This is a genomic window from Sphingomonas sp. NIBR02145, from assembly GCF_027359115.1.
Taxonomy (GTDB): Bacteria; Pseudomonadota; Alphaproteobacteria; order Sphingomonadales; family Sphingomonadaceae; genus Sphingomonas; species Sphingomonas kyeonggiensis_A.
This window is the reverse complement of sequence record NZ_CP114791.1, coordinates 3,166,075-3,279,295: the sequence shown is the minus strand read 5'-3', so window position 1 is coordinate 3,279,295 and position 113,221 is coordinate 3,166,075. Positions and strand designations below refer to the sequence as shown.

Sequence of the window (113,221 nt, the reverse complement as noted above, 5' to 3'; positions counted from 1 at the left end):
CTTACGGGGAGGGCGTGCGGGCGAGCTGGGCCGCAGCCGAAGGACTGGAGCGCAATCCCGGTGCCCGCGAGGCCCCGGTGATCGTCTCGGCGCGCTACTGGTACAACCCTGAACTCAAGAGCAAATTCTTCCTCGTTCCCGGTTCGATCGCCAATGTCATGACCATGGTCGGCACGCTGCTGACCGCGCTGGTGGTCGCCCGTGAATGGGAGCGTGGGACGATGGAAGCTATGATGGCCACGCCGATCTCGATGGCCGAGTTCATCGCCTCCAAGGTCATCCCCTATTTCTTCCTGGCGCAGGCCTCGATGACGCTTTGCGCGGTGATCGGGGTTTGGGTGTTCGGGGTGCCGTTCCGCGGCTCGATCTTCGCGCTCTATGCCATTTCCTCGGCGTTCCTGATGCCTGCGCTGGGCCTCGGCCTGTTCATCTCGGCGGCGACCAAGAACCAGTTCGTCGCCAGCCAGGTGGCGCTGCTCTCGGCCTTCCTCCCCACCTTCCTGCTCTCGGGCTTCATCTTCGAGATCGGCTCGATGCCCTGGCCGATCCAGGCGCTGACCTATATCGTCCCCGCGCGCTACCTGATCCCCAGCCTCGAGACGGTGTTCCTCGCCGGCGACCAATGGGGGCTGCTGCTGCCCAATATCGGCATCATGCTGTTGTTCGGCATGGTGTTTTTCACGCTCTCCTTCCGCGTCACCCGCCGGAGCCTCGACTGATGCGGCGGCTCCTTGAAGGCGCCGGCTTGCGCCGGTTGGTCGCCATGATGGTCAAGGAGATGTGGGCGGTGCTGCGCGATCCGCAGTCGCGGCTGGTGCTGTTCGTGCCACCGTTGATGCAGCTGTTCATCTTCACCTATGCGACCACGCTCGACGTCAAGAATGTCGATATCGGCATCCTCGATCGCAGCTCGGGCGCGCATTCGGTCGAACTGGTCCAGCGCATCGCCGGCAGCCCGAACTTCCGCCATATCAGGCGCTTGGCGACCCCCGCCGAGCTCAAATCGGCGATCGACAACCAGAAGGTGATCGCCGCCCTGGTGATCGACGAGGATTTCGACCGGCAGCTCGCCCGCGGCCGGAGCGCCACCATCGGCCTGGTGCTCGACGGCCGCCGCTCCAACGCTGCCCAGATCGTCACCGGCTATATCACCAATATCGCCGGCACCCTGGGTGCCGAGCTCGCCCCGCCCCAGCTGCGCGGGGCAGCGGGCGGCAGCGTGGTGACCAACTGGTACAACCCCGCGCTCGACTATATCTGGTTCACCTTGCCCTCGCTGGTCGCGATCATCACCTCGGTGGCGGGGCTTGCCGTCACTTCGCAATCGGTTGCGCGCGAGCGGGAACTGGGCACGTTCGACCAGCTGATGGTCTCGCCGCTGCGCGTCCATGAGATCCTGATCGGCAAGATGGTACCGCCCTTCATCATCGGCATGATCAACGGCAGCGTCTATCTGGTGGTGGCGCCCCTGGTCTTTGGCGTGCCCTTCACCGGATCGCTGCTGCTCTTCTTCCTGTCGCTCGGCATGTACCTGCTCGCGCTGATCGGGCTGGGCATGCTGATCTCCGCAGCCTCGCAGACCCAGCAACAGGCGTTCCTCGGCGTGTTCCTCGTCACCACGCCGCTGATCCTGCTTTCCGGCTATGCCAGCCCGATCGACAACATGCCGGACTGGCTGCAGACGATCACCTATCTCGATCCCGCCCGCTATTTCCTTACCATCGTCCAGGGGCTGTTCCTCAAGGCGATGCCGGCGGCGGCGGTGTTCCACCAGCTCTGGCCGCTGGCGCTGATCGCCTGCGTGACGCTTTCCGCCTCGGCCTGGCTCTTCCGTGCGCGCATGGAGTAACAAGATGACCCGTTCGCTCCCGCTGTTCCTGCTGCCGATGCTGCTGGCTTCCGCCTGCACGGTCGGCCCGGACTATCATGCGCCCGAGACAAAGGCCGCGCCCGACTGGCTTGAGGCAGGCGCGCCCGGCCAGGTCGATCTGCAATGGTGGGACCGGTTCGGCGATCCCCAACTCTCGGCGCTGGTCCGGCGCGCAGTGACCTCCAGCCCCGACCTCCGGGAAGCCCAGGCCCGGCTGGCCGAGGCCCGCGCCAATCGCGAGGCGATCGCCGGCGGCCGCCTGCCCAGCGTCACTGCCAAGGGCTCGGCGACCGAGAATGTGCTGAGCAACAATGGCCAGCTGCCGATCGGCAACATCCCGTTCCCCGGCTTCTCGCGCGATTTCCCGCTCTACGACCTCGGCTTCGATGCGAGCTGGGAAGTCGATCTCTGGGGCCGCCGCACCCGCCAGATGCAAGGCGCAACCGCGCGCGAGGAAAGCGCCGAATATGCCCGGCGCGATGTGATGCTCACGCTGATCGCCGAAGTCGTCCGCGGTTATATGGACCTGCGCGCTGCCCAAGCCGATGGCGCTACTGCCGAGGCGCAGGCCTCCTCGGATGCCGAGCTTGCGCGTCTCACAAAGCTCCGCTTCGACCATGGCGAAGCCTCGCGGCTCGAGCTCGACCGTGCCGACAGCGCCGCCAGGGCGAGTGCGGCAGCCGTGCCCAACGCCCGCGCCCAGGCCAGCGCCGCCGCCTATCGCATCGCCACTCTGGTCGGCGTGCCGCCCGAGCAGCTGGTGCCGGAATTGCAAATGGCGGGTCCGTTGCCGGCCAGCCCCGACGCGATCCTGATCGGCCTGCGCTCCGAGTTGCTCGAGCGGCGCCCCGATGTCCGCCGCGCCGAACGCGAGCTTGCGGCGGCGACCGCCGATATCGGTGTCGCCACCGCTGATCTCTTCCCGCGCTTCAGCCTGCTCGGCAGCATCGGCCAGCAGGCGCGCAAGCCCGGCGATCTCGTCTCGGGCGATTCCTTCCGGCTCCAGATCGGGCCGAGCTTCTCCTGGCCGATCTTCCAGGGCGGCACGATCCGCGCCCAGATCCGCGCCGCCGATGCCCGCGCGGATGCCGCTGCGGCGCGTTACGAAAAGGCCGTGGTCGGCGCGCTCTCGGACAGCGAGGCGGCGATCAACCGCTTCCTCAACGCCCGCGCCGCCGCGGAGGACGCCGCGGTGTCGTTGGAACGCGAGCAGAGTGCGTTCTCGCTTGCCCAGAAACGCGCGGATCGCGGCGAGGACGATCGGCTGACGCTCGAACGTGCCCGGCAGTCGCTGCTCGCCGCCACCCGCCGCGACCAGCAGGCCCGCGCCGCCAAGGCGCAGGCGGCGACCGCGCTCTACAAGGCGCTCGGCGGCGGCTGGAGCTGAGCGCGCCCGGAAAGCTAGCAATGTAGGATTTCGCCTGCTCCAGCTGGCGGTTGCAGGCCGGCTTCCTTCCCTTCGCAGATCGCGTTTGCCCGGCGCAGCAGCGCAAGATCGGTCGGGCAGATCTAGACGGCCGGCACGCGAATTTCGAAACACGTCCCGGTTTCCGCCGTTCCCAGCGCGATCGTGCCGCCATGCGAGGCGAGCAGCGAGCGCGCGATCGGCAGGCCCAGGCCGGTACCCCCGGCGGCGCGGCGGCTGGTGAAGAAGGGCTCGAAGATGCGCGCGCGATCGGCCTCGGGAATGCCGGGGCCGTCATCGGCGATGGTCAGCAGGATCTCGCCATCCGCCTGCATCGCCGCCATCCGAACCCGAGTTGCGCCGGCCTGGCGGCTGTTCTCGACCAGACTCTCGACGATCGCCTCCAGCATGGTGCTGGGCAGCGCGGCGCGGGGCAGGGCCTCGGGCAGGTCGAGCGTGATCGCCAGTCCGCGATCCGTCCAGGCATCGGCGATCCGGCGCAGCGGCAGGGCGACATCGGTGGCGGCGTCCGCATCGGCCTCGGCCATGTCCGCCCGCGCCAGTTCCAGCAAGCGAGTGACCAGCTGGGCCAGGCGATCCGCATCGGCGCCGGCATTGGCGAGGAAGCGGCGGCGGTCCGCCTCGTCCATGTCGGCATGATGGTCTTCGAGGATCTCGATCGCGCCGCGAATGCCGGCGAGCGGAGTCTTGAACTCGTGGCTCACCGCATGGGCGAAGTCGCGCAGATAGCGCGAACGCCGGTCGATGGCGTCCGCCATCGTCGCGAAATCGCTGTAGAGCGCCTGGATCTCGATCGCGGCGGTACGCGGCGCCTCGGGCACGGTGCCGCCGCCGCGCGCCACGTCGCGGGTCGCCTGGCTCAATATCTCGATCGGCCGCGCGATGCCGCGCGAGAGCAGGCCGCTCAATACCACCAGGGTCGCGAAGATCGCGCCGATGCCGAACAGGATCTTGCCGCGATCCTCGTAAAGGCCCCGGAACAGCGCGCGTGGTGAGCGGGAGAGCAGCAATACCGCGACCATCTTGCCGTTCACCAGCACCGGCCGGGCATGGTGGATGCGCAGGCCCGAGGCGCGGCTCAGCCATTCAAAGGCATATTCGGGACGATAGTCGCCGCGCCGGCGCAGCATCGTTTGGGGGTGGCCGGCACGCGCCGAGGCCAGCTCGGGTAGGCCGGCCAGGCTCTTGCCCGCATCCTTGCCGATCAGGATGCGGCCATCGGGGGCGAGCAGCAGGATCGAGGCGAGCGTGCCGTCCGCCGTCGTCTCTACCAGCGGTGCGAGCCGGGCGGCGGCGGCGAGCGCATCGGGGTTGGCGCTGCCGGGCACGGCCACCGGTTCGGGACGCTCGGGGCCAGGGGCGTTGCCCAGGTCGATGGTCGAGAGCGGCCCGCCCGCCATCCCGCGCGAGGCGCGCGGCGGCTCGCGGATCAGCTCGGGGCCGCTCGATCCCGGCCATTCGGCGCTGGCAACTGCCGCCAGGGCCGTCCCTTGCGCGATCAGCTCCGCCTCGGTCTGGCGGACCAGCGTGTTCTCGTAGACGCGCAGGAACAGCGCGCCGACGCCGGGCAGCGCCGCCACGAACACGAAGGTGACGAGCAGGATCGTCCGCAGCCGCAGCCGCGGCCAGAAGCGCCGGATCGGCGCCTTGATCGCTTCGGTCAGCCTTCCGAACATGCGCCGATGCGATAGCCGATGCCGGGGCGCGTCTCGATCAGGTCCTGCGCGCCCGCCTGGGCGAACTTGGCGCGCATGTTGCGGATATGGCTGTCGATCGTACGGTCGGTCAGCGCGAAGCCGGGGCCGCGCAGCCGGTCGATCAGCGCGTCGCGGCTGAACACCTTGGAGGGCATGCCCGCCAAGGTGCGGAGAATGCCGAACTCGGTGACGGTAAGCGGCACCGGCGCGCCTGCCCAGCGCGCTTCCCAGCTCTCGGTATCGAGGGCCAGCCTGCCATGACGGATCGGCGGGGCGGCGCGATCGACATCGGGCGCGTGGGCGGCGGTGCGACGGAGCACCGCCATCACCCGGGCAACCACTTCGCGAGGGGAGAAGGGCTTGGTGACATAATCGTCCGCGCCCAGCTCGATGCCGATGATCCGGTCGATCTCGTCGTCGCGCGAGGAGAGGAACAGGATCGGCAGCCCGCCCTCGGCGCGCAGGCGGCGGCAGACCTCCAGCCCATCCATGCGCGGCATGTTGATGTCGAGCACGATCAGATCGGGCGCCTGGGTCTCGGCGATCTTCAGCGCCTCCTCGCCATCGGCTGCCTCGAGCGTCTCGAGCCCGGCCTTGGCGAGGGCGAAGACGAGCAGCTGGCGGATATGGGGATCGTCATCGGCGACAAGGATGGTGCGGGGCATTGGGCATTGGATCATCGCGACGCTGCTCCGGTCAATGGCGGAGTGGCATTGGCCGTGGCGTTGGCGACGGCTGCCTCGGTGGCCCGGGCTGCGGCTTCGGCTGCGTTGGCGGCGGTTGCCGGGGCTGGTTCGGGGGCGCTCGGCGGGGCGGGCAGCTGGATCGAGCCGTCGCAGTCGCGGAAAGCACCGGGCGGCAGGGCTGCGGGCTTGGGCGGGTTGGCGCCGAGCATCTGGCGGGCAGTGGCCAGCCGCTGGGCACCGCGCCAAGTCCAGCTGCGCCAGTCGGCCTGGGCGTCGGCGAGCATCCGGAATTGAAGGTCGCGGACGAAGCGCACCCGGTCGCGGAAGCCGGGCTGGAGCGGGCGGCGCTCGAGCTCGACCAGCGACACCAGCGACGAGGAACCGCTGCGCGACAGGTAGCAGAGGTCCAGTTCCACCCCGCGTCCGCCGACTTCGCGGGCATGGCGGACATTCCAGGCGGCGGCACTGGCGTCGAGATCGACGATGCTGGCTGCCGTCAGAACCAGCGCGGCCATCAGCGCATTGGCGTTGAGCAGCCAGGCGGCGCTCTTGCCGGCAAGCAGCCGCCAGCAGATCAATGCCAGCCCGATCGCCACCAGGCCCATCCACGCCAGCGCGGCGATGCGGAAGGCGGTGAGCGAATAGGCATCGACATAGTCGAGGGTGCGCAGGATCGACGAGGCGACCAGCAACAGGTTCTGCGCCACCCACAGCACCACCAGCCGGCGGATGGCGGGGTTGGCGGCGCTCGCCGAGCCGGGCCGCAGCGCGATCAGTACGAACAGCCCGGCGAGCAGGGCCGTGGCGATCAGCGGATAGGCGCCGCGATGGGCATAGTCGGCCAGCGTCATACCCTTGGGCAGCGCCGCGCCGCTCCATAGAAAGGCAAGGTCGAGCCCGTTCTGGACCGCGAACACCAGGTTGAAGAGCATCAGCGACAGGAGCAGCGACGCGACAGGGAGGCTCGGTAGCGGCATTCCGGTGCGCGGCAGCAATGTGGTGACACGCGTCGCCCAGCGCGACGGGCGCAGGCTCGGCCAGACCACCACCACGGTCATGCCCCAGAAGACCACTTCGCCGAACCAGGGCAGGCGGACCTGGCCCAGCGTCTCGGCGATGATCGGGTTGGCGCTGGCGAACAAGGCGACGAACAGGCCGGTCATCGCCAGCGGTAGGACGAGCAACGTCAGCAGGTTCGACGGAGTGCGCCCGCCGCGCTGCGGGCGCCGGCGCGAGAGGCGGGCCAGGTCGAGCAACGGGGTAAGCGGGCCGCTCAATCCATGCGCGAGCAGGCGCAGGCCCCAGCGTCCGGCATCGTCGAACCGCCCGATTCGCGGCATCAGCGCGGCGATCGACAGCGCGCTCCAGAACAATGCCCAGCCGAGCGGCCACGGATCATAGGCCAGCACCAGCGCGAAGCCGGCCGCGATTGCCAGGGCGATCAGGCTCGCGGGGCGGCGCAGCGCCGGGCGGACGGCGAGCAGCAGGCCGATCCAGCCGAGCGCCAGCCCGCCGAACCAGGATCCCATCTCGCCGTTCAGCAGCAGCTGGTCGGCGGCGACGATCAGCAGGATCGCGGCGGGGATCTTGAGCAGGAAAAGGTAACGATGCGCCATGCGGGTCTCCCAGGTTCGGGGGTGCTGATCGCGCATCGCCGTCCAGCCCGGATGCCGAAGCCGGTGGAGAGGCTGTGCAGATAGTGTGCAGGGCGATAGAGGCGCCCGACCATGACTCAGCTTCCCGCCCTTGGCTTCGATTTCGGCACCACCAATTCCGTCGCGGCGCTCGCTGTCGATGGCCGCTCCGAGCTGGTCCAGCTTGCCGGGCCGGAGCGTGCCGATCCGGTGTTCCGATCGGCCCTGTGCTTCTGGCAGGACGAGGATGTGCGCGGCGGGCTGGCGGTGGCTGCCGGCCCTTGGGCGATCGCCGAATATCTCGAGTTCCCGGAGGGCAGCCGCTTCCTCCAGTCGTTCAAGTCGGTCGCGGCGAGCGCGAGTTTCGAGCATGCGATCGTCTTCGAAAAGCGCCTGCGCTTCGAGGAGCTGGGCCGCACCTTTCTCGGGCTGATGGCGGCACGGGCGGGCGGCGCGCTGGACGGTGGCGCACGCCGCGTCGTGGTCGGCCGGCCGGTCGAATATGCCGGCAGCCGGCCCGACGACGCGCTGGCCCGCCAGCGCTATGACATGATGTTCGCCGGCTTCGGGGCCGAGATCCATTATGTCTATGAGCCGCTGGGCGCCGCGTTCAGCTATGCCTCGCGGATCGAGGAGCCGGCGACGGTGCTGGTCGCCGATTTCGGCGGCGGCACCAGCGATTTCTCGGTGGTGCGGATCGAGGCGCCGGGCGCGGCGCTGCGCTGTGTGCCGCTGGCCCATGCCGGTGTCGGCATCGCCGGCGACCGGTTCGACCAGCGCATCGTCGAGCATCTCGTGCTGCCGCTGCTTGGCAAAGGCGGCAGCTATCGCTCGTTCGACAAGATCCTCGACATCCCCGGCGGCTGGTTCACCGACTTTTCCGACTGGTCGCGCCTCGCGCTGATGCGCAACCGCAAGACGCTGGCCGAGCTGGAAAAGCTCAAGCGCGCCGCGCTCGATCCCGAGGCGATCGGGCGGATGATCGCGGTGATCGAAGGCGAGCTCGGCTATCAGCTCTACCACGCGATCGGCGGGCTCAAGCGGGCGCTCTCCTCGGACGAGGCGGCGCACTTCCATTTCGAGGGCGGTGAGCTGGCGATCGAGGCCGATGTGACCCGCGCCGAGTTCGAGGACTGGATCGCGCCCGATATCGCCCGGATCGAAGCGGCGGTGGACCGCGCGCTGACCATGGCCGGCACCGAGCCCCAGGCGATCGACCGGGTGTTCCTGACCGGCGGCACCTCGCTGACCCCGCGTGTCCGCCGGCTGTTCGCCGAGCGCTTCGGCACCGAGAAGCTGGCGACGGGCGGCGAGCTCACCTCGATCGCGCATGGCCTGGCGCTGATCGGGCAGGAGCCGGACATCGCCGCCTGGACGGCGTGATCCAACATCCCGGGCGACGGCGACTCGCCAAAGTACACGAAGTACAGGCCAGGAGCGGGTTTTCCGGCCCGCAATTTTGACCTTGTCTACGGGAACGCGCCGCATCCCGCACGATCGTTGCGCGCGGCGGATCCTATCTTTCCCGCAGCTCCAAGGAGCGGCTGACCCCGGGTCGGCCGCGCAAGCCGAGCAGGCGAAATCCTACATTGCAAGGCTCGCCCACCCCCGAATCTTCGCTTTCAATCTTTCCAAGCTCTTGCTTGTATGCTTTAGCGCTAATTCTGCTTTGGGAATCCAGGGCGGCGACAAGCAGAATGGAGAGGGCGCGCGTGGTCACGGGATCGATTTCGGAAGAAGCAGGCGCAAAATCGGGCTGGATGCCGGCCAAGGGCGCCAGCGCGCAGGAAATCGATGCACTGGTGACGCGGGTGCTCGCCGAGCTGACCCTCGACGAGAAGGTCACGATGATGTCCGGCAAGGGCTTCTTCGATGCGCTCGCCGAGGACGATCGGATCTGGGGCGCGCGGCCCTATCGCGCCGGCGGCGGCGCCGAGCGGCTGGGCATCCCGCCGCTGATGTTCACCGATGGTCCGCGCGGCGTCACCCGGGTCGGCTCGACCTGCTTTCCCTGCACCATGGCGCGCGGCGCCACCTTCGATGCGGCGCTCGAACGGCGCGTCGGCGAAGTGATGGGTGTTGAAGCGCGCGCGCAGGATTGCAGCTTCTCGGGCGCGGTCTGCATCAACCTGCTGCGCCACCCCGCCTGGGGCCGCGCGCAGGAGACCTATGGCGAGGATCCCTGGCATCTCGGCGTGATGGGCGCTGCGATGGGCACCGGCATCCAGGCGCATAACGTGATCGCCACGGTGAAGCATTTCGCGCTGAACTCCATGGAAAACGCACGCTTCAAGGTGAACGTGACCGCCGACGAGCGCGCGATGCACGAAGTCTATCTGCCGCACTTCAGGCATTGCCTCGACGCCGGCGTGGCGACGGTGATGACCGCATACAACAAGGTGAATGGCGAGTTCTGCGGCCAGAGCCGCGCGCTGCTGACCGATGTGCTGCGCGGCGAATGGGGCTTTGAAGGGTTCGTCCATTCGGACTGGGTGCGCGGCGTCCACAAGGTGTACGGCGCCGCCGCCGGGCTCGACGTGGAGAATCCCGAGCCGCTGGTGTTCGGCGAGAAGCTGGTCGCCGCGGTCGAGGCCGGGACGATCGAGCCCGAGGTGATCGACCAGGCATGCCGCCGCATCCTCACCACCCAGTTCCGCTTCGCCGCGCAGGAAGACCCGCTGGAGGATTACTCGAAGGACCTGATCGCGCAGGACAGCCACCGCGCACTGGCCCGCGAAGTGGCCGAGAAATGCGCGGTGCTGCTCGAGAATGACGGGACCCTGCCGCTCGATCGCGCCAAGGTGCGCAAGCTCGCGGTGCTGGGTAGCCTCGCCGATATGGAGAATACCGGCGACAACGGATCGAGCCGGGTGCGCACGCCCTATGTTGTCACCCCGCTCCAGGGCCTGCGGGCGCTGCTCGGCGAGGATGCGGTGGCCTATGCCAGCGGCGAGGACCTGGGTGCCGCGACGCAGCTGGCGCGCGAGGCCGATGCGGTGGTGGTCGTCGCCGGCTTCACCGCCAAGGAAGAGGGCGAATATATCATCGGCGACATCGCGCTGGGCGCCGATGGCAAGCCGGGTCGGCCGAGCATCTCCAAGGAGCCGATCGGCGGCGACCGGCTGTCGCTGGGCCTGCCTGAGGCGCAGGTCGAACTGATCCGCGCGGCGGCGGCGAGCGGCAAGCCGGTGGTGATCGTGCTGGTCGTGGGTTCGGCCGTGCTGGTCGAGGAATGGCGCGATGATGCCAGCGCGATCCTGATGAGCTTCTATGCCGGCATGGAAGGCGGCCACGCGCTGGCCAGCCTGTTGTTCGGCGAGGTCAGCCCCTCGGGCAAGCTGCCCTTCACCGTGGCGCGCGATGCGGGGGACTATCCGTTCTTCGATCGCGATGCCGATGCGATCGAGTATGATCGCTGGCATGGCTATACCAAGCTCGACCGCGACCAGGTGACGCCGCGCTACGCCTTCGGCCACGGCCTGTCCTATGCCCGCTTCGCCTATCGCGGGCTGACGGCGCGGGTGGTGGACGGCGCGATCGAAGTGTCGGTGGCGGTGCGCAATGACGGCGACGTGGCCGCGGAGGAAGTCGTGCAATGCTATGTCGGCGCGCCTGGCGTCGAGGCCGAGCAGCCGGTCAAGCTGCTGCGCGCGTTCGACCGTGTCGCGCTGGCGCCCGGCGAGACCGGGATCGTGCAGCTGTTCGTGAGCCTCGACAGCCTGTGCTGGCGCGATCCGGCGACGCGTGGCTGGCGGCTCGAGGCCGGTGCGTATCGTGTGCTGGTCGGCGGCGCCTCCGACCAGCTGATCGAGACCCGCGTTACGCTCTGATCTCGGCCAGCCAGCGATCGACGATGCGGGCAGTGGCGATGCTGTCCGCCGCGTCGAGGCCGGGCCGGGCGAATTCGGTGGCGCCCGAGCGGATCGCGCGGTTCGCGGCTTCGAACTGGAAGCTGTAGAGATGGCGCGGCTCGTCGACCGCGATCGCCTCGCGGCTCCCGTCCGGGCGGATCAGCCGCATCGTGTTGGTCCCGCCGGTCTTGCCGCCGGCGAACCAGAACTGGTCGACTTCGAGCCGGCCGGTGGTGCCCATCACGTGCAGCACATTCTCCTGGCGCACGCTGACCGAGCAGGAGAGATCGGCCATGATCCCGCCGGGGAAGCGAAGCAGCGCCGAGGTCCATTCATCGACGCCGCTCGGCCCGATATGGCCGACGGCCCTGATCGTGTCGGGCATCGGGATGGCGCCGCCGCTGCGGGCACCGGCGATCAGCCCGGCCATCGAGACCGGATAGCCCGCGAGATCGAGGATCGCGCCGCCGCCAAGCTCGGGCTTGAACAGCCGGTGGCCGGCCCGCGCCTCCTCAGGCACCGCGAAGCCGAAGCTCGACCGGATCATCCGGACCGCGCCGATCGCGTCGGCGCGGATCAGCTCGGCGATGCGGCTGGCGAGCGGGTGGAAGCGGTACATGAAGGCTTCGCCGAGGAAGGTGCCGGCGGTGCGGGCGGCGATGAACATCGCTTCGGTCTCGGCGGCGCAGACGCCCATCGGCTTCTCGCACAGCACATGCTTGCCAGCCTGCGCGGCGGCGATCGCCCAGTGCGCGTGATGGCTGTGCGGGGTGGCGATATAGATCGCGTCGATCCCGGGATCGGCGATCAGCGCCTCATAGCCGGTGACGACGCGGATGCCGGGGAAATGCACGGCCAGCTCGGGTCGGCCGGGATTGCGGGTGCCGAGCGCGGCGATCGTGCCGGTCGTCGAGCCGGTGGCACCAGCGCGGAAGTCGCGGGCGATATTGCCGGGGCCGAGAATGCCCCAGCGCACGGGTGCGGCGCTCATGCCTGGCTCCCCTGGTGCGCCTTCAATGCGGCGAGCGCCTCGACGGCGTAGCGATGATCCTCCTCCTGGGCGAGGCCGCTGATCGCGACCGCGCCGATCACCCCGGTGCCGGCGATCCGGATCGGCACCGCGCCCCCGGCGGCGACATGGGTGCCAAGGTTCAGGCCGAAGCGATCGAATGCGCCGGGCGGGGCGGCATCGAATTTGAGGCGCATCGCATAGCTGGAGCGCTCGAAGCGCATGACCAGCGCGATCTTGCGATCGATCCAGCCGAGATTGTCCGCGGTGGCGCCGGGCAGCAGCGCACTGAACAGCCGCGTGCCGGCGCGGCGGATCTCGATCGCGATCGGGGCACCGGCCGCCGCCCCGCGCTTGCGCAGATGGCAGCCGAGCCACCAGGCATCGTCGGCATCGAAGCGCTGCAGCTGGAGCGCTTGCTCCTCGCGGTCGATTGCTTCCAGGTCCATTGCCCGCTCTCCGATTGTGGTCTAATTTAGCGCTAAATCTTATAGGTTCGGATCAATGTCAAATAGCGCAGAGGCTTGCCCATGACGACGGTTTCCAAGGCGCCCCCGGGGGCCAATCCCGCGCATGGGCCGTTCCGCCCGCTGCTGCCGGGGCAGGTCTCGCAGGTGCGCATGATAAGCCGGGACGGCAGCGAGGACCGGCTGGTGCTCGAGGCCGAGCGGCTGCTCGAGGCGCCGAACTGGACGCCGGACGGGGGCGCGCTGATCGTCAATGGCGGGGGGCATCTGTTCCGGCTGCCGCTGGAAGGCGCGCCGGTGCTGGAGCCGATCACGATTGACGGGATCGACGATGCCAACAATGACCATCTGCTCTCGCCCGACGGCCGGACGCTCTACATCACGGCGGCGCGCAAGGTGCACGCGGTGCCGGTCACCGGGGGCACGCCGCGCCAGGTGAGCCCGGAGGACGGCCTCGCCTATTATCTCCACGGCATCTCGCCCGACGGCAGCGAACTCGCCTGCGCGACGATCCGGCCCGGCGCGCCGCTGCACTGGGGCATCGCGATCGTGCCCGAAGAGGGCGGCCCGGCGCGGCAATTGCTCGAAGGGCCGGCGCCGGTCGATGGGCCCGAATGGTCGCCCGATGGCGCGTGGATCTGGTTCAATGGCGAGCTGGAAGCCAGCGTGCCCGGCGATGCCAGCCTGTTCCGGATGCGGCCGGACGGCAGCGGGATCGAGCGGCGGAGCGAAGGCAACCGGGTCGACTGGTTCCCGCATCCCGATCCCGCCGGCGAGACGATCGCCTATATCAGCTTCCCCGAGAGGACGGAGGGGCATCCGCCCAATTTGCCGGTCGAGCTGCGGACGATGCCGGCCGCGGGCGGTGCGGTGCGGACGATTGCCAGCTTCTTCGGCGGGCAGGGCTCGATCAACGTCAACAGCTGGTCGCCGGATGGGGAATGGCTGGCCTATGTGGCGTATCCGGTGGGGTAGGGGGGGCGGGCAGGCAGGCCGGCTCCTGATTTCCCCTCCCTGCAAGGGAGGGGCAGGGGGTGGGTTGCGAGCGCAGCGAGCTCGGCGACCGGCAGGTGGAGAAGAAAAGGCCGGGCATCGAGCCCGACCTTTTCTAACCCACCCCTAACCCCTCCCTTGCAGGGAGGGGAACAGGTTTCGCTTACGCAACCCCGGCCGTATCCAGCAGCCCGAGCAGGCGGATCGCCGTTTCGAGCTGCCCGCCATCCCCGGCGCCTTCGGTGAGCCGCACATGCAGTGCCCGCCACGAGGCGCGCAGGCCGCCTTCGTAGCGCGGCAGCGCGGTGCGGGTGCCGGCGGCGTCGAACAGGCGGACTTCGGCCGGGGTGGAGACGGCGATATCGTTGATGACGATCTCGCGGCGCAGGGTGCGCGAGACGGTCTCCAGCGCATAGCGGGTGCGGAAACTGCGCCGGGCGCTGACCCGGGTGCCGTTCCAGCTATCGGCGCTGTCGATCACCAGCGCGATCTCGTTCGGCGTGATTGCGAGCAGGCGCAGGCCATCGGCATGGCAGCCGAGCGTGTCGAGCAGCATCAACAGCTCGAACAAGGCGGCGCGAAGCGGGTCGACAGTTTCGGCGGCGGCATCGACGATCAGCGGTATGTCGTCCGCTTGCGCGCGGATGCTGTCGAGCGCGGCTTCGGGCAGCGCGGCGGCGGCGGCGAGCGCCAGGCCGATCGGGCGGCCGGTGGCGGCCAGGCTGCGCAGCGCTTGTGCCGAGGCGAGGCCGGGCGCGACGATCATCACCGCGCCGTTGCCGGCATCGGGCAGCGCGTCGCCGCGGACAGTGTGGACGTCCGCGCCCGCCGCATCGATCACGAAGCGATTGGGCAGGGTGGCGAGCACGGCCTGCTGGTCGGCCGGGGTCACATGGAGCTGCTTCACGACACGATCTCCATCACTTCGGCAGCGGCATCGGCAAGGTCGAGCGCGAAGGCAAGATCCTCGACCGCGACGTCGAACGGGGTGTCGAGCGGCACGCCGCGCGTCACGACGTCATGCAGGTGGCGCCACTGCGCGGCATAGCCGTTGTCCGCATGGCTGAACCCGTAGCTGCCGCGGGCATCGCTGAGCGTCGCGCGGCCCGAGCCGGCGGAGATGTAGGAGGGGCCGAAATCGACATGGAGCCGGCGCTCGGCGTTCGATGCCTCGAAGCTCCAGGAGGGCGGCCATTGGCCGGGCATCACCGCGAGCAGTTCTGCGATCTGGTCGCCGTTCCGCATCAGCACCGAATAACCGAAGGGCGGGTGGCGCCGCGCTTCGACCACTTCGCCGAGCTCGGGATAGAGCCGGCGGATCAGCGGGACGTGATGGATGGCGAGGCCGAGGATGGTCTGGCGCAGGCGCTCGCGCTGGAACTCGGGCGGCTGCTCGGCGGGTGGTGCCGGCGGCGGTGGGGAGGGGAAGGCTTCCTCGGTCGCCGCGCTCACGAACTGGGCGTTGGGCGGCACGAAGATCGCCGAGCGGATACGGGTGGCGCGCTGGCCCTCGGCTTCCCAGGCGGCGAGCCCGGCGCGGAAGCCCGGATCATACCAGTGCATCGTGCCGACCAGCACGGTCATGCCGGTCTCGGCGACGACGCGGCCGACTTCTTCCGCCTGTTCGCGGCTGACCGCGAGCGGCTTCTCGACCAGCGCGGCGCGCTTGCCGGCGCGCGCGGCGGCGACGAGCTGCTCGGCATGGAAGGCATGCGGGCTGCAGATCGCGACCACGTCGATCGCCGGATCCTCGATCACCGACGCGGGATCGGTGACACCGATGGCGTCGCAGCGCGCCGCGACGATGTCCGCCACCTCTGCGTTGACGTCCATCACTTTGCCGACGCGCCACAGCTCGGGCATCCGGGCCAGCGTCGGCAAGTGGATCGACTGGGTGACGGGGCCGGCGCCGAGGAAGCCGATGGTCAGCGGCGCGCTCATGCGAGTGCCGTCCAGCCGGCGCGATCGGCACTGGCCCGCACCGCCGTCTCGACGAAGCGCATCGTGCGCACGCCGTCCTCGATGCCGGGCAGGACGGTGCCGATCAGCGCGGTGTCGCCGTCGATCGCCTTGGCGAAGTCGCGATACTGGACCGCGAAGCCGGCAAGGATCGAGCCGCCGAAGCCGGGCGGCAGCGGCTCGCGGACCAGCAGGCCGGGCGAGATCGGGCTGAGCAGCGACACCGCGCCATCGGCCGCGACGAAGCGCAGCGTCTCGGGCGCCTCGGCATGCCAGTGCAGCGCGCCCTTCTCGCCGAACACCTGCAGCGTGAAGCCGAGGCGCTCGCCGACCGCGACCTGCGACGAAGCCAGCACGCCCGAGGCGCCGCCGGCGAAACGCATCAGGATATTGGCGTCGTCATCGAGCGCGCGGCCGGGGACGTGCGTGCGGACATCGGCGACGATCTCGCTGACCGTGTCGCCGGTGACATATTCGGCAAGGTGGAAGGCATGGGTGCCGATGTCCGAGATGCAGCCGCCCACGCCCGAGCGCGACGGATCCATCCGCCAGGCGGCGCGGGGATTGCCGGCCTGCTCCAGCGCGTTCGCCAGCCAGCCCTGGTTGAAGGTGACGACCACCTTGCGCACCGCGCCGATCATGCCCGCGGCAATGCGGGCGCGGGCCTCGCGGATGATCGGGAAGCCCGAATAGGTGAAGGTGAGCGCGTAAAGGCTGGTGCCGGCGGCGAGCGCGTCGCGCAGCTGTTCGGCTTCGGCGAGCGTCGCGGTGGCGGGCTTGTCCGACATCACATGGAGCCCGGCCTCGATCGCGGCCAGCGCGGCAGGCAGGTGGAGATGGTTGGGGGTGGCGATCGCCAGCACCTGGATGCCGTCGGGGCGGGCAGCTTCCGCGGCGATCATCTCGGCGTGGCCGGCATAGCAGCGATCGGGCGCCACGCCGTAATTCGCTCCTGCTGCGCGCGCGCGCTCGGGGTCGCTGGAAAAGGCGCCGGCGACCAGTTCGAACCGCTCGCTCAGCTGCGCGCCCAGCTGATGCATCGGGCCGATGAAGGAGCCGATGCCGCCGCCCACCATGCCCAGCCTGATCTTCGCCATCACGCGACTCTCCCATCTATGTGTTCTGATTAAGTTTAGCGCTAAACTAGAATGGGAAACTTTGTCAACCGTGGCGGGGCTAGCTTGTTGTGATACAGAGGTCGGAAACAGGGTCGCGATGCCAACCGGGAATCAGGAACGGAGCAGGATGGCGCGGCGACGCGGCAGTACAGGCGTAACAATCCAGGCGGTGGCGGAGCGTGCCGGCACCTCGACGATGACGGTGTCGAATTTCCTCAACGGCACCGGCAAGATGGGCGAGGCGACGCGGGAGCGGGTGCGCGAGGCGGTCGACGCGCTCGGCTACAAGCCCAATGCGGCGGCGCGCGCGCTGGCGAGCTCGGGCGCCGCGCGGATCGGGCTGGTCTATGCCAATCCCCAGAATGCGTTCCTCAGCGCGATGCTTGTCGGCACCCTGCATGCGGCGGCGACGCGCGGAGCGCAGCTGATGGTCCAGCATGGCGGCAACGCCGCCGACTATGAGACGCTGGCCGAATCGCTGCGCGCGCTGGTGCGCAGCGGGGCCAACGCGCTGCTGCTGCCGCCGCCCTATTCGGAAGTCGTCGCCGGGCGGCCGATCCTGGCCGAGCTCGGCGTGCCGGTCGCGGTGGTGGCGGCCGGCCGGCCGATGCCGGGCATGGTCACCGTGCGGGTCGATGATCGCGCGGCGGCGCAGGTGATGACCAATCTGCTGATAGAGCAGGGGCATCGCCGGATCGGCTTTATCGGCGGCCCGGAGAGCCACGGCTCCACGGCGGGCCGGCGACAGGGCTATCGCGATGCGCTGCGCGCGCACGGGCTGGCCGAAGAGCCCGAGCTGATGGTCGATGGCGACTTCACCTTCGAATCGGCATTGGATGCCGGCGAGCAGCTGCTCGAGCTTCCCAACCCGCCGAGCGCGATCTTCGCGGCGAATGACGACATGGCCGCCGCGGTCATCTCGCTCGCGCACCGGCGTGGCCTGCGCATTCCCGAGAAGCTGGCCATTGCCGGGTTCGACGATACGCCGATCGCGGTGAAGTCCTGGCCGCCGCTGACCACGATCCGCCAGCCGATCGCCGAGATGGCCGAGCGGGCGACGCTGGCGCTGGTCACGCGACTCGCGGGCGGCGACTCGGCCGGGGACGACGATGTGCTGGTCGATTTCACGCTGGTCGAGCGGGGAACTACGGGCTTTCTTCCCGATCGCGAATAGGTCCAGGCTGCCGCGCCCGGAGCCGGGATGCGGCCAAAATGGCACAATCCGGACAGTGAATGCCCAATCCGCATTGGGCAATGCATTCCACCATTGACAATGGCGTTGGAAAGTTTCAGCACAGGCTAGATTTAGCGCTAAGGCAACTTGCCGAAGCGACTGAACGGGAGCTTGGTCGCACGGTCGCGTCGCTCCTTAGGAGAACAAGGCGAGCCGCATAGCGGTCGCTGCTGTGGGAGGAACTGATGAGCGTCTCTAACATGAAGCTTAAGTGCGGCATCAGCGCTACGGCCCTGGTCGCGGCGGCTATGCTGCTGCCGGGCACGGCGTTCGCGCAGGAAGCTGCCGCACCGGCCGAGGCCACGCAGGAAGCGCCCGCCGCCGACATCTCTTCGGAAGGCGAGATCATCGTCACCGCGAACAAGCGCAGCGAGCGCCTGGTCGAAGTGCCGGTCGCCGTCACCGCGGTCAGCGCCGATACGCTGTCGAGCGCGCAGATCAACGACACCGCCAGCCTCACCCGCGCGGTGCCGTCGCTCCAGTTCCAGCAGGGCAACAACCCCGGCAACAGCGGCTTCCGCATCCGCGGCGTCGGCACCCAGCTGTTCAGCCTCGGCGTTGAATCGGCCGTCGCGGTCGTGGTCGACGGCGTGGTCGCGCCGCGCCAGGCCCAGGGCTTCAGCGACCTGGCCGATCTCGAGCGCGTCGAAGTGCTGCGCGGCCCGCAGGGCACGCTGTTCGGCAAGAACGCGACCGCCGGCGTGATCAACATCATCACCGCACGCCCGTCCAAGACCTTTGGCGGCAATGTCGAGGCGACGATCGCCGAGCACAACGAGTATCGCGTGAAGGGGTCGATCAGCGGCCCGATCAGCGACACGCTGCGCGCCCGGGTGAGCGGCTTCTACAACCACATCGGCGGCTACATCTACAACGCCGCCCAGGACAAGATGGTCAACGGCAACGAAAGCTGGGGCGCGCGCGGCAAGCTCGAATGGGATGCCGCTTCGAACCTCACCTTCCTGCTGACCGGCGACTATCGCGAGAACAACGCCGATTGCTGCTCGCGCGTGCCCGTCTCGATCGTAACCCCGGCGATGAAGACGCTGCTCGGCTCCTCGGTGGTCGCTTCCCCCGAGAACCGCACCATCTCGAACGACGATCTGAGCTACTACCACACCAAGTCGTCGGTGGTGTCGCTGCAGGGCGACTGGGACCTCGGCGCGGCGACGCTGACCTCGATCACTGCCTGGCAATATTATCGCCAGAACGACCAGTTCGAGCCCGACCAGATCGCGTCGAACCCGGTGCGCTATGTCGGCGCCTTCCCCTATTCGCAGTGGAACAACAACTCCACGCACCTGGGCTACAACAATTATTCGCAGGAGCTGCGCCTCGGCTCGAACGGCAGCCGCGACTTCACCTATGTCGTCGGCGCCTTCTACAACCATCTCGATCTCGACCGCTCGCTTGCGCGCCGTCGCCTGCGCTGCGCCGCCGGCACGCTGGGCCAGCCCTGCACCCAGACCAGCGCCGACTCCTCGGGCTTCGAGGGCAATTTCAAGAGCGACAACTATGCGCTGTTCGGCCAGGTCGACTGGCGCGTGGCGGGCGGACTGCATGTGATCGCCGGCCTGCGCGGCCAGTATGAGAAGCAGACCGTCACCGGCCGCGTCTTCGGCCCGCTGGTCGCCGGCGACGCGCTGTTCCCCGGCATCACCGTCAACAGCGGTACCCGTTCGCGCGACGACACCGCGCTCACCGGCAAGGCGGGCCTGCGCTACGAGTTCAACCGCAACCTGCAGGTCTATGGCAGCTATACGCGCGGCTATAAGGCCTTCGCGCTCGACATCGACGCGCAGACCCGGTTCGACACGCAGAACGGCATCGCGCCCGAGCATGTCGATGCCTATGAACTCGGCGCCAAGTGGATCGCGCCGGGCGGCAAGTTCGACATCAACGCGGCACTTTTCCGCTCGGACTTCACCAATCTGCAGATCCAGTCGCTGGTGAGCGATCCGGCCGCGGGCACGTTCATCACCGTGCTCGGCAATGCCGGCAAGTCGCGTTCGCAGGGCTTTGAGGTGGAAGCGAACTTCCATCCTTCGAGCGAGCTTTCGATCGCCGCGAACTTCACGCTGGTCGATGCCACGATCGACGTGCCGGGGCAGAGCTGCCCGATCCAGACGGTGTCGACCGGCACCTATGCGTCGAACTTCCCGGTCAACCAATGCTATGTCCGCAGCACCACGGTGAACGGCACGACGACGCTGTCGAGCGCGATCATCGACGTGGTCGGCGGCAACCTGCCCGCCACCCCGCGCTACCGCGTCGGCGTCTCGCCGCGCTACGAGCATGACTTTGGCGGCATCGCCGGCTTCGCCCAGGTCAGCCTGAACTATCAGAGCAAGACCGGGTTCGCGCTCAACCAGGACCCGCTGCTCACCCAGCAAGGCTATGCGATCGTCGACGCGAGCGTGGGCATCCACACCAGCGACAACAAATATGGGCTGACGGTGTTCGTCCGCAACCTGTTCGACCAGACCTATTATACCCAGCTCAACCATGGGACGATCCTGGCGAATGCCGCGAACCCCTATGACCTGTGGGCCAATGTCAGCAAGGATGCCGACCGTTACTTCGGCGCGACCTTCAGCGCCCGCTTCTAAGAGCCCCTCCTATCGGGCGGACCGTCCCCTCCGGTCCGCCCACCCTTTTGTTTCTATCCCGCGTGACTGAGGACTGGCCGATGCTTCCCTTCGCCCTCCTCCTGCTTTCCGCCCAGGCGGCGCCGGCGATCCCCGCCGCGGCTGCCCCCGCCGAGCGCCCGCGCGTGATCGTGCTCAGCGACATCGGCAACGAGCCCGACGATTCGGAATCGCTCGTCCGCTTCCTGCTCTACACCGACAGCTTCGACGTCGAGGGGCTGGTCGCCACCACCTCGGTCTGGCAGCGCGACAAGGTCCAGCCGCAGCTGATGCGCGAACGGATCGATGCGTATGAAACCGTGCGGCCGAACCTGCTGCGCCACTCGCCGACCTACCCCACCGCCGATGCGCTGCGCGCCGTGCTGCGCTCGGGTCAGCCGAGCTATGGCATGGCCGGGGTCGGCAGGGGCAAGGACAGCGCGGCCTCCCAGCTGATCGTCCAGGCCGTGGACCGCGCCGACAAGCGACCGGTCTGGGTGCTGGTGTGGGGCGGGGCGGTCGATCTGGCGCAGGCGCTCTGGCACGTCCGCGCCACCCGCAGCCCGGCGCAGGTGCAGACGTTCCTCAAGAAGCTGCGCGTCTATTCGATCTCCGACCAGGATGATGCCGGTCCCTGGGCGCGGCGGAATTTCCCGTCGCTGTTCTGGATCGCCAGCATCCATGGCTGGGGCCAGTACAATATGGCGACCTGGGCCGGCATCTCGAGCGACCGGCGCAATGCCGAGCAATGGCCCGATCGCGAGATGGTCACCGATGGCTGGCTGTCGCAGCATATCCGCCGCGGGCCGCTCGGCGCGCGCTACCCGCTGCCCGAATTCATCATGGAAGGTGATACGCCCTCCTTCCTGCACCTGATCCCCAACGGGCTGAACGATCCCGAGCATCCCGAGCAGGGCGGCTGGGGCGGGCGCTACATGCATGCCGCGCCGGATGGCGCCGGGCCGTTCGCCGACGTGAAGGACGTCTTCACCCGCGACGGGCGCACCTGGTCGGGCAACCAGGCGTCGGTCTATCGCTGGCGTGCAGCTTTCCAGAACGACTTCGCCGCGCGGATGGCGTGGAGCCTCGATGCCAGGGCGAACCACGCGCCGGTGGTGGTGGCGCAGGGCGTGGCCGGGCTCGCGCCGGTGCGGATCGGGGCGAAGCCGGGCGAGACGGTGACGCTCGATGCCGCCGGCACAAGCGATCCCGACGGCGATGCGCTCGACTATCGCTGGTGGCAGTACCGCGAAGTGGGCGGCATTCCCGGACAGCCGGCAGTCGAGATCGCCGATGCCGGGACACCCCGTGCGCGCTTCGTCGCGCCGGCGGTCAAGGCGCCGACCGCGCTGCACCTGATCCTCGAAGTGCGCGACCGGGGCATCCCGCCGATCACTCGCTATCGCCGCGTCATCGTGGAGGTATCGCCGCAATGAAATCGTCCCGCCGCCAGCTGATCGGCGCCTTGCTCGCGAACAGCGCGCTCGCCGCCGCCACGCCGGGCCAGGCCAGCAAACGCAAGCCGCCGAACATCGTGCTGATCGTGCTCGACGACACCGGCTATTCGGATTTCGGCTGCTTCGGTTCGGAGATCCGCACGCCGAACATCGATGCGCTCGCCGCCGACGGCCTGCGCTTCAACCATTTCGAGAGCAAGGCGATCTGCACCGCGACGCGCGCGGCGCTGCTCACCGGGCGCAACAACCATAGCCTGGGCCTCGCCGACCTGCCCTCGGGCAAGTTCCAGCCGCCGGGCACCGGCAAGGATGCCGGCGACCTCGCCGCCAACGTCCAGCTGCTGCCCGAGGCGCTGCGCGCGCGCGGCTATGCGACGATGGCGATCGGCAAATGGCATCTCGCCACCGAATTCCAGGACGGCAGCCCGGGCAACAACGCGTCCTGGCCGCGCCAGCGCGGGTTCGACTATTATTACGGCTTCATCAGCGGATGGGCAGACCAGCTCCGCCCCGATCTGGTCGAGAACAACGCCAGGATCGGCAAGCCGTCCGACCCGAACTATCATTTCTCCGCCGACATCACCGATCGCGCGATCGCCAGGCTGGCCGAGAGCAAGGCGGCATCGCCCGGGAAGCCGCGCTTCCTCTATCTTGCGTTCGGCGCCACCCACGCGCCGATCCAGGTGCCCAGGCCCTATATCGACGCTTATGCCGGTCAATATGACAAGGGCTGGGACGCCATCCGTGCCGCGCGCTTCGCCCGGCAAAAGACGATGGGAATCGTGCCGCCGGGTACGACGCTGCCGCCCGCCAATTCCGGGGACGATGCATGGGAGCCGCTCGATCCGGTAAAGAAGCGGGTCTATGCGCGGTTCATGGAAGCCTATGCCGGCTTCCTGACGCATACCGACGAGCAGATCGGCCGGCTGGTCGCGGCGCTCAAGGCGAGCGGCGACTATGACAACACGGTGTTCGTGCTGCTCTCGGACAATGGCGCCAGCGCCGAGCATGGCCAGACCGGCTCGATCGGCCAGCTCTATCCGCCCGCGCATCTCGATGCCGCCGAGCTGGCGACGCACATGCAGGATATCGGCACCGCGCAGATCGGCATGCAGCGCCCCTGGGGAATGGCGAGCAACACGCCGTTCCGCCGCTACAAATCCTGGCCCAATGCCGGCGGGGTGCGCACCCCGCTGATTGTCAGCTGGCCGGGGCATCTGCCGAACAAGGGCGCGATCCGCCGCCAGCGCATCGATGCGGTCGATATCGCACCGACGCTGGTCGAGCTGGCCGGTGCGCGCTTCGATGCGGTGGTGGACGGCACACCTATGATCCCGGTCGCAGGCGCCTCGTTCCGCAACGCCCTGTTCTCCGCGAGCGCGCCCGATCCGCGGCCGGTGCAGTTCTTCGAGCTGCGCGGCAACCGCGCGGTGCGCGCGGGCAAGTGGCGCGCGGTGGCGATCCACAAGCTCGGCACCCCGTTCGAGCAGGATCACTGGGCGCTCTACGACACGGAAGCTGATTTCGCCGAAGCAGAAGACCTCTCGGGTCGCAATCCGAACAAGGTCTCGGAGCTCAAGGCGATATGGCAGCGGGAGGCTAGCCGGTACGGCGCCCTCCCGCTGTCCGAGGGGCCGGACTATGTCCGCAAGCTCGACCGCTACCGCGACGCGTTCCTGAAGGACTGACGACCATGGGCAAGCTCCGCCGCATCATCCTGTCCGGCTGCGCCGCCATGGCGAGCGTGGCGCTGGCGGTGCCTGCCGTGTCGGGCCCGACCGGTGTGACGGCCCCGCAGACACAGGAAGCCCAGCAGCCTAACATCATCTTCGTGCTGGTCGACGATCTGCGCTTCGACATGATGGGCTTCCTCAACCCGGGCCTGAAGACGCCGAACATCGATTTCCTGGCGAAGAACGGCACCTATTTCCCCAATGCCGTGGTCACATCCTCGCTGTGCAGCCCGAGCCGCGCGACGATCCTCACCGGCCAGACCGCGCGCAACCACGGCGTGGTCGATAACAACAACAGCTCGGAAGACGGGCTGATCTTCTTCCCCGCCTACCTCCAGAAGGCCGGCTACCAGACCGCCTTTTTCGGCAAATGGCACATGGGCTTCGACACCGATGCCCCGCGGCCCGGTTTTGACAAATGGGTGAGCTTCAAGGGGCAGGGTACCTATTTCCCGACCGAGCGGCTGAGCCCGGCGCAATTGGCTGCCGGAGCGCGCCAGATGCTCAATGTCGACGGCCGCGAAGTGAAGCGCACCGGCTATATCACCGACGAGCTGACCGACTACACGATGGACTGGCTGGAAAAGGGCCGGGACAAGTCGAAGCCCTTCTTCGTCTATCTCAGCCACAAGGCCGTGCATTCGGATGCGCTGCCGCCCGAGCGCTACAAGACCCAGTATAGCGACCTCGACATCAAGCTGCCCGATACGCTGGCGAACACGCCGGAGAACAATGCCGGCAAGCCGCTCTGGGTGCAGAACCAGCGCAACAGCTGGCACGGCGCCGACAATCCGTACACCGGCAAGCCCGACCTCAAGGAGCGGGTGCGCGACATCTACCGCACGCTCTCGCCGGTGGACGACAGCCTCGGGCGGATCCTCGCCTATCTGAGGAAAAACAGGCTCGAGAAGAACACGATGATCGTGTTCTATTCGGACAATGGCTTCCTGATCGGCGACCATGGCCTGATCGACAAGCGCAACGCCTATGAGCCGTCAGTGCGCGTTCCCATGGTCGTCTATGCGTCGGGGATGGGCGTGGCGAAGGGGGCGATCAACCCTGCGCTGGTCCGCAACCTCGATCTCGCGCCAACCTTTCTCGACGCCGCGCATGTCGCGAAGCCACAGCAGATGGAGGGATCGAGCTTCCTTGGCCTCGCCGAGGGCAAGGTGAAACTGGCCGACTGGAAGCCCAGCGACTTCATCTACGAATATTATTGGGAATGGACCTTCCCGCAGACGCCGACGACCTTCGCGATCGAACGCGATCGGGTGAAGTACATCCAGTATCACGGGGTCTGGGACACCGAGGAGCTGTACGACCTCGCAAAGGACCCCGAGGAACGCCGCAACCTGATCGACGACCCGGCCTATTTCGAGGCCAAGGTCACGCTGCGCAAGGCGTTGTTCGACCAGCTGGCGAACAACAAGGGCCAGCATGTCGTGCCCTATACCGCGAAGGCCAGCCCCGGCGTGGTCTATAGGGTCGAGGGCGGCACGCACGCCGCGGACTTCCCGGCCGGCTGGTACAAGCCCGCCGATCTGCCGACCAGGATGAACGACATCTTCCCCGACAGCCCCGCCAAGACCAAGGCAGGGCAAGCGGGCAAGCCCTATTTCCCCCAGAAGCCGGAATGACCATGACCGCAGCAACCGCCGCCGCCGACACCACGCCCTGGCCGGCCAGAACCACCGCCTGGTACGTCGCGATCCTGCTGATGCTGGCGAACACGCTGGCGTTCGTCGATCGCCAGGCGATGGCGCTGCTGGTGCAGCCGATCAAGGCCGACCTGCAGATCAACGATACCGCGATCAGCCTGCTCTACGGGCTGAGCTTCACCCTGTTCTACGTCGCGGTGGGCATTCCGATCGCGCGGATCGCCGATCGCTCGAACCGGCGCAACATCATCGCGGGCGCGATCTTCGTGTGGAGCATCGCGACCAGCCTGTGCGGCCTCGCGCGCTCCTTCGCCGGGCTGTTCGCGGCGCGCGTGATGGTCGGCGCGGGCGAGGGCGGGCTGACCCCGGCGGCCTATTCGCTGCTCTCCGACTATTTCCCCAAGGAGAAGCTGCCGGCGGCGATGGGGGTCTATCAGATCGGCCTCTATCTGGGCGGCGCCTCGGCGCTGATCATCGGCGGGCTGATCTCGACCGCGATCCCGCCCTCCTCGACCGTGATCGTGCCGATCTTCGGGGCGATGAAGGGCTGGCAGATCGTCTTCCTGCTGCTCGGCCTGCCCGGCGTGGTGCTTACCGGATTGATGCTGACCGTTCGCGAGCCGCTGCGCCGGGGCGCGGCGGTGGCGCAGGAGAAGGTGCCGCTGTCCGAGCTGTTCGCGCATATCGGCGCGCGCAAGGGCGCCTATATCGGCATCACCCTGGGCTTTGCGCTGATGATCTTCATCGGCAACGGCACTTCGGTGTGGATCCCCGCCTTCCTCCAGCGGACCTTCGGCTGGACCACCGCGCAGGTCGGCAGCCATTACGGGCCGATCGTGTTCCTGTGCGGCACCAGCGGTGCGCTGGTCGGCGGGTTCGTCGCGTCGAAGCTGCGCGCGGCGGGGCGCTCGGGGGCGAGCCTCAAGGCGTCGCTGTTCGGCTTCGTCGCGCTGGTGCCGATCACCATCGCCTTCCCGCTGATGCCGACCGCCACCGGGGCGCTGGCGCTGATCGGGCTCATGAACTTCTTCGCGGGGTTCAACTTCGGCGGGGGGCTCGCGACGCTGCTCGAGATGACGCCCAACCGGATGCGGGCGCTGGTCTCGGCCTTCTACATGCTCACGATCAACCTGATCGGCGCGGCGCTTGGTCCTACGGCGATTGCGCTGTGCACCGATTACTGGTTCGCCGATCCGCAGAAGCTGCCGGAGGCGATCGCATTGGTCGCCGGAGTGGCTTCGCCGCTTTCCGTGCTTGCCCTGTGGCTTGGCATGCGGTGCTATCGCGCGCAGACGGGGCGGGACGCCGGATAAGGGAGCGAGCAGGGGGTAGATGGCACGGGCACGACGCAAGGGGACGGGCGTCACCATCCAGACGGTGGCCGAGCATGCCGGCGTATCGGCGATGACGGTGTCCTATGTCGTCAACGGCACCGGGCGGGTGAGCGCGGCGACGCGCGAGAGCGTGCTCGAATCGGTGCGCGCGCTGGGCTACCAGCCCAATGTCGCGGCGCGCTCGCTGGCCAGCGCCGCCACCTGCCGGATCGGCATCGTCTACCAGAATTCGCAGAACGCCTTCCTCAGCGCGATGCTGGTCGGCGCGCTCAACGCGACCTCGCGGCTGGGGGCGGAACTGATGATCGGCAAGGTCGAGGCGCCGGTGATGGCCGATACCGAGGCGGCGATGCGGCTGCTGGTGCGCGGCGGGGCGAACGCGATCCTGCTGGCGCCGCCCTATGGCGAGCTGGTCAGCGGCTCCGGGCTGATCGCCGAGCTCGGCGTGCCGGTCGCCGCGGTGGCGCATGGCGGCGAGCTGCCCGACATGGCGACGATCGGGGTCGACGACCGCGCCGCGACGCGGGCGATGGCCGAGCGGCTGATCGCGCGCGGGCATCGCCGGATCGGCTTCGTCACCGGCCCGCCCAGCCATGATTCGAGCCCCTTGCGCCTCGCCGGATTCCGCGATGCGGTGGCCGCGGCGGGGCTTCCCTGGGAAGAGGGCCTGGTCCAGCAGGGGCGCTTCACCTTCGAATCCGGGCTGGAGGCTGGCGAGGCGCTGCTGGCATTGTCCAGGCCGCCGACCGCGATCTTCGCCTCGAACGACGACATGGCCTCGGGCGTCTCCGCCGTGGTCCATCGCCGCGGGCTGCGTATCCCCGAGGACATCGCGGTCGCGGGGTTCGACGACGCGCCGATCGCGGTGAAGATCTGGCCATCGCTCTCCACCGTCCGCCAGCCGGTCGAGCTGATCGGCGAGCGGGCGACCGAGCTGCTCGTCGCGCGCGTCACCGGGCGCGACGATTTCGGGGATACCCAGTCGATCCGCATGCCCTTCGACGTGATCGAGCGCGAATCGACGGCTTTCGATCGCTGATTGCCGCCCCTAGAGTGCTCCGATGACGGAAAGCACAGAGGGCGAGGCCGACAAGCGTCGGCGGGGGATTCAATCGGTCGAGATCGGGCTGGGGGTGCTCGAGGCGCTGGCCGCCTTGGGCGAGGCGTCGACGCTGGGCGCGATCGCCCAGGCGAGCGGCCTCTCCGGCCCGCAGACGCACCGCTATCTCGCCAGCCTCACCGCGGCGGGGATGACCCAGCAGGACCGCACCACCGGCCGTTATGACCTGGGGCCGGCCGCGCTCAAGCTCGGGCTGAGCGCGCTCGCCCGCACCGATGCGTTCCGCGTCGCCGATACCGCGATCGAGGCGTTCGTCCGCGAGACCGGGCGTACGGTGCAGGTCGCCGCGCTCGGTCCGCAGGGGCCGACGGTGGTGCGCTGGCACATGGGCCGCCCGGCGGTGATGACCTCGTTCGGCGTCGGCGCGGTGCTGCCTTTGCTCTATTCCGCCACCGGCCACATCTTCCTGAGCTTCGTGCCCGAGGTCGAGACCGATCCGCTGCTGGCGCGCGAACTGGCCGACAGCGAGATGACCGCGGCGGATGTCGCGGCGATCCGCAAGCGGGTCCGCGCGGACGGCCGTGCCTATGTCGAGGGTACGGTGATCCCGGGGCTGCGCGCCGCCGCCTTCCCGATCTTCGACATGCAGGGCCGCGCGATCCTCAGCGCCACCGCGCTGGTGCCCGGCGCCTACAAGGCGGACGACAGCGGCGCGGTGCTCGACAAGCTCGCCGCTTCCTGTCGCGAGGTCAGCGAAAGGCTCGGCTGGAGCGGATAATTCGTTTGACATAGGACAATCAATTGCCCGATGGATAACGGGTGCGGCGCCCCCTACTCTGCGCCGCACACCCCATTTCGTGAGTATCGGGCATGACTCTCGCCAACGACCAGCGGACCCAGCTTGAAGCGCTGTACGAGGAGATGGCGCCCGCGCATCTGACGCCGCTGTGGGAATCGCTCGCCGAGCTGGTCCGCCCGCAGCCCAAGTCGCCGGCGCAGGTCCACCGCTGGTCCTATGCCGAAGCGCGCGACTATCTGCTGCGCGCCGGCGACCTGATCTCCGCCGAACAGGCCGAGCGCCGCGTGCTGATCCTCGAGAACCCCGGGCTGGAAGGCCAGTCGGCGATCGTGCCGAGCCTCTATGCCGGGCTCCAGCTGATCCTGCCGGGCGAAGTCGCCCCGGCGCACCGCCACGCCCAGTCGGCGCTGCGCTTCGTGATGGAAGGCGACGGCGCCTTCACCGCGGTTGACGGCGAAAAGGCGATCATGCGCCCGTTCGATCTGGTGCTGACCCCCGGCTGGCAATGGCACGACCATGGCAACCCCACCGACAAGCCGATGATCTGGCTCGACGGGCTCGACATCCCGACCGTCCGCCATTTCGATGCGAGCTTCGCCGAGAAGGGCGAGGAGAAGGTCTATCCCGAGACGGTGAAGCCCGGCGACACGCTGGCGCGCTATGGCCACAACATGCGGCCGCTGCGCGGATCGCTGGCCGATCGCCGCCCGTCGCACCAGCCGCTGTTCCACTATCCCTATGCCGAGTGGCGCCCCGCACTCGATGCCATGGCCGCCTCGGCCGAGATCGATCCGCATCTTGGCCACGCCCTGGAGTTCCTCAATCCGGCCAATGGCGGCCCGGTGATGTCGACCATCGCCGCGCATGTCCGCCTGCTGCCCGCAGGCTTCGAGACGCGGCCGCGCCGCAGCACCGACGGCACCGTATTCGTCGTCGTCGAAGGCACCGGCACCGCGGTGATCGAGGGCAAGGAAATCGCGCTCAATCCGCGTGACATCTTCACCGTGCCGTCGTGGCACGAGCTTCGCCTGCAGGCCGGGAGCACGCTGGTGCTGTTCGGTTATTCGGACAAGGCCGCGCAGGAGAAGCTGAACCTCTACAAGGAGCAGAATTCGTGACGACCCTCTTCGCCCCCCAGGATCCGGTGCTCGCCGCGACCACCGACGGCAACCAGTTTCCGGTCCGCCGCGTCTTCTGCATCGGCCGCAACTATGCCGCCCATGCCCGCGAGATGGGCCGCGATCCGGACCGCGAGCCACCCTTCTTCTTCACGAAGTGGGCCGAGACCGTGGTGCCGACCGGCACGACCGTGGCCTATCCCAGCGAGACGGCCAATTTCCATTATGAAGCCGAGCTGGTGCTCGCGATCGGCAAGGGCGGGCGCAACATCGCCGCCGCCGATGCGCTGGATCACATCTATGGCTATGCCACCGGCCTCGACATGACCCGCCGCGACTTGCAGCTCGAAGCGCGCGAAAAGGGCCGCCCGTGGAGCACCGGCAAGAATGTCGAGCAGTCCTCGCCGCTCGGCCTGATCCATCCGGCCAGCGAAACGGGCCCGTTCGACAGCGGCAGCATCAAGCTGACCGTCAACGGCGTGGTGAAGCAGGATGCCGATCTCAACGAGCTGATCTGGGACGTGCCCGATGTGATCGCCTATGTCTCGCGCTTCTACCGGCTGGAGCCGGGCGACCTGATCTATACCGGCACCCCGGCGGGCGTCGGCGCGGTGGTAGAGGGCGACGAGGTCGTCGTGTCGATCGCCGGCCTCAGCGATTGCGTGATCAAGGTGGGAGCGCCGGCACGTGACTGATGCGGTGACCCTGCACGGCTATTTCCGCTCGGGCGCATCCTACCGGGTGCGCATCGCGCTCAACCTGAAGGGCATCGGATATGCCGATGCCTTCCACCATCTGCGCAAGGGCGAGCAAAACGCGCCGGAATATCGCGCGATCAATCCGCAAGGACTGCTGCCCGCGCTGGAGATCGACGGGGCGGTGCTCACCCAGAGCCTGGCGATCTGCGAATATCTGGATGAAGTGCGTCCGGAACCGGCGCTGCTGCCGGCCGAGCCGATTGCCCGCGCCAAGGTCCGCGCCTTCGCCCAGGTGATCGCCTGCGACACCCATCCGGTGCAGAACCTCAAGGTGCTCGCCAATCTGCGCGCGCTCGGGCTCGACGAGGCCCAGGTCAATGGCTGGGCGGCGAAGGTGATCGAGGACGGCTTCGATGCCTGCAACGCGCTGATCGCCGATACGGCCGGCACCTATTGCTTTGGTGACAGCGTGACCCTGGCGGACCTGTTCCTGGTGCCGCAGCTGGTCAATGCGCGGCGCTTCGGTGTCGATCTGCAGCGCTGGCCCAAGCTGCTCGAGATCGAGCGCGCCTGCCTGGCGCTCGACGCGTTTTCAAAGGCGGCGCCGGAGAACCAGCCCGACGCCGAATGAGCCGACCCGAATACGGGCGGATAGAAGGAGGACAGGATGACCGGATTTCCGATGCATCGCCGCGCCCTGATCGGCGCGGCCGGATCGACCTTTCTGGCGAGCCTCGCCGCCCGCGCGCGGGTGCCGGGTGGGTCGCGGCCCAATCTGATCCTGTTCTTCCCCGACGAGATGCGGGCGGATTCGCTGGCCTGTTACGGCAATCCGGTCACCCGCACCCCGGCGTTCGACCTGCTGGCGAAGCAGGGTACGCGCTTCGCCAATTGTCATGTCCAGACGCCGATATGTGCAGCCTCGCGCTGCTCGATGCTCACCGGGCTGCCGACCAGCGCGACCGGGCATCGCGGCTTCGGCTATCTGCTCCAGCCCGATGAGCCCAACCTGTTCCGCACGCTGCGCGAGGGCGGCTACGACACCTATTTCTTCGGCAAGAACGATGTGCTCGCGCCCGAGACCTTCGCGCGCAGCCTGACCGATTGGGCCGATCCGCCCGCCCCGGGCGCGGCACCGGGCGATCATGCTCCGGGCGCGCGCCGCGGCAAGCTCGACGGGCCGACGACGATGCTGCTGCCCGCCACCGGCGATCGCCGAGCGACCAGCGATTACGGCATCCTCCGCCGCGCGATTCAGGTGATCGAGCGGCGCGAGCAGGACCGGCCCTTCTGCCTGTTCCTCCCCGTCTTCCAGCCGCATCCGCCCTATCATGCGCCCGATGGCTTCCAGGACATGTACAAGCCCGGCGACCTGCCGCCGCTGATCCCGCCGGGGACGAAGGGGCGGCCGGCCTATCATGCTGCGATCCGCGACAAATACCGTCTGAACGAAGTCGATGATGCGGTGCTGCGCCAGGTGCGGGCGACCTATTATGGCCAGGTCTCGTACACCGACTGGCTGCTCGGCGAGCTGATGGAAGCGCTGGAGCGCACCGGCCGCGACAAGGATACCGCGCTGCTCGTCAGCTCGGATCATGGCGATTATGCCGGCGATTACGGGCTGGTCGAGAAATGGCATGGCGGGCTCGAGACCTGCCTCACCCATGTCCCGATGATCGGGCGCGTGCCGGGCGGCGTGGCGGGTAATGTTGCGACCGGGATGACCGAGCTGTACGATGTGCTGCCGACCTTCCTCGATCTCGCCGGCCTGTCCTCCACCCACACCAATTTTGCCCGCTCGATGATGCCGCAATTGCGGGGCGGGCAGGGCGATCCGAACCGTGCCGCCTTCACCGAGGCGGGGATGAACATCTACGAGCCCCAGGCCTTCGATTCGCCCTCGGGCGGCCTCTATGCGCGCAAGTCCGAACTGGCGGCGGAGCAGCCGGCCTTGGTCGGCCGCGCGGCATCGGTGCGCACCCAGCGCTACACCTTCGTCCAGCGCCCGCAGGGGCTGAGCGAGCTCTATGATCGCCAGGCCGATCCGCAGGAGCTCAACAACCTGATCGGCCAGCGCAGCCATGCCAGGGTGCAGGACGCGCTCGAGCGCCGCCTGCTCGATTGGTACATCAACACCACCGGCGTTCCCGCCGATCTGCGCAACAGCCGCGACGTCCCCAATTTCACCGCGCCGCTCGCCCCGAGGGGCGATGCTGCCGCCGCCAACGCTATCCTGGATAAGTGAGGCCGAAGATGACCAAGTCCCTGCGCCTTCTCGCGCTCCCGCTCATGGCAACGTTGTCGGCGGCCGCCGCGCCGAACGATCCGGCGCTCGTCACCATCGCCTCGGGTCCGATCGAGGGCAGTGTGGAGGGCGCGGTGATTGCGTTCCGCGGCATTCCCTATGCGACCGCTCCGGTCGCGGATCTTCGCTGGCGTGCCCCGCAGCCGGTTTCGCCCTGGACCACGGTGAGGGAAACCAAGGATTTCGCGCCCGTCTGCATGCAGCAGATGATCCCGATGGACGAGCCGCAGTCAACTTCGGCGTCCGAAGACTGTCTGTTTGTGAACGTTTGGAAGCCTGTGTCTGTTTCGGCCCGGCTTCGTCCGGTGGTGGTCTGGATCCATGGCGGCGGCCTGATGAACGGCGGCAGTGCCTCCAGGATCTTCGACGGCGCAACCTTTGCCAACAACGGCATCGTGACCGTTACGTTGAACTACCGCCTCGGCCGCTTCGGCTTCTTCGCCCACCCGGCCCTGACCCAGGCCAAGGAGGGGCCGACCGGCAATTTCGGCTTCATGGACCAGATCGCCGCGCTCAAATGGGTGCAGGCCAATATCGCCAAATTCGGCGGCGATCCCAGGCAGGTAACCGTGGTCGGTGAATCGGCCGGCGGCATCTCGATCCTCACCCTGATGGGCTCGCCCGCGGCCAGGGGGCTGTTCGCCCGCGCGGTGGTGATGTCCGGCGGAGGCCGCAATCTGCTCGCCCCCAAGACGCTGCCCGAGGCCGAGCGCTTCGGCGAGAATTTCGCCCGTAGTGCAGGCATTTCCGCCTCGGGCCCGGCGGCGTTGGCGCAGCTGCGGGCCTTGCCGGCGGCGACGGTGTCCGAGGGCGTGTTCATGGCGATCGGCAAGGTGCCGGGCGGCGACACCTATGTCGGCGGCGGCATGATCGACGGCACGATCATCACCGGCGCCACCGAGGACATCTTCCGCTCCGGCAAGCAGGCCAGGGTGCCGCTGATCGTCGGCGCGACCTCCGACGACGCCCCGATCGGCGCCCGCCCGGGCGACAAGGACGCGCTGTTCGCTGCTTTCGGCGCGGAACAGGCCGCAGCGCGGGCCGCCTATGATCCAGACGGCAGGCTCGATGCCGATGTCGTCCGCCGTGCAATGGCCCGCGACCGCGCCTTCCTCGAGCCGTCGCGCTTCATCGCGACTTCGGTCGCACGGACCGGCCAGCCGGTCTGGTTCTACCGCTTCTCCTATGTCGCCCAGTCGCTGCTGCCGTCGCCGGGTGCACGCCATGCCAGCGACGTGCCCTACATGTTCGGCACGGTGGCGGCGCGTTACGGCGACAAGCTGGCCCCGCGCGACGTGCAGCTTTCGGATGCCTTCCACGCCTATGTCGAGAATTTCGCGCGGACCGGGAATCCCAACGGAGCGGGCCGTTCGGCATGGGCACCGTTCCGGGCGGGGGACAAGGTGCTGATGGACCTGGCGACGGACGGCCAGGCGCGGATGACCCGCGATCCCTTCGCGGCGCGGCTCGACGTTGCCGAGGAGCTGTCCGGCAGTCGCTGAGCCGCTGCTATTGGAGACGGGAGGCGAGGTCCTGCTGGAACGCCAGCCGCCCGGTCTCCAGTATCCGCTTGGGTGCCACCGGTCCCGCCGTCGCCGTGAGGTCGCGCACCCAGGCCCCGACCCGCGACGTGCCATGGGCCGCCTCCAGGCTGGCGAAGACACGCCATGCCGCTTCATAGCGTGCGGCGGTGTTGCTTTCGTCGCTGACCATGTCGTCCGGCTTGAAGTTGAACGGGCCGGCGGGCGCATAATGCGGGTCCGCCTTGATCTTCTCCCGCTCCTCGGCGCTCACCTGGCGCAGGATCGCCTCGGGCTTCACCTGCATGCCGCCCCAGCGGGCAAGCGCTACCGGCTCGGTCGAAACCTGGAGCGCGCGGGCGCCCTCGAGCGCGTCCGCGCGGGCTTCGGCGGGCGCCAGGACCGCGACGACCTTGCGGCTGATCCATACGGCGTGCCCCTCATGGAACCAGCGCGGCGTGTCCGCGCCGGCGCGCTGCTGAAAGGCATGGACCTGCTCATGCGGCATGACCACGACCGCCATCTTCTGCCCGGCGGGGGTAAGCGTGCCGTCCGGCGCGGTGGCGATCGCCCAGCGCTTCTCGGAGGTATCGCGGGGCGGGATATAGTCGGCGCTCGGGGTGAAGACCACGGAGGACCAGTGGGCATTGCGCCAGACCCTGCCGGTCTCGGCATGGAGCAACCGGATCTGCGCACCCAGGCAAGCCGCCCGCGCCCAGGCAGCCGGTTGCGCGGCGGGATCGTAATAGGCGTTCATGCGGCCGCCGCTCTCGCGATCGGTGATGCGCAGATAGGGGAGGTCGCCGCCGCGCGCGGCGATCGCCTCGACCTCGATCCCCTGCAGCTGCGGGCGGGTGCCGGCGGGGGCAGCGCAGGCGGCGCGCGCCTGGGCATCGAAGCTGGCGGAAGGCGCCGATAGCGCGAGGGCAAGCGTCAGCAAGGGCATCGATCGACTCCGATGGGTGGATTTCAGGCCGGGATAGGCAGCGGTGCAGCGGGGTCGACCAGCCCGGCCGCGCGCAGATCGCGCCAGAAATCGGCGGGGATGCTTTCCTCGAGCGCGGCGCGGTCCTCGGCGATCCGGCCGGGGCGACTGGCGCCCGGGATCACCGCGGCGACGGCGGGATTGGCGAGCGCGAACTGCAGCCCGGCCGCCTTCACGCTGATGCCGTACCGGTCGGCGAGCGCCTTGATCCGCGCCACCTTGTCGAGGATGGCGGGCGTGGCCGGGGCATATTCGAAATTCGGGCCGCCGACGAGCGCGCCGGAGCTGTACGGCCCGCCGACAACGATGCCGAGCCCGCGCTCCGCCACCCTGGGCATCAGGCGCTGCAGCGCGCGGCCATGGTCGAGCAACGTGTAGCGGCCGGCGAGCAGCGAGCCGTCGGGGCGGGGGGCGTCGAGATCGAGCAGCAGCTCGATCGGCTCGACGCGATTGACGCCCAGGCCCCAGGCCCTGATCACGCCCTCGTCGCGCAGCCGGTCGAGCACCCTGAACGCACCGGTCCGCGCGGTCTCGAACATCGCCAGCCAATCGTCGCCGTAAAAGTCCTGGGCGATGTCGTGCACCCAGACGATGTCGATGCGGTCGGTCCGCAGGCGCTTCAGGCTGTCCTCGATCGAGCGGAGCGTGGCGTCGGCCGAATAGTCGTTGATCACCTTGTTCGGGCGGCCATGCGCGAAGACGGCGCCTTTCTCGCCATTGTCGCGCGGGCCGTCTTCCAGCGCTTCGAGCACGACGCGCCCGACCTTGGTGCTGATCACATAGTGATCGCGCGGCTTGCCCTGCAGCGCCGCGCCCATGCGGAGCTCGGCCAGGCCGGCGCCGTAGAAGGGGGCGTTGTCGTAATAGCGTATGCCGTCGTTCCACGCCGCCTCGACGGTGGCCAGCGCCTCGTCTTCGGGGATGTCACGGAACATGTTGCCGAGCGGCGCCGCGCCGAAGCCGAGCCTGCTGCCGATGATGTCATGGAGTGCCATGGCTTCATTGCCCTCGCTTGGCCGCGCCGCCCTGCGCCGCTTCCTCGATCACCGCGGCGACTGCCTCGGGCTTCGACACGAAGACCGCATGGCTGCCGGAGACTTCACGGAGCGTCGCCCGGGCGCGCTGCGCCATGCCGCGCTGGCCGGCGGGCGGGATGATGTGATCGTCCTTCGGCACGACGAACCAGCTCGGCCTGCTCTTCCAGGCCGGCACGGTGATCTTGCCCTCCAGCGCCTTCGCACCCCAGGGCTGCTGCGAGTCCGCCATGAACCGTGCCGTCTCCGGCGCCACATCGCCGGCGAAGAGCGCGGGGAATTGCGCCTTGTCGAGCGTCAGCGTGCCGTCGGGACTCGGGATGATCGGCAGCGGGGGTGCGCCCGGCGGGGCGCTGGCGACGATCGAGGAAACCGACTCTCCCTGGTCCGGCGCGAAGGCGGCGACATAGACGAGCGCGGTGACCTTGGGATCCGATCCGGCTTCGGTGATGATCACCCCGCCATAGCTATGGCCGACCAGCACCACCTTGCCCTTGATCGTCGCGAGCGCGCGCCGGGTGGCCGCGACATCGTCCTCGAGCGAGGTGGTCGGGTTCTGCAGAACGACCACCTCATAGCCGTCCTTGCGCAGGATATTGTACACGCCCGCCCAGCCCGACCCGTCGACGAAGGCGCCGTGGATGAGGACGATGGTCGGGTGTCCGGCATCATCGCCGGCAAGGGCGGGTGCGGCGCTGGTGGCGAGGCTCGCGGACGCGAGCGCGGCAATGGCCTTGTTCATCTGGGTATCTCCTATTTCGGGGGGGTCAGGGGCGGTTGTTGAGGATCTGCATCCGCATGGCCTTGACCGGGCCGTCGGCGAGCTCTGGCAGGCGCGCGAACCAGGCCTGGACGTGCGGCGTGCGGTTGTGCGCTTCGAAATCCGCCTGCGTGGCGAAGATCTCGTAGAAGATGAAATGGCCGGGCCGCTCGCGATCCTCCTGGAGGAAATAGAGTAGGTTGTTGGGTTCGGCGCGGACCTTGGCGACGAGCGGCAACGTCGCCTGGCGCAGCGCGTCCTCCTTGCCGGGCCTGGCCTGGATCTCGGCGACCACGGCATAGGCGGCGGCGGGGATTTCGGCATAGCGAATGCCGGCGTGATCCTGTGCCAGCGCCGGTGCGGCAGGCGCTGCCGTACCGATCAGCATGGCGAGCACGAAGCGTGTGGAAAGGCGCATCTTGCATCTCCTCTGGAAGAACGGGGTCAGCCGGCGATCCAATTGCCGTGGAAGCCGGGCGGGACGATGTGCGGCACGCGGATGCGGGCGAGGGGCGGTGCCTCGAAATCCCGGGCATCGAGGATCGCCAGGTCGGTGGTCCCGGCGGCCGCGTCGATCACGAAGCCCATCAGCCAGCCTTCATCCTCTCCGGCATCGGCGTGCGCCGGTACGAAGATGAATTCGCAGGGGTGACGGTCCGGACCGAAGTCGTGCGCCTGGCGCGTGCCGGTGGCGAGGTCGTGCTTGAACAGGCCGGTGCCGAGGAACGGATCGACCATCGCCATGGTATAGGCATAGCGATAGGTCTGGCCGAGCCGTCGCTCGTCGCAGCGTGGGAACTCCTGCGGTGCCGGATCGAGCGTGGTGCGCCGGACCGCTCGCGCAACCGGATCGAGCGTCCAGCGCTCCAGGCTGCAATGCTCGGAATCGGGCCCCGAGGTTCGCCGCCAGAACATCCGGTCATGGACGACGAGGTCGAGGACCACGTTGCCGTCGGCCGAGTCATGCGCGTTGACGGCGTGGAAGACGAAGCAGGGATCGACCGGGCACCAGATCACGTCGCCGGCATCGCCGTCGCGCGGCAGCAGACCGATGCGCGGCTTGTGTCCGGCATTCCAGCGATAGGGGAATTGATAACCCGCGATCGCCGCGGTGAGCGAGAAAGTGACGGGCAGGTCGAACAGGATCGCGAACCGGCCGGTAAAGGCGAAGTCGTGGATCATCGGGCCGTGGCGCACGGGCACCTTCACTTCGCGCCGTACCTCGCCCTCGGGGCCGATCGCCAGGTAGCGGATCGCGCTCCATTTCGCCGCGTCGTAGCTGACCGCGAGCATCTCGCCGGTCAGCGGGTCGACATGCGGATGCGCGCTGAGCCCGCCGTGCAGCGTGCCGGCGAAATCGGTGTAGCGCTCGGTCTCCAGCGTCTTTCCGATCACCACTGGCGTGCTGCCCGCCTCGATCAGCCCGAAGGTCTCGCCGCCATAGCCGATCACATTGGTGTTGACCGTGTCGAACAGATGGCGCGGACCCGGTGTCCGTTCCTCGCCGAGCGCGTCGCTCACCGCGTTGGAGCGGATCCAGCGATTGCGGTACCAGAGCGCCCGGCCATCCTCGATGCGGATGCCATGGATCATGCCGTCGCCGGCGAACCAGTGATGCTTGCCCGGATTGGGGTGCATCGGATTGGGGCCCATGCGCAGGTAACGCCCGCGGAGAGCCAGCGGAATTGTGCCGAAGACCTGGAGGTCCTCGATCGTCAGCTCCTCGCGCATCGGGGTGTTGACGCCGGTGATGTAGGGCGTGTCCTGCGCGGTGGCGGGGCGGCGCCCGAGTAGCGAACCGAACATGGGCTGATCCTTCGCGATGGAGGATTAGGGGCGCGCCACCAGGCGCTGCCGCGCGGCGCGGGCGTTGTCGAAGACCTGCTTGACCGGGCCGAGCGCCTGGACGAACTCGAGCTGCTCGCCCTCCGGCCCCTTGCAGTAGATCAGCCGCCAGCCGTTCGACTTGCCTTCGGTGATCGGATTGGAATTGGCCTGCAGCGGCGCTGCCTGGCGCTGGGCCTCGGTGGTGACGGTCAGCACGCGATTGGCGCGGACCTGAGCCATGCCGCGTCGGGTCGATTCCGCTTCCAGGTCATGGATGAACTGGTTGAAGTCGACATCGTCGCGGATGTGGAAGCAGATGTGCATCATCCGCGGAAAGGCCGGGCTCATATGGTCGAGCGGCTCGGCAAAGCTGCGCGGTCCGCCCAGCGGCTGGTCGGCGTCGCGATATTGCAGCAGTTCGAGCACGACATTGTCGAACTGGATGAAGCGCACGTCGAGCCGCTGGGAACCGCCTTTGAGATCGGGCACGCCCATCGTCCGCGGATTGACGCCGCGCACCCGGGCCTCGATCTCCTGGTCGGTCAGCAGCGTGTTGTGGATGCGCTCGCCCTGGAAATCGCCGTCGCGCATCACTTCGGTGCCACCGAGAACATCGGTGTAGAAGGTGAAGGCGCGTTCCATGTTCTGGACCGTCAACCCGAAATGCTGGACGCCCTGCAGCCGCATCCCGAGCGCACTGGCGCCCGCTTCTTCGGCGCTGGCGGGCACGATCCCGCCGGTTGCCAGCAAGCCCGCCATCGCGGCGCCGCCACCCGTCTGCAGCAGCTCGCGCCGATCGATTCCGGAGCGTCCCATCTCGTCGGTCATCGTCTGTCTCCTTCGTTCGATGTCATCGCCGGTCCTGCGCCGGCCGCTTCAGGTGAAATCGCGTGGAACGGCGCTCCGCCATGGGGGAAGGGTTGTCCGGGGGCGCGCCGTTCCTGCCTGGCGTTCATTGCGCCAGATATCCGCCGTCGATCGCGAGCTCGGTGCCGGTGACGTAGCTGGCCTCGTCGCTGGCCAGGTACAGGCAGCCATAGGCGACCTCGCTCGGCTGGCCGCCGCGCCGCATCGGCGTCGCGTCGATCACCGCCTCGTTGAGCGCTGCGTCCTGTGCATCGGTGAGCGGCGTGCGGATGAAGCCCGGCAGCACCGCGTTCACGCGAATGCCGTCGCCGACATAGGTGATCGCTGCGTTCCTGGTCATCTGGAGCACCGCGCCCTTGGCGGCGTGATAGCTGTGTGCGCCGGCAACCGCCGCACTGCCCCAGATCGATGCGACGTTCACGATGGCGCCCGCCTGTTGCAGCCGCATCACCCGCACCGCTTCGCGCATGCCCAGGAACACGCCGGTCTGGTCGACCACGATCATCCTGAGCCAGGCTTCCAGGCCGAGTGCGTGGAGCGGCTCGTACGCGATGATCCCGGCATTGTTGACCAGTATGTCCAGCCCGCCCGCCTGTTCGACCACCCGGTCCACCGCGCGGGTCCAGTCGGCTTCGCTCGTCACGTCGAGCGTCAATGGCGTGACCCCGTCCAGATAAGGCCGGGCCGGCGGCGCGATATCGGCGGCGAACACCACGGCGCCTTCGCGAACGAACAGGTCGGATATGGCTTGGCCGATGCCGCTGGCGGTGCCGGTGACGAGGGCAACTTTCCCTGTAAGCCGCATGGCGATCGCTCCCGCTCGACGATGTGTTGATCGCTGTCTGGCGGATCCGGCGCCGCGCTTCGATGTCGTACGGGGTAGCCCGCAGCCACACTTTCGAGGGAAGCCGGAACGGGGCGAGGGACCCGGGCACGGCGCGAAATGGCCGCTTCCCGGGGCTGATCCTCAAACGGGGGAAAAGCTGCTACGCCCTTTGGTGCCGACAGGCTCGGCATGCCGCGACAGGCCTGGATGACGAAGGCGAGGGGGGAACGCCGGTGCGCATGCTGATTGCCGCTTGCCGGGGATTGCTCGCCGCGTTTCTCGCGGTTGCGGCCTTTGGTGCCGTCCCTGCCGCCGGACAGGAAATTCCACCCCGTCTCGAGCAATTCCGGCACGATCGCTGGATGACCTATGAAGGCGCGCCTGCCGGCATGGCCCGGATCGCGCAGACGCCGGATGGCTGGATATGGATATCCGCCGCCGAGGGCCTGTTTCGCTTCGACGGACTCACCTTCGAGCGGATCCCGGTGGAGATGGGCTCGCCCCTGGAACGTGCCTCCGCCGGGCCGCTGCTGGTGACTCGCTCGGGGGAACTATGGGTCGGCTATGGCCAGAGTGCCGGCGTTGCGGTCTATCGTGGCGGCAAACTCCGCCATGTGCCGATGCCCAGCCCGCCGGCGACGATCAGCTATCTGGCGCAAACCCCGGACGGAGCGATCTGGGCGGTGGCCGGCTATCGCAACTTCGCCAGTGAGCGGCTGTTCCGGTTCGCCAACGGCCGCTGGGAGAATGCCGAGGCGCGGTACGGGGTAGCGGACGGCTATCTGAGCGAGCCGTGCGTAACGGCGGACGGAACGATGTGGATCACCCGCTCCGATACCCGGAGATCGATCCTCCTGTTTCTCCGCCCCGGCGCGACGCGGTTTCAGGCCAGTGGCTTTCCGCTTACCGGATCCCGCTGCTTTACGGATCGATGGGGCCGGTTATGGGTCCCCGGCAAGCGCCTGGTGATGCTGGCCGGGCGGGACGGCAAACTGCTCGATCACCCGCCCGGCCTGCGGCAAGCCGCGACCGCGCCGCCGATATTGCGGGCCTTCGGCGCCGATGGCGGCCTGTGGGGCCTGGCGCTGCGCAAGGGCGTCTATTATGCGCCCGGCGTGGCGCAAGCCGGGCGCGGTGCCAGCGATCAACCCGGGCTGTTCTCGGTCGCCGACGGGCTGACCTCGGAAAGCATCGCCGATCTCTTCATCGATCGCGACGGCAACATATGGGTTGCCACGCAATTGGGGCTCGACCGGTTTCGGCGCGCCACCGCGGTGCGCGAGCCGTTCGTCACGGGCAATTTTTCCTACGGCCTCGCCATGAGCCAGAGCGGTTCGGAAGTCTATGTCAGCTCCGACCAGGGGGTGTTCCAGCTTTCGACCGGCCAGCCGCGCAAGCTTCTGAACGATTGGCCGGACGGGCAATGCCCGGCGCGCAGCAAGGGGCTCTGGCTGATCTACAGGACGCGGATCGTCCGGCTCCAGCAGGGGCGCCAGGTCGCGATCCCCCGGCCCATGGACGAGGGTCTGACTTCCGTCTGTGCCGAGGATCGCTTCGGCCGCCTCTGGGTCGGGACCGTCAGGAATGAACTCAGATGGCATGATGCGCGCGGTTGGCACGTGCCGGGGCGGCAGCTCCCCAAGCCGCAATCCGCGGATCTCGTGATCACCGCGGCCGGGGACCTGGCCTATACGACCGGCAAGGAGCTGGTGCAGGTGATTGGCGAAAAGGTCAGCATCACGCCGCTTGGCAAGCATGACCCCGGGGTGATCACCCATTTGTCCGCGGGTATCGATGCTCTGTTCCTGAGCGGAAGCAACGGCCTGTTGCGGATACGCGGAAACAGGATCGATCGCCTGGACTGGCGGCGCGTGCCCTGGGCCGCGCAGCTGCGGGATCTGCTGCAGACGCCGGCGGGCGACACATGGCTGATGCGTCGCGACGTCATCTCCAGGGTCTCCACCCGGGATCTCGAGCACGCCTTTGACAATCCGGGCGCAGCGCTGGAGCGTGTTGCGCTCGACCTGCGGGACGGTGTCCGGATTTCCCAGAACCTTGCCTTTGCTGGCCCCCAAATGGCGTTCGGGGCTGACGGCCGGGTGTGGCAGCTCAACAATAATGGCGTCGCGTTCATCGATCCGGCCCAGCTTCTGCGAAGGGCGGTCCGCCCGCCCGTCACGATCCAGGCGCTGACGAGTGCTGGCGCCGTCCATCGCGATCCGGCCGCGCTGGTCCTTTCGCCGGGGACCCATGCCTTCGATATCGACTATACCGCGCTCTCCTACGCCCATCCCGAGCGGCTGCGGTTCCGCTATCGCCTGGAGGGTGTCGATGCCGACTGGGTCGATGCCGGCAGCCGTCGCCTGGCGTCCTACGCCAATCTCGGCCCGGGTTCGTATCGCTTCCGTGTCATCGCCTCGGACAATCGGCAGGACTGGAGCGATCCGGGCGCGACGCTCGACATCGTCATCAAGCCGACCTTCGTGCAGGGCTGGCCGTTCAAGCTGCTCTGCGCGATCCTTCTGCTCGGCCTGCTCTGGCTCGCTTACGCGCTGCGCCTGCGTGCCGTCGCCAACCGCATCCAGCTGCGCATGGCGGACCGGATGGCCGAGCGCGAGCGCATCGCCCGGGAGCTGCACGACACGCTGCTCCAGGGCATCCAGGGGCTGATGATGCGCTTCCAGGTGGTGGCCGACCGGATCACCGATCCCGTCACCCGGCAATCGCTCGACCGCGCGCTGGACAGCGCCGATGCGGTGGTGATCGAGGGGCGCGAGCGGGTGCGTGACTTGCGCTGTGTGCCGGAAGCGGGAGAACTCGGGCACAAGATCGATGCGCTGGTGGAGACGATGGCCGAGGGGGACGGTCCGCGGATCCGCCTGTCGGTCAATGGTGGGCAGCGTCCGCTGCGTGCGCTGGTGACCACCGAGACGCTGCGCATCGTCGAGGAGGCGCTCCGCAACGCCCTGCACCATGCGGCGGCGCAATCGATCTCGGTCGGACTGGAATATGGCCACCGGCAGTTCGTCCTGAGTATCCGCGATACGGGTGCCGGCATTCCCGAAGAGATACTCGCCGCGGGCAGCCGTTCGGGGCATTATGGTCTGATCGGCATGCGCGAGCGTGCTAGCCGGATCGGTGGGAGGCTCGATATCGTGGGCAGGAAAGGCGACGGGACGGAGGTCGTGCTGCGCGTGCCCGCGCGCGCCGCCTATGCCGGGCGCCGCCGTGTTGCCGGCTGGCTGCAGGCGATCCTTGGGGGAGTGCGGGACGCGTGACCGCGGGCAATCCCATCCGTGTGCTGGCGGTCGACGATCATGCGGTGTTCCGCGACGGCATCGCCGCCATCCTCGCGCCCGAGCCGGACATGGTCCTGGTCGGCGAGGCGACCAATGGCGTCGAGGCTGTCGATGCGTTCCAGAATCTGCGCCCGGACGTCACGCTGATGGACCTCCAGATGCCGGTGCGCAGCGGCATGCAGGCGATCGCCGAGATCCGGGCGCAGGCCCCCGCGGCGCGCATCGTCGTGCTCACCACCTATGACGGCGACGTCCAGGCCGTGCGCGCGCTCAAGGCCGGCGCGTGCGGCTATCTGCTGAAGAGCTCGCTCCGCAAGGAATTGCTCGAGACGATCCGCATCGTCCATGCCGGCGGCCGCTATGTTCCCCCGGCGCTGGCGCAGCAGATCGCCATCCATTCGGCCGAAGAGCCGCTCAGCGTTCGCGAGGTGGCGATCCTCCAGCACGTGGCGGCCGGCAAGCCGAACAAGGTGATCGCCTGGGAACTGTCCCTGTCCGAAGAAACGGTGAAAGCGCATCTGCGCAGCGTTTATTCCAAGCTCGATGTCAACGACCGCACCCAGGCGGTTACCGTCGCCTTGCGGCGCGGCATCATCGCCTTGTGAAATGATAGAGGCCGCGCACGGCAGGAACCCGGTCCTGGCGGCCCGTGAGTACAATTTAAGTAATTGATATTATTGGAATAATGGCGGAGCGGGAGGGATTCGAACCCTCGATACGGTTTTGCCGTATACTCACTTTCCAGGCGAGCGCCTTCGACCACTCGGCCACCGCTCCGCATGTCCCGGAAGTTGCGTGCCCTAACGATTGACGGGGGCGGAGGCAAGCAGCAGTCTTGCGCCATGCTGAAGCCCTTCCTCGCGCTTGCCGCGCTCGCCGCCATTCCGACCGCAACTGCCCAGACCGCGCCGTCGCCGGCCGATCCGGCGCCCGAGGACTGGAAGGCGGTTCCCGACAACGAGATACTGGTGATGACGCTGCAGGGCGGCCACCAGGTCTATATCCGCCTCGCCCCGCGCTACGCCCCCGCGCACGTCGCCAATATCCGCAAGCTCGCCGAGGCGCATTGGTGGGACGCCACCAGCGTCTACCGGGTGCAGGACAATTACGTGACCCAATGGGGTGGCGGCGACGACAAGACGGCGCTCCCGCCCGGCGTGATCGAGAACCCGCCGGCGGAATATGAATGGCCGGGCTTCGACGCGGTGAAGAGCGTCACCTTCGCCAAGCCGGACAGCTATGCGGCCAAGACCGGCCTCAGCGCCGATGGCTGGCCGCTCGCCAATTACGGCGCGGTGAGCTCGCTGACCCATTGCTACTCGATGGTCGGCGTCGCGCGCGACCTGGCGCCGTCGACCGGCAGTGGCGCCGAGCTCTACACCGTGATCGGTCACGCCCCGCGCCCGCTCGACCGCAACATCGCGATCATCGGCCGGGTGATCGAGGGCATGCAATGGCTGTCCAGCCTGCCGCGCGGCACTGCGCAACTGGGTGTCTATGCCAAGGACCAGACGCCCACGCCGATCCTCTCGGTCCGCCTCGCCAGCCAGCTGCCCGAGGACGAGCGTCCGCATTTCCAGTATCGCAGCACTGATAACCCGCGCTTCGCCGCCTGGATCAAGGCGCGCGAGAATCGCGACGGCGCGTTCTTCACCGTGCCGATGGGCGGCGTGGACGTGTGCAACGCGCTGCCGGCGGTGCGGCGGGCGCAATAGGATTGAGATACGCTGGCCGTTCCCCGGCTCGCGCCGGGGATCCGTTCAGGGAGTGCGGCTGTTACTTGCCCACCCAGTCCGAAACTTCGACCGCGACCTGATTCGCGGCCTTGTTGAGCGCCTCGGCGACCAGCTCGGGCTTCACTTCGGCTAGCGGTGCGCGCGCTTCGAAGCGGCGCTTCTGGAACTTGGTGGCATCGTCACCCTGCACCAGCAGCGCGTCATAGATCACCACCGCCTCGTTGGTATCGGCATCGACGCCGAAGCTGCGCAGCTCGCCCGACAGGGTAGCCCCCGGATCGACCTGCGACTGGCGATAGCTCAGCACCGGGCGGCCGGTGCGCGCCGAGATGGTGTCGCCGAGCAGCCGGGCAAACAGACGCGGCGGCGCCTCCACCCACTGCGCATCCTTCACATAGGCGACGGCATTGCCGCCCTGATGGACGGGCACGCGCGTCGTCGCGAGTTCGTGCGGGACCACCGGGAACAGCACGGTGACCGTCGAGCCCGAAGCCGGGGTCTGCACGTCGCCGGGCTTGACCTGCTCGGCGGCGCGGATCGTCATGAACGGCACCTTGGGCGGCTTGCCGCCGAACGAGATGCAGCCGGAGAGCATCGCGGCGAGCGGGGCGGCCAGCAGGAGCGGGGCGAGCTTCTTCATCGCGTCTCTCACTTCTTGGGCTTGTAGTCGGGGAGCTTGGGGCTGCCGACCAGGCTGGACGCGCCGCCCTGGTCGAGCTTCTCGGAGACCGAGGAAAGCGACTGTGCCATGATCCGCAAATCCTGGATCAGCTGGCCGATCTCGGGCACGGTCTTCTTGGAGAAGGCCTGCACGCCCGGCCGCGCATCGCCGAGCATCGCCTCGAGCGCATCCATGCTCTTCTTGGCCGACGCGATGGTCTTGTTGAGATTGGCGATCGTCGGCTTCACGTCATCGGCGACGACGCCATTGGCGGTCTGCGCCAGCTGGCCGATCTGCTCGGTGGCAACGCCGAACTTCTGGATGGCGACCCGCGTCTCGGCCAGCGTCGCCGCGATCTCCGGTCCGCGATCGGCGAGAGCATCGGTCAGGCGATTGGTGTTCGCCAGGATGCCGGCGATCGAGGCCTGGTTCTTGTCGCTCATCAGCTCGGTCAGCCGCTCGGTGAGCGTGGTCAGCCGCTCGAGCAGCTTCGGCGCCGAGGAGAAGATCGCGCCCAGGCCGCCCGGCTTGGTCGGGATCACCGGCACGCCGAGCGGGCAGGCCGCCTTGGGGTTCTCGTGCGGGCACTTGATCTCGGGCGCACCCTTTACCGCGCCTTCGAGCTGGATGGTGCTCGGGCCGGTGAAGCTGCTCTGGATCGTCGCGGTGGTGCCTTCGAGGATCGGCACCTCGTCCTTCACGGTGATGCGCACGCGCACCAGCTGGGGATCGGGCTTCCAGAACTCGATCGCCTTCACCTGGCCCGAGGGCACGCCGGAAAAGGCCACTGCCGAGCCCGGATTGAGCCCATCGACCGCCTGGCGGAAGAAGATGTCATATTCGCGCTCATTGCCGCCGGAGAGGCGGGCGAGCCAGACGATGAACAGGGCCAGCACCGCGAGCAGGATCAGCACGACGGCGCCCACCAGCACGTGATTCGAACGCGTTTCCATCAGCCCCTGTCCTCAGTCGCGTGCCCGGCATTTGCCTTGACGCTGCTGACCGCGGCGCGTCCGCGCGGTCCGTTGAAATATTCCTGGATCCACGGATGGTCCAAGGCGAGCAGCTCGGGAATCGTTCCCACTGCGATGACCTTCCTGTCCGCCAGCACCGCGACGCGATCACAGATCGCATAGAGCGTGTCGAGGTCATGGGTGATCAGGAACACGGTGAGCCCCAGCGTCTTCTGGAGCGAGGCGGTGAGTTCGTCGAACGCCGCCGCGCCGATCGGGTCGAGCCCGGCGGTCGGCTCGTCGAGGAACAGCAGCTCGGGATCGAGCGCGAGCGCACGGGCCAGGCCGGCGCGCTTCTTCATGCCGCCCGAAAGCTCGGCGGGAAATTTGGGCGCGGCCTCGGGGGGCAGGCCGGTCATCACCACCTTGTAGGCGGCGATTTCCTCGAGCAGCGCCTGGTCGAGCCTGGGGTAATATTCCTTGAGCGGGACCTGGACATTCTCCGACACGGTGAGCGTGGAGAAGAGCGCGCCGCCCTGGAACAATATGCCCCAGCGCTTGCGGATCTCGGTTGCCTCGGTCTCGTCGCGCCCGATCGTGTTCTCGCCGAACACCTGGATCTCGCCTTCGATCGGGGTCTGCAGGCCGATAATCGAGCGCATCAGCACCGACTTGCCGGTGCCCGAGCCGCCGACCACGCCGAGGATCTCGCCGCGGCGCACGTCGAGATCGAGATCCTCGTGCACCACCTGCTCGCCGAAGCAGTTCTTCAGCCCGCGGACGCAGATGACGACATCGTCGTCATGGGGAAGCGTGGGCGCGGTCATATCCAGCCAACCTGGGTGAAGAACACCGCGAAAAAGGCATCGAGCACGATCACCAGGAAGATCGCCTGGACGACGGCGATGGTGGTGCGGCGGCCGACCTGTTCGGCATCCGCCTCCACCTGCATGCCCTGGAAACAACCGGCGATCGCGATGATCGCGCCGAATACCGGCGCCTTGACCAGCCCGACCCAGAGATCGGTGAGGGGCACGACCTCGCGGATACGCTGGACAAAGGTTACCGGCGGGATGTCGAGCTGCACCCAGCAGAGCAGCCCGCCGCCGATGATTCCGATCAGCGCCGAATAGAAGCCGAGCAGCGGCAGCATCATCACCACCGCCAGCACGCGCGGAACGACCAAAGCTTCCATCGGCGAGACGCCGATCGTGCGCATCGCGTCGATCTCCTCGGTCAGCTTCATCGTGCCGATCTGCGCGGCGAAAGCCGAGCCCGAACGCCCGGCGACCATGATCGCCGTCATCAGGATGCCGAGCTCGCGCAGGGTGATGCGGCCGAGCAGGTTGATCGTATAGACTTCCGCGCCGAACTGGCGGAGCTGCACCGCGCCCTGCTGGGCGATGACGATGCCGATCAGGAAGCTCATCAGCCCGATGATGCCGAGCGCCGAGACGCCGACCACTTCGAAGCGGTGGACGGTGGCGTTGAAGCGGAAACGGCTGGGATGCCTGGCTACGTTCCAGAAGGCGATCAGCGTCGCGCCGAAGAAGCCGAGCAGGCCGTAGAGCGTGTGGAAGGCGGTGAGCACCGCATCGCCGACTTCGGAGAGCAGGTGGACGAACGGGCTGGCCGGCTTGCGCGGCAGCTCGATCGGATGCTCGGCGGCGACGACCTGGTCGAACAGATGCTGGCTTGCCGGCTGAAGCCCCTCGACCGGCGCTTCCTTGTCGCGTGCGAAGCGGTGGACCACCCAGGCGCCGACCGTGTCGATCCGCTCGACCTGCGACAGGTCGATGCGGCTGACATCGCCTTCGACCGCATCGAGCCGGTCGGGCAGGTCGCCCAGGCTGGCGAGCGACAAATTGCCGGTAAAGCGGAGGACTGCGCCGCCGCTGCCGGAATCAACCCGTTCGAAATCGGCCAAGGCGCTCATCGCGCGCACCTTTCGGCGATTCGGGCTGGATCGGCAAGCGCCTCCGCTCGTAGATGCATCAATGCACTGTCTCGCAATCTACGACATGGACAAGACCATCACCGCCGCGCCGACCTGGACGCGCTTCCTGGTGGCGGCGGCAAAGGCGCGGGCGCCGTGGCGGCTGGCGCTGTTCCCGGCGGTGGCCGTGGCCGGGATCGGCTATCTGCTCAAGCAGGTCGATCGCGCGGGCCTCAAGCAATTCTCGCAGCGGCTGCTGCTCGGCGGCGCGGTCACGCCGGAGGAGATGGCGAAGGTCGCGGAAGCGTTTGCCGAGCATGAAGTGACCCACGGCGTGCTCCACGGCGCGCGCGAACGGATCGCGGCGGACCGGGCCGGGGGCTACCGGATCGTCATGGCGACCGCCTCGCACGGCTATTATGCCGCGGCGATTGCCCGGCGCCTGGGCATCGAGGACGTGATCGCAACCGAGGCTAAGCGCGATGGGCAAGGCCGAATTCTCTCCCTGATTGAAGGCGATAACTGTTACGGGCCCGTAAAGCTCCATAGAATCGAGAGCTGGATGGCGGGGCAGGCGATTCCGCGCGGCAGCGCCCATGTCCGCGCCTATTCGGACCATGTCTCCGACGCGCCGATGCTCGACTGGGCGGACGAGGGCTATGCGGTCAACGCGCATGGCCCGCTGCGCAGGCTCGCCGCGGATAAGGGCTGGCCGATCCTCGACTGGAGATAATAGCCACGGCGTTCGTTCTTCCCTCCGCACACAAGATGCGGAGAGGATCATGGCCAAGACGCTGGAACAACTGGCGGAAATGATGAAGGACGTCGATTTCGCGATGCTCTCGACGCATAGCGAAGGCGGCACCATCGCAGCCCGCCCGATGAGCAACAATCGCGACGTCGACTATGACGGCGACAACTGGTTCTTCGCCTGCGAGGACACGCGGCTGATCGCGGACCTGAAGGCGAATGCGCAGGTGGGCCTCGCCTTTCACGGCAAGGCCGGGCTGCTCGGCATGAAGCCGGTGTTCGTCCATGTCGAGGGCGTCGCAGAGTTGATCCACGACAAGGCGGCGTTCGAGGACCATTGGACCAAGGGGCTTTCGCTCTGGTTCAAGGAAGGTGTCGATACGCCGGGACTGGTGCTGATCAAGGTGCACGGCGTCCGGGCGCATTACTGGGACGGCGAGGACCAGGGCGAGATCGTGCTGGAAGGCGTTGCTGTCTGAGGCAGGATGGGCCCAATGCGTCCGTCATCCCGGCGTTGAGCCGGGATCCCGCTTCTTCTTCTGCGGGGCAAGGCAGCGGGATGACAGCCCAAGGCCGGGGTGACGAAGGGCGCAGCTACAGCAGCGTATCCACCGTGTGGATCAGCACGCCGACCAGGCCGCCGACCAGCGTGCCGTTGATGCGGATATATTGCAGGTCGCGGCCCACGGCATTCTCCAGCCGGCCGGTGATGGTCTGCGCGTCCCAGCCCTTGATCGTGTCCGAGACCAGCCGGACGATGCCATCGCCATAATCGGTCGCGGCACCCACGGCGCTGCGGCGCGCGAAGCGGTTGATCGTGTCGGCGAGCTTGCGGTCCTCCTGCAGGGTGACGCCGAACTGGCGCAGCGTCTCGCCCATCTTGCCGCCCAGCGCCTTGCCGGGGTCGCGCGCCAGGCGGAGCAGCGCGGTGCGGCTGGTTTCCCATAGCCCGTCGATCCAGCGCTGGAAGGCCTGGTTCTCGAGCATCTCGAGCTTGAAGGCTTCGACGCGCTCGCGCAGCTCGGGCTTGTGCTGGAGGTCGTATGCGAGCCGCTCGAGCCCTTCCTCGGCCTTGAGGCGCAGGGGGTGGCCGGGGTCCTCGTTCATTTCGACGAGCAGCTTCTCCAGCCCCTCGATGATCTTGTTGGCCAGCGTCTCGTCGAGCCCGGTCCAGCGCATGATGCTGCCGGCGCGGCTATGGACCATCTCGCGGATCAGGTGCTCGTTGGCGTCGAGCGCGCGGGCGGCCCAGCGGGTCATGCCGTCGAGCAGGGGCAAGTGGCGGTCCTTGGCGATCGCGGCGCCGAGCGCCTGGCCGAGCAGCGGGGCGATGTCGATCGCGCGCAGCCGCGCGGCGATCGCGCCCTTGGCCATGCCGCCGAGGCGCTCCTGGTCGAGCGATTCGAGGAAGTCAGCGGCGAGCCGGCTGGCGCCGCGGCCGATGCGGCCGTCGCCATGCACCGGATTGGCGAGCCAGCGGCCGGCGGCGGCGGCGATGTCGAGGCGCTGCATGCGCCGGGCGACGACCTTGGGGGTCAGGAAATTGTCGCGCAGGAACTGGGCGAGGGTGGAGGCGATCCGGTCCTTGTTGCGCGGGATGATCGCGGTGTGGGGGATGGGAAGGTGGAGCGGGTGGCGGAACAGTGCCGTCACCGCGAACCAGTCGGCGAGGCCGCCGACCATCGCCGCCTCGGCAAAGGCGCGCACATAGCCCAGCGCCGGGTGGAGATGGTCGAAGGCTCGGGCGAGCAGGAAGATCGCCGCCATCGCCACGAGCAGCCCGGTGGCGACCAGCCGCATCCGGCGCAGCGGCGCCGGCACGGCCTCGGATGAAGAAAGGGGAGCGCGCAACTTCGTCACACGCTCCCCAATACATCAGACGCGATCAAGTTCACTCCGCCGGTTGCGGTGCATCGTCCCCGGGCTTGTGCTCGATCGTGCCGCCGCCATGGCCATGGCCGATCACGCGGCTGCCGTCATCGCCCGGTCGGAAGGTGAGCAGGCGGCGCGACAGCTTCGGTCCGAGCCAGTGCTCGAGGCCGACCGCGAGGCTGAACAATGCGGGGACCATCACCAGGGTGAGCACCGTCGACAGGATCAGGCCGCCGATCACGGTCATGCCCATCGGCGCGCGCCACGATCCGTCGCCGTTGAGCGACAGCGCGGTCGGCACCATGCCGGCGACCATCGCCACCGTGGTCATCACGATCGGCTGGGCGCGCTTGTGCCCAGCATCGACGATCGCGGTGAACTTGTCGACGCCCTTGGCCATCTCCTCCAGCGCGAAGTCGACCAGCAGGATCGAGTTCTTCGCGACGATGCCGAACAGCATCAGCATGCCGATGAACACCGGGAGCGATAGCGGCTGGCCGGCGATCCACAGCGCGATCAGCCCGCCCAGCGGCGCGTTGAGCAGCGAACCCATGTTCACCAGCGGCGACATGAAGCGGCGATACAGCAGCACCAGCACCGCGAAGACGAGGAAGATGCCCGTCGCCAGCGCGATGAAGAAGTTGTTGAGCATCTCCGCCTGCCACTTGGCGTTGCCGACGGTCATTTCCGCCACGCCGATCGGCAGGTTCTTCATGATCGGCAGCTGGTGGATCTTCTGCAGCGCCAGGCCCGAGACGATCGCCTTGCCGGTCTTCGGATCGGTCGCCAGGTCTGCGCCGATGACGACGCGGCGCTGGAGGTTCAGGCGCTCGATCTTGGTCGGGCCCGTGCCGAATCCGATATCGGCGACGACGTCGAGCGGCACCGAGCCGCCGGTCTGGGTCTGCACCGGCAGGTTCTGGATCGTCGATAGCTTGGCGCGCGCATCTTCCTGCAGCGCCACGCGGATCGGGATCTGGCGATCGGACAGCGAGAACTTCGCGCTGTTCTGATCGATGTCGCCCAGCGTCGCGATGCGGATCGCGTTCGACAGCGCGGCCGTGGTCACGCCCAGGTTCGCCGCCAGGTCGAGGCGCGGCTTGATTACGATCTCGGGGCGGTTGAGGTCGCCGGCGATGCGCGGAGCCACCACTTCGGGCATCTTCTGCATCTGGTCGACCAGGGTGAGCGCGGTCTTGGTGAGCAGCTCGGGATCCTCGCCGCCCAGCGTCACGGTCAGCGCGCGGCCGCTCGAGCCCCAGCCGCCCTGTGCGCGGAAGCCGACACGGGCATCGGGGATGGCGAGCAGGTCCGGCGTGATCCGCCGGGTGAACTCGTCGCTGGTCTCCTTGCGATCGTCCTTGAGCATCGCGGTCACGCGGCCGCTGCCGACGAACGCACGCTCATAGACGTTCTGGACGTCGGGCTCCTGGCGCAGGCGCGCCGCCACGCGGCGCACCACGGCGTCGGTCTGTTCGAGCGTGGTGCCCGGCACCATCTCGACATTGGCGGTGACCTGGTCCTCGTCCTGGGTCGGCTGGAAGGTCATCGGCAGCATCGCGAAGAACACCACGGTGAGCGCCAGCGAACCGACAAAGCCGGCGATCGCCGACCAGCGATGGTGCAGCGTCCAGCGCAGCAGCTTCACATAGCCGTCCATGATCCGGCCTTCGCCGTGCGAGGCATGGCCGTGCGCCTTGAGGAAATAGGCCGCGATCATCGGAGTGACGAGACGTGCCACCGCAAGGCTCATCAGCACCGAGGCGACGACGGTGAGGCCGAAGTTCTTGAAGAACTGGCCCGACACGCCCGGCATCAGGCCGACCGGCAGGAACACCGCGACGATCGACATGGTGGTGGCGAGCACCGCGATGCCGATCTCGTCGGCCGCGTCGATCGCCGCCTGATAGGCCGATTTGCCCATGCGCATGTGGCGGACGATGTTCTCGATCTCCACGATCGCGTCATCGACCAGCACGCCGGCGACCAGGCTGAGCGCGAGCAGCGTCATCTGGTTGAGCGTGAAGCCCAGCATGTCCATGAACCAGAAGCTGGGGATCGCCGAGAGCGGGATCGCCAGTGCCGAGATGAACGTCGCGCGCCAGTCGCGCAGGAACAGCAGCACCACGATGACCGCGAGCACGGCGCCCTCGATCATCGCTTCCATTGCCGAGTGATATTGCTGCTCGGCATATTTGGACCAGTTCGACAGCAGCTCGAAATGGACCTTGGCGTTGTTCTTCTCGAGCTGCTGGAGCTTCTTCTCCGCCTCGTGGAAGATCGCGACGTCCGACGCGCCCTTGGCGCGCTGGATGTCGAACGAGATCACCGCATGGCCGTTGAAGCGCGCGGCGCTGCGCAGTTCGGCATAGCTGTCGGTCACCGTCGCGATGTCGGCGAGGCGCACGGTGCGGCCATTGCCGGTCGAGATCTGGGTCTGGCCGAGCGCATAGGCGTTCTTGGCGTTGCCGAGCACGCGGACCGACTGTTCATAGCCCGAGATCTCGGCGCGGCCGCCGGCGGCGTTCATGTTCACCGCGCGCAGCTGCTGGTTCACCTGGCTGGCGGTGAGCCCATAGGACTGAAGCCTGGCCGGATCGATCTGGACGCGAATCTCGCGGTTGACGCCGCCATTGCGGTTCACCGCCGACATGCCGGTGATCGAGAGCAGGCTCTTCGCCACCGTGTTGTCGATATACCAGCTCAGCTGCTCGACGGTCATGTCGGGCGCGATCGCGGTGAAGCTGGCGATGTCGTTGTCGCTCGCCGAATCGACGCGGCCGATCTGCGGCTCGAGGATGCCGTCGGGCAGGTTGCCGCGGATCTGCTGGACCGCGCTGCGCACGTCCTCCACCGCGCGATCGATCGGGGTGCCGATCGCGAGCTGGACGACGGTCTGCGACTGGCCCTCGGTCACCGTCGAGTTGATCTCGTCGATGCCCTGCAGGCTGCGAACGGCGCTTTCCACCTGCTGGGTGATCTGCGTCTCGAGTTCGCTGGGCGCGGCGCCCGGCTGGCTGATCGCGATCCAGACGATCGGGAAATCGATGTCCGGATTGTTGTTAACGTCCATCCGGTTGAAGCTCATCAGGCCCGCAACCGTGAGGAACAGGAACAGGACGATCGGCGGAATCGGATTCCGGATCGACCAGGCCGAGATGTTCCGGAAGCTCATCGCTTGGATCTCACTTCTTCAGGAGCTGGGGGATGACCTTCTGGCCCGGGTTCAGGAACGCGCCGGCGGTCATCACCACGCGCTCGTTGCCGGTCAGGCCCTGCGTCACAGAGACGCCCGAATCGGTCACCGCGCCGGTGACGACGGGCGTGCGGACCGCCTTGTTGTCGCGGTCGAGAGTGTAGACATAATTGCCCTGCGCATCGCTCTGGATCGCCGACTGGGGCAGGATCACGGCGTTCTCGGCGCCGGTGATGATCTGCGCGCTGGCGAAGCCGCCCGGGCGGAGCGCCGGGTTATAGGCGAGCTGGATGCGGGCAATGCCCTGGCGGGTGTTCGGATCGATCACCGGCGAGACCTGCCACACCGTGCCGCTGAACACCTGGGTGCTGCCGGTCGGCGTGATCTGCGCGGTCGAGCCGACGCGGGTACGCAGGAGGTCTGCCTCGGCGAGCTGCGCGCGCAGCTCCATCTGGCCGCCCATCGCCATGCGGAACAGCACGCCCGAACCGCCGCTGACGATCTGGCCCGGCTCGACCTGGCGGGTGAGCACCAGGCCGGCTTCCGGCGCGCGGATGTCGAGGCGGTGGTTGCGTGCCTGAGTCTCCGCGAGCTGGGCGCGGGCGACGCGGACGCGGGCCGAGGCCTGGTCGCGCGCGGCGGTCAGCCGGTCGATATCGGCCTTGGACACGAAGCCGTTCGAGACGAGGCTCTGGGCGCGGTCTAGATTGGCCTGGGCGAGCTTGGCGTCCGCTTCGGCGACGCGCACCGACGCGGCGAGCGAATCGGCGGTCTGGACCTGGACCGAGCGATCGACAGTGGCGAGGACCTGCCCCTTGCCGACCCAGGTGCCCGGCTCGACCAGGACGCGGGTGACCAGGCCACCTTCGCCGACGACGCCAACCGGCATCTCGCGCTTGGCGGCAAGGCTGCCGGTGCCGCTGATCACGGTCTGCACGGCCTGGCGGCCGGGCGTGGTGACCGTGACGGTCGGCATCTGCGACTGGTTGCCGCCGGACTTGCTGGCCGCCTTGGTGGCGCCGGCGTCCTGCGTGCCGCTCATGAACTTGCCCATGGTGAAGAAGCCGGCGACGACGATCGCGAGGACGATCAGCGTAATCCAAAGCCACCGCCGCGACTTCGGCGCATCCCCACTATATTCCAGCCGCTCCTGTCGTCCGAACATTCCTGCCTCGTAATTCATGTGCGACATTCCGATCCGGCCGAAATCGGCCGCTGCCCCCAAGTTGATCGCACTGTATTAGATGAATAAGGCACCGGCTACAAGAGCCGTTTCGCGTGGCCGGGCAAATGCCCGTTCCGGCCATTTTCCGCAAGTATCCGGGATGTTTCCAGAACCGTTTCCGTCAAGAAACAGTTGCAATGAAGTCGCACTAGCGCGACCTTCCGCGCGGCTCGGGGGAGACGGGCCGAATCGAGGAGGGAATTCATGCCGCACGGGATTATTGGGTGGCTGCTCATCGGCCTGGTGGCCGGTGTGCTGGGCAAGCTGATCATGCCGGGCAAGGATCCGGGCGGGGTGATCGTGACGATCCTGCTGGGCATCGCGGGGGCGCTGCTGGCCTTTTACCTGACGCCGATGCTGGGTCTCGAAGTGCGCGACAGCACCTGGCAGGCCTATGCCGCCGCCACCGCCGGTTCGGTGGTGCTGCTGGCGCTCTACCGGCTGATCATGGTGCGCCGGGCGTAATTTCTTCGGGACGCGGGCCTGCGCCGGCCCGTGCCCGATTTCCGTTCAGCTTCCATTTGTCCCGCGCGCGGCATGGCTGTGTGCGGGACAATCATGTTGGAGTGAATGATGATTCGACTGGCTCTTGCCGCTTCTGCCGCCGCGATCACCGTTGCGGCGCTTCCCGCTGCCGCGCAGAGCGACGCGCGCCCGGTGCTGATCGACGGCACCGTGCTCGATGTCAGCGCGACCGGCACCAGCACGCGCGTGCCCGATCTCGCGGTGATCGAGGCGGGCGTGGTCACCCAGGCGAGCACCGCCGCGGTGGCGATGCAGCAGAACAATGCGCAGATGACCAAGGTCCTGGCCGCGCTGCGCAAGTCGGGCGTGGCCGAGCGCGACATCCAGACCGCGACGATCAACCTCAGCCCGCAATATCGCTATGCCCAGAACGAGCCGCCGGTGATCACCGGCTACCAGGCATCGAACCAGGTCTCGATTCGCTTCCGCGATATCGCGAAGAGCGGCACGATCCTCGATACGCTGGTGCGCGAGGGTGCCAACAACATCTCGGGCCCAAACCTGACGGTCGACAAGCCCGAGGGCGCGCTCGACGAGGCGCGGACCGATGCGATCAAGAAGGCGCGGGCGCGGGCCGAGCTCTATGCCCAGGCGGCGGGGCTCAAGGTCGATCGCATCCTGGCGATCTCCGAGGGCGGATCGCTGCCGATGCCGCCGGTGCCGATGATGGCGATGCGGGCCAGTGCCGGGATGGTTGCCGACAAGCTCGAGGTCGTGGCGGGCGAGCGCGAGCTGAACGTTACCGTCTCTGTGCGCTTCCTGCTCAAGTAATTCGCGCATGAAAAAGGGGCCGTCCCTGGCGGGGCGGCCCCTTTTGAATCCTGGATCCGGTTAGCGCAGCGAACCGCGACGGACCAGATTGACCAGCGCGAGCAGAACGATCGCGCCTACCAGCGACACCAGGAACGTGGTCGGGTTGATCACGCCGCTGTTGATGTCACCGCTGCCGAACAGCCAGCCGCCGATAAAGGCGCCGACGATGCCGACAATCACGTTCAGGAAAATGCCCTGCTGGGCATCGGTACGCATCACGATGCTGGCGAGCCAGCCGACGACACCGCCGATGACCAGCCAAACGATAAGGCTCACCATAAGTCCCTCCGTTATCTAGGCCCGCGGACCGGGCGACGAAGGAAAAATGAGCGGGCGCTCATGTTGGTTCCGTTCCGATATTTTGCACGGAAACGGGAACTTTTCCCGAGAACCATAAAGAAAAAGGCCCACCCCGGGCGTGCCGGGGCGGGCCGATGCCTGCTCTTCGAGGAAGAGATCAGTATTTCTGCTGGCGCTCGTAGAGCGAGCGATAATGCTGGATGCGCGTGACGCGCAGGCCCGGCATGCCCGAACGGTCGATCGCGCGCTGCCAGCCCGCGAATTCCTCGACGGTGAGGCCATAGCGCTCGCAAACCTCATCGACACTGAGCAGCCCGCCATTGACGGCGGCGACCACCTCGGCCTTGCGGCGGACCACCCAGCGGGTGGTGTCCGCCGGCGGCAGCGTCTCGAGGGTAAGCGGCTCGCCGAGCGGGCCGATCACTTTCGCGGGACGGATCTTCTGGTTCTCAATCATCTACTCGCCTTTCGGGGCGGGGGGCCCCCGCTACGCAAACTGAACACACCCACCGATATTCGTCGCTCTTTGAACATCGGCTAAAACGCCTCGGTAAATTCGCTCTTCATTCTTCCTGACGACGGGTTAGCGCGCGCGCCGCGAGGCGGTGGAATGCCCCGTGCGCAGGTGCGAGAAGCTGCTCGACCGGCGCGATCAGCGCCAACCGGGCCTGCGCGCGTGCCGTGGGACTCGCCGCCTGGCGCGCCGCCACGCCGACCAGCAGTACCGCCAGTTCGGTCGGCATGGCGGTGATCGCCACGTCGCGTTCCAGTCTGGCAAAACTCAGGTCCACGCGCTCTTCTACCCATCCGACAAGTTGAACTCGGATTTGGGCTTTCTACCCAAAAGTCTTGAAGGGTCCGTAAAGCAGGTGAAAACGAGCGCTTAACCAGCGTTACCGGAATCCAACCGGGGTGGCGCGGGGAACTACGAGTGCCTAAATGCGCGCGATCATGATCGCAGGAGACTTCCAGCTCGAGGCGCCATTGAAGGCGCGCCGCATCGTCGTCGCCATGTCGGGCGGGGTCGATTCCTCGGTCGTGGCCGGGCTTGCCGCGGCCACCGGCGCCGAGACGATCGGCGTGACGCTGCAGCTCTATGATCATGGCGAAGCGGTTGGCCGCGCCGGCTCGTGCTGTGCCGGGCGCGACATCCGTGATGCCCGCGCGGTCTGCGACAAGCTCGGCATCGCGCACTATGTCTTCGACCATGCGTCGAGCTTCAAAAGCGAAGTGATCGACGATTTCGCCGACGAATATCTCGCCGGGCGCACGCCGATTCCCTGTGTGAAGTGCAACATGGGGCCGAAATTCACCGATCTGTTCGCACTCGCCCGCGACCTGGGTGCCGATTGCCTGGCGACCGGCCATTATGTCCAGCGGGTGATGGGGGCAGAAGGCGCCGAGTTGCACCGTGCGTACGACCCGGCGCGCGACCAGAGCTATTTCCTGTTCGCGACCACCGCGGCTCAGCTCGATTTCCTGCGCTTTCCGCTGGGCGGCATGCCCAAGCCGCAGGTGCGCGAACTCGCGGCGCAGCTCGGGCTGGCCGTGGCGGGCAAGCCCGACAGCCAGGACATCTGCTTCGTGCCCGACGGCGACTATGCCACGCTGGTCAAGAAGCTGCGGCCCGAGGCGGAGACCCAGGGCGAGATCGTCGACGAATCGGGCACGCTGCTCGGCCGCCACAAGGGGCTGATCCACTTCACCGTCGGCCAGCGCCGCGGGCTCGAGATCGGCGGCGCGCCCGAGCCCTATTATGTGCTGCGGCTCGATCCGGTCACCAGGCAGGTGATCGTCGGTCCCAAGCGGGCGCTGGCGGTGCGCGCGGCGCGGATCGAGGGGATCAACTGGCTGGGCGGCTCTTATGCGGGCCCGATGACCGCCAAGGTACGCAGCCTCGCCAAGCCGGTACCCGCACGGCTCGAGGATGGCCGCGTGGTGTTCGAGACGCCGGAATATGGCGTCGCCCCGGGCCAGGCCGCGGTGCTCTATGCCGGCGAGCGCGTGCTCGGTGGCGGCTGGATCGCCGAGACCGAGCGGGCGGAGCTGGTGCCCGCCTGACAGGCGGTTGCCGGACCCGTGCCGATGTGTATTATGCAAATAACACACATCGGAGACCCGCATGTTCCTCGCCGCCGCGCTTTCGCTAACCTTGCTGCAGTCCGCGTCTGATCCGGCGCTCCTCGCCGAAGTGAAGGCGGCGGATGCGGCGCTGTTCGAGACCTTCTTCGAGCGCTGCGATCCGGCGCGGCTTGCCTCGCAGGTCACGCCTGATTTCGAGATGTACCACGACAAGGACGGGGTGGTGGCGACCAGCGGGGACGCTTTCGTCGCGCTCTATGCAAAGGGGTGCGAGGCGAAGAAGGCGCCCGATGCCTGGCGCAGTCGCCGCGCGCTGCTGCCCGAGACGCTACGGGTCGATCCGGTGCCCGGCTATGGCGCGATCGAGGAAGGCGACCATGTCTTCTACGAGCGCCAGGGCGACGGGCCGGAGAAGCTGGTCGGCAAGGCGCATTTCGTCCAGCTGTGGAAGAAGGGGCCGGACGGCTGGCGTGTGGCGCGAATCCTCAGCTACGCGCACCAGGCAGTGCGATAGACTGGTTTCCGCTGCTTCGGCGGCCGTGCCCCGCATTGGCATCGGCGCCCCCACGCCCTATCTCCCGGCCTCGAATTGAGCGGGAAGGATTAGCGCGTGGCCGAATACGATTATGATCTCTTCGTGATCGGTGCAGGTTCAGGCGGCGTCCGCGCCTCGCGCGTCTCGGCTGCCTATGGCGCCAGGGTCGCGGTGGCCGAGGAATATCGCATCGGCGGCACCTGCGTGATCCGCGGCTGCGTGCCCAAGAAGCTGCTCGTCTACGGCGCGCATTTCGCCGAGGACCTGAAGGACGCCCGCCGCTTCGGCTGGAACGTGCCCGAATGCGATTTCGACTGGGCGGTGCTGCGCGACAATGTGCTGGCCGATGTCGATCGCCTCAACGGCCTCTACACGCAGACGCTGCACAACAACCAGGTCGAGACCTTTCTCGAGCGCGCCACCGTCACCGGCCCGCACGAAGTGACGCTGGCGAGCGGGCGCAAGGTCACCGCCAAGTACATCCTCGTCGCCACCGGCGCGCATCCGCATGTGCCGGAATTCCCGGGCAGCGATCTCGGCATCACCTCGAACGAGGTCTTCCACCTCGACACGCTGCCCAAGCGCGTGCTGATCGCCGGCGGCGGCTATATCGCCAACGAGTTCGCCGGCATCTTCAACGAGTTCGGCAGCCATGTGACCCTGGTCAACCGCACCGATGTCATCCTGCGCGGCTATGACCATTCGATGCGCGACCGGCTGCTCCAGATCTCGTTGATGAAGGGCATCGATTTCCGCTTCCATTGCGAGTTCAAGTCGATCGAGAAGCTGGAGAGCGGCGCGCTCAAGGTGACGCTCAGCAAGCACGAGCCGATCGAAGTCGATTGCGTGATCTTCGCCACCGGCCGGGTGCCCAATACGACGGGGCTTGGTCTTGAGGATGTCGGCGTGCAGCTCGACGCCAAGGGCGCGGTGCAGGTCGATGCCGACAACATGTCGTCGGTCGATTCGATCTATGCGGTGGGCGACGTGACCAACCGGGTGCAGCTCACGCCGATCGCGATCCGCGAGGGGCAGGCCTTCGCCGACACGATCTTCGGCGGCAAGCCGCACCAGGTCGATTATTCCTGCATCCCGAGCGCCGTGTTCAGCCACCCGCCGATGGCCGGCGTCGGCATGACCGAGAGCGAGGCGCGCAACAAGCTCGGCTCGATCGCGGTCTATCAGAGCGATTTCCGCGCGATGAAGAATGTCCTCGCCGATCGCAACGAGCGCTCTCTCTACAAGATGATCTGCGACGGCACGACCGGCCGGGTCGTCGGCCTCCACATGATCGGGCCGGACGCGCCGGAGATTCTCCAGGCGGCGGCGGTGGCGGTGAAGGCGGGCCTGACCAAGGACGCCTTCGACCAGACCGTGGCGCTGCACCCGACCATGTCGGAAGAGCTTGTGCTGATGAAGTGATCGGGAAGTTCATGCCGAAGGCGTGAACCGGAGGCTGCGGGGCAGGCTCCGCCGATCACTTCCCCGGAGGAAGGGGGCGGCCGGGCGATCCCTCGACGGTACTCTTGGCAAACCGCCCGGCCGCCAACCGCGCCAGCGTCGGCCCCAGCGCCAGCACCGCGAGGAACCGCAGCGCCTGCATCGCCATCACGAAGGGCTGGTCCACCGGCACCGAGGTCGCGATGATCGCCACCGAATCGAGCCCGCCCGGGCTCACCGCCAGATAGGCGCTCACCGGGTCGATGCCGGTCAGCCTGGACAGCAGCAGCGAGAGCGCGGCGGAGAAGCCGATCAGCGTGAAAGTGGCGAGCAGCACGCGCGGCAATGCCCGGCCGGCAACCGTAAGCGTCTCGCGGGTAAAGGCCAGGCCGATCCGCCAGCCGACCAGCGCATAGCTTACCGCCAGCACCGGCTCGGGCAGGGTCATCCGCAACATGCCGAGCGCGTGCAGCGTGATCCCCGCCGCCATCGGCACCAGCAGCGCGCCGGCCGGGATGCGCAGCTTCAGGCCGACGAACGCGCCGATCCCTGCAACGGACAAGGTCGCCAGCGAGGGGATCAGCGGTGCGGGGGCCAGCATCGTCACCAGCCAGTCGCCGCCATGATGTGCGCCGAGCGCCGCCGCGAGGATCGAGGCCACCGCCGCGACCGAGACCACACGGGTATAGGTCATGAACGCCACCAGCCGCGCGTCCGCGCCGAAGGCATCGGCCATCACCACCATGGCCGAGGCGGCGCCCGGCATCGATCCCCAGATCGCGGTGCTGCCGGGCAGCACCTGCCAGCGGCTGAGCAGATAGCCGAGCAGGCTGCTCGCGCCGAGCGTAACCGCGGTAACCCCCAGGAACAGTGGCCACTCTGCCATCACCCGCGAAAAGGCGCCGACATCGAGCGTGCCGGCGATCAGGCAGCCGATCACGGCCTGGGCACAGACGAACAGCGGCCTGGGCAGGCTCAGCCGGGCGCCGCGCGCGGAAAAGGCGATCGCCGCCAGCATCGGCCCGAGCAGCAGCCCCGCCGAAAGCCCGATCCATTCCAGGATCGCCGTGCCCACTGCCGAAGCCGCGAGCAGGCCGAGCCATGCCCCCGCCTGGCGCCCGCTCAACTGTCGTGGGCGAGGATCGCGTCAGCCTCGTCCAGCGGCACCTTGCCGGCGCGGCGCGACAGCCAGGTCGTCGCGGCGATGTCCCAGGTGACGTTGCCGACGGTGCGCATGATGTCGGGCAGCGTCTCGACCGCGACGAGCAGGCCGAGCGGGCTCACCGGCGCGCCGATCGTTGCCGCCACTGGCGCGATCGCGCTGACATAGCTGACCGTGCCGGGCAGGCTGACCGAGCCGAGCGAAGTGAGGGTGGCGACGACCACGCCCACCGCCAGCGTGGCGGGGCTGAGCGGCACGCCGAACCATTCGGCGACATAGATGGCCACCGCGAAGTTCATCGCCGGGCCGGTCGCGCGGAAAATCGCCACGGCGAGCGGCAGCGTCACGCCCGATACGGCCACCGGCACGCCGAGCTTGCCCGAGCCCTCGATCATCACCGGCAGGGTCGCCAGCGAGCTCTGGGTGCTCAGCGCCACCGCCTGGCTGGGCAGCGCGGCGCGGGTATAGGCGCCCAGGCGCACCCGTCCGCCGAACACTGCGACCGGATAGGCGAAGATCGTAACCGCCAGGCCGACGCCCGCGACGATCAGGATGTAATGGATCAGCGCGCCGAACGCGCCGGTGCCGGCCTTGGCGCCGACAACCAGCGCCAGCGCGAACACGCCTACGGGTCCGACCCACAGCACCCAGTCGATCACCACCAGCATCACGTCGCGGAGTGCCTTGAAGAAGTCGGTGAGCAGCTTCTGCGCCTCGCCGCCCACCCGGGTCATCGCGAAGGCGAAGATCAGCGAGAAGATGATCAGCGACAGGAACGCGTTCTCGGCCGCGGCCTTGACGATGTTGGCCGGGATGATCGCCGCCAGGAAATCGCCGATCGGCGGCACCGGGCCGATCTTCTCGGCGCCGGCCAGCGCGCCGCGCAACGCGGTGGCGGATTCGTGCGGCAGCGGGGCGAAATGGAGGAACAGCGGGGTCAGGATCGCGGCGGCGGTCGCCGACAGCGCCAGCACGATGACGTATAGCGCGATGGCGCGGGCAGCCAGCCGCCCGGCCTGGGCGGCCTCGGCGGTGGCGGCGACGCCGGTGATCAGCAGCGCCACGACCAGCGGCACGATCGTCATCTGCAGGCCGTTGAGCCAGGCCTGGCCGATCGGCTGGGCCCAGTCGGCCGCGATCGTCGCACCGGACGGCGCGTACGCGGCGAGCAGCGCGCCGACGACCAGTCCGGCAATAAGCGACAATAGAATACGAGTTGGTTGCGACATGCTCGCCCTTTTGGAGTTTCCGCGCTAATCCGGTGGCGGTTGAGGGCCTGCAAGGTCGCGAGAAAACGGCACATGGCAAGAAAATATTTCGGGACGGACGGAATCCGGGGGGCGACGAACCTGTCGCCGATGACCGCGGCGATGGCGATGAAGGTCGGCATGGCGGCAGGCGCGCACTTCCGGCGCGGCGATCACCGCCACCGGGTGGTGATCGGCAAGGACACGCGGCTTTCGGGCTACATGCTCGAGAACGCGCTGGTCGCCGGCTTCACGAGCGTCGGCATGGACGTGGTGCTGCTCGGGCCGATGCCGACTCCGGCGGTGGCGATGCTCACCCATTCGATGCGCGCCGACATGGGCGTGATGATCTCGGCGAGCCACAATCCCTATGCCGATAACGGCATCAAGCTGTTCGGGCCCGACGGCTTCAAGCTTTCGGACGAGGACGAGCTGGCGATCGAGGCGCTGATCGACGGGGAGGTGCCGCTCGCGGCTTCGGCCGATATCGGTCGTGCCCGGCGCGTCGAGGATGCGCGCGGCCGCTACATCCACTTCGCCAAGTCGACTTTCCCCGAGGAGCTGACGCTCGACGGGCTCAAGATCGTCGTCGATTGCGCCAATGGCGCGGCATATCAGGTCGCGCCCTCGGCGCTGTGGGAGCTCGGCGCCGAAGTGATCGCGATCGGCGTCACCCCCAACGGCAAGAACATCAATGACGGCGTCGGCTCGACCGCGCCCGACACGCTGTGCGAGACCGTGGTCGGCTCCGGCGCGCATATCGGCATCGCGCTCGACGGCGATGCGGATCGCCTCATCGTGGTCGACGAGCAGGGCAAGGTGGTCGATGGCGACCAGCTGATGGCGACGATCGCCGGCGGCTGGGCGCGGCAGGGCCGGCTTGCCGGGGGCGGCCTGGTCGCCACCGTCATGTCGAACCTCGGGCTCGAGCGGCACCTCTCGGCGCAGGGCCTCGGTCTGATCCGCACCTCGGTGGGCGATCGCCACGTCCTCGAGAAGATGCGCGCGTCGGGCTATAATGTCGGCGGCGAGCAGTCGGGGCACATCATCCTGTCCGACTATGCCACGACGGGCGATGGTCTGGTCGCAGCGCTCCAGGTGCTGGCCGAGCTGGTTCGCGCCGGCGCGCCGGCCAGCGAAGTGCTCCATCGCTTCGATCCGCTGCCCCAGCTGCTCAAGAATGTCCGCTTCAAGGGCGGCAAGCCGCTGGAGGATCCGCGCGTGAAGGACGTGATCGCCGCGGCCGAAGCGGAGCTGGACGGCAAGGGCCGCCTCGTCATCCGCGCGTCGGGCACCGAGCCGGTGATCCGGGTGATGGCCGAGGGCGACGACAAGGCGCAGGTGGAAGCGGTGGTCGACCGCATCTGCGACGTGGTGCGCGAGGCTGCCGCCTGATGCTCGAGATGCGCCCCGATTGCGAGCGCTGCGGCGCCGATCTGCCGGCGGACGAGGGCGGCGCCTTCATCTGCTCGTTCGAGTGCACCTTCTGCGCCGATTGCGCCGATGCACTCGACGAACGCTGCCCCAATTGCGGCGGCGAACTGTTGGACCGGCCGGCGCGTGTCGGTAAGGCGCTGGCGAACAATCCGGCGAGCACGGAGCGCCGGTACAAGGGTTGAAACCCAGGGGCTGAGGCATGCCGCTATTCTTCTTCCGTCATGCTGAATTTGCTTCAGCATCCAATTATCCACCAGCGGTATCGCTTGAGGCGCGTTGGACCCTGAAACAGGTTCAGGGTGACAAAGGAATAGAGGTATGACTCCCCGGATACTCATCATCGCCGGCTCGGATTCCGGCGGCGGCGCCGGCATCCAGGCGGACATCAAGACCGTCACCATGCTCGGCGGCCATGCGATGACCGCGATCACCGCGATCACCGCGCAGAACACCTTGGGCGTCACCGGCGTGCATCCGGTGCCGACCGAGATGGTGCTGGCGCAGATCGATGCCTGTGTCGCCGATATCGGCGTAGACGCGATCAAGATCGGCATGATCGGCTCCGCCCGCACCGCGCTGGCGGTGGCCGGGAAGCTCGCCGAGCTGCCCGGCATCCCGGTGGTGTTCGATCCGGTGATGATCGCTTCGAGCGGCGCCACCCTGGCCGATGACACGACCATCGCCGCGTTCGAGCGGCTGATGGACCGCGCCACCGTCGTCACCCCCAATATCCCCGAGCTGGCGGCGCTGGGCGGCGATGCCCGCGCGCTGGTCGAGGCGCATCGCTGCGCCGTGCTGGTCAAGGGCGGGCATGTCGAGGGGCCCGTGGTCACCGATCGGCTCTATTCCGCCGATCCCGAGGATCCGCCCGAGATCGAGTGGAGCAATCCGCGCATCGACAGCGACAACACCCATGGCACCGGCTGTACCCTGTCCTCCGCCATCGCCTGCGGGCTCGCGGTCGAATGGGACCTGCCCGAGGCGATCCGCCGCGCCCGCCGCTTCGTCCGCATCGCGATGCGCGAGGCGCCCGGGCTCGGCCGCGGCCATGGCCCGATGGGGCAGCAGGCGGTGCGGCTCGACCTCAACATGAGCTTCTTCGAGCCGATGCTGAACCAGGTGACCGTGCCCGCCGCCGATCTTGCGGCGAGCGAGCGCTTCTACCGGCTGCTCGGCCTGCGCCAGGTCGTCCGCGCGAGCCCGCGCTATGCCCGGTTCGAGACCGAGGGCGGCGCCACCTTCAGCATCGCCACCGATCCCGGCTACACCGCCCCGGTCGTCTATTTCGAATGCGGCGACCTCGACGTCACCGTCGCCTATCTCCAGCAGCAGGGAATCGTCTTCGAGCAGGATCCCAAGGACGAGAATTGGGGCTGGCGCGAAGCCCGGCTGCGCGATCCGGCCGGCAATTCGGTTCGTCTCTACCAGGCTGGCGAGATGCGCCGCTATCCGCCATGGCGGGTCCAGGATGCCTGATCTCAAGTTCGAGCGGAAATATGGAAAGCTGCACGGCGGCCCGGTCGCCGGGGTGGACGAGGCCGGCCGCGGCCCGCTCGCCGGCCCGGTGGTCGCCGCCGCGGTCATCCTCGATCCCAAGTGCATTCCCGAGGGCGTCGACGATTCCAAGGCGCTGACCGCGCTCAAGCGCGAGCGGCTCTGCGCCGAGATTCTCGCCTGCGCCCAGGTCGGCCTCGGCATCGCCACGGTCGAGGAGATCGACAGCCTCAACATCTTCTGGGCGACGATGCTGGCGATGACCCGCGCGGTCGAGGCGCTCGGCCCGGCGCCCGCCTTCGTGCTGGTCGACGGCAATCGCTGCCCGGACTGGACGCACCGGAGCCATGCCGTGGTCGGCGGCGACGCGCTCTGCCTGTCGATCGCCGCCGCCTCGATCGTCGCCAAGCATCGCCGCGACACGATGATGATCGAGCTCGACGCGCTCCACCCCGGCTATGGCTGGGCGAGCAACAAGGGCTATGGCGCGAAGGTCCACCAGGAAGCGCTGCGCATCCTCGGCCCGACGCCGCACCACCGCAGGAGCTTCGCGCCGGTCGCCCAGGCGCATTTCGACTTCGGGATCCCGGCCGCCGAATGATTCGGCGATCTCCAGCCCGCTATGCCTTGGGGCGGCGCTGGCCGAATCATTGATTCGGGCGATCCCGGTCCTTCCGCCGCGCCGTCATCCGCTTCCGGCGAGCGCACGACAGGCGAAATGAGTCTTTTTCGCCACACCCCATATCTTGTGCCTGTGGATAACTTTGCGACTCAGCATGTGGATAAGTTCGTGGAGCGTTCTACAAGTTAACGGAATCGCAGGTTTTTTCGTTAACCAATCAGCGCTTGACGCGAGGCCATTCGCCGACAGAAACCGCCTCTCCAACAAGGGGAAAGAGGTTAATGGGGGTTCTCGAAAAGGGCAGACTCAAGCCGGCAACGGTGCGTTCATGGGTCGATGTGTTGCCCTACGATACGATCCTGCAGCAGGACTGCATCGAGGCGATGCGCGCTTTGCCCGCAAAGTCGGTCGACTGCATCTTCGCCGATCCGCCCTATAATCTGCAGCTCGGTGGCGACCTGAACCGTCCGGACGGCAGCGCCGTCGACGCGGTCACCGACGAATGGGACAAGTTCGACAGCCTGGCCGCCTATGACGCGTTCACCCGCGAATGGCTGGCCGAGGCGCGCCGCATCCTGAAGGACGACGGCACGATCTGGGTGATCGGCAGCTATCACAACATCTTCAAGGTCGGCTCGGCGATCCAGGACCTCGGCTTCTGGATCCTCAACGACATCATCTGGCGCAAGGCCAACCCGATGCCCAATTTCAAGGGCACCCGGTTCACCAACGCGCACGAGACGCTGATCTGGGCGAGCACCGGCGAGAAGGCGAAATACACCTTCAACTATCGCTCGATGAAGACGCTCAACGACGAGATCCAGATGCGCTCGGATTGGGAATTCCCGATCTGCGGCGGCCAGGAGCGTCTCAAGAAGGGCGGCACCAAGGTCCACCCGACCCAGAAGCCCGAAGCATTGCTCTATCGGATCATGCTCGCCAGCACCAAGCCGGGCGACGTCGTGCTCGATCCCTTCTTCGGCACCGGCACCACCGGCGCGGTCGCCAAGCGGCTTGGCCGCCGCTGGATCGGCATCGAGCGCGAGACCGCCTATGTCGAAGCCGCCAGGGAGCGCATCGAAGCGGCGCTGCCGCTCGACGAATCGGCGCTCAAGACGATGCAGGCGCCCAAGAGCCAGCCGCGCGTCGCCTTCGGCCAGCTGGTCGAGAACGGCTTCCTGAAGCCCGGCACCGTGCTGACCGACGGCAAGCGCCGCTGGAAGGCCGTGGTCGGCGCGGACGGTTCGCTCAGCTGCGACGGCCAGGCCGGCTCGATCCACAAGCTTGGCGCGACGCTGCAGAACGCGCCGTCGTGCAATGGCTGGACCTTCTGGAACTATGAAGCCGCCGACGGCCTCAAGCCGATCGACGCGCTGCGCCAGAACTACTTGCTGGCGACCCAGCCGTAAGCCTCTCTAGCCCCTCCCCTTCAGGGGAGGGGCTCAAGAAGTTTCCCCTTCCCATGCGGGATCACCTCTGGAACGGTCGCCGCATGACCTTCGATCTCCCCGCAACCGCGCGGCTCTATCTCCGCCCCGTCCAGCTCGCCGATTCGCCGGTCAGCCGCGACGGCGAAGTCGTCCGCCTCGCCGGCGGGCTCAGCTGGTGTTCGGCCTTTGAGCTGATCGCGCGGGAAGGCGGCAAGCGCGTGTTCCAGCGTACGATCACGGTCGCCGATCTGCCGGACGATCCCCGCGTCGCCGCGATCCTCCAACGCATCACCGCCCCGCGCGCGTCGCTGAAGCTTGGCGAGCGCGTCGTCCGGCTCGACCAGCCCCAGGTGATGGCGATCCTCAACCGCACGCCCGACAGCTTCTCCGATTCGCGCGCGCTCAGCGAGGATGTCGATGCGGCCGCCGGCGTGGGCGTCGACATGGCCGCGGCGGGCGCCGCGATCCTCGACATCGGCGGCGAATCGACCCGGCCCGGCGCCGCCGAAGTGTGGGAAGGCGAGGAGATCGAACGCGTCGTTCCCGTGATCCGCAAGCTCGCCGCCGGTGGTGCCGCGATCTCCGTCGATACCCGCCGCGCCGCGGTGATGGCGGCGGCGCTTCAGGCCGGGGCGCATATCGTCAACGATGTCGCGGCGTTGCTCTACGATCCCCAGGCGCTGGAAGTGGTCGTGAATGCCGGTTGCCCGGTCGTGCTGATGCATTCGCCCGAGCCGGAAAAGGGCCCGCACGGCGGCGATGGCTATGGGGACGTGCTGCTCGACGTCTATGACTGGCTGGAGAAGCGGGTCGAGGACGTGGCCGCGGCCGGTGTCGATCGGGCGAAGATCCTGGTCGATCCGGGCATCGGCTTCGGCAAGTCGCTGCAGGACAATCTCGTGCTGATGAACGGCCTCGCGCTGTTCCACGGGATCGGTTGCGGGCTGCTGCTCGGCGCCAGCCGCAAGCGGATGATCGGCGCGCTGTCGAACGAGGCGCCGGCGGATCAGCGGCTCGGCGGCAGCCTGGCGCTTGCGCTCAAGGGTGCCGATGCCGGGGCGCAACTCATCCGTGTTCATGATGTATTCGAGACGGTTCAGGCGTTGAGGGTCTGGCGTGGCCTGCGCGATTCGGCGCTGATCGCCCGCTAGGAGAAAGCTGATGCCGTTCGCCCTGACCCTCGCCCTGCTCGCCGCACCGGTACCCGCGCCGGCCCAGGAACCCGGCGCGCAGGATGCCCGCGATACGGTCCAGGCCTATTACGCTGCGATCGAACGCGGCGATTTCCGCACCGCTTATGGTCTGTGGGATCGCGGTGGCCAGGCCAGCGGCAAGAGCTTCGCCGCGTTCCGCCAGGGCTTCGCCGCGACGGCGCACAGCCGGGTCGAGGCGCGCAATCCGATCAACGCCGATGCGGGCATGAGCCAGCGCTGGATCACCGTGCCGGTCGATGTCTATGCCACGCTCAAGAACGGCAAGCGCCAGCATTTCCGCGGCAGCTACACGCTCCACCGCGTCGTTGCCGGGGTGAGCGCCAATCCGGCCGATGTGAACTGGCACCTCTCCAGGGCGAAGCTGGTCGCGGTCCGCTAGGGCGGCTTGCAATGTAGGATTTCGCCTGCTCGTCTCGGGCGGCCGGTCCCTGGCCGGCCGCTCTCTGAGGCTGCAGGAAAATAGGATCACGCGCGCGCAACAATATTGCGGGATGCGCGCCTAACCCGGGGAATCAGGGAAGATTGCGGGCCGTAAAACCGGCTCTTGGCCTGTACTTTGTGTACTTTGGCGAGTCGCGGCCTCCGCCGTGTTGGAGCGCCTAGAACCAGCCCGCGGCTTCCAGCCCCGGTGCCTGCGCGCGCGCCACCGGCGCCTCGATCCCGCCGGTCAGCAGCAGCCGGACATTGCGTCCGTCGCGCCGGGTGCCGGTCACTGCTTCGCGCGCCACCCACCAGCTGCGATGGACCAGCGCGCCCGGCATGCCGTCCAGCTCGGCCACGGCATCGCGCATCCGCATCAGCAACAGGGTCGAGCCGTGCCGCGTGTGGACGCGGACATAATGGTCCTCCATCTCGAGCGCGATCGGTGCCGCGCGCAGGTGCGGGGGCAGGCGCTCGGCCAGCCGGGGCAGGCCGGGCTCGCTGGTCGGCGCTTCCGGTTCGGGCACCGGCGCGATCCTGGCAAGGCGCCGCTGGCGGGTGAACCAGAACAGCGTGCAGACCAGCCCGGCCAGCAATGCCACGTTGAAATAATGCGCGATCCATTGCTCTAGGGGCAGCCAACGCCCCGGATGCCAGATCAGATTGGCGGCCCAGACCACCACGCTCATCGGCACGCTCGCAAGTACGCAGGCTGCCGCCCATAGCGACCATTCGGGCAGGTCGAGCCGAGGCGCAAAGATGCTCGCCGCCCGCATCGCCGGGAAATAGAGGAAGTAGCCGGCATAGCTCATCGCCAGCCAGTAGAGCAGCCTGAGGCCGAACGGCGCCGCGAAGCTGCCGAACGGGCCGATTAGCGCCAGCACCACGCCCACGCCCAGAATGATCGTGCAGTCGATCAGGATTCGCCGTGCGCTGCCCAAACCCGTTCGTCCCCCGTCCCGTTCGCGCTTCGCCAAATGGCAGCGCCCAGAGCATCGCTGCCCGCCCACGCAGCAATCGGCCCGGCGGCGCAGACGCGATTGTCCGGCCGTCGCCGCCGGCCATGCTGGTCCCGCCAATAGCGTCGGGAGGCAAGCAATGGCCAGTCATGCAGGAGTTCGGGAAGGTGCGATGGGCGGGACGAAGGATCTGTCGGGTTTCGCCAAGGGGGCGATGCTCGCAGTCGCCACGGTGCTGGCGGGCGCGACGATCGTCGCGGTGGCGCGGGTGCTGATCGGGGTGACGCCGTCGACCTATGAAGCGAAGCAGGTCGCGGTGCTGATCCATCTGTCGAGCGTGCTGCCGGCGATCCCGCTAGGCCTATGGGTGCTGCTGGCGCGCAAGGGCGACGCGACGCACAAGCTGCTCGGGCGGATCTGGGGTGTGCTGATGCTGGTCGCGGCAGGCTCTGCGATCTTCATCCGCAACATGAACCATGGCCAGTTCGGCTGGATCCATCTGTTCGTGCCGCTGGTATTCGTCACTCTTTACCGCGCAGTCCGCGCCGCACGGGCCGGCGACATCGCCGCGCACAAGCGGCACATGTGGGGCATGTATGCGGGCGCGCTGCTGCTGCCCGGCCTGTTCGCCTTCCTGCCCGGCCGGCTGCTGTGGAACTGGCTGATGCTCTAGCCGAGCCCGGCCTTCCGCCTGGCTGCCGGCCTCGCCAGGTCGCGTGCCGCGTCCCGCCCGATCCAGCGTGCGGCGGGAAGCGGCGCGGCGGAGAGCCGCTCGGCGAGTTCGCCGGCCGAGCGGTGCAGGGCGGGATTGCGCATGCCGATCGCCCGCAGCGCCCAGCTCACTCCCTTCTTGACGAAGTTGCGGTCGTCGCCGGCCTGGGCCTCGATCAGGGGCAGCGCCTCGAGGAACGGGGCGTCCGGCAGCTTCTTCGCGTGCAACGCCAGCCCGGCGAGCAGCGCGAAGGCGCCGCGGCGGACGAATTCGCGCTCGTCGCCAGCCCAGCGGTACACGGCGTCCCAGGCCAGCGGGCTCTTGTCGAACAGGTCGAAACAGGCGGTGTCGCAGGTCGCCCAATTGTCGAAACCCGCTGCCCAGCGGTCCATGCCTTCGGCAGTGAGGGTCTTGGGCTCGCCGACGAAGCAGGCGAGCAGCCGCGCTTCGTAAATGCCGGCATCCCAGAGCTGCTCGGCGAGTGCCTGGTTCCGGCCGAGCGTCCTGGCGAGGCCGCGGAGGGTGCCGACCCTGATGCCGATCACGCGGTCCGCCGTGGCGATGCCGAAGCGCGGCATACCTTCGGCCACCCCCGGTTCGGTGGCCCGTTCGAGCAAGTGGAGCGCCTCGGCCAGCATGGCCGCAGGCTAGGCTCAGGCGGCGCTCTGGTCGATCCCCAGCTCGCCGAGCTTGCGGTAGAGCGTCGAGCGCCCGATCCCGAGCCGGCGGGCCACCTCGGTCATCCGTCCGCGATAATGGCCGATCGCCAGGCGGATCACATCGGCCTCGATCTCGTCCAATGCACGCAGGTTGCCGTCGGGGCGGAACAGGGTGACACCGGCATTGTTCGCGCCGGGCGCCTGATGGCCATTGCCCATGGGGCGGCCGGCGGCGAGCTGGGCGATCTGCGGGAAATCGGCGCGGGTCAGCCCGTCATTGTCGCAAAGCACCGAGGCGCGGAACAGGGCGTTCTGGAGCTGGCGGACATTGCCCGGCCAGTCATAGCTGCCCAGCAGCTGGAGCGCGTCGTCGGTGATGCCGAGCTCGCGCAGGCCCGGCTGGTCGGCGATGCGGGCGAGCAGGTGGCGGGCAAGCGCAGGGATGTCGCCGGTGCGTTCGCGCAGCGGCGGGATCGTCACCTGGACGACATTGAGCCGGTAATACAGGTCCTCGCGGAAGCGTCCGGCCTCGACTTCGGCCTGCAGCGTCTTGTTGGTCGCGGCGATCACCCGGACATCGACTTCGCGGGCATGGCGCGCGCCGATCGGCTGGATCTCGCCCGACTGGAGCACGCGCAGCAGCTTGACCTGCGCGTCGAGCGGCATCTCGCCGATCTCGTCGAGGAAGATGGTGCCGCCATCGGCGTCGGCGAATCGGCCGATCTTGCGCTCGAAGGCGCCGGTGAAGGCGCCCTTCTCGTGCCCGAACAGCTCGCTCTCGACCAGGTTGGCGGGGATCGCCCCGCAGTTGATCGAGATCATTTCCTTCTTGTTGCGCGGCGAGGCGGCGTGGATCGCCTCGGCAACCACTTCCTTGCCGACGCCGCTCTCGCCTTCGATCAGCACGGGCACGCGGGCACGGGCAGCTTTGGCCGCGATGGCCAGGGCCGCGCGGAACTGCGGCGCGCTGCCGACGATCTCGTCGAAGGCGAGCGGGGCGGAGAGCTTTTCGGTGAGCGGGCGCAGTTCGCCTGCGGTCTTGCCGCCGACGGCCGCTTCCAGCGCGGCGAGCAGGCGCTCGGCGGCGAGCGGCTTGACCAGGAAGTCGGTCGCGCCGGCACGCATCGCGTTGACGGCGTTGGCGACCGAACCATTGGCGGTGAGCATCAGGATCGGCAGCTGGGGCCGGCGCTCGCGCAGCTCGGCGATCAGCGCCGCCGCATCGGCGTCGGGCGATGCATGGTCGAGGATGATTGCGTCGAGCGCCATCCCGTCGGGCGTGCCCAGCGTGGCGATGCCGGTCTCGGCCTCGCTCGCGAAGATCGTCTTCCAGCCGCGGCGCGCGGCAATTGCTGCGACGAGGCGGCGCTGGGCCGGCTCATCGTCGATCAGCATCAGGAGGCGCTGGCCGTTGCGCGTCATCGCTCTTCCATGTCCCTACTGTCCCGTTTCAGGCCGACCGTGATAAAGCAGATGGGTAAAGGCGGGCTTAAGCTTGCTGAAGCTGCGGCGGGGTTGAGGGAGCCGGCGCTGGGGGCTACAGTCGCTGCATAAAGTTTCAGGGGAGAGACGAATGGCTGACACCGGTGACAATGCCGCGCAGCTCAAGGCGCACGAGCAGACGTGGAATGGTTTCAAGGCGATGATGACCTGGGGCACCGTCGGTGTTGCCCTGATCGCTGCACTCGTCGTCTTCCTGATCTCCGCCAAGTGAAGATCGCGGTTCTGAAGGAAGCCGCCGCCGGCGAGCGGCGTGTTTCCGCGACTCCGGAAACGGTGAAGAAGTTCGTCGGGCTCGGTGCCGAAGTGTCGGTCGAGGCCGGTGCGGGCGCGGATGCATCGATCGCCGACCAGGCCTATGCCGATGCCGGCGCCACCGTTGGCGCGCGGGCGGCGACGCTCAAGGATGCCGATATCGTGCTCGGCGTGCAGGGGCCGGATCCGGCCGGCCTTGCCGGTGCGAAGCCCGGTGCCTGGATCGTCGCGGGGTTGAACCCGTTCGGCGAACGTGCCCGGGTCGATGCCTATGCCTCGGCCGGGTTCGAGGCGCTGGCGATGGAGTTCATGCCGCGCATCACGCGCGCGCAGTCGATGGACATCCTGTCCTCGCAGTCGAACCTGTCGGGCTACAAGGCAGTGCTCGACGCCGCGGCCGAATATGGCCGCGCCTTCCCGATGATGATGACCGCGGCGGGCACCGTTTCGGCCGCCAAGGTCTTCGTCATGGGCGTGGGCGTCGCCGGCCTGCAGGCGATCGCCACCGCGCGTCGCCTCGGTGCGCAGGTCTCAGCGACCGACGTCCGCGCGGCGACCAAGGAGCAGATCCTGTCGCTCGGCGCCAAGCCGATCTTCGTCGAAGCGGTGAAGGGCATCGAGGGCGAAGGCACCGGCGGCTATGCCACCGAGATGAGCGACGAGTACAAGGCCGCCCAGGCCGAGCTCGTCTCCTCGCATATCGCCAAGCAGGACATCGTCATCACTACCGCGCTGATCCCGGGGCGCCCCGCGCCGCGGCTGATCAGCGATGCCCAGATCGCCACGATGAAGCCGGGCAGCGTGATCGTTGACCTCGCGGTCGAGGCCGGCGGCAATGTCGAAGGCGCGGTCGCCGGCGAGATCGTGACGATCCACGGCGTGAAGATCGTCGGGCACAGGAACGTGCCGTCGCGTCTCGCCGCCGACAGCTCGGCGCTGTTCGCGCGCAACCTGTTCAACTTCCTCTCCGCCTTCTGGGACAAGGAGCAGGGCAAGCCGGTCCTCGACGAGGAAATCGGCAATGCCATCCGCCTCACCCAGGGCGGCAAGGTCGTGAACGAGCGGTTGCTCGCCGCAGGTTGATAACTCCGTCCCGCATGGCGCCGAAGGTTAGTCTCGGCGTGGGGACGGCGAACAAGGCTTCCGCGATCAGTTGCTGCGCGTGGAAGCTTCGTGAAGTTTGGAAGGCTCAAGACATGGACTTCATCTCGATCCTGTCGATCTTCGTACTGGCCTGCTTCGTCGGCTATTACGTGGTCTGGTCGGTCACGCCGGCACTGCACACGCCGCTGATGGCGGTGACCAACGCGATTTCCTCGGTGATCATCGTCGGCGCGCTGATCGCGTCGGCTGCAACCGGTTCGGAGGTTGCCAAGTGGCTCGGCCTTGTCGCCGTGGCGCTGGCATCCGTGAACATCTTCGGCGGCTTTGCCGTCACCGAGCGCATGCTCGCCATGTACAAGAAGAAGGGCTGAGCCGATGCACGAGGGGGCAGCAATCAATCCCTGGGTCGCCTTTGCCTATCTGGTGGCGGGCATCTGTTTCATCCTCGCGCTGCGCGGGCTCTCCAGCCCGGCGAGCAGCCGGCGGGGCAACCGGCTCGGCATGCTCGGCATGGGCATCGCCGTGATCACCACGCTGATCACGCACGAGATCGCCAGCCCGATCGAACTGGGCGCGGCGATCGCGATCGGCGGCATTATCGGCTTCGTGACGGCACGCCGGATCGCGATGACCGCGATGCCGCAGCTCGTCGCCGCCTTCCACTCGCTGGTCGGCATGGCGGCGGTGCTGGTCGCGGCGGCGGCGTTCCTCAATCCTGCCGCCTTCGGCATCCTGGGTGCGGACGGCGAAATCCTCAGCGTCAGCCGGGTCGAGATGGGCCTGGGCGTGGCGATCGGCGCGATCACCTTCTCGGGTTCGGTGATCGCCTTCCTCAAGCTCAACGGCAACATGTCTGGCAAGCCGATCCTGCTGCCGGGGCGCCATGTCATCAACCTGGCCGTGCTGGCCGGCATTCTCGGTCTGGTCGGCTATTTCGTCACCGACCAGAGCCCTTGGGTCTTCTGGACCGTGACTGCGCTCAGCTTCGTGATCGGCTTCCTGCTGATCGTGCCGATCGGCGGTGCGGACATGCCGGTCGTGGTGTCGATGCTCAACAGCTATTCGGGCTGGGCAGCGGCGGCGATGGGCTTCACCCTGCACAACACGGCGATGATCATCACCGGAGCGCTGGTCGGCTCCTCGGGTGCGATCCTGAGCTACATCATGTGCCGCGCGATGAACCGCAGCTTCATCAGCGTGATCGCCGGCGGCTTCGGCGCGACGGCGGACGCGGGCGGTGGTGCGGCGGCGATCGACCGGCCGTGGAAGCGCGGCTCCGCGGAGGACGCGGCCTTCCTGATGAGCCAGGCCGAGCAGGTCATCATCGTGCCCGGTTACGGCATGGCGGTCGCTCAGGCACAGCATGCGCTGCGTGAGATGGGCGACAAGCTCAAGGAGCACGGTGTCCGCGTGAAATACGCGATCCATCCGGTTGCGGGACGCATGCCGGGCCATATGAACGTGCTGCTCGCCGAAGCGAACGTGCCCTATGACGAAGTGTTCGAGCTGGAGGACATCAACAGCGAGTTCGCTCAGACCGACGTCGCCTTCGTCATCGGCGCCAACGACGTGACCAACCCGGCCGCCAAGACCGACAAGTCGTCGCCGATCTACGGCATGCCGGTGCTCGATGTCGAAAAAGCCAAGACGGTGCTTTTCATCAAGCGCTCGATGGGCGGCGTCGGCTATGCCGGTGTGGACAACGAGCTGTTCTACCGCGACAACACGATGATGCTGCTGGCCGACGCGAAGAAGATGGTCGAGGAGATCGTTAAGAGCCTCGACTGACGCGGATGCCGGGAACGAATGGGGGACTTGGCATGGCGAGCGTTGGTTCGATTCTGGGTGGGGCGTTCGGGCTGCTGCGCGAACGCCCCGGCTCGGTGGCGATCTGGGCAGTGACTTATTGTGTCGGCGCGCTCGCGATCTCGCTGGTGATGGGCTTCGTGGTTGCCGGCACGGTCATGCCCATATCCGCGGATCCAAGCACGGCGATGTCGGTATGGGCAGGGCCGATGTTCAGCCTCATGCTGCTCATGAACCTGTTGCTGCTATTCCTCGTCGTGGTGCTGATGAACGCGGTGTTCCGCGTGATGCTGCGCCCGCAGGAGGGCGGCTTCGCCTTCATGCGGATCGGGATGGACGAGTTCCGCATGTTTGGGCTGGTCATCATGGTCTGCGTCGCCGCCTTTGCCGCGATCCTGGTGGGTGAGCTGCTGCTGCTACTGGTCATCACGGTGCTCGGCTTCGCGCTGGGCACGGGCATGATCACGGGGGCGATCTCGTTCCTGCTGTTCCTCGCCTTTGTCTGCGCGGTGGTCTGGGCGGAGGTGCGCATCTCGCTGATCTTCCCGCTTACCTTCCATCGCCGGCGGATCAGCGTCGATGCTGCCTGGGAGCTGACCCGTGGCCGCTTCTGGATGCTTTTCGCCTGTTATTTCCTGATCACGCTGATCTTCGCTGTTGCGATCGGCATCGTGGTGTCCTTCGTGATGGGGGATTATTTCGCCGCGCTGATCGCCGCCAATGGCGATCAGGAGCAGATGCGGGCTGCCGCCGAAGCATTTGCTGCCCGGCAATTCGCCATGCCGCTGGCCACCCAGATCCTGTTCGGCGTGGTGGGCGCGGTGTTCTTCGCCGCGGGGCTTGCGCTGGGCCCGGGGCTGCTTGCCAGCGCGACCCGGGAACTTCTCGGCGATGAGAGCGAAGCTTCGGTATTTGCAGCCGAATCCGACGGATCAGTCGTGGACTGATCCGGAACGGACAGGCAATGATTCGGTCGCCTGTCTGGGTCGCGCCACAAGCTCCGAAACGGAGCGGATAGAGCAATCCGTTTCGGAGGTTGGGCCTCTCCGGGACATTCTACCCGAGCAGGCGATGGCGAACCCCTCCGCGGCCCCTTTCCCGACCCGCGACACGCTGGCGCAGGCGTTCAACGCGCTGCTCGTTACGGGCGCGGGCAGTGCCGAGTTGGTGGAGGCAGCGACCACGGCGGGAATCCGGATCCGCGACATGGTTGATCCAGACGGTGCCCTGCCGCTGCTCGACGCGGCGCGGCTCGACCTTGTCCTGCTCGATGCACGCGCGGTTGCGGAAGCCCCGTTGTTGTCGCTGCTCGATACCCTGGCGGCGCGCGATGGCCAGGCCGGACCGGCGCTTGTCGCGATCTTCTCGGCGGATCGGATCGACCTCGCCGGCCCCTTGCTCGGTGTCCCGCGCACCCAGCTTCTCTGCGATCCGAGCGCATCCGAACTGCTCGCCGCGCTGGTGCTGGCGCGTGCACGGGGCGAAGCGACGCCGCACGCTTCGTGGACTGATGTCACCCGCGATTCGGAGACCGCGCGCCTGCGCCGGCTCAACGAGGAAGTCGCGCGGATCGCCGATGCGCTGGCACGGCTGACGCGAGGCGAACTTGCCGAAGAGGACGAGATCGAACGACGGACGGGCGTCCGCGCGCCGGACCTGGGCTATCGCGGGCCGGACGAGCCGGGCCCCGATATCGCCTCGGCGGAGATCCGGGCCGTGATCCGGTCACGCCGCCTGCGCGGGCAATATTTCGAAGCGGAGCTGTTCGCCGATCCTGCCTGGGACATGCTGCTCGACCTGTTCGCGGCCAGTCTCGAGCGCCGGCGCGTATCCGTTTCCAGCCTGTGCATCGCGGCTGCGGTGCCGCCGACCACGGCGTTGCGCTGGATCGGTACCATGCACGAGGCCGGCTTGTTTGGCCGCGAGGCAGATCCGGGCGATCGCCGCCGTGCCTATATCGTGCTGAGCGAAAAGGCGCTTGCGGGCATGCGCGCCTATGTCGGCGCGGTGCGCCGCGCGGGGCTCGGCCTGGTCTAGCCCGGCACTGGGGGCTTGCCCCGAGGCCCGGGCTTTGGCATCGGGGCGCCACCGGCATCATGCCCGGGCGCTTAGCTCAGTTGGTAGAGCATCTCGTTTACACCGAGAGGGTCGGCGGTTCGAGCCCGTCAGCGCCCACCATCCCCCGATATCGCAGCCGATGCGCGGTTCAATGTACCGGCGCGGGAGCAGTGCCCGAGCCTGTGGTGACCGGGGGCGTGGCGGTGCCTGTTGCAGTTCCTGAGCCGCTGCCGGTTCCCGATCCGCTCGTCGGCGGCGGTGCGGTGCCGGACGCCGGCGGGGGTGGCGTCGAGGTGCCGCCGCCTGTGGTTCCGGTTCCGCGTGGCGTAATCGGCGCGAGCGCGGGCGGCGTCACTGTCTGGGAGGGGGCGAGGCTCGATGCCCCGCCCGTGGGCGCCGGTGTCGGCGGGTTGGCGGCGCCATTGGCGGTGATGCGGGCGCGATCGGTCTCCGCCGCGATGGCCGCCTCGCGTTCCGGATTGAGCGTGTTGAGCCGCAGCCGCTCCACGGTGTTCTGCGAGGCGATCCGGTCGAGCGGCACCTGATCGGTGCGGAAATGCAGTTCCACCGAACTGTCGAGATCGGCCGAGACATTGGTGCTCTCGTTGGTGGTTACATCGTCGGTGCGGACATAGCCGATCGTCGAATTGACCGATGCCGATGCGCTCCAGAAGCCGAACCCGCCCGAAGCGCTCGCGCCCACCGTGGTTCGCGTGTCGAAGCCGCTGTGCTCCTGCTCGCGCGCGGCGGATTGCGCATCGATGTGGAAGCGCATCGAGGCGGCGATGCGGCCCGAATCGATCACGATCCGCTGCATGCCCATCTGCACCATCGTCGCCAGCATCTGCTGGCGGTTGCGCGCCAGGCTGCTGCGCACGAACGGGATCAGCTGCTGGGCATCGGTGCCGGGGATCGCGGTATCGGGCTCGAGGTTGAGGGCTGCGCGCACCGCATCGACTGTGGGCGGGGCGCCGACCGGGATCAGGCGGACCGGATCGGGGGTGTCCTCGGGATCGGGGATGTCGCGGGGGTCCGGGGCTTCGGGTTCCTCGATGCGAAAACTCTGGGGGAACTGGTCGGCGAGCCAGCGCTTGGCGGGATCGTCGCTTGAGCCGCCGGTGGAGGCGAAGCCGTCCAGGGACTGGGAGACGCCGCGGACCAGCTCGATATATTGCTGGAGCTGCTGCTGGTTGGTGTCGACCATCGCGCGGAAGATTCCGTTCACCAGTTCCGCGACGAATCGCGGGAAGCTGATGGCCCGCAAAACGGCGTGGGTGGTGCCCGCCACGCCGGCTACCGCGGTGCCGGAATAATGTTCGCCGGCGCTCATGCCGGCGGCGACTGCCGCCCCCCCTTTTCTCGGCGCCGCCTCGGCTTCGAAGAGCTGGGCGGCATGGGCTATCCGCACCAGCGCGTTCGCGATTTCGCGCTGGTCGGCGGTGGGGAGGGATTCGAAACCCTCGGCGCCGACCAGCGAATCGCGGACCGCGCCGCGGACTTCCGGCGGTGGATTGGCCAGCGCCACCGCCATCGTTCAGCTCCCCAGGTCGCGCCAGCTGGGGCTCGCACCAGCAGCGGGAGGACCGCCATTCTGACCGCGGACGATCGACAGCGTCTCATCGACCCAGTCGACCGCCGAATCGACCACCGGATCATTGGGCTGGACCAGGGCCCCGCCCGCCGTCTCGATCGTATCGACATGCTCGGCCAGCCAGGCGAGCACCGCCATCCCGGCACGGCCCCGCCGGAGCAGGGTAAGCGTCGGCCGCGGCGTGCGGCGGAACTTGCGATCGATCGCCCCCACCGCATCCCAGAGCGTCCGCGCATGCAGCAGCGTGCGCACCTGCCCGTTATTTAGGATCGCGATCGCCTGAGACAATGTGTCGAGGATCTGGCGGGCGAGCATCAGCACCATGCCGCTAGCCGCGCCCGAGACATTCTCGGCGACCTGGATCACCGCCTGGCGCGCGCGCCCCTGGCTGCCGCCGTCCGCCGCCTTCATGATCGCGTCGCACAGGTTGAGCAGCAGCTCCTCGAACTCGCCATTGGCCCGCGCACTGGCATCCTCCGGACCCGTCGGCGCCCCGAACAGTCGGCCGAACAGCGACAGCCGCTCGGCCTCGTTCGGCCGCTCGTCGCGGCTCTGCCAGAAGCGCTCGACCGCCGGCGCGGCATCGCCGATCTCGCCGTCGAGCGCGCCGGTGCGCATCAGCCGGGTGAAGTCGTCCGCCGCCTGGATCAGCCCCGCCATCTCCAATGTCGAGGCGAGATAGAGGCTGGCGATCGCGCGGATCTGCGTCGCGTCGGCGCGGGCGGCCGGCGGCAGCTCGATATCGCCGAGCTCGGCGAGCATCGTCGCATGGGCATGGGCCGCGAGCAGCAGCCGCTCGGCATCGTCCACCGCGCGGACCAGGCCGAGCGGCACCGAGGTCTCGGCTTCGAGCGCCAGGGCAAGGGCATTGGTGTGCAGCATCGCTCAGGGTCCTGCCGGGGCGGGGGTGGGCGTGGGCGCCGCAGCGCCGGGCGCGGGCGGGCGTGCGGCACCGCCGCGCGGCGGCGGCGGGATCGAATTGCCCTGGATCGCGCCGATCATCTCGGGCGTCGCCATCTTCTCGAGCGGCAGATAGTCCGACTTGAAGTTGACCCGCACCTCGCCCTGCATCTTGGCGGCAAGCTCGAGCTGCGACTCGCTCGTCTCGTTGACGGCGGTGCTCACGGTGGCGACATGCGACTGCTCGTTGACGTTCACCGAGCCGCCGCCAAAGCCGAGGAAGCTGCCGCCGAACGCGCTGACGTTGCGGTTGCGGCTCGACTGGCGGTCATAGGCCGAGGCGCGATAGTCGCGCTTGGCCTGGTCGGTCGCCCGCATGTCGAACTTCACCTTGGCGGTGATCGAGCCGTCGGTCACCACGATCCGGTTGATCCCCAGCATCACCATCGAGGCAAGCAGCTGCTGGCGCGACTTGGCCATGACGATGCGCGCGGCGTTGACGAAGCCGATCTCGGCCTCCTCCTCGCTCAGGTCCGACGGAGCCGGGCCGCTCATGCCGAGCGTCGCGTGGATTTCGCTCAGCGCGGCTTCCTCGTCCTCCCCGGTGACGCGCAGCTTCGACTTGCCGCTGTCCTCGTCGACATCGAGCGCGAGCAGGTCGGGGAAGCGATCGACCATGTAATCGCGGCCCTGACCCATGCCGATATTCTCGGCCATATACTCCTCCGCGGTCTTGGCGACGGCGGAGATCAGCTCGGCATAGGCCCGCATCTGCTCGATCGTGGTCTCGACGATCGACTTGAAGACATTGTTGATGAGCCCGCCAACAAATGCAGGAAAATCAACATTATGGACGAGATTCGTGAACTGTTCCGTCCCCTGCGCGGCGGCACCGGCGACGAAGTCCTTGCCCGCGAAGCCGGGAGACTTGGAGAGGTTCTGGCGGGTCTGCTCATTGGCATCGGCCAGCCCGCGCGCCGGCGCGGCCATCGCACCTGCCGCGGGTGGCGGGGCCCCCAGCGCCGTGTCCTCGACCACTCCGGCGGGATCATCGATATAGGCAAGCACCTTGACCATGTCGTTGGCGAGCTTGGCCTGTTCGAGGCTGCTCAGCATCGCGAAGGCCGGGATGCCGGTGAGCATCGCCTGCACCTTGGGGCGGACCCGGGCGATCGCGGCGGGCGTCATGCCGCCAGGGCCGCCGTACAGCGCCGGTGCCTGCGGATCGGGCTCGGAGGCGAGGGCCTGTGCCATGGCTCAGGCGTGCGCCGGTGCGGGCGCCGGCGTGGCGGCAGGCGCGGGCGCCGCCGGGGCCGGGGCCGGGGCCGGTCCCGGCGTATATTGCGGCTTGTTGTGATCGACCGGCTTGGAGCGCATCTGGATCGCCGCGATCATCTCCGGCGTCGCCATCTTCTCGAGCGGGAGATAGTCCGACTTGAAGTTGACATCGACCAGGCCGGCCAGGCTGGCCTTGGCGCTGATCTGGTCGGTGCTCTGGTCGCTTGCCACCGCCTGGGCGGTCATCACCGGCTTCTGCGAATATTTGTATTTGCCCTTGGTGTAGTAATCGGAATCGTAGTTGCCGCTGTAGCTCGACTTCCCGCTCTGATAGCTGCCGCTGTAATCGCCCTTGCTGGTGCCGCCGCGCTCGCTCTCGCCTTCGCCGTCGGTGGTGACGGCGAGGTTGCCCGAGGCGTCGCGGGCATAGTCGCGGGCCATGGCGGTGCGCGACAGGGTGCGCTGGCTCGACGCGTTGAAGTCGTAGAGGATCTTCGCCTGGATCTTGCCGTTGGTGACGACGATGCGCGACAGCCCCATCATCACCATGGTGGCGAGCAGCTGCTGGCGCGACGTGGCGATCTGGCCGCGCGCCGCCTTGATCAGCGTTTCCTGCACCTCGGGATCGGTGACGTCGATCGAATCGATTTCCTTGTCGGCATGGCTGCCCAGCGTGTCGCGGACGCGCTGGAGCCCGGCATCGAGATCGGCGCCGTCCTTGACCCGCAGCTGCGCGGCGCCGCCGCCGGAGAAAGCATCGGCGCCGATATCGAACAGATCGGGGAACTGCTCGCAGAGCTGGTCCTTGCCGTCATCCGAGGTGGTGTTGTCGTCGCGGAACTGGTTGAGCGACTTGGACACGTCGGAGACCATCTTCGAATAGGCCTCCATCTGCTGGATGTTCGAGGTGATGATGGAGTTGAAGACTCCGTCGATAAGCCCCGAAACAAACTCGACAAAATTCACTTGCCGCATGAATTCGCCGGCGGCCTGGGCACCCGCCATCAGCGAGCCGGCGGAGAATTCCTCCTTGCCGATATCGTCGACCGCCTGCTTGTTCGATTCCCACTGGCTCTTTTCCGCCATCGGCTGCGCGGTGACCGACTGGGTGCCGGCCTCGGCCTGGCCGACCAGCGCATCGGCGATCATCGCGGTGTCGCGCGCCACCTGCATCTGCGTGTCCGGCGGCAACTGGTGGAAGGACGGGGTGGCGGCGAGCATCTCGCGCACCTTGGCGCGCACCTCGGGCCGGGGCGTCGCCTCCGGGGCGACAATAGCGGGAGCGTTCATCTCTTCGATCCTCGACTGGCCGGCCGGAGCCGGCACATCCTGTCTCAGGCAGCGGCGGGCATCGGCGCGCCGACCAGCGACGCCGCCGGGCTGATCTCGAACTCCACCGGGCGGAGATAGAGCTTCACCTTGGGCGGGCCGCTGGGGCCGATGCGGATGCCCAGGATGGTGAAGCGCCCGGGCCAGACATCGTCGGCCGGGGTGAAGGCTTCGAGGAAGCGCTCGAGCGCCGCCAGCTCGCGCGGCCGCTCGCGCAGGTTCATCGTCAGCAGCTGGAGGAAGTTGGGCGGCACGTCCGGGATCGCATCGAGCATGATCTGGAGATCGAGCTCGACGCCCTGCGGGCTGCGCCCGAACGCCACCAGCGCCGCGCCGTCGGGCACGTCGAAGCGGCCGCCGAGCGCGACGCCGACGATCTGCAGGATGCTGCCCAGCCGCTCGCCCAGGCCCAGCTCGTCGAGCATCGGCCGCATGTCGGTGATGCGGAAGCGGTTGGTGAGCAGGAAGGTCACCCATTGGCTGCCATAGTCGCGCCCCGCCACCAGCGTGGTGAACACCGGGCGCAGGCCGGGCATCGCCGCCATCGCCTGGCCGATCAGCCGGGCGAGCGCGGGATTGACCTCGTTCATCGGATTGCCGTTGCCGCCCTCATAGGTGACGGTGGCGCTTTCCAGCCCGCCCTGATCGAAGCTCGATCCGAAAAAGGCGCCGTAGCGCAGGCCGCCGGCGCGCGTGAGGCCGCGCTGGCTCTCGCTCGCGCCGTCGAACCAGTGCAGCGCCTCGCGGCCGAAATTGTCGCCGACCAGCCGCCGCATCTCGCGGCTGGCCATGTCGCGCCGCTCGCAGCCCGACGCCTCGGGACCGAGCGGCTCCATGTGGAAAGCGAGCGCGCGGCTCTGGTTCGATCCGAACACCGGCTCGATCGGCGCGGAGCCCGGGACCAGCGCATTGGCGGCATAGCGCGGATCGCCCATCGGCAGATCGAAGCTGTCCTCGAGCATGCGCCCGACGAAGCTCAGGGGGTTGGCGGTGCGCAAGGTGCGCGAGGCGCTGAACAGCCGCCCCTTCACCTGCGTGCTGAGTGGCTCATAGCCCATGGCGATGCTCCTTCCGCCCGGGGGTCAATAGCCATAGCCGTTGCGGGCATGGCCGTTGGATTGCGCCGACTGGGCATAGCCCATGCCCATGCCGAGCCCGGCGCTGTCGAGCAGGTCGCGCGCGATCGACGGGATCTGGATCGGCCGGCTCGTCATGTTCGGGGCTTCGCGCGGCTGCGACATCTGCTCGATGCGGCCTTCGTCCATCGCCGAATCGGCGAGCCACATCTCGCAGGCATTGACCAGGTCATAGTCGTTCGGGTGCGACACCGCCGACTGGCCGCGCGGCCGGGTGGGCGGATTGCTGACCACGCCGAGATCGATCATCGGCGAAGTGGGATCGCGCAGCCGGTCGTTGTTGTTGGCGATCCAGCTGCTGATGATCGCGCCGCTGGTGGCCAGCATCCGGTATTTGGAGCTGTTGCGCGCGCCGCCGAGCTCGGTCTGGGCGACCTGGTCGATCACGCCCCACATGTCCTTCTGCCCGATGGCGAGGAGCAGTTCCTTGTCCTGGAGCAGGCTGATCATGTCGTTGATCTGCTTCTGCAGGTCGGCGGCGGCATAGAAGGCCATGCCATAGCCGTGCAGCGACATGTTGGTGGCGAGGTCGCGCGCGGCCTTCTTCACCTGCTGCTGGTTGACCGCCATCGGCGTCGCGGCGCGGATCAGCGCATCGACCCGGGCCTCGCGCACCAGGGTGGAGACCGAGGAGACGAAGCGCAGCCACAGGTCCTGGAACTCGACATTGACCTTCACGCCGGGCTGGCCGGTCGGCAGGCCGAGCATCATCGCGTAGAAGCCCTGGCGCTCGCTCTCGCTCATCCGGTTCGGCGCCTCGCGCCAATAGTTGTAGAGCTGGGTGCCGGCCGGTCCCTTGATCAGCGCGAGGTCGCCGCGCTGCGACATCTCGACCAGCTTGTCGACCACCTGGAAGGCCTTCAGCTCCTCGAAGGCCGAGGCGAAGATGAACGAGCCCATCAGCTTGCAATGGCTGGCGACGACTTCGAAGGCGGTGGTCGCCTCGAGATCGGGCAGGTCGATCAGCACGTCGTGCATCGCCTGGTCGTCGCCGAGCGCCTGGACCTTGTCGAACTGGTCCTCGACCAGCCGCTTGAGGTTGACGTCATGGGCAGTGACGCCGCGGCCGACCAGCCCCTCGAACACCTTGGCATATTCGGCGCTGGAGACGCCGGGCTCCTTGCGGTCGCCCTGGATGTTCACCGCGGCGCCGACCTGCTTGAGGGTCCGCTCGGCCAGCTCGATGCGGCCGGCGATGCGGCCGACGGCGCGGAACAGGCCCTCGCCGAACTCGGCGGTGTTGGGATCCTCGGGATCGGGCTGCGGGGTCTTGCCCGAGACGACCAGCCGGGGCAGCGCGGTGCCGTTATACTGGAGCAGGCCGAGGATCAGGCCGACCCGGGCGACTTCGGCGTCGCGCTCGGCCTCGGTGGCCTTGTCGCCCGCCATCTCGGGGAATTGCAGCACGCCCTGCTCATGCTCGACGGCGCGCGGGCGCAGGCCGCTCTCGGCGGACTTGAGCGCGGCGCGGGCGGTGGCGAAGAGCGGGTCGAAGTAGAATTTGCCCTTGTCGCTGTCGATCAGCGCCTTGAGCTCGCGGACGCGGGCGAGCTCGGCGGCGTCGGTCTGGCTGAGCTGGCCCAGCTTGGCGAGGCGCGCGGTGAGGTTGTCAAAGCTGCTGGTGATCGCTTCGCGGGCGGCCTTTTCACGGGCGGCGATATCGACGAAGCGGATGGTCGGGATCAGGATGTCGGCCATTTGCAGGGTTCCTTTCGAAAATCTTGGTCCATCTCGGGGAGGGCGCGGGGCGCCTAGGGAGCGGGGCGGGCTCTAGCCGTCATCGGCGCCTCCCAATTCGGTGGTGTCGTCGGCGTCGATCGCGCGATCGAGCAGTTCGAGCGCGCGGGCGGCGTCCAGGATGCCGGCGCCATTGCCGGCGGCGAGATCGGGGCGGTGCGGCTGGGCGCTGGCGATGAGGAGCTTCTTGGTCGTCTCCGGGTCGATCGCGGCAGCGCGCTCCTGGGCGCGGGCGACGAGCAAGGCGGCGGCGCCGGCGACGAAGGGCGCTGCGAAGCTGGTGCCGGTGGCGCGCTGATAGCCGTCGAGGTCGGCGGTGCGGATGTTCACACCGGGGGCGCAGAGCGCGACATGGTCGCCGCTGGTCGAGAAGCCGGCCATGCGGCGATCGGCATCGACGGCACCGACCGCGACGACCTGGGGGAAGGCGGCGGGCCAGTAGACCCGCTTGTCGCCGCTGTTGCCCGAGGCGGCGACCAGGGTGCAGCCGCGCTCGGTGGCATAGGCGACGGCTTCGCTGTGCGGCTTGGGCATGCCGGGCTCGATCGCCTCGTCATCGGTGCCGAAGCTGCAGTTGATGACGTGCGCGCCGAGCTGGGCGGCCATGACCAGCCCCATGTCGAGGTCGCTGATCGCGCCGATGCCGACGGGCTTGTGGTCGGGCGGCTGGGCGGCGCCGAGCGAGCGGATCGGCAGCAGGCGGCAGGCGCCGGCGAGGCCGGGCGGGATGCCGGCGCCACTGCCGCCGATGATCGCGGCGCAGGCGGTGCCGTGGCCGACATAGCGGTCGGTCGGGTCGGTATCGGCGCCGCGATTGTCGCCGAGCAGCCGGATGCCGGTGGCGAGCTGGCCCTCGCTGAGCTGGACGGTGTCATAGCCGCGGCGCAGCCGGTCGCCGGTATCGAGCGCCTGGCTGGAGAATTCGGGGTGGCGCAAGTTGATGCCGCTGTCGACCACCGCGACGATCACCCCGCCATCGCCGGCGCAATAGGACAAGGCGCGCCGGGCATTGACCATGTCGCGTGGGTCCCAGCCGGCATTGTCGTCGTCCTCGTCGCGGCGGGGGTGCCGGTCGGGACCGTCGAGGCCGATCGTGCAGAGGTAATTGGGCATGGCGGACTCGACGATGTCGAGCTGCATCAGCGACACCGCGAGCGAGCCGATATGGGTGTCGGGCTCGACGTCGAAGCGGAGCACCCGGGCGATGCCGCTGATCTCCTCGGCCTCGCTATAGCCCCGGTTGCGCGCGCCGATCGTGTGGAGCGCCTGGGCGGCGGCGTGGAGGCGCGAGACGCGGACGGCGCCGCCGAAGGACTTCACCACCCGGTCGAGGATCTGGTGCTGCGTCGTCTCGGCGGGCGTCGCGGCCTTGCGGCGGATGTCGAGCGCGGCGGGGATGCCGGCGGGCACTTCGCCGAGCTTCAGCCGGACGAGCAGGCTGCCCGGCGCGGCATAGGCGCCGGCGCGGTGCGCCCAGGGCTGGACGAGGCGGCCGAGCCGGGCGGTCATGGCTGGGCTCCGTCGAAGCCGTTGACCGGCGTCGCGGGCAAGGGCCGGCGCGGCTGCTGGTCGAACCACAATTCGGTCGGCGCGCGAGGATCGTGCGTCAGGCTCATCTGCCCGGCGAGCTGGTCGTGATCGGGCGCCAGGACGAGCTCATTGTCATGCGCCTGGACGACATTGACCGGCCGGCCGGCGATCATCACCTGGGGCGGCATCCCGCCGCGCAGCAGGTTGCGGCCCTTGACCCGCAGCCGCTGGCGCAGCTCGTCGGTCTGGTCGCCCTCGTCAGTGCCGTCGCGGCTGACATCGTCGACCATCGGGCGCGAGGCGCGGGCAAGGACCTGCTCGAGCTTGTCGGGCGCGAGGCGGGTGATCCGGCCGACCGAGCCCGAGATGCCGCGCCGCTCCATCTCGTTGAGCTTCTCGACGGTGCGCACGCCGATCCCCTCGAGCCGGCGGCGCTCGGCGGGATCGAACTCGTCGCCCAGCGCCGAAAGCGGCACTTCGTTCTTGTCGTCGATCGACATGGGGACCGCATTCTCCTCGATCATCGGCTTGGTGATCGCGGTGAAGACGAGATGGAGGACGGTCGGGTCCTTGTCGCTCGGTCCGGCCGGACGGATGCGCAGCTCGCCCTGGTTGAGCTCGAGATGCGCCTTCAAATCCATCGAGATGTCGCGGATCGCGAAGGTGAGCGGCAGCCGGTCGTTCTGCGCCTTCAGCGTCATGCGCGCCTGGGCCGTATCGAGCTGCGACTGCACCGCCTGGATGAAGTCCTCGAGCGCCACCGCTTCGCCGGTATCGCCGTTCATTGCACCTCCTCCACCGGCAGCGTGCCGATGTTGAGCGAGAGGCGGCCGACCGGCCGGTCGAACCAGGTGCGGGTGCGCGTGCGCGGGACATCGGCGCGGACCATCGGCCCGGTGGGACCGGCCTCGACCGTCGCCTCGATCGGCAGGTCGAACGCGACGCTGGTCGCGCGCAGCCCCGCCGCCGGCAGCGCGGTGACGCCGTCGAGCAATTCGCCGATCAGGTCCTCGAGCGGGCGGCGGGCGGCGTCGGTCATGCAGCACCTCCGGGCGGAACCGGCAGCGGCGCGGGCGAGGCGGGTGCCGCCGGCGATGCAGGTGCGGCGACGGCGGGGACCGGGGCGGGCAGGGCGGCGGGGGCCGGCGCCCGTGCCGGCATCTGGGCCGGGCGCGCGGCGCGTTCGAGCAACGTGCGCCGGGCATCGTCGACGAACCGGTCGAGCGGCAGCGTCTCGCTGGCGAAGTTGATCTTCACTTCGCCGAACAGCTCGGCATTGAGCTGGCTGTCGGTCTGGGCGTTGACCCCGACGGTCGACACCTTGGTGACCGGCGCCTGATAGGAGGTGCTGCCGCGCGTCGACCAGCTGCCCGACGGCGTGGCGTTGCCGGGATCGTCGCTCACCGCATAATCGACCGCGGTCTTGTCGGACGCCGCGGCGCGGAAGCGCAGCCGGGCGGTGATCGAGCCGTCCTTCACGACGATCCGGTTCATGCCCATCATCACCAGCGTCGCCAGCGTCTGCATCCGGTCTCCGGCGAGCCGGTCGCGCGCGGCGGGGACGAGCTGCTCCTCGATCAGCTCGGAGGTCAGCTCCTGCCCGCCAAGACCATAGTCGGAGAGCCAGGTCGGCGAGTTGCTCTCCCCGGAATCGCCGCCAGCGCTGCCACTGCCCCCGCGCGGCACCAGCGTGCCTTCGCTCTCGCCGCGCGCCAGCCCGATATCGCCGGGATATTGCGCCATCAGCCAGTCGCGCGCCTGGTTGGCGGTGACATTCTCGTCGCGGAACTGGGAGAGCGGCTTGGAGATCGCGGCGACCAGATCGGCATAGCTGTCCATCTGGCGGATCGACGAATCGACCATCGCATCCCAGGTTCCATGAATCAGCGAAGCCACAAAATCGGGAAAGTTCAGTTCATCCGAAAGTGCGCCGGCACGCCGGCCGATCGTCTCGGTGGCGGGCGGCGCCTTGCCGCCCGACGCACCCGAACCGGCACCCGGCGCGGTCAGCTCGTCCTGCTGGGCAGGCTGTTGCTGCGCGCCCTCACTGCCCCAGAAAGAGCCCGCCATCGCGTGCGAGGGCACGGCATGGCTCGCCTGGCGCGAGGTGGCCGCCGGGGGCGGCGGAAGGTAGCGATCACCCGACATCGATCACGCCAGAGCGAGCGGGCGGGGTGCGTTGGTCGGGTTGCCGCCCCCGGGCCGCGAATGCTGCACCCAGCGGCTCTCGATATCGTGAGTGCCGTCGGCGTAGAGCGTGATGCGGGAGTTGGCGACCTGATCGTCGGCGATCACCTCGTCGAACGTGTAGGTGATGTTGATGTGGAGCGCGGGCACCTGCGCCGCTCCGGGCGCGCTGGCATGCGAGCTGCGCGCATAGAGGCGGGCATCGTCCTCGATCGTCGCATTGACGGTGAGGCCCCAGCCCGCGGCATCGTCATGGCCGATATCGTCGATATAGATATGGCCGAGCGAGGTGCCGTTATACTGCCAGCGGATCCGCAGCCAGCAATAGATGTCGTCCATCCCGAAGGTGCCGCCGACCACCGGCCAGTCGCGCAGCTCGATCGCGCCGTCGAGGAAGGCGGCGGAGCGGGAGGGCGCGCGGTCGTTCGGGTGCTTGATCCCGCCCCAGCTCGCCAGGTTGGTGTGAATGTCGCCGCTGTTCTGGGCGATGATCTGCACCGCGGTGCCGGCGATCGTGGCGGCGGCGCCGAGATCGAGCGCGCGGCTGCGGGCGACCGGGGGCTCGGGCAGGGTGCGCGGCGCGGCCATGGCGAAGCCGGCGGGCGCGGTGGTGCTCCGGTTGATCTGGCGGCCGGCGGGCACGCCGGCGCTGAAGATCTGGACATTGGCCGGATTGCCCGTCGCCGCCATCTCGTACTCGGTCTGGAAATCCTCGTAGCGCAGGATGTAGCGGCTGCCATGATCGTGCGTCGCGGTGTGGCGGCCGGGATTGCCCGGCGTGCCGACCGGCCGGTCCCAGGGATCGGCGACGCGGACATAATATTGGCCGCCGCTCGAATACATGCCGACGACGAGCACCGCATGGCCCGAGCGATCGGCCGAGCTGGCCATCTTGCCGACATAGAGCGGGCCGTTGTTCTCGATCAGCTGGGCGAAGCCGTCGGTCGAATAGCATTGCGGGGCATGGGCGGTGAGGCCGAGCTGGACCGCGGTGGCGGCGTGATCGACCCAGGGCAGGATATTCTCGATGTTCCTGCCGCAGCGCGCGCCGATCGATTCCGGGGTGATGCTCTGCTGGTTGCGCCAGCCTAGCATCATCGCGATCGTCGTCGCCCAGCAGCCATTGTCGGTGGGCTGCGCGACCAGCTGGACATTGTCCCAGTTGATCGACCAGTCGGGTGCCGACATCGCGCTGCTGGTACGCGGCGCGGCCATCGCATAGCCGGCCGGCGGCGTGGTGCCGCTGTTGATCTGGCGGCCCGCGGGCACGCCGGCGCTCAGGATCTGGACGTTCACCGGATTGCTGCCCGATGCGGCCATCTCATATTCGGCCTGGAACGCTTCGTAGCGCATGATGTAGCGGCTGCCGTGATCGTGGCTGTCCGGATAGGCGCCGGGCTTGCCGGGGGTGCCGACCGGACGATCCCAGGGATCGGCGATGCGGACGAAATACTGGCCGCCGCTCGAATACATGCCGACGACGAGCACGGCATGGCCCGACAGGCCGCTCGAGGTCGCCATCTTGCTCACATAGAGCGGGCCGTTGTTCTGGATCAGCTGAGCGAAGCCGTCGGTCGAATAGCATTGCGGGGCATGCGCGGTGAGGCCCAGGCGGGCCGCGGCGGCGGCATGATCGTCCCAGGGCAGGCCCTGCTCGATATCGTTGCCGGCACGCTGCGCGATCGATTGCGGGGTGATGCTGCGCTCGTCGCGCCAGCCGAGCATCATCGCGATGGTCGTCGCCCAGCAGCCATTGTCGGTGGGCTGGGCGACCAGCTGGACGCCGTCCCAGTTGATCGACCAGTCGGGCGCGGACATCGCGCTGCTGGTGCGCGGCGCCGCCATCGCGAAGCCGGCCGGCGCGGAGGTGCCGGTGTTGGGCTGGCGGCCGGCGGGGATGCCGGCATAGATGATCTGGACATAGGCGGGGGTACCGTCCGCCGCCATTTCATATTCCTGGGCGAAATCCTCGTAGCGCAGGATGTAGCGGCTGCCGCGATCATGGGTGCTGGCATAGGCGCCCGGTGCGCCCGGCGTGCCGACCGAGCGATCCCATGGATCGACGACGCGGACATAATATTGGCCGCCATCCTCATACATGCCGACGACGAGCACGGCATGGCCCGACAGGTTGGTCGCGCTCGCCATCTTGCCGACATAGAGCGGGCCGTGGCGCTCGATCAGGCTGAAGAAGCCCTCGGGCGTGTAGCATTGCGGCTGGAGCGTCCCCAGGCCGAGCGCGGCGGCGACGGTGGCGCGCTGGTCCCAAGGCAGGCCATGGTTGATGTCGCGGCCGCAACGCTGGGCGATCGTCGCCGGCTCATAGCATTGCTGGTCCTTCCAGCCGATCAGCATCGCCAGCGTGGTCGCCCAGCAGCTATCGTCGGTGGGCTGGGCGATCCAGTCGACGCCGTCCCAGTTGACGCTGCGGCTTGCCGCCTGGGCGCGGGCATAGGCGAGCGGCACCGGCCGGGCGCTCCCCTCGAGCTTCTCGAACAGCGGGTTGAGCGCGGTCTCGGCCAGACCGAGGTCGAGCGCTTCGCCGATACGGGTGGCGAACTGCCCGCCGATGCGGGTGGCGCGATCGCGCGCGCCGCTGCCGGGCAGGCTGGGCGGCACATAGGCGGCCGCTTCCTGGCCGAACTGCAGCGCGAAGCCCGCGCCGATCGACACGGCGCCGCCCAGGCCCTGATTGGCGCCGTCGAGCCACAGCTCGGCGCCGACCACCAGCTCCTCGCCGGCATTGATCGCGGCGACCTTGCGCAGGCTGGCGAAGCCGTCGATCCCGCGGGCATTGTAGCCGAGCTTGAACTTCGCCTGGAGCGCGAGCTTGAGATGCTCGATGAAATCGCTGACGCCCTGGGCATCGAAGCTGGAATCGGCGGTGCCGAACAGGGCGGCCTGGCCGTCGGGCGCGAAGACCGCGCCCACACCGGCGCCGAATACCGGCGTATCGAGCGCCGGGCCGACCGAGATGGTCACGCCGCTGCGCGCGGCGAGCTGGGGCAGGGCGGCGAGGAAGGCGTTGAGCGGGTTGATCAGCCCGGTGATCCCGAACCCGGCCTGCCAGGCGGCGACGAAGGTGCTGCTTGCCGCGCCGAAGCGATAGAGGCTGGGCGGGTTGACGTCGCTGCCCGCCGCCGCCGCCGCGCCGCGGACCTTCTCCATCAGCCAGGCGAGTGCGTCGTTCGCGCTCAGGCCCGAGCTCATGTTGAGCGCGACCTGGCCGCGCGATCCGGCCGACATCGGGCCTGAGCGGGCGAGGCCGGCGGCCTTTGCAGGAATGTCGGGCATCGGGCCGAAGCCGTCGTCATAGGTGCCGCCGCCGCCGCCCGGTGCGGGGGCCGTGGTGACCGGGGCGGGGGCGGCGGGGGTCGCCGGCCGGCTGCCGGGAGTCGGCACGTCGCCGGCCCATTCGAGCACCGGCGCGGTGCGCGACGCGGTGTAGCTGCGGCGCAGGCTGCGGCCGGTGAAGCTGTTGAGCGCGACATAGGGGCTGCCCTCGCGCGGCAAGGCATCGACGCTCAGCCCGCCCACGCCGGTCGCCAGCCCGAAATAGAGCTTCTGCGCGCCGATGAAGCGGGCGAGCACTTCGGGCGGCACGACGAACACGCCGTCGCCGCGCGGCACGCTGAGGCGGCCCTGCTCGTCACTGCAGTAGAAATTGGCGGCGGTGCGACGCGGCTTGTTCGCCCCGTCGAACAGGGTGACGTCGGTCGCCAGCACCACCTGTGCCTCGACATTGGGCTGGTCGACGCGGACGGCGAACCCCAGCATCGGGAACCGATCGCTGACCTCCATGCGGTTGGGACGGATCTGAGCAGTCATGGATCACCTGTCGTTGCTGGAAGGGGAGTTGCGGCCGGCATCGTCGCTGCCGGGGGCGGAATCGGGTCGGGTGCGGGCGGCGCGCAGCGCGCGGGCGCGCTCCTCGAAATCGCCGAGCGAGGAGAGGACGATGTCGAAGGGGGAGCTGTCCTGGCCGATCTGCGCGATCGGGCCGTTCTCGCGCTCATGCTCGTGCACCGAGCGGGCGAGCAGCTCGGAGAGCATCTTGGCGTAGGAGGGGGTGAGCACCAGGCGGGTGTGGATGCCGATCGTGCCGACGCCCTCATGGCCGCTGGGATAATATTGGCCGAGGTCGATCAGGAATTCGAAGGGGTTCTGGCCGAGCTCGAAATAGTTGACGTAGCTGGCGGGCGCGCGGCTGGCGTCGCGCATCGCCATGTCGGTCTCCACATCTGCCAAGCCGCCCTGACTCATCCGGCACGCCTCCTGCCGGACAGAGGAGCAAGCGCTGTGCCAGCTTGTGAAAAGCTTGCGAATCAGCGGGTTGGGTGATCGGGCTAGGGGATAGTACGTAACATTGCGGCAGCGCGGGCGTAGCGATGTTACGCGCGGCTGTTACAGGATCGGGCCGTCCTCCGCGCCCTCCGGGCCGCCACGGGTCATCTCGTACTTGGTCATCTTGCGATAGAGCGTCATGCGCGACCAGCTGAGCGAGCGGGCGGCCTCGGCGCGGTTCCAGTCGGTGCGGTCGAGCGCGGCGCGGATGCGGGCGCGCTCGTCCTTGCCCGAGCAGTCGAAGCTGCGCTGCAGCCGCACGAAGGCGTCGGGGATATGGTCGAGCCGGATCGCGCCGCGCGGCGGATCGATGAAGATCGCCTCGACGAAGTTGCGCACCTCGCGGATGTTGCCCGGCCAGTCATAGTGGAGCAGCACGTCGAGCAGCTCGTCGTCGGGCGCGGTGACCTGGCAGCCGCAGCGGCGATTGAAGCCCTCGACGAAATGGCGGATGTAGAGGGCGATGTCCTCGGCGCGCTCGGACAGGTCGGGCAGGGTCAGGCGGGCGACGTTGAGGCGGTAGTAGAGATCGGGGCGGAAGCTGCCCTGCTCGACCTGCTGCTCGACGTCGCGATTGGTCGCGGCGATCACGCGCAGGTCGACCTTGACCGGCTTCTCGCGCCCGATCGGCTGGACTTCCTTCTCCTCGAGCAGCCGCAACAGCTTGACCTGGCTGAAGGGGGAGAGCTCGCCGACCTCGTCGAGGAACAGGGTACCGCCGGCGCCGGCGATCACCGCCTTGCCGGTCTGGCTGCGCACCGCCCCGGTGAAGCTGCCCCGCTCGAAGCCGAACAGCTCCGCTTCGAACAGATTGTCGGGCACCGCGCCGCAATTGATCGCGACGAAGGGACCGTCGTGCCGTTCGCTGAGCGCATGGATGGTGCGGGCGCAATGCTCCTTGCCGGTGCCGGTGGAGCCGGTGATCAGCGTGGGCGCATCGCTGCGCGCGATCTTGGGCACGATGCTGCGCAGGCGCACCATCGCGTCACTGTCGCCCAGAAGCCTGGTCTCGAGATCGTCCACCCGCTCACCCGACAGCATCCCGCGCCCGCTCCGGAGGATCCGGAGCAGTTGCGTCACGTGAACACGAAGAAGCGCGCGATGCGCCTCTTTCGGAAATGGTCATGTACTTGTGAGGCGGCCGCGATCGAATGGCGGCCATGATATCTAAGGCGACTCGACGGGCCTGTGGATAACTTTAACAGACCGGACAGTCGACTCCATTTAATGGTGGACGTTTCGTCTACTTTTAGACTGTGCGGGAATTGGCGAGTCGAAACCGCTCGACTCGAATAGATGCCACCGATCCGGACCTGATTTGGATCAATCTCCTTCCGCGCCATGCCGGACAAGCAAATGGCGGAGAGCCGGATGGGCTCCCCGCCATGCGGGTTGCGATGCGGTACGAACTCAGTTCGCGGTGAAGGTCGGTGCGCCGGCCGCGCTGTACTTCACCGTGACATAGCTGTTGTCGCACACGTTGATGGCGGTCCACACGCCGCTGCTGCTGTCGGCGAAGTTGAGCTTCACGTCGTATTTGCAGCCGGCGCCCTTGTCGAAATGCACGGTCATCCGCGCACCCGGCTTCACCGTGGCATCTTCCTTCTTGAAATCGGGATCGACCTTGTTGGGCTGCCAGGTGGTGGTTCCCGTCGGCGCGATCTCGACCGTCTTGATCGCCTTGCCGCTATTGTTGATCAGCACGAAATCCCAATCGTCCGCCATTGCCGGCGCGGCGATCGAGAGCGCGGCGATTGCCGCAAGACTCAGTTTCAGCATGACATGCCCCTCCTGCTTTTCCGGCAAAATGCGCCTGTCCGGAGCGCTCCGCAAGGAGATTTCAGAGAGGGCGGACCAGCCGGATCGCCTCGGCGATCCAGGGCGGATCGGCGACCACCTGCTGGCGTGCACCGGCGCCGAAAGGGAGGAGATGCAGCCGCTCGCCCTCGCGCCCGATCAGCCGGGCGAACAGGAAGCGGCCGGCGGGCCGCGGCACCAGCACATCGCGGTTGAGCGCGCCGCCAAACCCCTCCGGCGCGAGCGTGCGGCACCAGATCTCGTCGCCGGTGCGATAGTCGCCAACCCCGGCGGTCACCACTACCGCGACCATCCCGGGTTCGGCATGCGGAGGCACGATCGTGGCGGTGTTGCGCGGCGCCTGGGCGGCCCCGGCTTCCAGCAGCGCGGCCACGGGGATCTCCGGACGCTCGGGCAGCTTGACCAGATCGGCGGCATCGACGCCCAGCGCGGCGGCAATGCGATTGAGCCAGCCGACCGAGACGGTGCGGGTGCCCATCTCGAGCCGGCCGACGGTCTGCGCCGTGGTCGGCGGCACGCAGCGCGCCGCGACTTCCTCCAGCGTGAGCCCCTTTGCCCGGCGCACTTCGCGGATGGCAGCAATCATCGCAGCCTCCAGATAACCAAATCGGTTTCTCTCTTTCCTACAATCGATCCCACATGGCAAGAGGAGCGAATCGGAACAAAAGGAGATCGTCATGCGGGAACTGGTGGAGCGCGTGGTCGAGGATACTGCGGGGCTGAAGCGTCGTGTCACCGTCAACCTGGCGGAGTCGCCGCTCGCCTGGCTGGCGTCGCGCGGCCATGTCAGCACGAGGCAGCTCGAAGCGGGAGAGCGGCTGCGCAGCGATTACGAGATGGCGGCACTGGGCCCGCGCGTAACGATGCGCTGGGATCCGGCACCGGTGGCCCGTACGCCGGGTGGCGTCGCCGAGCGGCTGGATCCGACGCTGGCGCAGATCTCGGCGCGGCGCCGCTTCGATGGCGCGGTGGAGGCAGCGGGGCCGGGGCTGGCCGACATCCTGTGGCGCGTCGTCTGCGCCGGCGAGGGTATCGGCCCGGCGGAGAAGGCGCTGGGCTGGCCGAGCCGCGCGGGCAAGCTGGTGCTCTGCTTCGCGCTCGACCGCGTCGCCGATTTCTACGGGCTCAAATAGCGGGTTCGGGCTCGACGGCGCCCTTGCCGACGAACCGGCCATAGGCCCAGCCGATCCCGATCAGCGCCAGGCCCAGGCCGAGGAAGGAGAGGATGCGGAGCACCCCGTCGAGCGCGGCGGCGTCGACCAGGAAGACCTTGAAGGTGGTGGCGGTGAGCAAGGCGAGGCCGAAGATGCGCAGGTCGCGGCTGCCGCCGGCAATGCCGCGCCACAGCCAGAACAGCGCCAGCGCCAGCATCGCCGCGCTGTAGCCGCCATTCTCGGCCGTGCCGATCGATCCGGTGAGCAGGTCGCCATGTGCTGCCTGGCGCACGGCGGCGAGCAGGGCGAGGAGCACAAGCAGCGCCGCACCCGGTCGCCAGCGCACCGGCAGGGTCCATAGCCAGAAGCTTGCCAGCCCGAGATGCAGCACGGCGGCATTGAGGAGCGGCAGCGGGCCGACGGATTGCTGCTCGAGCAGGGGGCTCAACAGGAACAGGTCGAACCAGGCGATGCGGAACAGGCCGAGCGCGAGCAGCGCATGGCCGATCGTCGTGGCCTTGCCCTGGCGGAGCAGCCACCAGCCGGCGGCAAGGCTCGCCTGACTCAGCACCGCGCGCTCGATAAAGCCCCAGGCGAGGAAGCGCGGCAGCGTGGCGATGGCGAGAGGCTGCTTGGCGATCGCATAGAGGAGCAGCACGCCCAGCGCGATTGCCGCGATCGACATGGTGCGGCGGAGGCGGCCGAACAGGGCGGGATCGAACAGCAGCGCGATGGCCAGCGCGACGGGCAAGGCGAGTTCGCGCAGAAGCTCGGCCGGCGACGGCAGCAGCGGATAGGTGAGCCGCTCGCCGGAGAGCGAAGCGAGGATCAGCTCGCTGAGCGCACCGAGCGGCAGCGCGGCGGCGACCAGTGCCGCGGCGAGCGGATAGGCGGGCAGCGCGTAGAGGCGCGGGGCACGGAGCCTGCGCGCCCACCAGGCCAGTGCCGCGGCGACCAGGGTGAGCGGCAGCGACAGCCAGTCGCCGGGGACGAACTGGCCCAGCCCCAGCCCGGCGAGGAATGCCGCCAGTGCGGTGGCAGCGACCAGCATGGGATTGCCGGTCTCCGATCGGATCCGCCAGGCGAGGCTGAACGTCGCGATCGCAGCAAGCAGCTCGACAATGCCCCAGGCCTCGGCGGGAAGCAGAGCGGGTGCGCGCAGATGGGCGACGAGGAGCGGTCCGGCAGTGCCGAGCAGCGCGATCGCTACCCAGATTGGTTGGCGGCGCGCGAGGACATGGCCGGGAAGCGCGAAGAGCGCGGTGGCCAGGATTGCCGCGATGGGCGTGAAGCCGCGGTCGGGCAGGCCGATCGCCAGCATCTCCAGAACGAGCAGCAGGGCAAGGGCAGCGAGCGCGCCGGGCAGGTAGACGACGTCCCGCCAGGCGAGGATCAGCGCCGCGCCGGCCAGGACGAGGTAGAAGCTCCAGGGCAGCCAGCCGAAGTCGAGCGCCGGAGCAAGGATCGCGAGCTGCAGGCAGCCGGCCACGAGCGGCGCGAGGCGGAGCCAGCGATTGCCGGCGCCCGTGGCGGGCAGCGCGGCGCTCGCGCCGAAGGCGAGCAGCATGGTGAAGCCGCCGACCGCGGAGAGATCGTCGCTGCGAGCCACCAGCATCGCGATCAGGAAGTTGATCCAGGCAAAGCCCGCAACGCAGGCGGCGAGCGCCAGCCAGGCCCAGCCGCGATGGATGGCGAGGCCGAACAGCGCGGCGGTGAACAGCCCGAGATAGACGAGCAGCGGCCCGATCCCCGCGGCGTCGAAGCCGGCGACCATGGGGGCCGCGAAGCCGCCGACCAGCGCCATCACCGCGGTTGGCGGGCCATGGCGCAAGGCCAGTGCGAGCGCGCCTCCGGTGACCAGCAGGACGAGCAGGAAGGCGGTGAGGGGCGCGATCAGGTGGTAGAGCGCGGCCGCCATGTAGAGCGTGCCGTAGAGGCTGGCGATGCCGGCCCCGGCGAGCGCCTGGGCAACGCGCGGATCGTCCGCAGTGGCGGGCAGCCGCCGGGTCGCTTCGCTGCCCGCGATCAAGGCGATGCCGAACAGGGCGGCGAGCAACGTCCGTGTCGAGGGGCTGAGCAGGCCGCTCTCGATCGAGTAGCGGACCAGGAAGAAGCCCGCGAGTACCAGTGCCGCGCCGCCGATCCAGATCGGCAGCTTGCCACCGATCAGCGTCTCCAGGCTGAACTGCGGGAGTTGACGGGATTCGGAAATGGGCCGCCGTGGCTCGGGTTCAGTCCTGGCCGCACGCTCCGGGGGCGGCTCGGCGGCCATGACCGACGCTTCGGCCATCTGGTGCTGTGCGGCCGCGGGCGAGGCCGGGCGGGCGGAGGGCTCGCGCCCGTCTTCCTCGAGAGCAACGATCCGCGATTCGACACGGCGCAGTTCTTGTTCCAGAAAGGCCATGCGCCGCAGCACGATATAAAAGGCCGCAGCCGCGCCCAGCGCGAGGAGAAGGGTGAGACCAGTCACTCACCCGATCCTCGCACAGTGGAGCGCACCTGTCGCGCACAACCCGGTTGCCCCGTGCAACCGATCGGATAGGCCTTTTTGCCAAAAGCCTGGGAGAGGTTGGCATGATCGTGTTTGGTTCGACGCTTTCGCCCTATGTGCGCAAGGTCATGGTGTTCGGTGCCGAGAAGGGCCTGGAACTCGAGTTGCAGCCCGCCGGGATGGGGCGGGGGAGCCCGGAATTCATGGCTGCCAGCCCGTTCGGCAAGATGCCGGGCTTCAAGGACGGCGATTTCCTGATCTCGGACAGTTCGGCGATCGTCGCCTATCTCGATGCCAAATATCCCGAACCCAATCTGATCCCTGCCGAGCCGCAGGCCCGCGCCCGCACGATCTGGTTCGACGAGCTCGCCGACACGATCATGATGGCGGCCGGGAGCGCGATCTTCGGCCAGCGCTTCGTGCGCCCGCGCGTGCTCAAGATGGAATGCGACCATGCGGCGGCCGATGCCGCCGAGCGCGACCTGATGCCGCCGATCCTGGCGTATCTGGAGGGCGCGATCCCCGCGAGCGGGTTCCTGGTCGACGATCGGCTGACGCTGGCGGACATCGCCGTGGCGAGCCCGCTGGCGACGCTGGGCTGCATCGGCGTGACCGTCGATTCGGCACGCTATCCGCGGCTCGCCGCCTGGGTTGCCTCGATGCATGCCCGGCCGAGCTTCGCGGCGATCATCACGCGTGACCGCGCCATGGTCGATGCAATGGGCGGGCCGGTGGCGCGCGAGGCGGTTGCCGGCTAGGGTTGGACCTAGCCAGCACCGCGCGGCGCGCCTATCTGGGCGCCATGCGGTTCGCCTTCATCAAATGCCATGGCTCGGGGAACGACTTTCCCCTGATCGACGCACGCGCGCTCACCCTGTCCGACGCGGACTGGGCGGGCGTGGCGCGGGCGCTGGCCGATCGTGCCGGGCCGGTGGGCGGCGACGGGCTGCTGCTGCTCACCGCGGGCGACGATGCCGGGCATGATTTCGGCATGCGCATGTTCAATTCGGACGGATCGGAGGCGGAGACCTGCCTCAACGGCCTGCGCTGCACCGCGCGGCTGGGCTTCGAGCTGCTCGGGCTCGACCATGCCCGGGTGCGGCTGAAGACCAGCAGCGCGGAGGTCGCGCGCGCCGAGCCGCTGGCGCCCGGCGTGGTGACGATCCGCGAGACGGCCGGGCCGGCTTCGACGCGCACCGCCGATGTCGGGCTGCGCGTAGACGCAGCGGAGATCATCGACGCGCCGATCCCCGGCCTGCCGAGCGCGCGCGCCTTCACCGCGATCGCGATGCCCAACCCGCATCTCGTCACATTTGTTGAATCGGTTGATGAGGCCGAGCTGGTCGCGCTCGGCGACTGGTGCGAGGCAGGCCCCGAACTGATCCCGGCCCGCGCGAATGTCTCCTTCGTCGAAGTGCGCGGGCAGGACCTGTTCGTACGCACCTATGAGCGCGGCGTAGGGCTGACCGACAGCTGCGGCAGCGCCATGGCCTCCTCGGTCTATGCCGCGGGCCGCACCGGACGGGTGCCCTTCGGCACGGTGATGAAGGTGTTCAACAAGGGCGGGCTGGTGATGGGATCGTCCGATGCGGACGGCATGGTCACCATTCGCGGCAACGCGACCTTCCTCTACGACGCGACGATCGCCGTCGATCCGGCGGCGGGCATTGCGGAGACGCCGCTGGTCCATGCCCGGCGCGAGGACGAGGTCGTGGCCTGGGCCGCGGCGATCCCGGCCTAGGCTTCGACGAACCCCGCCAGGTTGGCGAGCGAGGATTTCAGTCCCTGGACATGGTCCTGCTTGCCGATCCCCTGCGGGACGTCCTCGCAGGTGATCGCGACGCGGGTGGCGCCGTCGGCCGGCTCCAGCGTCCAGGTCATGCGCATCGTGCCGGCAAAGGCCGGGTCTTCCGAATCGAACACCGCCGCCTGGACGATGCTCCGGCCCGGGTTCAGCGCGGTGAAGCGCACCTCGACGACATCAGCATGTTCGGAGGTCTTGCCCGGCGCGTCATGCTCGGGATCGTCGTACGACAGCGCCATGCGGTAGCCGCCGCCCGGCCGCGCATCGAATGCCAGCATCTCGCCGGTCATCCCTTCGGGCGGGAGCCAGCGCACCAGCTCCGCGGGATCGATGAAGGCGCGCCAGATCCGGCTGGCCGGCGCCTTGACGAGCCGGGAGGCGCGATCGGTGCGCGAGACCGTCCTCACCCGAACTCCACGGCCTCGAAGCGCACGGGGCGGCCGATCGCCCGGTTGGCGAGCTCGGCTTCCCACATCACCCGGTTGCCGCGCACGATCGTGCCGATCGGCTTGCCGGTCAGCTGCTTGCCGGTGAAGGGCGACCAGCCACAACGCGAGGCAAGCCAGCTCTCCTCGATCGTCCAGCGTGCCTTGAGATCGACCACGGTGAAATCGGCGTCATAGCCGACCGCGATCCGGCCCTTGCCGGCGATGCCGAAGATGCGCTGCGGGCCGGCGCTGGTCAGGTCGATCACCCGCTGCAGCGTGGTGCGGCCCTCGGCGACATGGTTGAGCATCAGCGGCAGCAGCGTCTGCACGCCGGGCATGCCGCTGGGGCTGTCGGGATAGGGCTTCGCCTTTTCCTCGCGGGTGTGCGGCGCGTGATCCGAGCCGAGCACATCGGGCACGCCCTGGTTGAGCCAGTGCCACAGCCCGTCGCGATGCGCCGCCGAGCGGATCGGCGGGTTCATCTGCGCGAAGGTGCCAATCGTGGGATAGGCCTCCTCGCCCGCCAGCGTCAGGTGCTGCGGGGTGACTTCGCAAGTGGCGATGTCCTTGTGCTGGCCCAGCAGCTCCAGCTCGGCGGGGGTGGTGACGTGGAGCACATGGATCCGCCGTCGCGCCGCGCGGGCGAGGCCGAGGATGCGGCGGGTGGCCAGCATCGCGCTCTCGTCGTCGCGCCATACCGGGTGGCTCGAAGGATCGCCGGGGACGCGTTCGCCCAGGCGGTCCTGCATGCGGAACTCGTCTTCGGCATGGATCGCGACGCGGCGATGGCCCGAGGCGAGCACGCGCGCGAGGTTGGCGTCGTCCGACACGAGCAGGTCGCCGGTCGAGGCGCCCATGAAGATCTTCACGCCCGCGGTGCCGGGCAGGCGCTCGAGCTCGGCGAGATGCTCGGCATTGTTGTTGGTCGCGCCGACATAGAAGGCGTGGTCGCACCACATGCGATCCTTCGCCCGGGCGAGCTTGTCCTGCACCGCCTCGGCCGAATCGGTGTTGGGCTTGGTGTTCGGCATCTCGAATACCGCGGTCACGCCGCCGAGCACCGCCGCGCGCGCGCCGCTTTCCAGGTCTTCCTTGGCCTCGAGGCCGGGCTCGCGGAAATGGACCTGACTGTCGATCACGCCGGGCAGCACGTCGAGGCCGGTACAGTCGATCGTCTCGCCAGCTTCCAGCACGCCGCCGATCGCGACGATGCGGCCATCCTTCACGCCCACATCGGTTTCGGCAGGGCCACCGGGTAGGTGCACGCGACCGCCCTTGAGCTTCAGATCGACAATCATATTCCGCGCCTCTTCCGTCGCCCCCGGCCACCCCCTACCTGTTCGGCATGACCGATACCAGCACCAGACTAGCCGACCGCGCCCTGATCCGCATTTCGGGCGAGGATGTTCGTGGATTCCTCCAGGGGCTGGTGACGCAGGACATGGCGGGTGTCACGCCGGAGACGCCGCAATGGGCAGCCTTGCTGACGCCGCAGGGCAAGGCGCTGTTCGATTTCATTCTCTGGGCGGACGGTGATTCGATCCTGGTCGATTGCGAAGCGACGCAGCGCGAGGCGCTGGTGCGGCGGTTGAGCATCTACCGGCTGCGCCGCCCGATAACGATCGAGCCGATGGAGGGTGGGGTGCATTGGTCGCCGAATGCGGGGCAGGGCGTCCCCGATCCGCGCCTCGCGGCGCTCGGCCATCGCTGGCTGGGCTCGGCGGAGGGTGATGAAGCGAATGGTTGGCGGGGACATCGCCTGCGCCTCGGTGTCACCGAAGGCGTCGAGGAGCTGGGCCAGGACAAGACGCTCTGGCTCGAATGCAATGCCGGCGAGCTCGGCGGTGTCAGCTTCACCAAGGGCTGCTATGTCGGCCAGGAGAACACCGCGCGCATGCATTATCGCGCCAAGGTCAATCGCCGGCTTGTGGTCGCGCCGCTGGGCGAGCCGGGCGACCGGACGCGTATCGCCTATCCGGATCTTGGCCTGATGGTGGAATTGCGTCGGGTGGAGTCGCTTGGCAATGCACTGATGCCGCAGTGGCTGGCGGCGGCGCTGCAGGCGGAGGCGAGCTAGATTCCCCGCCAGCCCAGCCTGCCGGGCAGCGCGGTTGCGGCGTAGTCGATCTGCAGCACGCGGCGGCGTTTCGGTCGCGTGGCGGCATTCGAGGCATGAAGGATCGGCGTCGCATACGCCCAGACATCGCCGGCCTCGGCCAGGCAGGCATGGATGCCACAGGCTGCCACGGTCCGCTCGATGTCGCTCTCCGCAACCAGGGTTCGATGTGATCCGGGCGCAATCAGCAAGGGGGCGTTGTCGAGCGGTACCGGATCCAGGTGGACGCGCAGCGTCAGCATTCCGGCGAGCAACGCGAATGGTGGCGCGACATGGTGCATGCCGTGCTTGATCGTCCATGGGCCGAAACCGGCCACGTCGCAGCGTGCGGTGACGGCAATGGTGCGATCCTGATGCCAGCCCAGGGCCCAGTTGGTCCGGTGGTTCTTGTCGAACAGGATGGCGCGCACGGGCCGGGCATCCGGACCGAGGCGTCGAGCGGCGATTCGCCCGATCGTGCCTTGCGCTTCGAGCAGGTCCGGCAGGTCCGTTACCTCGCGAAGGCGTAACCCGGGACGATCGGCGGGCAGGCCGGCAAGCGCGGCCTCGATTCCGTTCCGTGCTGCCAGCGCCGCAGCGCGCAAATACTCGGCGCCATCGCGCTCCAGGGACAGCGGCATCGTCGAATCGATCATCCGGATCGGGCTAGTGCGGCTCATGCCCGGAGCGCAACTGCCCAAAGAAAAAGGGAGGCCGGTTTCCCGGCCTCCCCAATTCTGTCAGTCCCTTGGGACCGGTCTGGCTTAGTAGCCCGAACCCGGACCGTAGGTGACTTCCACGCGGCGGTTCTGCAGCTCGCGAACGCCGTCGGCAGTCTCGACGCGCGGCTTGCTCTCACCGAATGCTTCGGTCGAGATCGCACCGGCACCGATGCCACGAGCGGTCAGGTAAGCCTTCACCGAGTCAGCGCGACGCTGCGACAGGCCAACGTTGTAGCTGGCCGAGCCCGAGCGGTCGGCGTGGCCGGCCAGCATCACCTGTGCGTTGCCGCAGTTCTGGTAGTTGCTGATGGCGTTGTCGAGGATGCTCGCGGCTTCCGGCGTGATGTCCGACTTATCCCAGTCGAAGAACACGATGTACGGTCCCGGGGTGCAGACGACAGTCGGCGTCGGGGTCGGTTCCGGAGTCGGGGTCCAGGTCGGCGTCGGAGTGGGCTCCGGCGTCGGCGTCGGGGTCGGCTCGGGGGCCGGCGCACCGAAGTTGAAGGTCAGACCGCCGAGGATCGAGTGCGAACGGAACCGACCGTTGAGGGTGCGGCCCGAGGCATCCACCAGCGCGGTGGTCGAGCTGTTGAAGAAGCGATACTTCAGCGACACGTCGATCGAGTCCGACAGCGGAGCGCGAATGCCGGCGAGAGCCTGCCACGCGAACACGGTGTCCGAATCGTTCAGCGAGTCCTGGTAGCTGTTCAGAGCGAGCTTGCTCTTGACGCGCGCGACACCGACACCAGCGCCGACGAAGCCCTGAAGGCCATCATCGTCACCGAAGTCGAGCAGGCCGTTCACCATGAAGCTCAGGGCCGAAGTGCGGCCACCGGCATAGGCGTAGTTGCCCGGAGCGGCGTTGACGGCAGCGCCGGCAGCGGTGCGAACCGGCATCGTCACGGTGCTGACGATACGATTGACCGAAGCCTCGCGATAGCCAACTTCGGCTTCCGCACGGAACGGACCGAAGTCGTAACCGACGGTTGCGTCAGCGTCCCAGCCAGCCTTGTGGTGCGCAGTTACGACATCCTTGGCAGCGCCGATGTCGAACTTGATGTCTTCGACGAGCATAGCGCCGCCTTCGACACCCACATACCACGCATCGTCGCGGGCGAGGGCGGGCGTGCTCAGCGCGGTGGTCGCAAGTGCCAGAATTACGGCAAGCTTCCGCATCTTAATCCCCTTTCATGATTGTCACTACGGACAGCGAAAAACTCAGTACCGAAACGAAAGTTTCTGCGCAAGCGCACAAATCCGGGGACTGTTGCAGGAACGTCACAGTCAGCCGGAATGGATCAGGCCATGCGCACGCAATGCAACGATCACCGCAGAAATTGCGGCCCGCGCTGGCGCATCAACCACCGTCCCGCCTTCTGGTTCCGCAATTTCCGGCATTTGCGCGCCGACCACCTGTTGCCCTTCGACGACAACCCGACCATGCGCTTCGCCCTGGTGCCATTCGCCGTCGCGGAACAGGGCGTATCCGGCACCGTGGCCAAGCCAGAGGCGCATGCCCTCGCGCGGAGTTGCGAAGCGCCAGCCACCCTCCGTCCAGCCGGCGACGTCACCCCCATGACCTGACCAGGCTCCCACCGGCGCGCCACCCACGATCCAGCACTGGCCGGGAGCGGGGGTTTCCGGTGCGATGTTCAGGTCCGTCCCTTCGGCCGCCGCCTGGACCAGCAGGTCGAGCCGGACAAGCGCTTCATTGTGATGGATTTCCTTCTGCGCCTGCCCGGCGTCGAGCAGCGGCAGGTCGAGTCGGCTGGTCATCTCGGTCATGCGGATTCTCCTTGATCGGGCAGGGTCAGCGTTGCGGGCGGGGAGGTTCCGGTGATGCCGAGCTGACGCACCTCGATTCTCGCCCCTCCTGCGATGGCGGCGGCCCCTAGTGTTATTTCGGGCGCCAGCGTCTCCACGGTCCATCCGATGCCGTTGTTCGGGATCAGGGTTACGCGGTAGCGCTCGCCGCCGGGCTCCGGAGCCAGGTCGCGCCCGTCCTCCCATCGCCAGTCCGACCGGCTGCGGCGCACCCAGGTCAGCCGGACCCCGCCGTTCGATAGCCTGCGGGCGAAGAGCTGAACGGGAGGGAGTGGCAGCAACGAGATGCCATTGATGGCAGCGAACGCCTGTGCGGCTTCGCCTACGTCTCCCGCGCCCTCGGCCAGCAGCCGCACCTCGGTGCCGATTGCGCCTAGCGGTACGTCGGTCATAGTGACTGTCCGGGCGTCGAGCAGCACGAAGCGGTTGCTCTCGACCTGGCTCCCGATCGCATTTTCGGTGCCACGCCGGCCGCGCCACAGGCCGGAAAGGCGCCATTGTCGTGCATCGAGCCGCTCGGCGCGCCTGAACTGGATCAGTTCGTCGCCCAGCATCGCGAGATTCGCTCCTGCGTCGAGCGCGATGTCATCCGCATGGTCGAGCAGCATTGCGGGATTGGCGAGTTCGACGACGACATGGTTTCTCCGGTCCTCGATCTGCGGCGCTGCGCGTCCGGGAGGCGTGCGGATCCGGCCGAGTACGGCGATGCCTTGCGTGCCGCCGATTTCCTGCCATGCCGTGCCGCCGTCGATGCTGAGCAGCAACGCCGCCCGGCGCCATCCCTCGGCTTCGCCGGCCGCGGCAATCGCGATTCTCGGGGTTGTTGCGGGCGCATCGTCGATCGGCGGGAGCTCGAACGCGTGCAGGATCGTACGTCCGATGGCCACGTCCCCGGCGCCGAGGGCGCGGCCTCCGCTGCCCGGCAGGGGGGCGACTTCGGGGGCCAGGGCAACGCAGTCGAGGGACACCGACATGCCCTCGAACTTCCAACCATCGACACGCCAGATGCCCGGCGTGCCCGCGATACGCACCCGGCTGCCGGGCGAGACGGCAAGCGCTTCCCAGCCCAGATGCACCGTCCGGCGGGTGCGTTCTGTGTCTGCGCGGAGCAGCGCGGCCTCGGCCAGCGTCCGCGCGGTCCCGGCGTCTATCGCGGCGGGCAGCTCGATTCGCATGTCCCGGCTGGCTGGACCGGTACCGCCGGCGCGCTGCAGGCCGATCTGCCAGTCGCGGGCTGGGTCGTAATGGCTGAGGCTCAGCGTGCGCGGCACCCGGGTCGCCGAGGCGACGCTGCGGTTCCCGCGCCCGTGCCCGCCGACGCCGCTGTCCTCGATCGTGATCGCCTCGCCGGTGCCGCAGTGCAGCATCGGTCCCTCGCCGAACCAGCCGCCCGCAGCCTGGCCGAGCACTTCGACTATGCTGGCCAGGCTCGCGCCCTGCGCGGCGAAGCCTGCCAGCGCAACGCTCGGATCGGCCTGGTTCAGCGCGCCCAGCGCCACGGCGATGTCGCCGGCCGGCACCGGGGCGGCATCGGCCTCCACTTCGAAGCTGAGCGACGGGATGCGGTTCCCCCAGGGGCCGAGTTCGAGATCCTCGAACACGGCATAGGCGATGCCGCGATGCGCCGGCGCGCGTCCGGCACCTTCCGCCGCCACGATCAGCGGATCGGCGGGCTGGTCCTCGCCGCCCAGGTGCAGCCGGAAGCCGGTGCGGGCCTTGAAGTCGCCGGCGCCGCCGCGCAGCAGCTGGCCGTCCGCCCAGATCCGTCCCACGCCCAGGATCGGCCGCGCCGAAAGCGCCACCGCCAGGCTGGCGGTGTAGCTGTAGGTCGTGGTGCTCGGGCGCCCCTTGCCGCCCGATTGCCGGTCGCGATGCTCGACCAGGTCGGTCGCCCAGATCACCGATCCGGCCACGCGCATCGTCCCGAAGAGCTTCGGGACCTGCGTGCCATAGGAGGAAGTCTGCACCTTGAGGTCGCTCAGCCGGGGTCCCTCGCGGCCCTTGGGCTTGAACAGGATCTCATGGTCGATGACGTTGCCGATCATCGATCCGATCGCCGCGCCCGCCGGACCGCCGATCAGTCCGCCGGCGACGGTGAGCACCAGGGTCGCCATTGTCAGTCCTCCGATTTTCGCCAGCGGCCGATCACCGGCCAGGGGAGCGGGTCGGGCCGCTCGACTACCCGACGCAGCATCGCGTCGGCATGGATCAGCCCGGTCCCGCTATCGATGCCGAGGTGCAGCTGCCCCGGCCCGCTCGCGAGCAGTACCAGGTCGCCGGGTTGCCGCGCTTCGGTCATGACCAGCCCAAGCGACGCCGCCACCCTGGACACCCGTGCCCGGTCGTCGCTCCGCATCGCATAGCCAGCGGGTATCGCGGCGCCATATGCCCAGCCCGCCAGCCCGACACAGTCGAGCCCCTCGCGTGTCCGGCCCCGCGGCCGGAAGCGCACGCCGATCATCGCGCGGGCACGCGCAAGCACCGCGCTCATCCGCCCGGATAGCGGGTCAGCAGGTCGATGCCGGGCAGATAGGGCTCGCCCCGGAAGTTGACCGCATTGCCGAACCGCTCCGCGCAGGTCGCCAGGCGCCGGTCGCACCCTTCGACGAGCAGCACGCGTCCCGGCGCGTCGAAGCGCGGCGGCCGGCGCAGGGTCAGCGTCGTACCGGCGGAGCCGAGGATCGCGTCCTCCAGCCCCGAATTGGCGCCGCTGATCCAGCGCAGCCGCCCCTGGGCATAGCCATTGGCCACCGGCTCCCCGGTATCGAGGGTCACCACATTGTCGGCGATCGCCGTCACTCGGGCGAAGCGCCGGCGCCCCGCCATTGCCACCCGGCATCTTTTGTCGCCCAGCTCGGCCCGGCATTCGGGCGAGGTCTCCTCGACCACCGGCCGCTCGAGTGCTGCCATCGCCCCGCGCAGCTCGGCGGTGAGCATGCCGTCGCGCGTCTCGAGCCCGCCGATCGTCCCTTCGCCCAGCGCCACCTGCCGGGCCGGATCGGTCCAGTCACAGGCGAAGATCGCCACCCGCGCGCCGTCCCAGCGCCCGGCGAGCAGGTCCGCCTCGCCGATCGCCTCGCTGGTCAATGCACCGGTCACGTCCATGCTCGCCGGATCGAGCCCGGCCCCCCGCGTGATCGCGCTCGGCACCATGCCGGGTGCCGCCCGGTGGACCAGCCCGTCCCATTCGATGTCCCGGTCATGTGCGGTCAGCCCGATCGTCACCCCGTCGCGCCGTTCGATCCGCCAGCACAGCGCCAGCGTGGTGAGCGCTTCCGCCAGCCAGCTCATTCGCGGATCTCCACCAGCGGCACCGAGGCGAGCGCCCCGGCCTGGAAGGTCGCGCGGCTCACGCGCAGCTGATCCTCGGCGACTCGCTCGGGGCGCAGCGCATAGAGCTCGCGCACCGCGCCGCCGTCATCGGCCAGCACCTGGACATAGCCATTGCCGTGCAGCAGCAGCTGCGCCGCCAGCGTCTCGATCAGCGGCTGGCCGCCGCTGCGCGCCGTCACCAGCGCGAGCAGCGCCGGATCGCTGGCCTTCAACGCCGCGCTGCCCGCGCCCTCGGCGACCAGCTTCACCGCCCGCTGCGCCACCGGATTGTGGCAATAGGCGTCGCGCACCTGTGCCTCGTAGCTGCGCGGCCATTCGCCCATGCTGCCGGCGAAGCTGCCCGCGCGCGACAAAGCCGGCCGCGCGCCTTCGCGCACGGACTTTCGCCCGAACCATTTCATGCGTTGCTCCTGAAAATCGAGGGTCTGCTGGTTTGAAACGGAAGCTGCGAAGACGGACCTCTAAAATCCTCCCCCGGAGGGGGAGGAGTGATTAATGGCCAAGCCCTAACCCCCGCACCCACCAACCGCCCCCAACTCGCCGGCGCTCAGCTTCCCGTCGCGGTCGCAATCCCGCGTCCAGTATCCCGCCGCCAGCCCGGCGCGCGCGGCATCGATCGCCGGCCCGCTCCCCGGCACCGCGGCCGAGACCATCGCGCCAACCTCCGCCCGGTCCAGCCCGCCATCGCGGTCCGCATCGAAGCGCGCCACCAGCGCCGCGCTTCCCACATCCAGCGCGGCCCGCCCGATCGCGCACCCGCACAGCATCAGCATCCCGGCAAGCGCAGCCGCCCGCCAGGCCCGGATCGGCCCCGTCATCGCTTTTCTCCTGATTGAAACTCCCCTCCCTGCAAGGGAGGGGCCGGGGGTGGGTGGATGCTGGCGATACTGCAGCTGGACGCAATGCCTCGCCGTATCGCGGGCAGGGACCCACCCCCCATCCCCTCCCTTGCAGGGAGGAGAGATTTCATGACCTCGCTTATTCTTCCGTCATCCCCGCGCAGGCTGGAATCCAGGGTCCAGCAGGACAAACCCTCGATCCCACCCGCACGGGGATGACGCTGGGCGAGCTTGCCCGCCCAACTTCAAAAGCCCCACTCTTCACAAAACCCGGATCGCCGCCTTGCCCCTGCGCCCGAGCATCAGCTCGTGCAGCGCCCAGACCAGCGCGTCCGCGCGGTCCGGCGATCGGCCCGGCCCTTCATAGCCGCCGCCCATCACCAGCCCGCACAATTCGTCCTCCAGCGCCGGGAAGGCGCCGGCGTGCCGCACCTTGCCGCCTTCGTAGAGCAGGCTCACCGGCTCGGCGCGTGCCGCCTTGCCCTGGCTGGCATGCACCAGGGTCACCGGCAAATTGCTGTCGGCGCCGAGCAGCACGGCCTTCACCATCGCGCCGCCCTGGTTCTTCTCCGCCACTATCCGATCGGCATCGTGCCGCGCGGCACAGGCCGCCACCGCATGCGCCCAGCGCTCGGGCGATACCCCGTGCACGCTCGCATCCTCGAGCACATAGGCCTTGCCGTCGCGTCCCAGCGCCGCCGCCACGATCCCGCAGCTGTCGCCGCCG

103 protein-coding genes, 2 tRNA genes and 1 pseudogene (2 of these 106 running past the window's edge) are annotated in these 113,221 nt (G+C 68.3%); 48 read left to right on the top strand and 58 right to left on the bottom strand.

Annotated elements, in window-relative coordinates:
* The 3 genes in view from O3305_RS14650 to O3305_RS14640 are tightly spaced (at most 4 nt apart) and all read left to right on the top strand, a layout consistent with a single transcriptional unit that may run on beyond the window.
* A protein-coding gene (locus tag O3305_RS14650) for an ABC transporter permease (protein WP_184163716.1) crosses the window boundary here: on the top strand, window positions 1–719 show its 3' portion. 412 nt of this gene lie to the left of the window's left edge; only the last 719 of its 1,131 coding nucleotides appear in the window; its start codon lies off the left edge, out of view; its stop codon occupies window positions 717–719.
* On the top strand, window positions 719–1,849 hold the full coding sequence (locus O3305_RS14645; RefSeq protein ID WP_269573204.1) for an ABC transporter permease: 1,131 nt from the start codon (window positions 719–721) through the stop codon (window positions 1,847–1,849). Before O3305_RS14650 ends, O3305_RS14645 begins: the two co-directional genes overlap by 1 nt.
* Window positions 1,850–1,853: 4 nt before the next feature.
* On the top strand, window positions 1,854–3,257 hold the full coding sequence (locus O3305_RS14640) for an efflux transporter outer membrane subunit (protein ID WP_269573203.1): 1,404 nt from the start codon (window positions 1,854–1,856) through the stop codon (window positions 3,255–3,257).
* Between the two features lie 122 nt (window positions 3,258–3,379).
* On the opposite strand, the gene O3305_RS14635 is transcribed toward O3305_RS14640, so the two are convergent.
* Genes O3305_RS14635 through O3305_RS14625 form a run of 3 tightly spaced genes read right to left on the bottom strand, consistent with a single transcriptional unit; the run spans window position 3,380 to window position 7,295 of the window.
* Entirely contained in the window at window positions 3,380–4,972 is a 1,593-nt protein-coding gene (locus O3305_RS14635) for a sensor histidine kinase (RefSeq protein WP_269573202.1), read from the bottom strand.
* Window positions 4,957–5,658 carry a response regulator transcription factor gene (locus O3305_RS14630; RefSeq protein ID WP_269573201.1) on the bottom strand — a complete coding sequence of 234 codons (702 nt, stop codon included), beginning with the start codon at window positions 5,656–5,658 and terminating at the stop codon, window positions 4,957–4,959. The genes O3305_RS14635 and O3305_RS14630 overlap by 16 nt, the downstream gene beginning before the upstream one ends.
* 11 nt (window positions 5,659–5,669) lie before the next feature.
* A complete protein-coding gene (locus O3305_RS14625; RefSeq protein WP_269573200.1) occupies window positions 5,670–7,295 on the bottom strand; it encodes a DUF4153 domain-containing protein in 1,626 nt (541 codons plus the stop codon).
* Window positions 7,296–7,406: 111 nt separating this feature from the next.
* On the opposite strand from O3305_RS14625, the gene O3305_RS14620 reads away from it, so the two are divergent.
* Window positions 7,407–8,696, top strand: coding sequence for an Hsp70 family protein (locus O3305_RS14620; protein WP_269573199.1), 1,290 nt, complete (start codon window positions 7,407–7,409; stop codon window positions 8,694–8,696).
* Window positions 8,697–9,073: 377 nt separating this feature from the next.
* A complete protein-coding gene (locus tag O3305_RS14615; RefSeq protein ID WP_269573198.1) occupies window positions 9,074–11,143 on the top strand; it encodes a beta-glucosidase in 2,070 nt (689 codons plus the stop codon).
* On the opposite strand, the gene O3305_RS14610 is transcribed toward O3305_RS14615, so the two are convergent.
* Both O3305_RS14610 and O3305_RS14605 read right to left on the bottom strand, forming a co-directional pair.
* The gene (locus O3305_RS14610) at window positions 11,133–12,155 is read right to left on the bottom strand and encodes a Gfo/Idh/MocA family protein (protein WP_269573197.1); all 1,023 of its coding nucleotides are present in this window, start codon (window positions 12,153–12,155) and stop codon (window positions 11,133–11,135) included. The two genes, O3305_RS14615 and O3305_RS14610, sit on opposite strands and share 11 nt — an antisense overlap.
* Window positions 12,152–12,622 carry a heme-degrading domain-containing protein gene (locus O3305_RS14605; protein ID WP_269573196.1) on the bottom strand — a complete coding sequence of 157 codons (471 nt, stop codon included), beginning with the start codon at window positions 12,620–12,622 and terminating at the stop codon, window positions 12,152–12,154. Before O3305_RS14605 ends, O3305_RS14610 begins: the two co-directional genes overlap by 4 nt.
* Before the next feature lie 81 nt (window positions 12,623–12,703).
* Here O3305_RS14605 and O3305_RS14600 point away from each other — a divergent pair, with 81 nt between their 5' ends.
* The gene (locus O3305_RS14600; RefSeq protein WP_269573195.1) at window positions 12,704–13,615 is read left to right on the top strand and encodes a TolB family protein; all 912 of its coding nucleotides are present in this window, start codon (window positions 12,704–12,706) and stop codon (window positions 13,613–13,615) included.
* A gap of 181 nt (window positions 13,616–13,796) precedes the next feature.
* Here O3305_RS14600 and O3305_RS14595 read toward each other — a convergent pair whose 3' ends face one another.
* From O3305_RS14595 to O3305_RS14585, 3 genes are read right to left on the bottom strand one after another with little or no spacing between them, the layout of a single operon-like run.
* Window positions 13,797–14,540 (bottom strand): hypothetical protein, encoded by a 744-nt coding sequence (locus O3305_RS14595; protein WP_269573194.1) that lies wholly within the window; start codon window positions 14,538–14,540, stop codon window positions 13,797–13,799.
* Window positions 14,537–15,574: a Gfo/Idh/MocA family protein gene (locus O3305_RS14590; RefSeq protein WP_269573193.1), complete on the bottom strand. Its 1,038-nt coding sequence runs from the start codon at window positions 15,572–15,574 to the stop codon at window positions 14,537–14,539. Before O3305_RS14590 ends, O3305_RS14595 begins: the two co-directional genes overlap by 4 nt.
* A complete protein-coding gene (locus O3305_RS14585) occupies window positions 15,571–16,689 on the bottom strand; it encodes a Gfo/Idh/MocA family protein (RefSeq protein ID WP_269573192.1) in 1,119 nt (372 codons plus the stop codon). Before O3305_RS14585 ends, O3305_RS14590 begins: the two co-directional genes overlap by 4 nt.
* Window positions 16,690–16,837: 148 nt before the next feature.
* On the opposite strand from O3305_RS14585, the gene O3305_RS14580 reads away from it, so the two are divergent.
* The 13 genes from O3305_RS14580 (at window position 16,838) to O3305_RS14520 (ending at window position 34,235) form a co-directional block, all read left to right on the top strand.
* A complete protein-coding gene (locus O3305_RS14580) occupies window positions 16,838–17,884 on the top strand; it encodes a LacI family DNA-binding transcriptional regulator (protein ID WP_269573191.1) in 1,047 nt (348 codons plus the stop codon).
* Window positions 17,885–18,129: 245 nt separating this feature from the next.
* Window positions 18,130–20,553, top strand: coding sequence for a TonB-dependent receptor (locus O3305_RS14575; RefSeq protein WP_269573190.1), 2,424 nt, complete (start codon window positions 18,130–18,132; stop codon window positions 20,551–20,553).
* An 80-nt stretch (window positions 20,554–20,633) separates the two neighbouring features.
* Window positions 20,634–22,007, top strand: coding sequence for a DUF1593 domain-containing protein (locus tag O3305_RS14570; protein ID WP_269573189.1), 1,374 nt, complete (start codon window positions 20,634–20,636; stop codon window positions 22,005–22,007).
* Window positions 22,004–23,716, top strand: a complete 1,713-nt coding sequence (locus O3305_RS14565; protein ID WP_269573188.1) for an arylsulfatase — start codon at window positions 22,004–22,006, stop codon at window positions 23,714–23,716. The genes O3305_RS14570 and O3305_RS14565 overlap by 4 nt, the downstream gene beginning before the upstream one ends.
* 5 nt (window positions 23,717–23,721) lie before the next feature.
* The gene (locus O3305_RS14560) at window positions 23,722–25,398 is read left to right on the top strand and encodes a sulfatase family protein (protein WP_269573187.1); all 1,677 of its coding nucleotides are present in this window, start codon (window positions 23,722–23,724) and stop codon (window positions 25,396–25,398) included.
* Window positions 25,399–25,400: 2 nt separating this feature from the next.
* Window positions 25,401–26,732, top strand: a complete 1,332-nt coding sequence (locus tag O3305_RS14555) for an MFS transporter (protein ID WP_269573186.1) — start codon at window positions 25,401–25,403, stop codon at window positions 26,730–26,732.
* Between the two features lie 19 nt (window positions 26,733–26,751).
* The gene (locus O3305_RS14550) at window positions 26,752–27,792 is read left to right on the top strand and encodes a LacI family DNA-binding transcriptional regulator (RefSeq protein ID WP_269573185.1); all 1,041 of its coding nucleotides are present in this window, start codon (window positions 26,752–26,754) and stop codon (window positions 27,790–27,792) included.
* A gap of 22 nt (window positions 27,793–27,814) precedes the next feature.
* The gene (locus O3305_RS14545; protein WP_269573184.1) at window positions 27,815–28,591 is read left to right on the top strand and encodes an IclR family transcriptional regulator; all 777 of its coding nucleotides are present in this window, start codon (window positions 27,815–27,817) and stop codon (window positions 28,589–28,591) included.
* Window positions 28,592–28,683: 92 nt separating this feature from the next.
* On the top strand, window positions 28,684–29,730 hold the full coding sequence (gene gtdA / locus O3305_RS14540; RefSeq protein WP_269573183.1) for a gentisate 1,2-dioxygenase: 1,047 nt from the start codon (window positions 28,684–28,686) through the stop codon (window positions 29,728–29,730).
* A complete protein-coding gene (locus O3305_RS14535) occupies window positions 29,727–30,425 on the top strand; it encodes a fumarylacetoacetate hydrolase family protein (RefSeq protein ID WP_269573182.1) in 699 nt (232 codons plus the stop codon). The genes gtdA and O3305_RS14535 overlap by 4 nt, the downstream gene beginning before the upstream one ends.
* Entirely contained in the window at window positions 30,418–31,059 is a 642-nt protein-coding gene (gene maiA / locus O3305_RS14530; protein WP_269573181.1) for a maleylacetoacetate isomerase, read from the top strand. Before O3305_RS14535 ends, maiA begins: the two co-directional genes overlap by 8 nt.
* 36 nt (window positions 31,060–31,095) lie before the next feature.
* Complete coding sequence (locus tag O3305_RS14525; protein ID WP_269573180.1) at window positions 31,096–32,673, top strand: sulfatase family protein; 1,578 nt, start codon at window positions 31,096–31,098, stop codon at window positions 32,671–32,673.
* A gap of 8 nt (window positions 32,674–32,681) precedes the next feature.
* Window positions 32,682–34,235 (top strand): carboxylesterase/lipase family protein, encoded by a 1,554-nt coding sequence (locus O3305_RS14520; RefSeq protein WP_269573179.1) that lies wholly within the window; start codon window positions 32,682–32,684, stop codon window positions 34,233–34,235.
* 7 nt (window positions 34,236–34,242) lie between these two features.
* Here O3305_RS14520 and O3305_RS14515 read toward each other — a convergent pair whose 3' ends face one another.
* From O3305_RS14515 to O3305_RS14485, 7 genes are all read right to left on the bottom strand, one after another.
* On the bottom strand, window positions 34,243–35,199 hold the full coding sequence (locus tag O3305_RS14515; protein WP_269573178.1) for a hypothetical protein: 957 nt from the start codon (window positions 35,197–35,199) through the stop codon (window positions 34,243–34,245).
* A gap of 23 nt (window positions 35,200–35,222) precedes the next feature.
* Entirely contained in the window at window positions 35,223–36,233 is a 1,011-nt protein-coding gene (locus O3305_RS14510; protein ID WP_269573177.1) for an aldo/keto reductase, read from the bottom strand.
* Between the two features lie 4 nt (window positions 36,234–36,237).
* Window positions 36,238–37,014 carry an alpha/beta fold hydrolase gene (locus tag O3305_RS14505; protein WP_269573176.1) on the bottom strand — a complete coding sequence of 259 codons (777 nt, stop codon included), beginning with the start codon at window positions 37,012–37,014 and terminating at the stop codon, window positions 36,238–36,240.
* 25 nt (window positions 37,015–37,039) lie between these two features.
* On the bottom strand, window positions 37,040–37,450 hold the full coding sequence (locus O3305_RS14500) for a putative quinol monooxygenase (RefSeq protein WP_269573175.1): 411 nt from the start codon (window positions 37,448–37,450) through the stop codon (window positions 37,040–37,042).
* A 26-nt stretch (window positions 37,451–37,476) separates the two neighbouring features.
* The gene (locus O3305_RS14495) at window positions 37,477–38,838 is read right to left on the bottom strand and encodes an 8'-apo-carotenoid 13,14-cleaving dioxygenase (protein WP_269573174.1); all 1,362 of its coding nucleotides are present in this window, start codon (window positions 38,836–38,838) and stop codon (window positions 37,477–37,479) included.
* 24 nt (window positions 38,839–38,862) lie between these two features.
* A complete protein-coding gene (locus O3305_RS14490; protein WP_269573173.1) occupies window positions 38,863–39,687 on the bottom strand; it encodes a VOC family protein in 825 nt (274 codons plus the stop codon).
* A gap of 124 nt (window positions 39,688–39,811) precedes the next feature.
* Window positions 39,812–40,531: an SDR family NAD(P)-dependent oxidoreductase gene (locus tag O3305_RS14485; RefSeq protein ID WP_269573172.1), complete on the bottom strand. Its 720-nt coding sequence runs from the start codon at window positions 40,529–40,531 to the stop codon at window positions 39,812–39,814.
* A 260-nt stretch (window positions 40,532–40,791) separates the two neighbouring features.
* On the opposite strand from O3305_RS14485, the gene O3305_RS14480 reads away from it, so the two are divergent.
* Window positions 40,792–43,830 (top strand): sensor histidine kinase, encoded by a 3,039-nt coding sequence (locus tag O3305_RS14480; protein WP_269573171.1) that lies wholly within the window; start codon window positions 40,792–40,794, stop codon window positions 43,828–43,830.
* A complete protein-coding gene (locus O3305_RS14475) occupies window positions 43,827–44,456 on the top strand; it encodes a response regulator (protein ID WP_269573170.1) in 630 nt (209 codons plus the stop codon). Before O3305_RS14480 ends, O3305_RS14475 begins: the two co-directional genes overlap by 4 nt.
* Window positions 44,457–44,537: 81 nt before the next feature.
* Here the strand turns inward: O3305_RS14475 and O3305_RS14470 are convergent.
* Window positions 44,538–44,628, bottom strand: a tRNA-Ser gene (locus tag O3305_RS14470).
* Window positions 44,629–44,693: 65 nt separating this feature from the next.
* On the opposite strand from O3305_RS14470, the gene O3305_RS14465 reads away from it, so the two are divergent.
* Window positions 44,694–45,566 (top strand): peptidylprolyl isomerase, encoded by an 873-nt coding sequence (locus tag O3305_RS14465; RefSeq protein WP_269573169.1) that lies wholly within the window; start codon window positions 44,694–44,696, stop codon window positions 45,564–45,566.
* A gap of 61 nt (window positions 45,567–45,627) precedes the next feature.
* Here the strand turns inward: O3305_RS14465 and O3305_RS14460 are convergent, their stop codons facing one another.
* The 4 genes from O3305_RS14460 to O3305_RS14445 are packed head-to-tail and all read right to left on the bottom strand — an operon-like array spanning window position 45,628 to window position 49,137.
* Window positions 45,628–46,227, bottom strand: a complete 600-nt coding sequence (locus tag O3305_RS14460) for an ABC-type transport auxiliary lipoprotein family protein (RefSeq protein WP_184163816.1) — start codon at window positions 46,225–46,227, stop codon at window positions 45,628–45,630.
* Between the two features lie 8 nt (window positions 46,228–46,235).
* Window positions 46,236–47,201: an MlaD family protein gene (locus O3305_RS14455; protein WP_269573168.1), complete on the bottom strand. Its 966-nt coding sequence runs from the start codon at window positions 47,199–47,201 to the stop codon at window positions 46,236–46,238.
* Entirely contained in the window at window positions 47,201–48,028 is an 828-nt protein-coding gene (locus O3305_RS14450; RefSeq protein WP_269573167.1) for an ABC transporter ATP-binding protein, read from the bottom strand. Before O3305_RS14450 ends, O3305_RS14455 begins: the two co-directional genes overlap by 1 nt.
* Window positions 48,025–49,137, bottom strand: coding sequence for an ABC transporter permease (locus O3305_RS14445; RefSeq protein ID WP_184163824.1), 1,113 nt, complete (start codon window positions 49,135–49,137; stop codon window positions 48,025–48,027). Before O3305_RS14445 ends, O3305_RS14450 begins: the two co-directional genes overlap by 4 nt.
* A 61-nt stretch (window positions 49,138–49,198) precedes the next feature.
* Between O3305_RS14445 and O3305_RS14440 the strand changes: the two genes are divergently transcribed.
* Window positions 49,199–49,870 (top strand): HAD family hydrolase, encoded by a 672-nt coding sequence (locus O3305_RS14440; RefSeq protein WP_269573166.1) that lies wholly within the window; start codon window positions 49,199–49,201, stop codon window positions 49,868–49,870.
* Between the two features lie 49 nt (window positions 49,871–49,919).
* Entirely contained in the window at window positions 49,920–50,366 is a 447-nt protein-coding gene (locus tag O3305_RS14435) for a pyridoxamine 5'-phosphate oxidase family protein (RefSeq protein ID WP_269573165.1), read from the top strand.
* Between the two features lie 115 nt (window positions 50,367–50,481).
* Here O3305_RS14435 and O3305_RS14430 read toward each other — a convergent pair whose 3' ends face one another.
* From O3305_RS14430 to O3305_RS14420, 3 genes are all read right to left on the bottom strand, one after another.
* Window positions 50,482–51,687: a DUF445 domain-containing protein gene (locus tag O3305_RS14430; RefSeq protein WP_269576525.1), complete on the bottom strand. Its 1,206-nt coding sequence runs from the start codon at window positions 51,685–51,687 to the stop codon at window positions 50,482–50,484.
* 91 nt (window positions 51,688–51,778) lie between these two features.
* A complete protein-coding gene (locus tag O3305_RS14425; protein WP_269573164.1) occupies window positions 51,779–54,934 on the bottom strand; it encodes an efflux RND transporter permease subunit in 3,156 nt (1,051 codons plus the stop codon).
* A gap of 10 nt (window positions 54,935–54,944) precedes the next feature.
* Window positions 54,945–56,138, bottom strand: a complete 1,194-nt coding sequence (locus O3305_RS14420) for an efflux RND transporter periplasmic adaptor subunit (RefSeq protein ID WP_269576524.1) — start codon at window positions 56,136–56,138, stop codon at window positions 54,945–54,947.
* Between the two features lie 246 nt (window positions 56,139–56,384).
* Between O3305_RS14420 and O3305_RS14415 the strand changes: the two genes are divergently transcribed.
* Window positions 56,385–56,645, top strand: a complete 261-nt coding sequence (locus tag O3305_RS14415) for a GlsB/YeaQ/YmgE family stress response membrane protein (RefSeq protein ID WP_184163839.1) — start codon at window positions 56,385–56,387, stop codon at window positions 56,643–56,645.
* Between the two features lie 105 nt (window positions 56,646–56,750).
* Complete coding sequence (locus tag O3305_RS14410; RefSeq protein ID WP_269573163.1) at window positions 56,751–57,476, top strand: SIMPL domain-containing protein; 726 nt, start codon at window positions 56,751–56,753, stop codon at window positions 57,474–57,476.
* Window positions 57,477–57,536: 60 nt separating this feature from the next.
* On the opposite strand, the gene O3305_RS14405 is transcribed toward O3305_RS14410, so the two are convergent.
* The 3 genes from O3305_RS14405 to O3305_RS14395 all read right to left on the bottom strand — a co-directional run bounded on the left by O3305_RS14405 (window position 57,537) and on the right by O3305_RS14395 (window position 58,609).
* A complete protein-coding gene (locus tag O3305_RS14405) occupies window positions 57,537–57,794 on the bottom strand; it encodes a GlsB/YeaQ/YmgE family stress response membrane protein (protein WP_116840180.1) in 258 nt (85 codons plus the stop codon).
* 181 nt (window positions 57,795–57,975) lie between these two features.
* Window positions 57,976–58,275 (bottom strand): CtrA inhibitor SciP, encoded by a 300-nt coding sequence (sciP, locus tag O3305_RS14400; protein ID WP_184163844.1) that lies wholly within the window; start codon window positions 58,273–58,275, stop codon window positions 57,976–57,978.
* A gap of 106 nt (window positions 58,276–58,381) precedes the next feature.
* Entirely contained in the window at window positions 58,382–58,609 is a 228-nt protein-coding gene (locus O3305_RS14395) for a hypothetical protein (protein WP_269573162.1), read from the bottom strand.
* 160 nt (window positions 58,610–58,769) lie between these two features.
* Between O3305_RS14395 and mnmA the strand changes: the two genes are divergently transcribed.
* From mnmA to gorA, 3 genes are all read left to right on the top strand, one after another.
* On the top strand, window positions 58,770–59,879 hold the full coding sequence (mnmA, locus tag O3305_RS14390) for a tRNA 2-thiouridine(34) synthase MnmA (protein WP_269573161.1): 1,110 nt from the start codon (window positions 58,770–58,772) through the stop codon (window positions 59,877–59,879).
* 61 nt (window positions 59,880–59,940) lie between these two features.
* Entirely contained in the window at window positions 59,941–60,414 is a 474-nt protein-coding gene (locus tag O3305_RS14385; RefSeq protein ID WP_269573160.1) for a nuclear transport factor 2 family protein, read from the top strand.
* A 96-nt stretch (window positions 60,415–60,510) separates the two neighbouring features.
* Window positions 60,511–61,857, top strand: a complete 1,347-nt coding sequence (gene gorA, locus O3305_RS14380; protein WP_269573159.1) for a glutathione-disulfide reductase — start codon at window positions 60,511–60,513, stop codon at window positions 61,855–61,857.
* 55 nt (window positions 61,858–61,912) lie between these two features.
* Here gorA and O3305_RS14375 read toward each other — a convergent pair whose 3' ends face one another.
* Both O3305_RS14375 and O3305_RS14370 read right to left on the bottom strand, forming a co-directional pair.
* On the bottom strand, window positions 61,913–63,001 hold the full coding sequence (locus O3305_RS14375) for an AbrB family transcriptional regulator (RefSeq protein WP_269573158.1): 1,089 nt from the start codon (window positions 62,999–63,001) through the stop codon (window positions 61,913–61,915).
* The gene (locus O3305_RS14370) at window positions 62,998–64,266 is read right to left on the bottom strand and encodes a dicarboxylate/amino acid:cation symporter (RefSeq protein WP_184163853.1); all 1,269 of its coding nucleotides are present in this window, start codon (window positions 64,264–64,266) and stop codon (window positions 62,998–63,000) included. Before O3305_RS14370 ends, O3305_RS14375 begins: the two co-directional genes overlap by 4 nt.
* Window positions 64,267–64,338: 72 nt before the next feature.
* On the opposite strand from O3305_RS14370, the gene glmM reads away from it, so the two are divergent.
* The 7 genes from glmM to O3305_RS14335 all read left to right on the top strand — a co-directional run bounded on the left by glmM (window position 64,339) and on the right by O3305_RS14335 (window position 70,860).
* Entirely contained in the window at window positions 64,339–65,679 is a 1,341-nt protein-coding gene (gene glmM / locus O3305_RS14365) for a phosphoglucosamine mutase (protein ID WP_269573157.1), read from the top strand.
* Complete coding sequence (locus O3305_RS14360) at window positions 65,679–65,903, top strand: DUF1272 domain-containing protein (protein WP_269573156.1); 225 nt, start codon at window positions 65,679–65,681, stop codon at window positions 65,901–65,903. Before glmM ends, O3305_RS14360 begins: the two co-directional genes overlap by 1 nt.
* 136 nt (window positions 65,904–66,039) lie before the next feature.
* Window positions 66,040–67,197, top strand: a complete 1,158-nt coding sequence (thiD, locus tag O3305_RS14355; protein WP_269573155.1) for a bifunctional hydroxymethylpyrimidine kinase/phosphomethylpyrimidine kinase — start codon at window positions 66,040–66,042, stop codon at window positions 67,195–67,197.
* Entirely contained in the window at window positions 67,190–67,816 is a 627-nt protein-coding gene (gene rnhB, locus O3305_RS14350; protein WP_184163864.1) for a ribonuclease HII, read from the top strand. The genes thiD and rnhB overlap by 8 nt, the downstream gene beginning before the upstream one ends.
* Window positions 67,817–68,118: 302 nt before the next feature.
* Window positions 68,119–69,246, top strand: a complete 1,128-nt coding sequence (locus O3305_RS14345; RefSeq protein WP_269573154.1) for a site-specific DNA-methyltransferase — start codon at window positions 68,119–68,121, stop codon at window positions 69,244–69,246.
* Between the two features lie 83 nt (window positions 69,247–69,329).
* Entirely contained in the window at window positions 69,330–70,418 is a 1,089-nt protein-coding gene (gene folP, locus O3305_RS14340; protein WP_269573153.1) for a dihydropteroate synthase, read from the top strand.
* Window positions 70,419–70,428: 10 nt separating this feature from the next.
* Complete coding sequence (locus tag O3305_RS14335; RefSeq protein WP_269573152.1) at window positions 70,429–70,860, top strand: hypothetical protein; 432 nt, start codon at window positions 70,429–70,431, stop codon at window positions 70,858–70,860.
* A gap of 220 nt (window positions 70,861–71,080) precedes the next feature.
* Here the strand turns inward: O3305_RS14335 and O3305_RS14330 are convergent, their stop codons facing one another.
* The gene (locus tag O3305_RS14330) at window positions 71,081–71,842 is read right to left on the bottom strand and encodes a LytTR family DNA-binding domain-containing protein (RefSeq protein ID WP_269573151.1); all 762 of its coding nucleotides are present in this window, start codon (window positions 71,840–71,842) and stop codon (window positions 71,081–71,083) included.
* A gap of 190 nt (window positions 71,843–72,032) precedes the next feature.
* On the opposite strand from O3305_RS14330, the gene O3305_RS14325 reads away from it, so the two are divergent.
* Window positions 72,033–72,533 (top strand): DUF2306 domain-containing protein, encoded by a 501-nt coding sequence (locus O3305_RS14325; RefSeq protein WP_269573150.1) that lies wholly within the window; start codon window positions 72,033–72,035, stop codon window positions 72,531–72,533.
* On the opposite strand, the gene O3305_RS14320 is transcribed toward O3305_RS14325, so the two are convergent.
* Window positions 72,530–73,210, bottom strand: coding sequence for a DNA alkylation repair protein (locus O3305_RS14320; protein WP_269573149.1), 681 nt, complete (start codon window positions 73,208–73,210; stop codon window positions 72,530–72,532). The genes O3305_RS14325 and O3305_RS14320 overlap by 4 nt on opposite strands.
* A gap of 15 nt (window positions 73,211–73,225) precedes the next feature.
* A complete protein-coding gene (locus tag O3305_RS14315; protein ID WP_184163883.1) occupies window positions 73,226–74,653 on the bottom strand; it encodes a sigma-54-dependent transcriptional regulator in 1,428 nt (475 codons plus the stop codon).
* Window positions 74,654–74,804: 151 nt separating this feature from the next.
* On the opposite strand from O3305_RS14315, the gene O3305_RS14310 reads away from it, so the two are divergent.
* The 7 genes from O3305_RS14310 (at window position 74,805) to O3305_RS14280 (ending at window position 80,074) form a co-directional block, all read left to right on the top strand.
* Complete coding sequence (locus O3305_RS14310; protein WP_184163885.1) at window positions 74,805–74,945, top strand: aa3-type cytochrome c oxidase subunit IV; 141 nt, start codon at window positions 74,805–74,807, stop codon at window positions 74,943–74,945.
* On the top strand, window positions 74,942–76,069 hold the full coding sequence (locus O3305_RS14305) for an NAD(P) transhydrogenase subunit alpha (RefSeq protein ID WP_269573148.1): 1,128 nt from the start codon (window positions 74,942–74,944) through the stop codon (window positions 76,067–76,069). Before O3305_RS14310 ends, O3305_RS14305 begins: the two co-directional genes overlap by 4 nt.
* Before the next feature lie 113 nt (window positions 76,070–76,182).
* On the top strand, window positions 76,183–76,461 hold the full coding sequence (locus O3305_RS14300) for an NAD(P) transhydrogenase subunit alpha part 2 (RefSeq protein ID WP_184163892.1): 279 nt from the start codon (window positions 76,183–76,185) through the stop codon (window positions 76,459–76,461).
* A gap of 4 nt (window positions 76,462–76,465) precedes the next feature.
* Window positions 76,466–77,878 carry an NAD(P)(+) transhydrogenase (Re/Si-specific) subunit beta gene (locus tag O3305_RS14295; RefSeq protein WP_269573147.1) on the top strand — a complete coding sequence of 471 codons (1,413 nt, stop codon included), beginning with the start codon at window positions 76,466–76,468 and terminating at the stop codon, window positions 77,876–77,878.
* A 32-nt stretch (window positions 77,879–77,910) separates the two neighbouring features.
* Window positions 77,911–78,843 (top strand): hypothetical protein, encoded by a 933-nt coding sequence (locus O3305_RS14290; protein WP_269573146.1) that lies wholly within the window; start codon window positions 77,911–77,913, stop codon window positions 78,841–78,843.
* A 124-nt stretch (window positions 78,844–78,967) separates the two neighbouring features.
* Window positions 78,968–79,933, top strand: a complete 966-nt coding sequence (locus tag O3305_RS14285) for a helix-turn-helix domain-containing protein (protein ID WP_269573145.1) — start codon at window positions 78,968–78,970, stop codon at window positions 79,931–79,933.
* Between the two features lie 65 nt (window positions 79,934–79,998).
* Window positions 79,999–80,074 (top strand) — tRNA-Val (locus tag O3305_RS14280).
* 28 nt (window positions 80,075–80,102) lie between these two features.
* Here O3305_RS14280 and O3305_RS14275 read toward each other — a convergent pair.
* The 15 genes from O3305_RS14275 to O3305_RS14205 form a co-directional block, all read right to left on the bottom strand.
* Window positions 80,103–81,485, bottom strand: coding sequence for a hypothetical protein (locus O3305_RS14275; protein ID WP_269573144.1), 1,383 nt, complete (start codon window positions 81,483–81,485; stop codon window positions 80,103–80,105).
* 3 nt (window positions 81,486–81,488) lie between these two features.
* Complete coding sequence (locus tag O3305_RS14270; RefSeq protein ID WP_269573143.1) at window positions 81,489–82,427, bottom strand: hypothetical protein; 939 nt, start codon at window positions 82,425–82,427, stop codon at window positions 81,489–81,491.
* Window positions 82,428–82,430: 3 nt separating this feature from the next.
* Window positions 82,431–83,699, bottom strand: a complete 1,269-nt coding sequence (locus O3305_RS14265; protein ID WP_269573142.1) for a hypothetical protein — start codon at window positions 83,697–83,699, stop codon at window positions 82,431–82,433.
* 3 nt (window positions 83,700–83,702) lie between these two features.
* Window positions 83,703–85,013 (bottom strand): hypothetical protein, encoded by a 1,311-nt coding sequence (locus tag O3305_RS14260; protein WP_269573141.1) that lies wholly within the window; start codon window positions 85,011–85,013, stop codon window positions 83,703–83,705.
* Between the two features lie 44 nt (window positions 85,014–85,057).
* A complete protein-coding gene (locus O3305_RS14255; protein ID WP_269573140.1) occupies window positions 85,058–86,110 on the bottom strand; it encodes a hypothetical protein in 1,053 nt (350 codons plus the stop codon).
* A 24-nt stretch (window positions 86,111–86,134) separates the two neighbouring features.
* Complete coding sequence (locus O3305_RS14250; protein ID WP_269573139.1) at window positions 86,135–87,886, bottom strand: hypothetical protein; 1,752 nt, start codon at window positions 87,884–87,886, stop codon at window positions 86,135–86,137.
* Between the two features lie 72 nt (window positions 87,887–87,958).
* Window positions 87,959–89,434 (bottom strand): S8 family peptidase, encoded by a 1,476-nt coding sequence (locus O3305_RS14245; protein ID WP_269573138.1) that lies wholly within the window; start codon window positions 89,432–89,434, stop codon window positions 87,959–87,961.
* Window positions 89,431–90,240, bottom strand: a complete 810-nt coding sequence (locus O3305_RS14240; RefSeq protein WP_184163925.1) for a hypothetical protein — start codon at window positions 90,238–90,240, stop codon at window positions 89,431–89,433. Before O3305_RS14240 ends, O3305_RS14245 begins: the two co-directional genes overlap by 4 nt.
* On the bottom strand, window positions 90,237–90,494 hold the full coding sequence (locus O3305_RS14235; protein ID WP_184163927.1) for a hypothetical protein: 258 nt from the start codon (window positions 90,492–90,494) through the stop codon (window positions 90,237–90,239). Before O3305_RS14235 ends, O3305_RS14240 begins: the two co-directional genes overlap by 4 nt.
* Window positions 90,491–91,603, bottom strand: coding sequence for a hypothetical protein (locus O3305_RS14230; RefSeq protein WP_269573137.1), 1,113 nt, complete (start codon window positions 91,601–91,603; stop codon window positions 90,491–90,493). The genes O3305_RS14235 and O3305_RS14230 overlap by 4 nt, the downstream gene beginning before the upstream one ends.
* A 3-nt stretch (window positions 91,604–91,606) precedes the next feature.
* On the bottom strand, window positions 91,607–95,470 hold the full coding sequence (locus tag O3305_RS14225; RefSeq protein WP_269573136.1) for a papain-like cysteine protease family protein: 3,864 nt from the start codon (window positions 95,468–95,470) through the stop codon (window positions 91,607–91,609).
* Between the two features lie 3 nt (window positions 95,471–95,473).
* Window positions 95,474–95,905, bottom strand: a complete 432-nt coding sequence (locus O3305_RS14220) for a DUF3467 domain-containing protein (RefSeq protein ID WP_269573135.1) — start codon at window positions 95,903–95,905, stop codon at window positions 95,474–95,476.
* 141 nt (window positions 95,906–96,046) lie between these two features.
* On the bottom strand, window positions 96,047–97,066 hold the full coding sequence (locus O3305_RS14215; RefSeq protein WP_269573134.1) for a sigma-54 interaction domain-containing protein: 1,020 nt from the start codon (window positions 97,064–97,066) through the stop codon (window positions 96,047–96,049).
* A 330-nt stretch (window positions 97,067–97,396) separates the two neighbouring features.
* Window positions 97,397–97,765 carry a hypothetical protein gene (locus tag O3305_RS14210; RefSeq protein WP_269573133.1) on the bottom strand — a complete coding sequence of 123 codons (369 nt, stop codon included), beginning with the start codon at window positions 97,763–97,765 and terminating at the stop codon, window positions 97,397–97,399.
* A gap of 61 nt (window positions 97,766–97,826) precedes the next feature.
* Window positions 97,827–98,390 carry a helix-turn-helix domain-containing protein gene (locus O3305_RS14205; RefSeq protein ID WP_269573132.1) on the bottom strand — a complete coding sequence of 188 codons (564 nt, stop codon included), beginning with the start codon at window positions 98,388–98,390 and terminating at the stop codon, window positions 97,827–97,829.
* A gap of 91 nt (window positions 98,391–98,481) precedes the next feature.
* On the opposite strand from O3305_RS14205, the gene O3305_RS14200 reads away from it, so the two are divergent.
* Entirely contained in the window at window positions 98,482–98,937 is a 456-nt protein-coding gene (locus O3305_RS14200) for a DUF6456 domain-containing protein (RefSeq protein ID WP_269573131.1), read from the top strand.
* Here the strand turns inward: O3305_RS14200 and O3305_RS14195 are convergent.
* The gene (locus O3305_RS14195; RefSeq protein ID WP_269573130.1) at window positions 98,930–101,428 is read right to left on the bottom strand and encodes a DUF2339 domain-containing protein; all 2,499 of its coding nucleotides are present in this window, start codon (window positions 101,426–101,428) and stop codon (window positions 98,930–98,932) included. The genes O3305_RS14200 and O3305_RS14195 overlap by 8 nt on opposite strands.
* Before the next feature lie 104 nt (window positions 101,429–101,532).
* On the opposite strand from O3305_RS14195, the gene O3305_RS14190 reads away from it, so the two are divergent.
* Window positions 101,533–102,207 carry a glutathione S-transferase family protein gene (locus O3305_RS14190; protein WP_269573129.1) on the top strand — a complete coding sequence of 225 codons (675 nt, stop codon included), beginning with the start codon at window positions 101,533–101,535 and terminating at the stop codon, window positions 102,205–102,207.
* Between the two features lie 44 nt (window positions 102,208–102,251).
* A complete protein-coding gene (dapF, locus tag O3305_RS14185) occupies window positions 102,252–103,190 on the top strand; it encodes a diaminopimelate epimerase (RefSeq protein WP_269573128.1) in 939 nt (312 codons plus the stop codon).
* On the opposite strand, the gene O3305_RS14180 is transcribed toward dapF, so the two are convergent.
* Both O3305_RS14180 and O3305_RS14175 read right to left on the bottom strand, forming a co-directional pair.
* Window positions 103,187–103,660, bottom strand: a complete 474-nt coding sequence (locus O3305_RS14180) for an SRPBCC family protein (RefSeq protein WP_269573127.1) — start codon at window positions 103,658–103,660, stop codon at window positions 103,187–103,189. The genes dapF and O3305_RS14180 overlap by 4 nt on opposite strands.
* Entirely contained in the window at window positions 103,657–104,979 is a 1,323-nt protein-coding gene (locus tag O3305_RS14175; RefSeq protein WP_269573126.1) for a dihydroorotase, read from the bottom strand. Before O3305_RS14175 ends, O3305_RS14180 begins: the two co-directional genes overlap by 4 nt.
* A gap of 47 nt (window positions 104,980–105,026) precedes the next feature.
* On the opposite strand from O3305_RS14175, the gene ygfZ reads away from it, so the two are divergent.
* Window positions 105,027–105,758 (top strand): CAF17-like 4Fe-4S cluster assembly/insertion protein YgfZ, encoded by a 732-nt coding sequence (ygfZ, locus tag O3305_RS14170; protein ID WP_269573125.1) that lies wholly within the window; start codon window positions 105,027–105,029, stop codon window positions 105,756–105,758.
* Here ygfZ and O3305_RS14165 read toward each other — a convergent pair.
* From O3305_RS14165 to O3305_RS14125, 9 genes and pseudogenes are all read right to left on the bottom strand, one after another.
* A complete protein-coding gene (locus O3305_RS14165) occupies window positions 105,755–106,432 on the bottom strand; it encodes a phytanoyl-CoA dioxygenase family protein (RefSeq protein WP_269573124.1) in 678 nt (225 codons plus the stop codon). The two genes, ygfZ and O3305_RS14165, sit on opposite strands and share 4 nt — an antisense overlap.
* 108 nt (window positions 106,433–106,540) lie before the next feature.
* Window positions 106,541–107,674, bottom strand: a complete 1,134-nt coding sequence (locus tag O3305_RS14160; protein WP_269573123.1) for an OmpA family protein — start codon at window positions 107,672–107,674, stop codon at window positions 106,541–106,543.
* A gap of 108 nt (window positions 107,675–107,782) precedes the next feature.
* Entirely contained in the window at window positions 107,783–108,283 is a 501-nt protein-coding gene (locus tag O3305_RS14155; protein ID WP_269573122.1) for a DUF2793 domain-containing protein, read from the bottom strand.
* Window positions 108,280–110,436 (bottom strand): GTA baseplate fiber-binding domain-containing protein, encoded by a 2,157-nt coding sequence (locus tag O3305_RS14150; protein ID WP_269573121.1) that lies wholly within the window; start codon window positions 110,434–110,436, stop codon window positions 108,280–108,282. The genes O3305_RS14155 and O3305_RS14150 overlap by 4 nt, the downstream gene beginning before the upstream one ends.
* Window positions 110,437–110,438: 2 nt before the next feature.
* Window positions 110,439–110,813, bottom strand: a complete 375-nt coding sequence (locus O3305_RS14145; protein WP_269573120.1) for an NlpC/P60 family protein — start codon at window positions 110,811–110,813, stop codon at window positions 110,439–110,441.
* Window positions 110,810–111,613, bottom strand: a complete 804-nt coding sequence (locus tag O3305_RS14140) for a phage/gene transfer agent baseplate hub protein (RefSeq protein WP_269573119.1) — start codon at window positions 111,611–111,613, stop codon at window positions 110,810–110,812. Before O3305_RS14140 ends, O3305_RS14145 begins: the two co-directional genes overlap by 4 nt.
* 77 nt (window positions 111,614–111,690) lie before the next feature.
* Window positions 111,691–112,056, bottom strand: a pseudogene (locus O3305_RS14135) (phage portal protein); the annotation flags it as partial.
* Between the two features lie 105 nt (window positions 112,057–112,161).
* The gene (locus O3305_RS14130; protein ID WP_269573118.1) at window positions 112,162–112,473 is read right to left on the bottom strand and encodes an EF-hand domain-containing protein; all 312 of its coding nucleotides are present in this window, start codon (window positions 112,471–112,473) and stop codon (window positions 112,162–112,164) included.
* A 282-nt stretch (window positions 112,474–112,755) separates the two neighbouring features.
* Window positions 112,756–113,221, bottom strand: the final stretch of a protein-coding gene (locus tag O3305_RS14125) for a DNA-packaging protein (protein ID WP_269573117.1). The gene runs 839 nt beyond the window's last position; 466 of the gene's 1,305 nt are visible here — the last part of the coding sequence; its start codon lies off the right edge, out of view; its stop codon occupies window positions 112,756–112,758.

Coding starts and splice junctions, on each gene's coding strand:
- folP (WP_269573153.1), top strand. CDS start 69,330: ATGACCTTCGATCTCCCCGCAACCGCGCGGCTCTATCTCCGCCCCGTC.
- dapF (WP_269573128.1), top strand. CDS start 102,252: ATGCGGTTCGCCTTCATCAAATGCCATGGCTCGGGGAACGACTTTCCC.
- O3305_RS14630 (WP_269573201.1), bottom strand. CDS start 5,658: ATGCCCCGCACCATCCTTGTCGCCGATGACGATCCCCATATCCGCCAG.
- O3305_RS14145 (WP_269573120.1), bottom strand. CDS start 110,813: ATGAGCGCGGTGCTTGCGCGTGCCCGCGCGATGATCGGCGTGCGCTTC.
- O3305_RS14545 (WP_269573184.1), top strand. CDS start 27,815: ATGACGGAAAGCACAGAGGGCGAGGCCGACAAGCGTCGGCGGGGGATT.
- gtdA (WP_269573183.1), top strand. CDS start 28,684: ATGACTCTCGCCAACGACCAGCGGACCCAGCTTGAAGCGCTGTACGAG.
- O3305_RS14140 (WP_269573119.1), bottom strand. CDS start 111,613: ATGAGCTGGCTGGCGGAAGCGCTCACCACGCTGGCGCTGTGCTGGCGG.
- O3305_RS14505 (WP_269573176.1), bottom strand. CDS start 37,014: ATGAACAAGGCCATTGCCGCGCTCGCGTCCGCGAGCCTCGCCACCAGC.
- O3305_RS14150 (WP_269573121.1), bottom strand. CDS start 110,436: ATGGCGACCCTGGTGCTCACCGTCGCCGGCGGACTGATCGGCGGTCCG.
- O3305_RS14410 (WP_269573163.1), top strand. CDS start 56,751: ATGATGATTCGACTGGCTCTTGCCGCTTCTGCCGCCGCGATCACCGTT.
- O3305_RS14225 (WP_269573136.1), bottom strand. CDS start 95,470: ATGACTGCTCAGATCCGTCCCAACCGCATGGAGGTCAGCGATCGGTTC.
- O3305_RS14335 (WP_269573152.1), top strand. CDS start 70,429: ATGCCGTTCGCCCTGACCCTCGCCCTGCTCGCCGCACCGGTACCCGCG.
- glmM (WP_269573157.1), top strand. CDS start 64,339: ATGGCAAGAAAATATTTCGGGACGGACGGAATCCGGGGGGCGACGAAC.
- O3305_RS14220 (WP_269573135.1), bottom strand. CDS start 95,905: ATGAGTCAGGGCGGCTTGGCAGATGTGGAGACCGACATGGCGATGCGC.
- O3305_RS14605 (WP_269573196.1), bottom strand. CDS start 12,622: ATGGACCTGGAAGCAATCGACCGCGAGGAGCAAGCGCTCCAGCTGCAG.
- O3305_RS14465 (WP_269573169.1), top strand. CDS start 44,694: ATGCTGAAGCCCTTCCTCGCGCTTGCCGCGCTCGCCGCCATTCCGACC.
- O3305_RS14275 (WP_269573144.1), bottom strand. CDS start 81,485: ATGGCGGTGGCGCTGGCCAATCCACCGCCGGAAGTCCGCGGCGCGGTC.
- O3305_RS14245 (WP_269573138.1), bottom strand. CDS start 89,434: ATGACCGCCCGGCTCGGCCGCCTCGTCCAGCCCTGGGCGCACCGCGCC.
- thiD (WP_269573155.1), top strand. CDS start 66,040: ATGACTCCCCGGATACTCATCATCGCCGGCTCGGATTCCGGCGGCGGC.
- O3305_RS14550 (WP_269573185.1), top strand. CDS start 26,752: ATGGCACGGGCACGACGCAAGGGGACGGGCGTCACCATCCAGACGGTG.
- O3305_RS14240 (WP_184163925.1), bottom strand. CDS start 90,240: ATGAACGGCGATACCGGCGAAGCGGTGGCGCTCGAGGACTTCATCCAG.
- O3305_RS14155 (WP_269573122.1), bottom strand. CDS start 108,283: ATGACCGAGATGACCAGCCGACTCGACCTGCCGCTGCTCGACGCCGGG.
- O3305_RS14585 (WP_269573192.1), bottom strand. CDS start 16,689: ATGGCGAAGATCAGGCTGGGCATGGTGGGCGGCGGCATCGGCTCCTTC.
- rnhB (WP_184163864.1), top strand. CDS start 67,190: ATGCCTGATCTCAAGTTCGAGCGGAAATATGGAAAGCTGCACGGCGGC.
- O3305_RS14255 (WP_269573140.1), bottom strand. CDS start 86,110: ATGGGCTATGAGCCACTCAGCACGCAGGTGAAGGGGCGGCTGTTCAGC.
- O3305_RS14510 (WP_269573177.1), bottom strand. CDS start 36,233: ATGGCACTCCATGACATCATCGGCAGCAGGCTCGGCTTCGGCGCGGCG.
- O3305_RS14490 (WP_269573173.1), bottom strand. CDS start 39,687: ATGACCGACGAGATGGGACGCTCCGGAATCGATCGGCGCGAGCTGCTG.
- O3305_RS14165 (WP_269573124.1), bottom strand. CDS start 106,432: ATGATCGATTCGACGATGCCGCTGTCCCTGGAGCGCGATGGCGCCGAG.
- O3305_RS14270 (WP_269573143.1), bottom strand. CDS start 82,427: ATGCTGCACACCAATGCCCTTGCCCTGGCGCTCGAAGCCGAGACCTCG.
- O3305_RS14205 (WP_269573132.1), bottom strand. CDS start 98,390: ATGATTGCTGCCATCCGCGAAGTGCGCCGGGCAAAGGGGCTCACGCTG.
- O3305_RS14620 (WP_269573199.1), top strand. CDS start 7,407: ATGACTCAGCTTCCCGCCCTTGGCTTCGATTTCGGCACCACCAATTCC.
- O3305_RS14130 (WP_269573118.1), bottom strand. CDS start 112,473: ATGACGGGGCCGATCCGGGCCTGGCGGGCGGCTGCGCTTGCCGGGATG.
- O3305_RS14435 (WP_269573165.1), top strand. CDS start 49,920: ATGGCCAAGACGCTGGAACAACTGGCGGAAATGATGAAGGACGTCGAT.
- O3305_RS14250 (WP_269573139.1), bottom strand. CDS start 87,886: ATGGCCGACATCCTGATCCCGACCATCCGCTTCGTCGATATCGCCGCC.
- O3305_RS14450 (WP_269573167.1), bottom strand. CDS start 48,028: ATGACCGCGCCCACGCTTCCCCATGACGACGATGTCGTCATCTGCGTC.
- O3305_RS14385 (WP_269573160.1), top strand. CDS start 59,941: ATGTTCCTCGCCGCCGCGCTTTCGCTAACCTTGCTGCAGTCCGCGTCT.
- O3305_RS14190 (WP_269573129.1), top strand. CDS start 101,533: ATGATCGTGTTTGGTTCGACGCTTTCGCCCTATGTGCGCAAGGTCATG.
- O3305_RS14635 (WP_269573202.1), bottom strand. CDS start 4,972: ATGTTCGGAAGGCTGACCGAAGCGATCAAGGCGCCGATCCGGCGCTTC.
- O3305_RS14615 (WP_269573198.1), top strand. CDS start 9,074: ATGCCGGCCAAGGGCGCCAGCGCGCAGGAAATCGATGCACTGGTGACG.
- O3305_RS14520 (WP_269573179.1), top strand. CDS start 32,682: ATGACCAAGTCCCTGCGCCTTCTCGCGCTCCCGCTCATGGCAACGTTG.
- O3305_RS14300 (WP_184163892.1), top strand. CDS start 76,183: ATGGACTTCATCTCGATCCTGTCGATCTTCGTACTGGCCTGCTTCGTC.
- O3305_RS14160 (WP_269573123.1), bottom strand. CDS start 107,674: ATGCGGAAGCTTGCCGTAATTCTGGCACTTGCGACCACCGCGCTGAGC.
- O3305_RS14580 (WP_269573191.1), top strand. CDS start 16,838: ATGGCGCGGCGACGCGGCAGTACAGGCGTAACAATCCAGGCGGTGGCG.
- O3305_RS14500 (WP_269573175.1), bottom strand. CDS start 37,450: ATGCGCCTTTCCACACGCTTCGTGCTCGCCATGCTGATCGGTACGGCA.
- O3305_RS14345 (WP_269573154.1), top strand. CDS start 68,119: ATGGGGGTTCTCGAAAAGGGCAGACTCAAGCCGGCAACGGTGCGTTCA.
- O3305_RS14210 (WP_269573133.1), bottom strand. CDS start 97,765: ATGCTGAAACTGAGTCTTGCGGCAATCGCCGCGCTCTCGATCGCCGCG.
- O3305_RS14440 (WP_269573166.1), top strand. CDS start 49,199: ATGCACTGTCTCGCAATCTACGACATGGACAAGACCATCACCGCCGCG.
- O3305_RS14310 (WP_184163885.1), top strand. CDS start 74,805: ATGGCTGACACCGGTGACAATGCCGCGCAGCTCAAGGCGCACGAGCAG.
- O3305_RS14495 (WP_269573174.1), bottom strand. CDS start 38,838: ATGTTCGGTTCGCTACTCGGGCGCCGCCCCGCCACCGCGCAGGACACG.
- O3305_RS14445 (WP_184163824.1), bottom strand. CDS start 49,137: ATGAGCGCCTTGGCCGATTTCGAACGGGTTGATTCCGGCAGCGGCGGC.
- O3305_RS14235 (WP_184163927.1), bottom strand. CDS start 90,494: ATGACCGACGCCGCCCGCCGCCCGCTCGAGGACCTGATCGGCGAATTG.
- O3305_RS14325 (WP_269573150.1), top strand. CDS start 72,033: ATGGGCGGGACGAAGGATCTGTCGGGTTTCGCCAAGGGGGCGATGCTC.
- ygfZ (WP_269573125.1), top strand. CDS start 105,027: ATGACCGATACCAGCACCAGACTAGCCGACCGCGCCCTGATCCGCATT.
- O3305_RS14575 (WP_269573190.1), top strand. CDS start 18,130: ATGAGCGTCTCTAACATGAAGCTTAAGTGCGGCATCAGCGCTACGGCC.
- mnmA (WP_269573161.1), top strand. CDS start 58,770: ATGATCGCAGGAGACTTCCAGCTCGAGGCGCCATTGAAGGCGCGCCGC.
- sciP (WP_184163844.1), bottom strand. CDS start 58,275: ATGATTGAGAACCAGAAGATCCGTCCCGCGAAAGTGATCGGCCCGCTC.
- O3305_RS14285 (WP_269573145.1), top strand. CDS start 78,968: ATGGCGAACCCCTCCGCGGCCCCTTTCCCGACCCGCGACACGCTGGCG.
- O3305_RS14565 (WP_269573188.1), top strand. CDS start 22,004: ATGAAATCGTCCCGCCGCCAGCTGATCGGCGCCTTGCTCGCGAACAGC.
- O3305_RS14315 (WP_184163883.1), bottom strand. CDS start 74,653: ATGACGCGCAACGGCCAGCGCCTCCTGATGCTGATCGACGATGAGCCG.
- O3305_RS14370 (WP_184163853.1), bottom strand. CDS start 64,266: ATGTCGCAACCAACTCGTATTCTATTGTCGCTTATTGCCGGACTGGTC.
- O3305_RS14295 (WP_269573147.1), top strand. CDS start 76,466: ATGCACGAGGGGGCAGCAATCAATCCCTGGGTCGCCTTTGCCTATCTG.
- O3305_RS14320 (WP_269573149.1), bottom strand. CDS start 73,210: ATGCTGGCCGAGGCGCTCCACTTGCTCGAACGGGCCACCGAACCGGGG.
- O3305_RS14570 (WP_269573189.1), top strand. CDS start 20,634: ATGCTTCCCTTCGCCCTCCTCCTGCTTTCCGCCCAGGCGGCGCCGGCG.
- O3305_RS14480 (WP_269573171.1), top strand. CDS start 40,792: ATGCTGATTGCCGCTTGCCGGGGATTGCTCGCCGCGTTTCTCGCGGTT.
- O3305_RS14610 (WP_269573197.1), bottom strand. CDS start 12,155: ATGAGCGCCGCACCCGTGCGCTGGGGCATTCTCGGCCCCGGCAATATC.
- O3305_RS14460 (WP_184163816.1), bottom strand. CDS start 46,227: ATGAAGAAGCTCGCCCCGCTCCTGCTGGCCGCCCCGCTCGCCGCGATG.
- O3305_RS14200 (WP_269573131.1), top strand. CDS start 98,482: ATGCGGGAACTGGTGGAGCGCGTGGTCGAGGATACTGCGGGGCTGAAG.
- O3305_RS14600 (WP_269573195.1), top strand. CDS start 12,704: ATGACGACGGTTTCCAAGGCGCCCCCGGGGGCCAATCCCGCGCATGGG.
- O3305_RS14515 (WP_269573178.1), bottom strand. CDS start 35,199: ATGCCCTTGCTGACGCTTGCCCTCGCGCTATCGGCGCCTTCCGCCAGC.
- O3305_RS14555 (WP_269573186.1), top strand. CDS start 25,401: ATGACCGCAGCAACCGCCGCCGCCGACACCACGCCCTGGCCGGCCAGA.
- O3305_RS14420 (WP_269576524.1), bottom strand. CDS start 56,138: ATGAATTACGAGGCAGGAATGTTCGGACGACAGGAGCGGCTGGAATAT.
- O3305_RS14525 (WP_269573180.1), top strand. CDS start 31,096: ATGACCGGATTTCCGATGCATCGCCGCGCCCTGATCGGCGCGGCCGGA.
- O3305_RS14430 (WP_269576525.1), bottom strand. CDS start 51,687: ATGCGGCTGGTCGCCACCGGGCTGCTCGTGGCGATGGCGGCGATCTTC.
- O3305_RS14425 (WP_269573164.1), bottom strand. CDS start 54,934: ATGAGCTTCCGGAACATCTCGGCCTGGTCGATCCGGAATCCGATTCCG.
- O3305_RS14455 (WP_269573168.1), bottom strand. CDS start 47,201: ATGGAAACGCGTTCGAATCACGTGCTGGTGGGCGCCGTCGTGCTGATC.
- O3305_RS14640 (WP_269573203.1), top strand. CDS start 1,854: ATGACCCGTTCGCTCCCGCTGTTCCTGCTGCCGATGCTGCTGGCTTCC.
- O3305_RS14645 (WP_269573204.1), top strand. CDS start 719: ATGCGGCGGCTCCTTGAAGGCGCCGGCTTGCGCCGGTTGGTCGCCATG.
- O3305_RS14290 (WP_269573146.1), top strand. CDS start 77,911: ATGGCGAGCGTTGGTTCGATTCTGGGTGGGGCGTTCGGGCTGCTGCGC.
- O3305_RS14360 (WP_269573156.1), top strand. CDS start 65,679: ATGCTCGAGATGCGCCCCGATTGCGAGCGCTGCGGCGCCGATCTGCCG.
- O3305_RS14175 (WP_269573126.1), bottom strand. CDS start 104,979: ATGATTGTCGATCTGAAGCTCAAGGGCGGTCGCGTGCACCTACCCGGT.
- O3305_RS14485 (WP_269573172.1), bottom strand. CDS start 40,531: ATGCGGCTTACAGGGAAAGTTGCCCTCGTCACCGGCACCGCCAGCGGC.
- O3305_RS14230 (WP_269573137.1), bottom strand. CDS start 91,603: ATGTCGGGTGATCGCTACCTTCCGCCGCCCCCGGCGGCCACCTCGCGC.
- O3305_RS14260 (WP_269573141.1), bottom strand. CDS start 85,013: ATGAACGCTCCCGCTATTGTCGCCCCGGAGGCGACGCCCCGGCCCGAG.
- O3305_RS14415 (WP_184163839.1), top strand. CDS start 56,385: ATGCCGCACGGGATTATTGGGTGGCTGCTCATCGGCCTGGTGGCCGGT.
- O3305_RS14560 (WP_269573187.1), top strand. CDS start 23,722: ATGGGCAAGCTCCGCCGCATCATCCTGTCCGGCTGCGCCGCCATGGCG.
- O3305_RS14265 (WP_269573142.1), bottom strand. CDS start 83,699: ATGGCACAGGCCCTCGCCTCCGAGCCCGATCCGCAGGCACCGGCGCTG.
- O3305_RS14590 (WP_269573193.1), bottom strand. CDS start 15,574: ATGAGCGCGCCGCTGACCATCGGCTTCCTCGGCGCCGGCCCCGTCACC.
- O3305_RS14625 (WP_269573200.1), bottom strand. CDS start 7,295: ATGGCGCATCGTTACCTTTTCCTGCTCAAGATCCCCGCCGCGATCCTG.